We start from the raw sequence: 115,343 nt of genomic DNA, 5'->3' as shown, positions 1-115,343 counted from the left end.
TTCTGCCCGGGGATTCCTTAAAGATTGTCCTGCCATGGCCCCAGGCCTTGCCCAAAGGGCCTGTAAAGGTGGAGATCGAGCCGGATTCGGAATACACGGCGACAAAGTAGGGCTGCGGTCTTGACAAAGTTTGCTGGATTCTTTAATCGGACATGTCATGGACTCCACTATCCACAAAATCGCTGAGGAGGCCGAACCCTGCCCAGTGATAAGGGAAGGTTCCTTTCTTCGCACAGGCCCGGTCCGGCCCCGCTCCGCATCTTCCGGGGTTTTGCGCCCGCTTCAATTTTTAGTCCTGTCCCTCGTTTTTTTCGCCCTTATCCAGGCGCAGCCCCTGCTTGCCCAGGCAACCTCACCGGCGGAGCCGGGGTCCCCAAGCCCTGCCACCCAGGCGCCCAAGCCGGTCCCCCCCCAGATGACCCGTGAGGAAATCTACGAAAAGGTTTTTCACACCCCCATGCCCAAGATCGCGCCCCAAAGGTTCTGGGTATACGCTGTGGTGAACGGCAAGTTCTGCTGCAAGGTGGAGATGGACTGGGCGGGCGAGCCCACGGCGGGCTTATTCGATCCGGTTCCGCTTTTGAAGGTGCTTTCGGGAATGTTGAAGCCCGAAATCATGAAATCCGTAAATGAGGCCGCCCCCAAGGCCGGGTTCATGGACACCAGCTCGCTCCATGCCCTTGGAATCGAAACCGAGGTGGACCCGGCCACATTCAGGTTTTTCCTCAGGGTGCCGCCAAGGCTTCTGGTCAGAAGCGCCCGGAGCCTTTCGGGCGGCAGGATCGATCCCTTCACCGCAGGCGGAAAACCTCCGGAGCCGTTTTCGGCCTTTATAAACTGGAGCGCGCAACAGCAGTACGACGATCCTCCCTCGAATGGCGGCTCCGAACGCGGGCCCCTTGGGGTGGGCCTGGACGGGGCCTTCCAGTTGAAGGGCTGGGTACTTGAGGGCGCGGGGCTTTACAAAGAGGGCAACGAAGACGAATGGAGCCGCAGGGACGTCCGCCTGGTAAAGGACCTTGCCCCACGGGCCCTTCGTTTTTCGGGCGGGGATTTGAGCTACCAGGTTTCCGGGTACCAGTCTGTGATGAGCCTTGGAGGAATTGGCGTTTCCAGGGACTATTCCTTGAAACCCCACGAGATAACCTATCCCACCGGAGATTTTTCCTTTTACCTTGAAAATCCGTCCACCGTTGAAATCTGGATAAACGGGGTGTTGCGCAATACCCTGGAACTCGAAGCCGGAGACCAGGACTTAAGGGATTTCCCCTTCGTTAGCGGCGAAAACGAGGTGGAGCTCAGGATTAGGGACGCAGCGGGAAGGCGGCAGACCCTCAATTTTTCCTTCATCCGGGAAGCGATCCTGCTTTCCAGGGGAAGGGACCGGTTCTCCTTCAACGCCGGGGTCATGCGAAAAACCATCGGCAGCGGCTACGAATATGACGGCGATGAGCCCGGAGCGTCCCTCTACTACCAAAGGGGCCTTACGGACCGGTTCACCGCAGGCGGCTTTCTGCAGGCGAGGTCCCATCACGCGGTGCTTGGCTGTGATGCGGCAATGGCCTTCGGTTTCGGCACCTTCCAGATGGATGCTGCGGCCAGCGCCCTTGAGAATTACGGGGAGGACTGGGCGGGCAGGCTGTCATTCACCAGCCGGAGGATAGATCTGGGCCTTATTTACGATCTCAGGTGGCGGGTCTATGCGGAATATCTGGGCGAAAATTTCGCCACCGTCGCCAATTCGGCGCCCTACAACAGGCAGAAGGTCAAAACTGCGGCTTCGACAACATTCAGGCTGCCGAATGATCTTACGGCCAACATGGGCTTAGGATGCGATTTGTTGCGCGACTCCGAAGCGACCGAATCCTATTATGCAACGGCCGGTGTTTCCTGGAGATTACGACAGTGTCTGGCGGCGGGCCTTTCCGCCAGGTACGCCGTGGACCCGGACGGGCGCAGCAGTTCCGAGGCTTATCTCGGAATCTCCCTTTACTGGCCCCAAAAGGGCCAGAGCCTTACGGCGTCCAAGGCCTGGGACGGGGGCGTGGACGCAAGGTGGGACTGGCAGACCAGCTCCTCCGGCAACCCTGGAGCAGCAAGGGGCTACGTGTCGGCGGGCCGGGACGACGACACGGATGAACTCGAAGCCGGGGCGTCCTACACATCCAACCTTGGCAGGGCTTCCGTCACCCACGAGATAACCGAAAGAAGAAGCGGCGACGGCGAAACCTTCAACCGCACACTTTTAGCCCTTCAAAGCAGCATCGTATTCGCCGACGGAAATTTCGGGATATCGAGGCCGGTTCGGGACAGTTTTCTCCTGGTGAAGGGAGTTGAAAACTGCGAGGGCAGAAAAATCCTCGTAAACCCCACGAAAAACGGCGCGCAGGCTGAATCTCTCCTTTTCCTGCCTGCAGTGGTTCCCGATCTTTACTCCTACCGGCTCGCCAACGTGAGGTGCGAGCCCGAAGAGCCGCCCCTTACCTATATCCCGAAAGAGGCCTATTCCACCCTTTTCCCAAGCTACAAGAGCGGAACTGTGCTTTACGTGGGAACCACCGCCAGGTTCCAGGTTTTGGGCCGCCTGGTGGACGAAAAAGGCGAGCCGGTAAAGGAACTTCCCTGCGAGATTCAATTCCCGAAAGCCGAAGGCGGCAACAACGAGCTGACCTTCACCGACTCGTACGGGCGCTTCCTGGTGATGGCGCCCGGTTCCGGCCCCTGCGTCATCCGGCCCCTTTCGCCCGAAAGCCCCTACGGCCAGGCGTCCTTTGAGGTGCCCGCCCAATTGGAGGGCATGTACAGGGCGGGCGACATCATCCTGCCCGTAAAGACCAACGGCGGGCCTCATTAGAAGTAGAAATCCCGCAAAATCTTCCCCCGTTCCTTTTAAAAGTCTTGCCGCCTTGCTCGTTTCTGCCATATTGTATGGGAGAAAAAAGTCAAGGAGGAGACCATGAAGTTCAAGGTTCCGCGTTTTTCAGTCCTGATTTTACTGGTTTTGGCCGCGTTTCTGATGGGCGGCTTCGGCTGCCGCGCAGGCCGCCAGCCTGAGACGGTCATTCCCCCCCCGGTAACCGCCCCATGCGAGCCCTGCCCGCCCACACCGGTTTGCCAGGAACCCGAACCGCCGCCGGTGACTCCTGCGGTCCTTCCCATGCTTCCCGCCGAATCCGAGGCCCTGCCCGATTTTTCCGCCGATGACCTTGATATGGTATCCCTAAAAATTGCAATGGATTACAGCAGGGAATACCTTAACCGCTTCAAGCCGGACAGATTATTCACCTTCGGCCCGGATACCTATACCGCAGCCGACCTTCTGGCCTCCCTGGACGTCTTCGAGGGCATCGCCACGTCCAACTTGAACCCTGAGGAATTCAACAGGGCAATCCGGGAGAAGTTCACCATCTACCGGTCCACGGGAAGCGACGGCAAGGGCGCAATGCTTTTTACCGGATACTACGAGCCGGTGATGGAAGGCTCGCTCACCCCCGGCGGCCCGTACAAATATCCCATTTACAGAAGGCCGGATGATCTGGTGCGCCTGGATTTGGGGATTTTTTCCACCAAGTGGAAAGGGGATGTCATTTACGGGCGCGTGGACGGCCTAGGATTCGTGCCATATTACGACCGCAAGGCCATTGACGGCGACGGCGTCCTTGCCGGGCGGGGCCTTGAAATAGCCTGGGTGAAGGACGACATTGCGCTTTTCTTCTTTCACATCCAGGGTTCGGGAAGGGTGGTTCTGCCGGACGGGCGCGAGATGCGCGTCCAGTACGACGCCGAAAACGGACGCCCGTTTCGATCGATAGGCGGGCTCCTGATAAGGGAGGGCAAACTCACCAGGGACAAGGCCAGCATGGACGGCATACGCGCCTACGTCGACGCCAACCCCAGGGATCGGGACAGGGTGCTTTTTTACAACCCAAGCTATATTTTCTACCGGGTGGCCGAGCGCGGCCCGTTGGGCCTCACCGAGGTTCCCATGACTCCGGGCCGGAGCATCGCAACTGACCGAAGGCTTTTCCCCATGGGTGCGCTCTGCTTCATACGGGGCCAGAAGCTGCCTTTGGTGGACCCCGCCACCGGCAGGGTGACAGGCTACCGGCCCTTTTCGCGTTTCGTTGCCAACCAGGACACCGGAGGGGCCATCCGTTCTCCGGGCAGGCTGGACCTTTTCTTCGGGTCCGGCCTTGTACCCGAAAAAGGGGCTGGAAGCATGAAAAGCGAGGGCGAGATGTTTTTCCTCGTTTTGAAAAGCGCGGGCGGAAAGTGACGGAGAAATACGACGTCATAGTTGTGGGCGCGGGCCACGCAGGCTGCGAGGCAGCCCTTGCCGCCGCCCGGATGGGGTGCACTGTCTGCGTGTTCGCCATGAACGTGGACGCGGTTGCAGCCATGCCCTGTTCCCCCTCGGTTGGCGGCACGGGCAAGGGCCAGCTGGTGAAGGAGGTTGACGCCCTGGGCGGCTTCATGGCCCGCGTCACCGACAAGACCGCCATCCAGTACCGCACCTTGAATACCCGGAAGGGCCCGGCTGTCCAGTCCTCCCGCACCCAGAACGACAAGGCGCGATACCACGAGGAGATGAGCGCCATACTCCTTGCCCAACCCGGAATCCACGTGAGGCAGGCGGAAGTGGCCCGGCTCGTGACGGAGGGCGGGCAGGTGGCGGGAGTCGTGGATTCCACCGGTTTCGAGTATGCCGCAAAAAGCGTGGTCCTGGCCACCGGCACCTTTTTATCGGGCATAATCCACGTGGGGTTTGCGTCCCGGCAGGCGGGCCGGGCCGGGGAGTTCGCCTCCTACAGCCTGGCGGACGATCTCAAATCCCTTGGGTTCGCGCTTGGCCGCATGAAAACCGGCACCCCTGCAAGGCTTCTGAAATCGAGCATCGATTTTTCCGCGTTCGAGCCCCAGTACGGCGACCCGAATCCCTCATCCATGAGCCTTTTCACCGATCATGTTTCAGTCGAACAGGTTCCGGTGTTCATGGGCCACACCAACGCCAAAACCCATGAAATCGTAGGGAAAAATCTTTCCCGCTCGGCCCTTTACGGCGGAGTGGTGAAGGGCGTTTCCGCCCGCTACTGCCCAAGCCTTGAGGACAAAGTGGTGAAATTCGCCGAGCGCGACCGCCACCACGTGATCCTTGAGCCGGAAGGGCTAAAAAGCGGCGAGATTTACGCGTCGGGCCTTGGAAACAGCCTGCCGCTCGACGTTCAGGTCGAGCTTGTCCGCTCTGTTTTGGGGCTGGAACAGGCCGAAATCGTGCGCCCGGCCTACGCCATAGAATATGACTACGTCATCCCCACCCAGCTTCTGCCCACCCTCGAAACCAAGGCGGTTTCGGGCCTGTTCACGGCGGGCCAGATAAACGGCACATCGGGCTACGAGGAGGCCGCAGGCCAGGGGCTTTGGGCGGGCATCAACGCCGCCTGCAAAGTTCTGGGCCGCCCGCCCTTCCTGCCGGACCGGAGCGAGGCTTACATCGCGGTGATGGTGGATGATCTTGTCACGAAGGGCACCCGTGAGCCCTACCGCATGTTCACCAGCCGGGCCGAGTACAGGCTTTTGCTCCGGGAGGACAACGCCGATTTCCGGCTCATGGAGTACGGCCATGATCTGGGCCTGATATCGGATGATGAGATAAAAGACCTGCGGGAGCGTAAAAGAGCGGTGGATGCCGAGCTTGGCCGGGTGCGCAAAACCATCGTAAAGCCCTTGTCAGAAGTCAACGAACACCTTCAAAATCGCGGCATGGAGCCTCTCACCCAGGCGGTGGGCCTGGATCAGCTTCTAAAAAGGCCGGAGGCGGATTATTCCGACGTGGAGGCCCTTGCTCCCGCGCCGGAGCCGGTGGCCGAACGGGTCGGGCGGCAGGTGGAAATATCCGTAAAATACGAGGGTTACATAGACCGGCAGATAAAGCAGGTGGAGGATTTCCGCAAGATGGAAAAAAGGCGGATTCCAGACGGCTTCGATTATTTTTCCGTCGCGGGCCTAACCACCGAGATAAAGGAGAAGCTTTCCGCCCTTCGCCCTGCCTCCCTGGGTCAGGCTTCCCGCATGGAGGGGATGACGGCGGGGGCGATGACGGCCCTATGGATAGCAATGAAAAAGTGAGGCGGCCGTCCACAAGCGCGATCCGCTGTGTTGCGCTACGCGAGCGGCGTGCTCACGTGCATGAAGCACGCTCCGCCGCCGCCCGCTTGCGCGCCTTGCGGCTCATCGCTTGTGATCGGCCTTTCGCCTCCCGGAAGTCGCAAAAAAGCAGGGCACACGTCAAGAACAAGGCCGATCCGGTCGGCGTCAAATCCGCGTCACTCGCCCATCTTGAAGATTTTGAAGGCCATGCCCGCCGTCACCATTCCAATGCCGTGGTTTACCGCGTCGAAGATGTCCCCGTCGCTCCAGCCAAGTTCCCGAAGGCGCTCAATGTCCTTTTTGTCCGAAAGGGCAGGGTCGGCGACCACTTTCACCACGTATGCAAGCAGTTCCCGGTCTTTTTCCTGGAGCGCCGCGCTTTTGGGGTCTTTTATCGCCGCGTCGATCTGCTCATCGGTAAGGCCCACGAAACCCCGTAAAAGCTCGCGGTTGAAGTTCATGCAAAAGGGATAGTTCTCTCCCGTGGCCACCAGGAGCCGGATGTGGGCCAGAAGCGGCAGGGTGAGGGTGGGATGCTTGAAATAATTCATCATCACCTTCATCTGGATGGCGAGTATTTCAGGACTCACGCTTATCATTTGCAGCGGCAGAGGTACGGGCATCCCCATTTTCTCGAAAATTGAGTATGCGTCCTTTACCTTCCCTTCGGCCTTTTCCGGCGGAACGATGTTCAAAAGCGGCATGGATGGCTCCTTTCGTTGATGTGTGGGTGATGCATCAGGATGTGCAGTATTTCATTATCAAGCTGCATATCAAGAATAGTAAATAAAGGCGCAGTGTGAATCCTGGATAAAAACGATGAAGCGCCGTGATGCCTGACACAGCGATTCGCGTTTTTATTCAGGATTCACCGAAAGATCATGCAGGTGGCCGTCGCGTGCGCATAAATCCTTCCTGCGTCGTCCGAAAGCACCCCTTCGGAAACCCCGATTCTTTTTCCCACGTTGATTACCCGCCCCTTTGCTGAAAGCTCGATGTCCACCGGAACGGGTTTGAGCATCTTGACGTTCAGATCGACGGTGCCGTAGCTTTCGCCGGGGCCAAGGGTGGTGTGTACCGCGCAGCCGGTGACGGAATCGAGAGCGGTTGCCGCGAATCCGCCGTGAACCCCGCCCATTGGGTTCAGGTGCCCGTTGTTTGCGGTTACCCGAAATTCAACGTCGCCGTGGTCAACCCTTGCTATGGTCATGGGGATGGTCTTTGCCATTGTGGCCGGAGGAATTTCGCCCCGCACCATCGCCCTTATCAGCTCCAGCCCGCTCATTTTTGAAAGTTCCATTATTGATCCTCCATTTTTACGGGCTTATTGCCTGTTCATCTTTAATCCCGCCACCAGTCAGGGCGGATTGAGAACGATGAAATGCAAGGCGCGCGAGCGGCGCGGGAAGGAATAGTACTTGTCGTACATGACGACCCGCGCCGTGAAGCGCAACACAGCAGTTCGCGTTCTCAGACCGCCCGATCTCTAGCAATCAGGGCGGCGCCGTAAGCTCCCACCGTGTCGGGCATGGGCGGCACGTTGACCGGGGTCGTGAGGAAGTCAGAAAGCGCCCGGACCACCCCCTTGTTGTGGGCGACGCCTCCGCTCATGGCCACCACCGATCTAGTGGGGTCGGTGCATACGCGCTTGGCAAGGGAGACGGTGCGGCTTGCGATGGAGCGGTTGAGGCCCCGTACTATCTCGTTTTCGGGCATTCCCTGGGCGATGAGTGAAACCACCTCGCTTTCGGCGAAGACCGTGCACATGGAGGAAAGGGTGAGCTCGCGGGTGGCGCCGTGGTCCATTTCCGCAAGCTCGGTTATGTCCACCCCAAGGGCGCGGGCCATTGCTTCAAGAAAGCGCCCGGTTCCTGCTGCGCACTTATCGTTCATGGCAAAATCCACCACCTTGCCGTTGGGGCCCAGGGCCACGGCCTTGGAGTCCTGGCCGCCGATATCTATAAGAAGGCGCACGTCCGGCAGAAGCTCGAAAATGCCGCGCGCGTGGCAGGTGATCTCGGTTACTGCGGCGGTGCGGTCCTCCACCCGGTCGCGCCCGTAGCCGGTGGAGATCATGGCGGCCAGCCGGTCGCGGGCAAGGCCCGCGTCACGCAGGGCCTCGCCGGTGGCCCGCTCTATGGCCTCGCGGTTGCGGGCTCCCGTGGGCACCACCGAGGCGGAGAGGATGCGGCCCGACTTGTCTATTATGACCGCGTCGCAGGAGAGGCTTCCTATGTCTATTCCCAGGAAATATCCGCTCATGTTCACACCCCCTTGTTTTCCGAGAGCATCTCGATGAAGGCTTCCAGCCGGGTTTTTATCTGGCCGGGGGCGAAGTTGCGCCGGTCTATGCAGTCCACGTCCATGTTGAGAACCGGCACGCCCGCCGCTTTGAGGCCGGTGGCGATCATGGCGGACGCCCCGGTGCCCTGGCGGCATCCCCAGTGGCAGGGGTTGATGGCCCCGTCTATGGAGTAGTCCCGGCACATGGAAAGAAGATTTTCCAGGCGGCGGTCAACGGAGCCGTTCAAGGGAATCGAGATTGACCGGCGGGCGATGCCCGGAAAGGGGTCATCCGGGTCAATGGGGCCGAAGGTCACTGCGTTCAGCTCGTCCGCCACCACGACAGCGCCCCACTCGTTTTCCAGGTAGTCGGTTATGTCGTTTTTGAACTGGATGCGGTTTTGAATCCACAACAGGCGCAGTTTTTCCCCCGGAACCCCGGCTTCGCCCCTTTCGACCTTTCGGGCGAACTCGTCACGGAAGCTGCGGCAGACGTCCACCGCCTCCTGGGTGCCCAATAAAAGCGCCACCACCACGCCGAAGTTGTTGAGGGTTTTTCCTGCCACGGGCGAAGGTTTGGCGGCGGCGAGGCGGTATGCGTCCACCATCAGCTTACGCGCCTGGTTGGTGAGGACGGATGCGGCCCTGAGCTTTTCCATGTCGAACGGAACCTTGGTGTGAAAAGCCACGAAATCCGTAAGCTCCCGAAGCTGGTCCGCAAGGTAGCTGACCGAGTCCGGGTCGTCGGTCTGGGGAATGTGCAGCACGAAAAGGTCGCGGGAAAATTCCCTGGCAAGCGTTTCCATCACCGCAAGGCCGCCCGTGCATGGGGCGCTTGTGGCCACTAGGAAATCCGGAACCGGCATCATGCCGTCCTTGGCGGCGGCGATGACTGCCCGGTGATAGGCGCAGGTGTCGGGGCCGTATCCGGCGTCCTCAATCTTCCCAAGAAGCGGGTCGGCAGCGCCCATGCCCGCCAGCATGGCCCCTATGAACTCCACGAAGCAGGATGTGACGCCCATGGAGTTCAAAAGGTCGAAGGGGGCTGTCACGCCGCACCAGGCAACCTTGTCTTTGCCCGAATAAAGGCGGCTTCCGAGGCGCGCCACCGAAAGGGCGTAGCGCTTGCGAGCGCTGGCGTCGCCGGAGGCGAGGCTTTTTTCAATGCCGTCCACCATGTTGTCGAAATATGATTTTATCATGGCCGTTATCCTTTCAGGGCCGGGGAGGGGATTTCCGGGCTTGACCCGATCTTCCTGCCCTTGCGCGTTCTGGCGAAACTGTCAGAAAAAATCCACGAAGCGTGTTACGTTTTCCACCGGCTCGCGTTCGCTTATAAGGGCGTTGGCGGGAAAGTCCGGATCGGGAAAGCCCACGGCAACCGCTATGACTATGCGTTTTTCCGGCGGGATGGAAAGTTCCTCCCGCAGGACGTCCGGGTACATCACGCCCTGGTCCTCGATGCAGGTTCCAAGGCCCTCGGTGAGGGCCGCGATGCAGAAGTTTTCCACTGCCGCCCCTATGTCCATGAGGGGGCCGCTTTCCGAGAGGCTCCTGTCAGCCAGCACGAAGAGCGCCGCCGGGGCCTCGAAGTAGCGGAAACCGCGTTCAAGCCATTCGCCCCGCGCCTCCTTGTCCTCCCGCGCTATCCCCATCAGCCGGAACAGCTCCTTGGCAAGGTCCACCTGCCTTTTTCTGTAGACGCTGTCTTTGGCCCAGCTCACAAGGGAGTGGTCGGGGTTGGGCATGGTCATGGCCCGCAAAAGGGCGGTGTTTTTCTCGCGGATTCGGTCCAGGGCCTTGCCCGCCACGGCCACGAACTCCCAGGGCTGGGTGTTGTTGGCCGAGGGCGCGCGCACGGCGGCTGTAAGAAGGCGCGTCATGACTTCCTTTGTCACCGGCTTATGCAAAAAGTGGCGTATGCTTTTCCGCTTATTTATGGCTTCCAGGATATCCATGATTTTCCTCGTACTTTCAAAGATTTAGGGCTGATTGCTCAAAAATTGAACGGCATCCGTTTGCCTTCCGAACAAATCCGCCATTTCATTAGGGGCTGTTTCAGGCGTCCTTCAACATTTCCAGGAACGCCTCGATCCTGGTGCGACTCTGACCGATGGACCCCTGGGTGCAGTCTCCTTCAAGCACCAAAAGCGGGATTCCCGCATCTTTGAGCGCCTGACGGATAAGGGGCATCCGGGCAAGATAGGGGTCGCAGAACTTGAGAAACTGGGCGATGACTCCCTTTGCTCCCGCATCTGTGGCCGCTTTCAGAACGTCCTGGCCGATTCCGCCGGGGCGGGCGGGATCGAGGGTGCGGGCGCATGGCGGCTTTTCCAGGATGCTCCTGGAAAGCCTGATGAAAGCATCGCCCTCGCTTTCCTGCATGGGGGCCAGAAAGCGCGAACCGGTGCAGAAATCCTCGCCGCACACCCGCGCCCCGCATGATTCGATCATGGAAAAGGCAAGGGGATCGGGAAAGACATTGCCGAAAAGGTAGACCGGAACGGCCTTCGGGTCGGGCGTTTGGGGGGCCTCGCCAAGCACCCTGTTTATTTCCGCCGCCGCATCCTTGGCGGGAAGGGCCGATATCGTGTTCACGAGGGCCTGGAATTTTTCGGCGGAAAGGCTCCCCTGGTCGCGGCGGGTGCGGGCCTTTTCCAGAAGGTCGTGAAGCTCGCCGTATTCCGCCATTTTTTCGGAAAGGCGCGATTCATCCGGGGCAAGGCCGGAGAGTTCGCAAAGGTCGCCGTAAAGGGTGCGCATGTCAGCCGCATAGCGGGCTGTGGAGCGCTCGCCGCCGGTGACGGGAAGGTCCAGGAAAAAGGTTTCGATTCCCTCGCGGCGGAAGGCATCGTTACACCGTCTCATGGCGTCGCAGGAGTTGATGAAAACCATGCCCTTTAGGTCGCCAAGGTCGTTTGAAATGGCCCGATCCAGAATTTTTTTCACGTGGGGGCAAAGGGTGTCGTGAAGATAGCGCCCCGCCTGGTCCGGGAAATCCCCAAGGGGCAGAATTCTTTTGGGCGCGAAGCCCGCCGCCTCGATAAGCGGAAGCGGGGCGTAGGCGCAGGCGTAGCCAAGTTTCGGAAGATTGGAGCCGGTCATTTGTCGTTTTCCTCGTGAGCGTTCTTGAGCGACCGAAAAACACTGGAAAGCCGCCCGACATCACAGCATGAGCATTTTTCCTCGTGGGCGTTTTTAAGCACGGTGCGCAAAACATCCTTTACGACTTCAAGGCGTTCCGGCTCGATTCCAGAGAAGGCCTCGGCAACCACCGAAAGGGCCACCCTCATCACCACCGGCCACGCTCCCTTGGCCTGTTCCGTCAGAAAGATGCGCAGTACCCTGCGGTCTTCGGGGTCGGCCTCGCGCTTCACCAGCCCGTCGCGCTCCATGCGGTCCAGAAGCCCCGTCATGGTGGAGGGCTCAAGGCCCGCGCCGCGCGCAAGGTCCACCACCTTCTGGCCGTCCTCCTCCCAGAGGGTCATCAAGGCCCCCATGTAGGCGGGGCGGACGTTTTCGATTCCGGCCTCGGCAAAGCCCTTTTTGAGGGCCGACGTAACCGCGAGCCCGGCCCTGGTCACCAAAAAATACGGACATTCCTGTGGAGATATGAAATCCATGCTATCCTCACTTTCCTGATCAAAGTATTACGTATGCGAACTATATTGTCAAGGACTTTTTTGTAGCGAAGATTTATGGAAATAAAAAAAGGGTCGCCGAGCAATTTCTTTACTCGACGACCCTTTCGCCTTCTTCTGGAGCATCAATTGGTTTTTTCAGAACCTTAAATTTCCAAATGAGGGGTCCGGGATCGGCTGCAAAAGGCTCACCTCAAAGGCCATGCCAAGCCACTGCCTTATCTCGGAGAATTTCAGCACCCGGTCGTTTAAAAGCCGCGCCCCGCAGTAGAAGGGGTGGGCCTCGCCGTCGTATTTATCGGTCATCATCTGCTTGAATTCGGCCAGTTCAGCTTCCGTCATGGGTTTGCCGGAGATTTCCCTCTTGCGCTTTTCGATGGACAACAAGACCTCGGCGGCGCTTTTGCCGCTCATCACGCTGGTTCTTGCCCGCATGGTGGAAAAGAGGAAATGCGGGCGGTAGCCCCTGCCGCACATGCCGTAGTTGGCCGCGCCGTTGTCCGGGCCGATCACGAGCTGAACGCGCGGGACCTGGGCGCAGGCCACGGAGCGCACCATGTCCGCGCCGTATTTGCCCATGCCGGAATGCTCGGAGTCCGAGCCCACCATGTAGCCGGGCGAGTTCTGGATGAAAAGCAGCGGCAGCTTTTCGTTGCAGCAGCGGATTATCCACTCCGTCGCCTTGCGGGCCGCCTCCACAAATATTATGCCCACGCGGTTTGAGGCCACAACCCCGATGGGGATTCCCCTTATGCGCATCCTGCCGGTTACTATGTTGTCGCCCCGGCCCTTGGCGTAATCCTTCTTGTACTCGATGAAATCGCTGCCGTCGGCGATTGCCGCGATGACCTCGCGCACGTCAATGGCCTGATGGATGTTTGCGGGCAGGATGTCGTACAGGCTGTCTTCGGGAACCAGCGGAGCTTCTTCCTCGTAGCGGTGGGTATACAGGGTCTGGGGACGGGTAAGGCTTAGGATGTCCCGCACCCTCTGTACGGCCTCGTCCTGGTCGCCGCAGAAATGGTCCGCCCCGCCCGAAACCCCCGTGTGGACCCTGGCCCCGCCAAGGGCTTCGGCTGTGATGTCCTCGCCGGTTGCGGCCTTTACAAGCGGCGGCCCGCCAAGGAAGGAGTAGGCGAGCTTATCAATCATCACCGATTCGCAGGCCATGAAAACGATGTAGGCCCCGCCCGCCGTGTTCCCCCCCGTGGAAAGGGTTATCTGCTTTATACCTTTTGCGCTCATGCGGGCCATGTTGTAAAACATGGAGCCGAATTGCTGGTCGTCCGGGAAAACGTCGGCCTGCATGGGCAAAAACGCCCCGCCTGAGTCCGCGATATAGACGCAGTTCAAGCCGCAGCGCTCTGCTATGGCCTGGGCGCGCATGTGCTTTTTAAGCGTTATGGGAAAATACGTTCCGGCCTTGATTCGCGGGTCGTTGCCGAAGATCATGGTCCAATTGCCGTGGATCATGCCAAGGCCCGTGACCAAACCCGCGCAGGGGACATCCTCGGCTTCGGGGTAGTCCATGCCGAAACCGGCTATGCTGGAAAGCTCGAAAAATTCGGTGTCAGGGTCTATGAGCTTATAGATAAGGTCGCGCACGGCCTGCTTGCCCTGCTTGGCAAGCCGGTCTATGGCCTTCTGGCCGCCGGAAAAAAGGGCCTCGTTCACGCGCTCGTCAAGTTTCAATTCCTCAGCAAGCCAGTGGGCGCGGTTTTCTGCATAAGAATCGGACATTTCTATTTTCCCTTGTAAACGGGTTTGCGCTTTTCGCGGAACGCGGCAAGGCCTTCCAGGCGGTCCTCGGTGGGTATGGTGAGCCAGTAGGCGTTACTTTCTATCGCCATGCCCGTTGCGATGTCCGTCTCTATCCCGGCGTTTATGGCGTATTTGGCCTGGGCGATGGCGATGGGACCGCAGCCCAGAATTTCGTCGGCCAAAGCCATGCAGTCATCAATCAATTGGCCCGGCTCGCAAACACGGTTTACCATGCCGAGATTAAGGGCCTCGTCCGCGCTCACCCGGCGGCCCGTGAAAATAAGCTCCTTGGCCCGGCCCCGCCCGATGAGCCTTGGAAGCCTCTGGGTGCCGCCCGCTCCGGGGATAATGGCAAGCCGCGTTTCGGTAAGCCCAAGGGTGGCGGTTTTTGATGCGTAGCGGATGTCGCAGGCAAGCGAGAGTTCCGTGCCGCCGCCAAGGGCCACGCCGTTAACAGCGGCTATCACCGGTTGGGGAAGGGTTTCGATGGAGGAAAAAAGGCTTCGGATGGTGAAGATGAATTCGCGCACCTTGGCTTCCGGGTAGGTGGCCCGCTCCTTTAAGTCCGCGCCCGCGCAGAAGGCTTTTTCCCCCGCGCCGGTTATTATCACGACCCTTGTGTCGGTATCGAACCGCACCCGGTCAATTTCCGCCTTCAGGCCCAATAGAAGGTCGAAGTTGACGGAGTTCATCAATTCGGGCCGGTTGAGCGTGATGAGCGCCACCTGCCCCCTTTTTTCCGCAATAACGCAACTGTCCATTTAAGCCCCCTTGAAGCGTCCGGGATCAGTGGCTTATCCATAACTTATGATGGATAGGCTCCATAATCCGCCAAAATTTGCCGAAAGGATTTTTTTCCGAAAAAACCACCCGCCAAGCTACAGGAAAGGACACACCGGGGTCAAGACCAAAGGAGGGATAACGAGTGAGGAAGTGTTGTTTCCAGCCTTGATGATAAGCTATACTTCATGCAAAGCTAAAATTGCTTGCAAATAAGAGTCGGCTATATTATTTATTATGCTATAAACACTGCTTGTTGATTCCTTGCCATTTCAGGAGTTGAAAATGAAAAAAAGGTATTGGATCATTTTTGCCATATTGTTGGTTCTAAGCTGTTTTACGGTCTCATATTCATCAAACGAGGTAATCACCTTCAGCACTTTTCCAGAGGAAGCAGAGGATGGTTCTCCATCCGACGAAGCCGCACAGCCGGACTTGAAACCGGGCGAAGCGGAGGTTATCGACTCAAACAATCGTTTCGCCCTGGACCTTTACACGCAGTTGAAGAGTGACGAAGGCAATATTTTCTTTTCGCCTTACAGCATTTCTATGGTTCTATCAATTCTATCCGAGGGCGCACGCGGGAAGACGGCGGACGAGTTTAAGGCCGTTTTTCATCAGGCAAACGACGCAACACTCAGAAGGGATGCAACAGCATCAATTTTTAACCAACTGACAAAGCCAAGGCCGGATTACATATTGACCATGGCCAACGCACTGTGGGCGCAACAAGGCCACAGGTTCCGTTCCGATTACTTGGATATTACAAAAAAATATTATGATGGAAAAATTTTTAACATTGATTTTGTGAATGAGCCTGATAACGCAGCTAATATAATTAATGACTGGATTGAAGACAACACCAACAATAAAATCCATGACGCTGTTGACAGAAATGAAATTGACAATACAACACAACTTATTGTTACAAATGCAATTTATTTTAAGGCTACATGGGAAACAGTTCTAAAAAAGATAGGATGGTTTGACCAGGATTTCAGAGTTGACAGAAATAAGGTCGTAAAAAGCTCAATGATGGGCGAAACTGAACATTTTGGATATTATCGTGATAGAAATTTTCTCAATATTATTGAGTTGCCGTATACTGGAGATGCCATGTCCATGTTAATTCTGTTCCCTGTTACAAACGACCTGCCTGCAGTCGAAAAAGAACTTACATTGGAAAATCTGAAGAAATGGAGAAGTAAAATTGAGTGTGCGCGCCTTGAGTTCTCCATGCCGAAATTTACTTTCAGAACAGGATATTCGTTGGAGGAGATATTGTCCAAAATGGGACTTGGCTCGGCATTCGGGAATAGTGCCGATTTTTCGGGAATAGATGGAACCAAGTCACTTTTCATCCAGCAATTCAAACATCAGACCTTTGTTGACGTTAACGAAAAAGGGACCGAGGCCGCCGCAGTAACCCACGGAACATTGGGATGTGCGGCGGCTCCGCCTGAACCTGTGGTGGTAACGGTCGACCATCCTTTTATTTTTCTCATCCAGGATATGAAAAACGGGAACATACTTTTCATCGGCAGGGTCATCGATCCCACCCAAAAAGCATAGCCTCATCCCGCGCCCTATGCCTGTTTGCCGGACTGTTGAAGATAGCTGCCCGCGTATTTGAACCGGGCGTGCCTTCCGCCCTGTTGCGCCAGCATTGAGGTCGGCACGCCGCCGTTCTTGGCCCGGAATGCATTGGAGATTGACATTTTTGCTTGTTATGGGGTATAATTGGAAGTTATGAAAGGTAAAATATAGGAAACGCTCAACATGGTCCGGCCAGGGGGAGCCATGGAAGACGCAAGATTGAAAAAACGCGAATTGAGGTCGGCGGCCCAGAAGCGGTGCGAGGAGCTTTCCGAAGAGGAATACCGCTTCCGCTGCGACGAGATACGAAAACGGCTGGCTGATTTCGCCAATTTCGAGGAGGCCCAGTCCGTTCTGTTATACATGAACCTCCCCAATGAGCCCGACACCAGAGCCATACTCGCGGACTGCGTGGCCCAGGGCAAGATCACCCTCATTCCGGTTTTGAACACAAAGACCTTCGAGCTTCTGCCCTTCAAGATCGATTCCGCCAACCCCGAGCTTTATCCCAACGTCTTCGGGCGCATGGAGCCGGACCCCCGCGCCACCAAGCACGTTCCCCTGCAATACGTGGACCTGGCCCTCATTCCGGGCTCGGTCTTCGACGAGCGCGGGGGCCGCATCGGCTACGGCCAGGGCACCTACGACCGGCTCATCCCCCAGCTTCCCCTCACCACCCGCAAGGTGGCGCTCGCCCTGGAGGCCCAGGTGGTGAACCAGGTGCCCATGGAGGCCCACGACCGCTTCATCGACATCATCATCACCGAAAAACGCGTGATCTATAAAATCTGACTTTTCGGGCCGGCTCCGGTTTTTCCTTGCGGCCAGCCCCGGAGGAACTCCTTGTTTCCCAATATCCTCATCGTTGACGACGAAATCCCGATCCTGAAAACCCTTGCGGGAATCCTCTCGGATGAAGGCTTCGAGGTCGAAACCGCCCAGACCGGCTACGAGGCCCTCAAATCCATAGGCCAGAACTACCCGGACCTGGTTTTGCTGGACATCTGGATGCCCGGAATGGACGGCATCGAAACTTTGAAGGAGATAAGGAAGGATTACCCATATCTTCCGGTTGTGCTCATAACCGGGCACGGCTCGGTGGAGGCGGCTGTCCAGGCGGTGAAACTGGGGGCCTACGACTTCATCGAAAAGCCCCTTTCCATAGACAAGGTGGTGGTGACCATAAATAACGCCCTGAATTTCCGCCGCCTGGAGGAGGAATACCGCTACCTCCGCAAAAAGACCCTGGAAAAGCACTCCATAACCGGGCAAAGCCAGCCCGTGGCCCAACTCATGCAGCAGATTCACATCGCGAGCCCCACCGACGCCTGGGTCCTGATCACCGGGGAAAACGGCACTGGAAAGGAACTGGTGGCCCGAACGGTCCACCAGCTTTCCAACCGAAGCGAGTATCCTCTTATAACGGTCAACTGCGCCACCATGAACTCCGACTGGCTGGCGGGCGAGATTTTCGGCTACGAAAAGGGAAGCCCGGCAGGGCGCAGAAGGCGCGGCAAGCTGGAAATGGCCCACAAGGGCACGCTCTTTTTCGATGACGTGGGCGAGATGGACATGGCCACCCAGGGAAAGATTTTAAAGGCCATAGAGGGCGAGGCCTTTTCGCGGGTGGGCGGGGGCAGGCCCCAGAAGGCCGATGTAAGGGTCATCGCGGCCACCAGCAAGAACCTGGAGGACGAGATCGAAAAGGGCAATTTCCGGGAAGACCTCTATCACCGGCTTAACGTGATACCCATAAAGGTGCCGCCCTTGCGGGAGCGGTCGGAGGACGTGCCCGTGCTGTTTTCGGCCTTTCTGGCGGAGTTCGCCTCGGAAAACGGGGCTGAGGCCAAGGCCGTCTCCCCGGAGGCCCTGTCCGTGCTCACGTCCTACCACTGGCCCGGAAACGTGAGGGAACTGAAGAACCTGGCCGAAAGGCTCGTCATAACAGTAGAGGAAGACACCATAGAGCCAGGACACATCCCTCCGCCGGTGAACGAGGCGAGGGCCTGCCTTACGGCTGACGAGATCATGCGGGTGGAGCCCTTGAAGGAAGCCAGGAAGGCCTTTGAAAAGGCCTACATCCAGGCGGCCCTTCTGCGCCATGAAAACAGCCCTTCTGCGGCGGCCAAGGCTCTTGGCATCGAAACCAAAAGCCTTGAAAAGAAACTGCGCGGGATGGAATGAGGATAATAGCAGGGCAATACAGGGGCAGAAGGCTTGGCGCGGTTAAGGGCGCGCCCGTGCGGCCCACTGCGGACAAGACCCGCGAGGCGGTGTTCTCCATCCTTGGTGGGCTTGTAACGGACGCGGCGGTCCTGGACCTTTTCGCCGGAACCGGGGCGCTCGGCCTGGAAAGCCTCTCGCGCGGAGCGGCCAGGGCCGTTTTCGTGGATTCCAACCGGGAGAGCATAGCCCTTTTGAGGCAAAACATTCGGTTTTTTTGAGGGACGTTCTGCGCCCGGGGGCTCTGGCGGGGCTTCCCGGACCCTTCGATCTGGTGTTCGCCGACCCTCCGTACAAGGCCGACGCCCTTTCCCGAACCCTGAAAAACATAGCGGATTCCGGGTGCCTTGCCAGCGGGGCCACGGTGGTGGCCGAGCACAGCGCGCTAACGGATCCGCCATCCCCTCCTTCAAATCTTGTTCTTTCCGACCGCCGGAAGTACGGGAAAAGCCTTGTCTCGTTTTTTAATCACGTGTTATGAGCCAACAGACCGGCCAAATCCCGTAACAAGGCCCGGCCAACCGGAAAGCCGACCGCATAAGGGCAGCAAGGCCGCATCCCATAACCCGGAGCATGTCACATGGAACGCATAGCCATCTATCCCGGCTCCTTCGATCCGGTCACAAACGGGCATCTGGACATCATAAAGCGCGGAGTCAAGCTCTTCGACACCATAATCGTGGCCATTCTGGTCAACCCGCGAAAAAACAACCTGTTCACCGTGGAAGAGCGGGAAGAGATGCTGAAGGAGGTCTTGAAGGACACCCCCAACACCCAGGTTGAGTCCTTCCAGGGTCTTCTGGTGGATTTCGCGGCCAGGAAAAACGCCACCGCCATTCTGCGCGGGCTTCGGGCCGTGTCGGATTTCGAGTACGAGTTCCAGATGGCCCTCATGAACAGGAAGCTTCAGCGCGAAATTCAGTCCGTGTATCTCATGACCGGCCTCAGGTGGATATTCACCAGTTCCTCCATTATAAAGGAGGCGGCCCAGTTCGGCGGGGACATCAACGGCATGGTTCCGCCCATCGTGAAAAAGCGCCTTGAGGAAAAATTCGGGGCTAAGGCGGGATAAAAATAATGGACCTGTGGCAGTTGAAGATTTTTTGCAAGGTGGTGGAGCTTGGCAGTTTTTCCCGGGCGGCTGAGGCGGTGCACCTTTCCCAGCCCACTGTATCGAGCCACGTGAAGGATTTGGAGGAGCACTTCGACTGCCGCCTCATCGACCGTATGGGAAAGGACGCCAAGCCCACCAAGGGCGGCCAGATTCTCTTCGGCTACGCAAGGCGTCTTCTGGACCTTGCCGACGAGGCGGAAACCGCCATGGCGGCCTTCATGGGAAAACCCACTGGAACGCTCGCCATAGGCGGCTCCACCATTCCGGGCGCGTACATCCTGCCGGCGGCCATAGGCAGGTTCCGAAGTCTTTACCCTGAAGTCTCCTTAAGCCTTTCCATAGGCGACACCCAGGAAATAGCGGACATGGTGATGGAGGGCCGCATCGAGGCCGGGGTGGTGGGGGCGCTTCCGGCGGACAAGCGCCTGGAGGCCCTTGCCGTGGGCCGCGATGAAATACGGCTGGTGGTTCCGGGCGACCATCCCCTTGCCTCGAAAAAAGAGGTAGGCATAGCGGGCGTAAAGTCCCTGCCGCTTCTTATTAGGGAGCCTGGAAGCGGCACACGGCGGTTTCTGGAAAACGCCCTGGATAAAAAGGGGCTCAGCCTTTCCTCCTTCAAGGTGGTGGCCCAATTGGGCTCAACGGAGTCCGTGCGCGAGGCCGTGAAATCGGGGGTCGGGGTGTCCTTCCTGTCCACCCTTGCGGTGGAGGGCCAGTTGAAAAGCGGGGAGCTGGCCGCCATAAACGTCCCGGAACTCGATCTTAAGCGCACGTTTTATCTGATCCGCGACGCCAGGCGCACCCCGTCGCCCCTGTGCAGCGCCTTCATGGAGTTTTTGAGGGACCGGCTGACGGAAAAGACCTGATCCGGCGTCAATCACCTTAGGCCAAGCTCTGGGAGAGCCCATGACCGCCTTTCTCACGGAAAACGCCCTGGTGGTGCTTCGGCGGCGCTATCTCAAAAAGGACCTTCACGGAAACACTGTGGAGACCCCGGAGGAGCTTTTCCGGAGGGTGGCCAAAAGCGTGGCTTCCGCCGATCTTGCCTTTGATCCTGCAACCGAGCCCGGCAAGACCGAAAACAGTTTTTACGGGCTTCTTTCAAGTGGGCTCTTTCTTCCCAACTCCCCCACCCTCATGAACGCCGGGCGAAGGCTGGGCCAGCTTTCGGCATGTTTCGTTCTGCCGGTTGAAGACAGCCTGGAAAGCATCTTCGATTCCTTGAAGCATACCGCCCTCATCCACAAAAGCGGCGGCGGCACCGGCTTTTCCTTTTCGCGCCTGCGGCCCGCCAACGACACGGTGATGTCCACCGCAGGGGTCAGCTCCGGTCCCATATCCTTCATGAAGGTCTTTGACACCGCCACCGAAACCGTGAAACAGGGCGGAACCCGGCGCGGGGCCAACATGGGGATACTCCGGGTGGACCACCCGGACATAATGGATTTCATAAGCGCCAAGGACGATCTTTCCATCCTCAACAACTTCAACATCTCGGTGGCCTTAACCGACCGCTTCATGGAGGCGGTGGAGAAAAACGACCTCTACGACCTCATAAATCCGCGCACGGGTGAGGTCTCCGCAAGAATCCCGGCAGCAGGGGTCTTCGACCGCATCGCCTCATCGGCCTGGGCCACCGGGGAGCCGGGCGTAATTTTCATAGACCGCATCAACCGCGACAACCCCACCCCCGCGCTCGGAAAAATCGAGGCAACAAATCCATGCGTTACGGGCGACACCTGGATAATGACCGCCAGAGGGCCGCGAATGGCCCGCGACCTTTTAGGCATCGAGACGGAATGCGTCGTAAACGGAGCTGTTTTCAAAACCGACGCAAGGGGATTTTTTTCCACCGGAATAAAGCCCGTGTTCCGCCTGGAAACCCTTGAAGGATTGAGTTTGAGGCTCACCGGGGATCACAGGGTGCTGGCCTTTTCGGGCGAGGCATCGGAGCCAGCTTTCGTCGCTACGGAAAATCTTCAAAAGGGCGACAGGATAATCTTGAACGATCACCGGAATTTTCTGTCCTGGCCCGGCTCGTTCGGCATGGCCGAGGGTTACCTCACGGGTCTTCTTCTGGGGGATGGAACCCTTAAAACCGACAAGGCCGTGCTCTCCGTCTGGCCTCTGCCCCTTGCGGCCAACGGGGGGGCGGAACAGGAAAGCGGCGTGATGAAGGCAGCCCTTGCCTTTGCCAAAACGCTTCCGCACAGGAGCGATTTTTGCGGCTGGACCATGGTCAAAGGGCGAGGGGAGTACCGCATGAGTCCCGGTTCCCTGAAGGCCGTGTGCGCGTCCTTGGGCCTTAAGCCGGGTCACAAGCGAATCACGAAGGCCCTGGAGGAATGCTCAAGCGATTTTTACAGGGGCTTTCTGGGCGGACTTTTCGACGCGGACGGCTCGGTCCAGGGGGACCTGAAAAAGGGGGTGAGCGTAAGGCTTGCCCAGAGCGACCTTGAAACCCTTCAAGCTGTCCAGAGAATGCTTTTGCGGCTCGGTATAGCCTCCGTCATCTATGAAAACCGGAGAAAGGCTGGTCTTGCACTTTTACCCGACGGTAAAGGCGGCGAACGGGAATTTCCCACCAGGGCGCAGCACGAGTTGGCCATCGCCAACGAAAACATGCTCCGGTTTCAAACTCTTGTGGGCTTTCGCCACGAGGAGAAACAGGCGCGCCTGAAAATTCTGCTTTCTGGCTACAAGCGCCGCATGAACCGCGAGACCTTCACCGCCAGATTCAAGGAACTGGTTCCCGACGGGTTCGAGGAGGTCTTCGACGCAGGCGTTCCAGGAGTCAACCGCTTCGACGCCAATGGAATAATGGCCCACAACTGCGGAGAGCAGCCGCTTCTCCCCTATGAATCCTGCACCCTGGGGAGCATCAACCTTGGGCGCATGGTGGAAAACGGGGCCTTGAACCGCGATCTTTTGCGGGAAACCATTCGCACTGCGGTTCATTTCCTCGATAACGTGATCGAGATCAACAAGTACCCCCTGCCAGCCATAGCCGAACGCACCCGGGCAACAAGGAAGATCGGCCTGGGCGTCATGGGATTCGCGGACATGCTCATCCGCTTGGGCATTCCCTACGATTCGGATGAGGCGGAAAAGGCGGCGAGCGAGGTGATGAGCCTCATCGACGCCGAAAGCAAGGCCGCCTCGGCGGAACTTGCGAAAAAGCGCGGAAACTTCCCGGCTTACGAGGGAAGCGTTTACGATACCCCCGAAACGCCCTTCATGCGCAACGCCACCACCACCACCATCGCCCCCACAGGCTCCATATCCATAATCGCCGGGTCCAGTTCGGGCATAGAACCCCTTTTTGCGGTGGCCTACAACCGCCGGGTGCTGGACGGAACCAGCCTGCCGGAGCTTCACCCGCTTTTCGCCGAAACCGCCAAAAGCATGGGCTTTTATTCCGAGGCCCTGGTTGCGGAGGTGCTCCGAACAGGTTCGGTGAAAAACATCGAGGCTGTGCCGGAATCCGTCAGGCGGCTTTTCGTCACCTCCCACGACATCCCGGCGTCATGGCATGTGCGCATCCAGGCGGCCTTTCAGCGGCACACGGACAACGCGGTGTCCAAAACAGTCAACCTTCCGGCCAGCGCCACCTCCGAGGACGTGAAGGACCTCTTTTGTTCGGCCTTCGAGGCGGGCCTGAAGGGGCTCACCATATACCGGGACGGCAGTCGGGAAAGGCAGGTCCTCTGCGTTGGATCCGCCACGCCCGACAATCCCCAGAAGGATGATGTCCAGGCCCCCGGCAGGCTTGCCCCCCGCGCCCGGCCCCTTGCAACCTGGGGAATAACCGAGAGGATAAAGACCGGCTGCGGCAACCTTTACGTAACGGTGAACCGCGATGACGAGGGCATGGCCGAGGTCTTCGCCCAGATGGGAAAAACCGGCGGCTGCGCCAGTTCCCAGACCGAGGCCACGGGCCGCCTCATCTCCCTGGCTCTCAGAAGCGGCGTCCCCCCGGCGGAGGTGGTGAAGCAGCTTATCGGAATCCGCTGCCCCTCGCCCGCGTGGCAGGACTCGCGCCAGGTGCTTTCCTGCCCGGACGCCGTGGCCCAGGTGCTGCAAAAAAGAATCGGCTCGCCGGAGCTGACTCCCACGGGCCCGGCTGGCCAGTGCCCGGACTGCGGCCAGATGCTGGCCCATGAATCCGGCTGTCTGGTATGCCACTCATGCGGCTTTTCAAAGTGTTCGTGAAAAGGCTTAATTATATGCGGAATGGGTAATGTTAAAGTCAATGAGGAATCTCAATGAACAAGCAGGAAGCTATAGAAAAGCTTAATCGCCAAGTATCGCAAACAGATAGCCTTAAACAACAGGAAAAATTTTGTCCTGATTTCAAGAAATGGCATCGTGATACTCAAGTCTTAATTGAAAAAATATTTGGTAAAGACACGCGACATATAAAAGATTTCAATAATATAAATTACATCTTAATGTCTTTTTCTAGCTCTACACCCCGCGATGATTATGAACGAGCTTATTATAGAGGGCTTGATAATGCAAAATCTATTTTAGCATCATTAATTCAGGAGATTGATGAATTTTTTGAAGACGAATCTATGACTCAAAATAAATTATACGGCATTAGTGATATTGATATTTTATGTAACAGATTCCATTTGGTAGTTAGACAAATTAGAGAGAGATACAATGACCGTGATACATTAAATGTAGAAGATGAATATGATGTTCAAGATTTATTTCATGCACTTCTGTGTTTATTTTTTGATGATATCCGAAAAGAAGAGTGGACGCCTAGCTATGCTGGCTCATGTTCAAGGGTAGATTTTTTATTAAAACAAGAAGAAACAATTATTGAAATTAAAAAAACTAGAAATGGTCTTTCAACAAAGCAATTAGGTGAGCAGTTATTAGTCGATATTCAAAAGTATCAAACTCATCCTTCGTGCAAAACATTAGTATGCTTTGTTTATGATCCTGATGGGCGTATAGCGAATCCAAGAGGTATAGAAAATGATCTCAATCAAGAAAAAGATGACTTTAAAGTTATAGTATATATCGCACCAAAAGGCATATGATTGTACAACTTTGAAAACAGCTTTGTGAGAACCTCACACTTTAACACGCCTCTAACGGAGTGCATAATGACAAATTCCTCCGAGACCCAAACCTTCTTCCGATCCTGCAACATCTGCGAGGCCATGTGCGGCATAGTGGTGAAGACGGAAGGCGGGGAGATAGTCTCCATAACGGGGGACAGGGACGACCCCTTCTCCAAGGGCCACGTGTGCGCCAAGGCCACGGCCTTGAAGGAGCTTCATTCAGACCCGGACCGCCTTCGGCATCCGGTGAGGCGCAAGGGGCGGAGTTTCGAGCGGGTTTCGTGGAAAGAGGCCCTGGACGAGACCGGGCGCAGGATTTGCGCCACCCAAAAAAAGCACGGCAGGGACGCAATGGGCATTTACGTGGGAAACCCCACGGCCCACCTTCCGGGCGCGCTATTGATGGGGCTTCCCTTCATCGATTCGCTAAAGACCCGCAACCGCTATTCGGCCTCGTCCACCGACCAGTTGCCCCTGATGATGGCCTGCCACTACCTTTTCGGCCACCAGTTCATGTTTCCGGTACCCGATATCGACCGCACGGATTTTTTCATGATCCTGGGAGGCAACCCGGCGGTGTCCAACGGTTCCATAATGACAGCCCCCGGCATGGTGGGGCGGATAGGCGACATAAGGCAGCGCGGGGGCCGGGTGGTGGTGGTTGACCCATTCAGGACCAAAACCGCCGAGTTGGCCGACCAGCACCTTTTCATAAAACCCGGAACCGACGTTTTGTTTCTGTTGTCCTTGATCCACGTGCTTTTTTCGGAGAAGCTCATAAGGCCCGGAAGGCTTGCGGCCTTCACGGACGGCATCGAAAGGCTCGCCGAATGCGCGGCGGATTTTTCCCCCTTAAAAACCGAACCCTTCACCGGAATAGCCGCCAGCGACACCGCGCAGCTTGCCAGGGACTTCGCCGCCGCCCCAACGGCCGTGGCTTATGGCCGCCTGGGAACCTGTACGCAGGAATTCGGGGTCACCACCACCTGGCTCATACTTGCGCTGAACATCCTTACGGGAAACCTGGACAGGCCGGGAGGCTTCATGTTCCCAAAGCCAGCCGTGGACCTGGTGAAACTGACGGCCCTTGTGAACGAGACCGGGCATCACGGCCTGTGGAAAACGAGGGTAAAGGGGCTTGCCGAATTTTCCGGCGAGGCTCCGATCTCCACTCTGGCGGATGAAATTTTGACCGAAGGCCCGGGCCAAATCAGGGCCTTTTTCACAATCGCCGGAAACCCCGCGCTTTCGGCCCCCAACGGAAAGCTCATCGAAAAGGCCCTGGAAAAACTCGATTTCATGGCATCCTTCGATACCCACATAAACGAGACCACAAGGCACGCCGACATCATCCTGCCGCCCGCAAGCCTTTTCGCCCACGATCATTTCGATTTCGTGTTCCAGTCATTTTCCGTGCGCAACAACGTGAAGTATTCCCCGGCCATCTTTCCGCCGGAGCCGGACCTTCTTCCCAACTGGCGGATATTCCGGGAGCTGATTCTGCGGGTGGAAAAGAACCCGGCCAAGAGGCTGGCCTTTTCCCTTGCGGAGCCGGAAAGGATTCTCCGTTTCCTGGTGCGTTTCGGCCATCACGGAAAGGGCTTTTCGCCCCTCAAAAAGGGCCTGTCGCTGGACGAGATCAAAAAGCACCCCCACGGCCTGGACTTAGGGCCGCTCACCCCCGCCCTGCCGGAAAGGCTCTACACAAGCGGCAAGCGCATCAATCTGGCTCCCCCCGTTTTCGTGAAGGACATAGACAGGGCGCGCTCGCTCACGGAGTTCAAACTTGCGGAGCTTTCGTCTTTCGACATGCTTCTGATCGGAAGAAGGAACCTTTCCTCCAACAACTCCTGGTTCCATAATACCGAGCGCCTTCACAAGGGCTCCAACAGATGCACGGCCATCATAAACCCCGAAGACGCGAGAAGGCTCAAGATCAAATCCGGGGACAGGGTGCGGGTGTCATCGAGGTCAGGGGCGGTGGAACTTACGGCCGAGGTATCGGCCAAGGTGATGCCCAAGGTTGTGAGCATCCCCCACGGCTGGGGCCATCACCGGGAGGGCACTCGAATGAAGGTGGCAGAGGCCCACGCCGGGGTCTCGGCCAACGACATCACCGATAACGAGGTCATGGACCCCGTGTCCGGCAACGCCGTTTACAACGGCGTGCCGGTCAGGGTGGAGAAAATCTGACTGCCTTTATTTCTTTTACATATTTCACTAAGCACGCCGAAAAAATGTCGGCTCGGATAGCCTGGATAAAAACGATGAAATGCAAGGAAGGTGAAGCAGGGCGGGGAGGCCGTGTACTTTTCGTACATAACGACCCGCCCTGCTTTGCCTGACACAGCAGTTCGCGTTTTTATTCAGCCTATCCCCTAGTCCCGTCGGGCCAGTACTTGGATTTCAGTTCCCGCTTCATCATCTTGCCGTCTATGCGCCTTGGCAACTTTTCCATGAAGCCCACGTATTTCGGGAGCTTGTAGCCGAAAAGCCCCTCTTTTTTCAGAAAGTCCAGCATCTCCTTTTCGCTGGACGAGTGTCCGGGCAGAAGCTGGACCTCGGCCCGCATCACCTCGCCAAGATCGTCGTCCGGCACTCCGAACACGGCCACGTCGTCCACGGAGGGGTGCTTGATGAGGGCCTTTTCCACGTCGCCCGGAAAAACGTTCACCCCGCCCGAAATCACCATGTCCTTTATGCGGTCGGTGAGATAGACGAAGCCGTCCTCGTCCTTGTAGCCGATGACCCCGTCGATGTAGTATTCCCTGTCGTCCAGCTTGTAGTAGGATTTCTTGAGCAGGTCCTCCTCGCCTCCGTAATTGAGAGTAAGGGTGCTCACGGTGCGAATGCAGACAGAGCCCGCCCGTCCGTCCGGAAGCTCCTTCACGTTCAGGGGATCGATTATTTTCAGGTCCCCGCTTCTCACCTTGCCCACGGAATTTATGCGTTCGGGCTTTTCGGCGTAGTCGTCGGGATTCAGGACCGTCACTATCATGGTTTCGGAGCTTCCGTAATACTCGTGAAAGACCGGGCCTGCCGCCCCTCGCGAAATGAAAAGCTCGTTCATCTCCCTTTTGAGGGCGGGAGGGCAGGGGGCGGCGGCGCTGATGAGGGATTTCATGGACGAAAGGTCGTATTTGGCCTTCACGTCGTCGGGCAGGTTCGCTATGCGCCTAAGCATTGTGGGGACCATGAAGGTCCAGGAGATGCGTTCGTCCTGGATGGTTTTGAGGATTTTTTCCGGGTCGAACTGGGGCACCAGGACCAGGGTCGCGCCGAACAGCACGGGCAGGAAGCCTGCTATGGTGCCCGCGTGGTAAAGGGGGGTCACCACCATGGAGCGCGGCTTGGAAATCTTGTGAACCCCAAGGTGAAAACTTGCGTTAAGAGCTTTAAACAGGAGGTCTGTGTATTCCTTGAGATTCGTGCGCGGGGCCTCGGCCTTGTCGTTGAAAAGAAAGCTCACCCCGTCGTGCAGGTTGACGCTCTTGGGAATGCCCGTGGTGCCAGACGTGTAGGGCGATATGGCCAGTATGAAGCGCTCCCTGGGGATTTCGGTGCCGTGAAACGTCACCGCCTCCTCGTAGGGTGTCATTCCTGGGGGCACTTTTTTTCCCGCCACCAGGAAAACCTTGACGGACGGAATCTCGTCTTTGATTGCAACAACCCTGTCAACGAACTCCTCGCCCACGGCCAGCACGCGTGGCTTGGTGATGTTTATGGTCTTTACAAGCTCAGGCCCGGACAAATGCCAGTTGACGCCGGGGCAGGGACAGCCGGCCAGGCTTCCTGCAAAGAGCATCTCAAGCACCTGGTGGGAGTTAAACATGTAAGTGGCGATTTTTTCCTTGGGCTCTATACCCTTGTCCAGGAGGAAATTGGCGAGCCTTAAACCCCGGTCCTTGAACTGGGCGTAGCTTAGACGGGTGGAGCCTGAGACCAGGGCTTCCCTGTCCCCGTTTTTTTCCATCAAAAATAAAAGAAGCGTGGGCAGGGCGTTCGACAGGCCCATGGAAAAAAGGCGGTAAAGAAGCGTTGGGCTCAGAAACTGCAAAAGCCCCGAAAAACCGGCGGTTTTGGCCATGTGCTTCAAATGGAACCGTGCCGACTCCATCTTGGGAATCTCGGAGATAAGGCCCAACACCTGAGCTGTGGTGAATCTTTTTGATGCCATTTTTCTCCCCGCTCCTTAGCTTTTTCGTTAACCGCCCTTGGATAAGCCTTCCGTGAATAAAGCCGTCGCCATGAAAAATCATCGGGCGCATAGCCCGGAATATCCTCCAAAAAGCATGCTACCTTGCGTGCCTTTCCCAAAGCTCCCTTGAATTTATGGGCTGCATATCCTCGTTGTACTTGGGGTTCCGGCCCGAAAAGTTCACGTAATCGTAGGGCGCGCCCTGGTAATATTCGCCCGTGGCGGTGTTTTGGGTTCCCCAGGAATCGGTGTGATAGACTTGGCCTCCCTCGGCCTCGCTGACCCAGTCCATCTGGCCCCTGATGTAGCCGGTGCGCTGGTAGTCGATGTAATCCTGGCTTCTCTGCCGCTCGTCGTAGGCCGCCTGCATCATCTCGCGTATCTCGGCAGCGTTTCGGGACACCTTCCGGGCGGTCTCCTTTTCCATCTCCCGAAGCCTCGCCATACCCGCCGCTATGTAGCTTCGGGCGAACTGGTCGTTGATCCTGTAGGATTCAAGCATTTTGATGAAGGTGGGAACAAAGGAATCGAATTCGTTTTCGGGAGCGAAAACCGACATGTGGAAGAAGCGCCAGCCCGTGTTCATGCGCGAGCCGAAGGATACGCCGAAGGTGAAGGCCTTGCGCCTGTCGCCCCTTGCGCTGGTGCACGTGTAGCGGAAATCCTCCACCAGGACCGGCCCCACGGTGTACTGGGACGACATCTCCCTCACGATTTCGGGCCGCTGATTCACCTCCAGGAATTTGACTCCGTAGGCGAGCCTTTGGAAGCCCAGCAGAAACTCCATGGCCCTGTGGGGCGGAAGATAGGGCGAAACCGGGGTGTTGGGTACCCTGACCCCAAGGCTGGGGGAGAGGACCTCTGCGCTGGCTACAAGAAAATGCCGGCTGTCGGTGGGGTCCTTGGCCAGGAAGCAGCCTGCGCCGAACTCGGTGACCTGCCAGTTACTGGGAATCATGAAGCTGGCCGAGCCGTCCGACATGCGGTGGCTTCTTAGCTCCGCCATTTGCGCCGTTCCCCTTGCAGGCCCGGATGCGGCCTTCATGACCCTCACGTTGGAAAGGATGGTGAGAAGCTCCTGCCTTTTTCCCTCCAGCTTTCCGAATGGCCCCTCAATGGCCGAAAAGACGAAGCCGCCGTCAGGCCCGGTGGAAACCCAGCCTCTTATTTCCCGGCGTCCTTTTTTGCCGGAGGCGTAAGCGCCCGAAAAATGGAGCCTTCGCCCGGCGTCTGACGTGAAAATTCCGCCCGGAAAATCCAGGTCCGGGTGTCTCTTTCGGAAGGGCGACAGGCAGAGCCTGGCCGCGTCAGCCGCCAAGGCCCCCTGGCCCAGGTTTCCCACCGTCATTTCGGCGGAAAAGCTCTTTTGGGGGTCCGCCACCGAAAGCCTTCGCCCGTCCTTGATGCTTTCCTCCGCAGCGCTCCAGCCTGCGGGCATGTAGAGCACGAAACCGGCGTCTTTGGTGACGAATTTTTTCATGGCCTTTTGGGGAGCCTGCACACCGGCCTTTTTGGCCGCCAAGGCTCCATCGAACCCCCAGAAAAGCGTGGCAAGGCCGATGAACAAAGCCGTCACTAAAATGCTAACACCGTGATTTTTCATTAGGTCACCGTTGGTTACCAATTGATTGCATAAGGGTGATGCTTGGACTGGCCGGGCGAACACTTTTTTGACGAGTGGAAAATTTTGTTGGATTTAACACAATTGGGAGGCGGAGCCAAGAAAATATTGGATGGGGTGGGAAAAAATTTTTCAGGTGCAGGGAAAATGGGGCGACGGGCCGGTGAACGCGGGGGGCTATCAGCCTGTTGAAAAAAGCGCGATGCGAAGCTTGGATATCAATTTGAACTTGGGCGATGAAGTGCAACGCCGCAGTTCGCGTTTTTAGACAGGCTGCTATGGCGCAGGTTCCGGGTCCCCGCCCGTGGGCAGTTGGGCGAACAGCGAGGCGGAATCAGCGTCGCGGATTTTTTCCATGCAGCCGGAAAGGGCCTCCTGGGCCGAGTACCCGGTCCCCCAGAAGCGCTTCTGGGACCATGCCCCTGCGGCGGTCACCGGAATGGCCGCAAAGGGGCGTTCGGTGCGGCCTTCCAGAACCTCGTGGAGGTCGATCAGCACCCGCTCCCGCCTTTTCAGCACCTCGTGGCGGGTGACCCTGGTGAGGACAAGGTTTTCCGGCCTGTTGTCTGTTGAAGGATTCAGATTTCCAGCCTGTCCCGTTCAAGGTCGCTTATGGCGTAGCTAATGAGCTCCTGGGCCGAGGGGGCGATTCCAGAGGCGTAATAGGCCGCGCCCGACGCAAGCACCAGCGGGGGCAGGCCCTCCTCCATCAGCTTGGCGGAGAGCGCCTTGAGCCTTCGGGTCACTGCGGCGGTCTCGGCAGGCCCGGCATGAACTAAAAGCACGGCGAACCTCCAGTCGTCCAGCCGACACATGATGTCAAAGCACCTAAGCTGGCTCGCAAGGTTCTGGGCCAGGATGGAAAGGGCCTTGTCGCTGGCCGAAAAGCCGCTGGAACGAAGCATCTCCCGCCAACTCACCACCTCCAGTATCAGTACCGAGAGCTTGCCGCCGTAGCGCCTGATCCTTTCGGTCTCGATCTCCACCGCGTGAGGGAAGGTGACCGGGCTCGTGAGGCCCGTTATGTCGTCGCGGTAGCCGGATGTGGCAAGCATCCGCGTGGTGCGGTCCAGGCGGTCTGCCAGGATGCTTATGTAATTGGTGATGAACCTGGACGCCGCAGGCGGGTAAAGCCACTGCAGCCGCCTTATGGTGCGCGGGTTTATCATGAGCATCTCGACCGGCGTGGCGCACACGAAAAAGGCGCTTTCCTTGTACCAGCGATCGGTGGGCACGTCCGCTATAACGTCGCCCGTGCGGAAGGTGGTGACCCTGATGCCGTTCCTGGCGTCTTGGGCCGACTGGGCGTAGTAGATGCCCACCTCTCCCGACAAAATGGTGTGCAGAAATTCTCTGTCCGACCCACTGAGCGAAAAGACGTGGTTTTCGGGAAAGTCCACGATGGTTCCCGAACCCAGAATGGTCCGCACCTGGAAGCGCGAAAGGCCCGAAAAAAGCGGAATCAGCCTTGTGGGCTCCGGCCCCAGCCTCACCCTCACCAGGTCCCAGGCGGTGAGGAATTCCACGTTCATGAGGGCCGAGGGGAGCACTATGAGATCGCCCAAGATGGAGGCCATGAGCGTTGCCACCAGAAGACCTCCGAACATGGCCGTTGGCTTGAAGCTCGATAGCATCAGTATGGAAAAGCCCAGGCAGATGGTCACCGTGGTCAGTATCTTGGCCCTGCCTGCGGAACTCATGGCCTCGGAAAGCGCCCGCTCCTGGTCCAGGTGGGTCTTGAAGGATGTGTTGTATCGGGAAAGGAAATGCAGGGTGTCGTCCACAGCAAGGCCGATGGCTATGGTTGCGATCATGGCCGTGTTCATGGAAAGCTCTATGTCGAGCCAGCCCATGAGCCCGAAAACCACCACAAGGGGAAAAATGGACGGAATGATGGCGATGAGGCCCACCTTCAGGGAAAGGAACAAAACCAGCATTATGCAGAAAAGGAGCACGATGACGTAAAAAAGGCCCTGGATCAGGTTCGCCGTGATGACGGCGTTGGAGTGGGCCACCACCACCCCCATGCTGGTGAGGTTGACCGAAAAGTCCTGCCCCCATCGTTTCTGGCAGTACTCCCGGATGAGCTTTTCGGTTTCCAGCCACTGGTGGGAGCTTGAGATGTGCATCATCATGAGTATGGATGTCTTGGAAAAATCATCCCGCATGAACCTTTTTGAAATCTCTTTGCCAAGAACCATCTTGTAAAGATTCAGAAGGTTGGGGATTATGGATTCGTCTCGCGGCAGGGAGTAGGATTCCGGACCGTAGTTGTTGACCGAGTAATTGATGAGCATCATGTAGTCGGAAAAGGAGATGGTCTTGTCGATTCCGGGCACCGACTCCAGGTATCTCTGAACCTCCATGATCTTGGCCAGGTTGGCCGGATTGCGGAAATAGTTCTCCTTGTCCGCGTCAAGAACCACGTTGATGGGAAAGCTGCCGGACATGTCCTTGTAGACATCGTGGAAATGCCGCGTCACCGGCGAGTTGTCGCGGAAATACTTTGTGGTGTCGGCCTCGATCTTGAGCTTTGCGACGCCCACGGTTCCGATCACGGTCAAAATTGCGAAGACTATCAGGTTGGTGCGCCGCTTTTTGGTGGCCAGCGCCAGAATGGCGGAAAGCAGCCGGTCCAGGCGGTCCTTGCCCACGAAACGCCGTTTTTCCTCGCCCGGCAGGGGAAAGATGGCCAGAACCGCCGGAAAAAAGGTGACTATGAGGATCAGAAAGGCCAGGATTCCCAGGCAGGACGGCAGGGAAAACTCCCGTATTATCTGCATGGGCGAAAAGAGCTGGGGCGCGAAACCTATGAGGGAGGCGGCTATGGTGAGGATGGTGGGAAGCTGGACCTGCCTTATGCACTCGGCTGCGGCCTCCGCCCTTGTGCGCGCGGTCTTGGCCACCTGCACGTATTCCGACAGGACGTGCATGCAGTAGGCGGTTCCCACGGCCATCAGGATTATGGGCACCACAAGCGACAGCGAGGAAACCGGCTTGTCGGTCCAGGCCATTATTCCGAAGGTCCACACAAGGCAGACCAGTATGGTGGCCACCGGCGGAATGATCAGGCGCACCGACCGGAAAAAGGCGAAAAGGGTTAAAATCATCACCAGGAGGGTGATGGGCGGCAGTACGGCGAAATCCCTCTTAATGGTGGCCAGAAGGGTCTGGGAGACTATGGGCATCCCTATTGAGTAAAGGCTGAAAAGTCCGCTTTTTTCGTTTTTGATTATTGCGTCCACAGCCGAAACGAGAAGAGTTTTACGGGTTTGATTATTTTCTCGAATTGCGCCACGGACCATTCGTCCAAAAGGTCCATGTCCCTTTTGGCGTCCGGAAGGCTCACCACCTTCACCACGCCGGGAATCTTGGCCAAACTGTCGGCAAGCGCTTCGAGATGCCTGAAAACTTCGGGCTCGAAAACCGAAATGCTTGTTTTCGCTATGACCTGGATGTATTCGCCGCCGCCGAATTCCCTGAGGAAGTTTTCGTAATTTTTTGTGGCCTCGATGTCCTTTATGGCTATTTCATACGAGCTCGCCCTTATCTGGAGCTTGGGGAGCCGCCATCCCAGGGCTACGGTGCACAAAAGGATCATTGCCACCACAACAAGGGGATGGAGAACTATCCAGTTCAAGCACCTGTCGTAATCAAGGGCCTTTGAAATTTTTCGGAGCCTGCCGGGGCTGGCGCTTCCCATTGTTTTTTTCAAGTCCGTTCGTAAATTGCTTAAAAGGCCGGTCGATGGTTCGGTCCGGCGGGTGTCTTCCGGTTGAGCCGTCCTGTCACTCGGCCTTGGAAGCCCTGTATCGGGCAAGGGTGACCAGAAGCTCGTCCAGAAGATCGGCCGGGTAGAGCCTGCCGGACATCTTCCTCCAAAGAGGCGTTACGGCCCTCCTTATTTCATCCTTGTCCTTTTCGGAGATGCGGGATTCGACTATTCCGTACTTGGTTATGGCGGCGAAGAACCTCTTGTTGTTGCGCCTCACGTCCTGGAGCATCCTTTCCCGCACCGCGCCCCGAAGCTCGTAGTATTTTTTCACGTATTCGGCAGGAAGGCTCCGCCAGTCCTCCGAGCGGATCACCACCATGGCCGGGGAATAGCGGATGTTCAAGGTGCTTGCGTACTTCAGCTGTGTGAACATCTGGCTTCCCACTATGAAGATGGCTGGCGAGATAACGGCGTCGGCCTGCCCCTGCTTGATGGCCGGGGCGATGAGGGTGCCGGACACCGGCACGGGCTTGGTTCCCAGGGCCCTCAGGACCTCCTCTTCCAGGGTTCCGTACCAGGTGAGAAATCGCATTTTGGAAAAATCGGAGAGCTTGGTTATTGGCCTGTTGGAATATATCTGATCGAAATCCTGGTCCAGCCACGAGAAAAGGAAAACGTTGCTCTTTTCCATGTAGCTTTCAAAGCGCGAGCCCATCTGTTTTACTATGGCGTCAACCTCTTCGTAGTCGTTGAAAAGGAAGGGAAGTGAAAGCACGGAGGTTTCGGGGCAGAGAAAGGTGACGCCCTGGCCGGAAAGGCCGGCCCCGTTCAGGTATCCGAAGCGCATCTTGCGCATGATGTCCTGGTCGTCCCCCATCGAGCCGCCCCAGTGGACCTTTACCTTCACCTCTCCCCGGCTCACCGAGGTGACCAGGGGCATGACGTAGGTGTTGATCTGGTTGGAGTAGCCCACCCCGTCCGGGGCCATTGTGCCGAATTTCCAGTAAAAACGCGGTGCCTTCTGGGCTGGCTTGGCCGTGTCCGCAACGGCGGCGTCCACAGCGCCGGACACCAGAAGGAACACGGAAAAGACTATGGCCGCGATTGGAAATCGCCCGCCGCTTTTTTTGGCGGGGCTGTCCGCACGATGTCGGGGATGTTTCATGGTGAGCCCACCCTGCTTTCATGGAGGGAAAACGGGCCGGAGGCGCTGTTAAGCATCCGCCGGCCCAAGGATCATAAGGAAAGGTTCTTTTTTTACCAGCCCGTTGAAAAAGGCTAAATATGAAGCCTGGATAAAAACGATGAAGTGCAACACAGCAGTTCGCGTTTTTAGACAGGCTGTTATCCGTTTACAGGCTCTGGTGACGTAGCGCGTGTTTCAAGGCGATCACGGAATAGGCCGTGGCCAGTTCCTTCATGTTTTCCATGTAGCGGTTGTTGGGGTTCTGCCAATAGCCCTCGCCCTTTTGAAGGGAGACCAGCTTGTGGACCAGCTCCTCGCGCCAGCGGTGCTGCTTGCCCATAGTGTCGGTTATAACGTCCTCGTTGATGAGGTCCATGCACTTGGCGAAGGTGGTGTAGTAGTAGAAAATGGATTCCGTGCCGAAGCCGGGGTTGGTGTCCAAGGTGTAGTTGGCCCTTATCCACTCCACGGCCTTCTTCACCCTGGGATCGCTCTTGTCGGTCCGGGCTATCAGAAGGCTCATTACGCCTGCGTAGGTCATGGAGCCGTAGGAGTGGCTGCGCTCCTTTTTATACGTGCCGGTTTCGTATATGAAGCCGCCGTCGTCCATCGTGTAGGGCTGGTCGTTGACCGCCTTGTTGTTCTGGCAGCGGTTGATGAAGGCAAGGGCCTTTTGCCAGTGAAGCCCCATCTCCTTCTCCTCACGCTCCACCTGTCCCTTGTCCTTGGGAACCACGCCGGAGAAGCGGTCCTGATACTGCTCAGCCGCCCTGATGGCCGAAAGGGCGAGCCAGGTGTTGCTCATGTCGGGCCTGCCGTCGCTGTTGGCTCCGCCGTAGCCGTGGCCGCCGTAGTAGACCTTGTCGCTTGTGTAGCCCTCGCCCTCGTCAACCTGGGTTTCGATGAGGTACTTCCTTGCGCCTGCGATCACGTTCCCATACTGCTTCTGGTTGGACCGGGTAAGCGCCATGAGGCAGACTGCGGTTGTGTAGTTGGACAATTCCTTGCGGTAGATGCCGCCGTCGGGCTGGGCGAATTTCGCCACGTAATTGAGGCCCTTCTGGATGGCCGCCGGAACCTTTTTATCCGGCGTGTAGACCGGGTCCAGCATGAGGCTGTAGGCCACCAGGGCCGTAATGGCCGGGTCGTCGTTCCAGGAGCCGTCGGGCTTCTGGGCCGTCATGAAATACTTGGTGGCGCTTCTCAGGCCCGCCATGGCCCGCTGCTCCAGGGAAACCGAAACCTTCCCTTTGGCCGCAGCCTTTCCTATGGTGACGGGTTTTTGCTTGGCGTAAACCACCGGAGCAAGAATGAATGCCGCCGCAACAAGAACGGCAGCCGCTTTTTTCAACTTCATTTGGAGTACCTCCTGATCACGATTTCATAGTCCAGGTCCTTTTTAAGACCCTTGGCCCTGGTGTTCATTTCAAAGCCGAAATTTCCCCGGTATGGGTTCTGGCGGCCCGAAAACAGGTTTATCACGGCGGAAACATCGGGCCACACGCCGATGAAGGAAAGCTCCTGGTCCGCCCTGTACGGGGTTTCCCCAAGAAAGCGCCCGCCGGTGTGGACCCAGATAAGGGGATCCTTTTTACCCTCGCGGTCGCGCACCACAGTGGACAGGGGGACGGGCTTGCCTTTTTGCGCTATTTCCAGGGTCAAAAGAGTCTGGGGGAAATTTTTTTTCAACTCATCCCGCCCTTTGGCGGTTTCCAGAAGCCTCATGAAATTGTCGAAGGGCAGGGCTTCGCAACCGATGAGAATAAGGGCGAAATGAAGCTCCGAGGGCAGCGCGTCAACCGTCTTGAAGGCAGATTCGTAGGCCTTGCCCTTTTCGCCCACCAGGAGGTATTCCAGGATGCCACGGTCGATGGCGGTTTTTACGGCGATCCTGATTTCCCTGGTCTTTTTGTTGATGGTGATGTTCTTGAGCCTCACAAGGTCTCCGTCGGCAACCGCGTTGGGCGGCAGGGCCACGACGGGCGCGGCTTTCACGGCCTGGGCTTTTGCCGGTTGGGCCTTCTTCTGCTCGGTGAAGGCCGGGCTTGCGGCCAGGGCGAGCGCCACGGCTGCGGCCATGAGGCACAAGGAAATTTTCGCTCGGTTTCGTGACATTGCCGGTCTCCATGCTTTTGGGTGGCTTGAGGGTCTTTTTCCGGCGTCCGGGTTAAAGGAGCCCCAAGGAATCTTTTTTTCAGCGGGCCTTGCCGCATTTATGTGAATAGGTTTTTTTCATACACACATACCACGAAACCGAAGACGCCACAACGGCAATCTGACGGAGAAGCCCATGATTCGGCGAATCAGAAATATTGTTTGATTTCAACGTAAAACTGGGAGGGGAAGGAGCCGAACTCGCTTTTGATGTCGGGCGCTCCCAAGGGGGCCTTGGGCCTTTTTCCGGCGTTTATGGAAGCCCCCATTATTGCTTCGGCGTTGTCGGAAAGGCTGATGGTGAGATTCGGCGATATATTGGTGGATATGGGGGCCGAAAGGCTCTGGATGACGGAAATCCGCGCCGTGGCCAGGGGGTTTATCTCGTAGGAGGCGGAAAAGCCCAGGACGTTCCGGGACATCTGGGGTATGGCCCCTTTCTGAAAGCGGCTGAAAGCCTCGTTCCAGTCTTCACCGGCCCCGCCGGAATTGATCAGGTACTCAGCCTCGATGTCCAGGCTGTTGTCGAACCTGTGGCCAATGCCGATTACAGCCGTTGCGCTGTCCTCGTAAAGATCGCCCGCAAGGGGGAAGGGAAGGGCGGGGCCGTTGTCGTCCGCGAAAAAGCCAGCCGCCTCGAAGCGCAGGGCAAGCTGCCCCACTTCTCCGCTGGCCCCGGCCCCGGCGTGGAAGCCGCCGTAAACCTTTCCGCCCGAAAGGGCCAGGTCAAAGCCCCTGACCGTGGCGTAAAGCCGCCCGATCAGGGCCGAGCCGCTCCACGAGGCGTCGATGTTGTCGTTTGTCTTGTAGCCGCCCGACCCGTCCAGTTCCCTACCTGCAACGTAAATGACGGTGGCCCCGGAAAAGTCGGAAAATGGGGCGTCCAGGCGTATGGCGTCAACTCCTGCCTTGTAGTCCCGGTCGAACTGGGTGGCGTCGAAGGGGGAAAAGAGGTCCAGCGGATTCCAGAACCAGGCCTTGCCGAAGGTGACGGCCTGCCTGCCTATGGTGAGGTCGGCGCGCCTTAGGGAGATTTTCACGCTTGCCCGGTCGATGGAAAGGGAGGATGCATGGTGTTCGCCGCTCGAAATGTCCCAGGCCTCGTCCCAGGCCCGGTATTGCGGCTTTCCCGATGATGAAAGGGCGTCCCCGCCGCTTGCGGAAAAATGGTCGTAATGGGTAACGGCATGGAATTCGTACGAGAATTTTTCGGTGGGACGCCCCAGGGCCGTGACCCGGAGAATGCCGGAGAGGGTGGTGTCGGCGTCGCCGTCCGTTCCGAAAAAGGCCGGAAAATCATACGGATCGCTATATAGGGCGATACCCCGCACCGACCCTGCCAGCCCGAAGGCCTTGTCGGAGTCGCCCAGAAGGGCGAAAGCGGGACGGGGAAGCATCAGGGCTGCGGCCACTAAGGCTGTTATCGCGGCTTTTCGCAGGCTTTTCGGGGAGGGGATGGAGAGCATCCGAGATTTCTCCTTATCAGCTTTCCGACTCTATCCTTCCGTCCTTCAGAACTATCATCTGCCGGGCCTGGCGCATGATGGCGTGGTCGTGGGTGGAGAAAAGAAAGGTGACGCCCTTCTCGTTAAGGCTTCGCATCAGCGTTATAAGGGCCTCGCCGGTCTTGGAATCCACGTTGGCGGTGGGCTCGTCGGCCAGGACCAGGGCGGGCTCGGCGGCAATGGCTCTTGCTATGGCCACCCGTTGTTGCTGGCCGCCCGAAAGCTCGCGGGGAAAGCGGTTTTCAAGGCCGGAAAGCCCCACCTGATCAAGGACCTCCCGCACCCTCTCACGGCGTTGGGCAACCGGCACACCCTTTAACATCATCACGTACTCGGCGTTTTCCATGGCCGTCATCACTGGAATCAGGTTGTATCCCTGGAAAATGAAGCCTATGCGGTCGCGCCGCAAAAGGCTCACGTCGGAGTCCTTCATGGCCGAAAGGTCGCGGCCCTCTATTTCCACCCGGCCCGAAGTTGGCCTGTCCAAGCCGCCGATGATGTTTAAAAGGGTGCTTTTCCCGGAGCCCGAAGGCCCGGCCATCACCGTGAAATCGCCCGAACAAAGCGAGAGGCTCACCCCCTGCAGGGCGGCAGTTGTCACGGAGTTCGAGCCGTAGGTTTTGACGACGTTTTCCACCTTTATGATTGGATTGATGGGATCCAATGCGATTCCCCCTTCGTTATCTCAAATAGTCGGCAATGGCGATCTTGATGGCCCGGCGCATGGGAAAGATGCTCACCAAAAGCGTTGCCGCGAAAACCAGGGCCGCAGGCACGAAAAGTATTCCGGGCGTTACCATGGTGAAAATGCGGGTGGAGACCGCAAAGCCCGAAATGGATATGCCGCCCTCCACGAACCAGGCGAGGTCTATGCCCACCACGTTGAAAATCCAGGCGATTATTCCACCCAGCACTATCCCCGAAATGCAGCCCAGGGCCCCCAGAAAGGCCGATTCCAGGAACACCACGGAAGCAAGCTGGCCGGGCCTTGTGCCTATGGCCATCAAAATGGCGAACTCCCGCCGCCGCTCCAGAACCGACATGCTAACGGTGTTGAATATGGTGAAAAGGACCAGAAAGAGCAGAATGGCCTGGAAAATCCAGTTGGAGCTTCGGTCCATTCTAATGTAGGAGGCCACCTCCGGCATGACCTCCTGCCAGGCGCGAACTGCTGCGCGGGTCTCCGGCAATGTTGCGGCGAGCCTTTTTTTCACCGGCTTCTGGAACTTGGCGTTGTTGAGGATCACGCCAAGCTGGGTGGCCGAATCCTCCGGCATCCTGAACAGGCTCCGGGCAAAACTAATGGGAACCTGGATTACGTAGGTGTCCATCTCATCCGATTTTGTCTCGAAAATGGCCTTTACCCGGCAAAGCTCCTCGGTGAGGTTGCCGGAAACGTCGTTTGTGGCGATGACGAATTTTTTCCCGACATCAAGATTGAGCTTTGCCGCGAGCTTGCTTCCAACAACAGCTAACGCCCCGTCGGAGTCTTCAAGGTAGCCGCCCTTTTTGATGCTTTTGACCAGCGGGGACGCCGCCGATTCCGCCGAGGGCAGAACCCCCATGACGGCGGCCCCAAGGCTTCCGGCCCCGGATTTAATCATGCCCTGGCCCATGACTATGGGCTTTACCTCCTCCACTTCGGGCCAGCCGGAAACGGCTTTGACGATTTCCGACGATTTTTCCACGTACAGGTCAATGGCGGGGGCGTCGCGAAAGAGCCGGTGCTCAAGGGTGACGTGCCCGGCCTGTAGCCTCACGGCCTGATCGATGAGCTTGGCGTAGACGCCCGCTCCCCATGACACGAAGAAAATGGCCAGGGCAAGCCCGAAGGCCATGGAAATCATGGTCACAATGGTGCGCCGCTTGTTTCTCCAGATGTTGCGGAAGGCCAGTTTAACGAGCATGGCTACCTTTTATCGATTACCTGTTTTGGGGCGCAGATTCTGCCGTATGCGCAAGCGGGCCGGCTCTGTAATGATCTAAAAGACTCATTATGTAGAGTCCTCCCTCGTTGTCCCGGCCGGACTGCTGCCAGAGGGTAAGCACCTTGGTGACTATTTCCTTCTTCTCCGCGTCCAAGAATTTTTTTACTTCAAAAATGGTCTCCAGCTCTGTTATCTGCGATGTAGCCGAATGAAATCTGTAATGAGGGGAATAGAACATTTTATAAGGGCCGCCACCTCGGCTGTATACGCGCTGCCAGGGATCAATTTCTGGTTTTACATTTACGACCGTTCCCGCCAGGATATTCGTAATTAGGGTATCTTCAATCTTCTGACTGACCGGGCGGTAAAATCGCATCCTGGTTTCCCGGACTTGGCCAGTTTTAATGTTGATGTCAATATGGCGGCACCAGAAATCGGTTTGGGGGTTGTCCAAATAAGCGTAAAAAGAAGTCCCCGCGATAAAAACCAGAACTACGATAAAAAAAGTGGAGAAGGTTTTCATGGCCGATCGCTGATCTTATTGCCTTCCTTTTTTGACCTGCTCCTTCAATTGTTCTTCAATTGCCGCGAAAAGATCCTTTTTCCGCGCGCCTTCGCCCTTGGCAAGGCTTTCTATGCGGCTTAGGGCGGCCTTTTTTTCGGCGGCGAATTTTTCGATGTCCTTTTCCATGCCCGCCGCCTGGCGCTCGCGTGGAAGGTCTTCAATGGGTTTCGGGTCGGCCACGAAAATGCGGTCGCCCGTGGCCGAGGCCACCGTTTCAAGCACTCCTGCGCGGCACAGGGAATTTACCGTGTGGATGACGTCTTCGATATTCTGGCCGAGTTCCTTTGCAATTTCCGAGGCCGTGGGGGGCGCTCCGGTCTTGTGCTGCATGAGTCGTGCGGCTGCCGCAATCAGATGGGCCTGATAATAGGGCGAGAGCTTGTCCATGAAGGGTTCTTCCTTATGCGACCGTCCACAAGCGCGAACTTAAGTGTCAGACTTCTCGGCGCGGGTCGTCATGTACGAAAAGTACTATTCCTCCCCGCGCCGCTCGTCAACCTTAGCATTTCATCGCTTGTGATCGGCCTTGTTGAAATCGAATTTAAAATTTCAGCCGTACAGCCTTCTTCGTTTTTTGGCTTGCAGATGGGGTTCTTCCTCTGTGTTGTTGACACAAGGCCCGCTTACGGGTAATTTCTGCGTAACGGAAGAATATCATAAAGCATAATCAGACGGAAAACAAAAGCCCCCGGACCGAGTCCTGGCCGGTTTCCAAAAAGGTTTCCTTTTTAAATAGGGAGTGAGCCATGAAAAAGATTACGGAAGTCAAGGCCCGCCAGATTCTGGATTCACGCGGCAACCCCACCGTTGAGGTGGACGTGGTGCTGGCCTGCGGCGCAATGGGTCGTGCCGCCGTGCCGAGCGGCGCGTCGACGGGGGTTAACGAGGCCCTGGAGCTTCGGGACAAGGACGCCACCCGCTACGGCGGAAAGGGCGTGGCGACCGCTGTGGCCAACGTTTTGAACATCATCGGCCCCAAGGTGATCGGGCAGTGCGCCGCCGACCAGTGGGCTGTGGACAAGCTGATGCTTGATCTTGACGGCACCGCCAACAAGAGCCGCCTTGGGGCCAACGCCATACTGGGCGTTTCCATGGCCACGGCCCGCGCCGCCGCTGCCGCCTTCGGAACGCCCCTCTACCGCTACCTTGGCGGCGTGGCCGGAAACCTGCTGCCGCTTCCCATGATGAACATCATAAACGGCGGGGCTCACGCGGCCAACAACCTGTCCATCCAGGAGTTCATGATCCTTCCGGTGGGCGCTCCCAACGCCGCCGAGGCGGTGCGCATGGGGGCGGAGGTCTTCCACAAGCTGGCAAGCCTTCTGAAAAAAGCGGGCAAGAGCACGGCGGTGGGCGACGAGGGCGGTTTCGCGCCAATGCTGGATTCCAACGAGGCGGCCTACGAGTTGATAACGGAGGCCATAAAGGGCGCTGGTTACGCTCCCGGCAAGGACGTTGCCTTGGGGATGGATGCGGCGGCAAGCGAGTTTTTCAAGGACGGGCGTTATCATCTTGAGGCCGAGAATCTCAAGCTGACGCCCGCTGAGCTTGTGGCCTACTACAAGGGACTCGTGGAAAAATACCCCATCGTCACCATCGAAGACGGCATGGCCGAGGACGACGAGGAGGGCTGGAAGCTCATCACCGAGGCCCTTGGAAAAAAGATTCAGCTTGTGGGCGACGACCTTTTCGTAACCAACCCGCAGCTTTTCTGGGAAAAGGGCATCTCGAAGGGCATCGCGAACGCCATTCTCATAAAGCTCAACCAGATAGGCACCGTAAGCGAGACCCTGGAGGCCGTGGCCCTTGCCAAGCGTTACGGCTACAACACCATCATCTCCCACCGCTCCGGCGAGACCGAGGACGCCTTCATAGCCGATCTTTCGGTTAGCGTGAACGCGGGCCAGATCAAGACCGGAAGCCTTTCCCGCACCGACCGGGCAGCCAAGTACAACCAGTTGATAAGAATCGAAGAAGAACTGGGGGTGGGGGCGAGGTTTGCGGGGAATGTGTACGCTAAATAGACGCCCGTCTAAAAACGCGAACTGCTGTGTCAGGCGGCAAAGAAAGTAGGTTGGGTGGTTCCGAGCCGAAAGGCGAGGGTTCACCCAACAATTATTTAATGAATCTAAGATGTTGGGTGAACCTGCGCTTCGCGCAGAACCACCCAACCTACATTAATATAACACCCGACAACGCCGGGGGAGGGGATGGCTCAGCCAGCCTTTCCCCCGGTTTGCGTTTTTGGACCGGACAGCATCAAAACCCCTTGACAAAACCTAAGGAGTCTATCTATAAATGAATAAAAGAAGTTTTCATTCATTTATTAAGCGATCATCATGAAAAAAAAGGAAGACATCGAGCGGATTTACCAGGCGGCGCTTTCGGCGTTTTCGCTTCACGGCTACAGAAAGACCACCCTGGAAGAAGTGGCGGGGCGCCTGGACATGGCTCCCAGCAATCTTTACCTCTACGTGAAAAACAAGAGGGAGCTTTACCATAAGACCGTCATCTTCGCGCTTCTGCGCTGGCAGGACAGGGTGGCCAAGGACATGGAGGAGCAGCAAAGCCCGGAGGGGAAATTCCTCACCATGTGCCGCTCCGCAGTCTTCTACCTGGAAAAGGACGAGGCCCTGCGCCGTCTTCTGATACTGGACCCGGACATCTTCCCCATGTTCGCGGAAAAGGACCCTTACGAATACGTCAACCGGGCCAGCGTGGCGCTTCTCACCGACATGATAAAGGAGGGGATGGCTTCGGGGCGCTTCCGCAAGGTGGACCCTGAAACCACGGCGGAGGCGATTTTTTCCGTTTACAAGATGCTCATCATAAGAAGCTACATAAAGATGGAGAAAAAGGCCGGGCTGCTGCTTTTCGAGCAGATTCTCGATTTGATCACAAGCGGCCTTTTCATTTCCAAGAAAGCCGATTGATCGGAAACAAAACCGGAAACATCCAAGGGAAAGGAAGCGTCCATGGCGGGGAAAATCGCGTATCTATCCAAGGAGTGGCGGGACGAGGCCGAGAAGAAGCTGAAGGCCGAAATCACCCCGGACAAGATGAAAAACCTGACATCCTCCATGTCCAACATCTACGAGGGCTGCCCGGACGGAAAAAGCCGCTTCCTTTTCTTCAATTTCGTGGACGGCAAGTTCGCCGAACTTCTGCTTGGGGAGGGCGAGCCGCCCGAAGCCGAGTTCCGCATAACCGGCAAGTACGAGACCTTCGCAGCCATTTCCCGCGCCGAGCTTGGATCCCAAAAGGCCCTCATGACCGGAAAATTGAAATTGAAGGGCAACATGATAAAGGCCCTGAAACTGGCCTCCATAGCTGATCGAATCAATAAAGTCCTGGCAACCATAGATGCAGAGTATTGACGCCCGGCGAAAGGAGATTGAAATGTCCTGTGCTTCTAACGATCCGTATTTCATTGATTTTCCAGGGCGCGTCAAAAAAATCCAGGCGGAGATGGCGGCCCGGAACATCGACGTCTACCTTGGCTCCCGGCTCCGCACCCTGTCGTTTACTCTCGATACCTTCTGCCCCTGGCGCAGCTTCGTGGTGATACCGGCGGAAGGGATGCCGTCGGCCTTTACGTTTGTGATCGACGCGGCGCGGGTGCTGGATGAAACCTGGCTCGATGAAGACCACGTTTTCGGCTTCGCACCCATGGGCGGCCAGGACCAGATAGAGCAGATTTCCGACGTGATCCGGGAGGCGCTTCCGAAAGGCAGGGGGCGGCTTGGAATCGAAAGCGGGATGTCGAACTACCTGCCCGAAGGCTGGCTCACCCACTACGAGTACGAGAGGTTTTCGGCGGCGCTTGACGGCGTGGAACTGGTGAACGCCCACGGCATAGTGGACGCGATCTCCCTTATAAAGGACGCCGGAACAATAGCCCGTTTCAGGGAAGCCTCCCGCATGGTGGACGTGGGTCACAAGGCCGTCCTGGAAGTCATCAGCAACGGCGGCTGGAAGGGCCGCACCGAAACCGAGATAGCAGGAATCGCGGCCCTTGCCATGCGGAAGGAGGGCAGCGTCTTCGAGTGGAGCTTCACCGGCGGAAACGAGATAGCGTCCGGCTTCCGCACGGGCTACGCGGGCGGGGCGTGCACCCCCGCCACCAGCCGGGAGCTTAGGGCGGGGGAACCCTTGATGGTGGACATCCACTCCATGTTCAGGCTCTGCCTTGGGGATCACTCCCACAACTACCTGATAGGTCCCGCCACCGACCGCCAGAAATGGCACGGCCGGAATTTTGTGGACATCGTGAGCGAGACCCTCAAAACCTACCGGGCGGGCATCACGCCCTCCGAGCTTGCGGATAAAATGATGGGTTTTGCCGAAACGCGCGGGTTCGCCGAGTACATGGTGCCCGGCTTCGAGCACGGAATAGGCATGATGGGCGACGAGTGGCGGATAGGTTTGAACGACGGCCCCTTTCCCTACTGGACCAACCCGGACCACGTTTACCTTGAAAACGAGGTCCTGATCTGCGCCATGCAGTACGCCTGCCCGGAGGAGAACATAGGCTTCCGGTACGAAAACCCCATTCTCATCACCTCCGGCGGCTGCGAGGCCATGAGCAAATTTCCTCTTTCGGTGGACGAAATAGCCTGACAGGCCGCCTTGCGTTCCGATAGTTCCGGCTCCCCACGGGCCTTCATCGGGCCTGTGGGGTTTTTTCCGTCCCCCCGCCCGGCCTTGCGGCCTGCCGGATATTTTGATCTGCAGAAAACGCATCCCCGCGAGCCTTCTTCACGAGCTCCATGCCGGAATTCGCCTCAGGGTCCGAAGGCGCGAGCCTGAGGGCTTCGAGAAGCTCCTTTTCCGCCTCGTCGATCCGTTTCAGGCCAAGGAGGGTTGAGGCCAGATTCAGATGGGTGCGCACCCTGTCGGGTTTTATGGAAAGCGCCCTCCTGTACCAGAATATGGCGTTTTCAGGGTTTTCCAGCCTGTTCCATGCATTCCCTGTGTTCACCGCAGGCTCGTCCAGGGAAGGGTTCAGAAGCCAGGCCCGGTTGGAATGAAACAGGGCCTTTTCGTTGTCGTTCTCCTCCAGAAAAAACGCTCCAAGGTTTACGTGGGCCAGGAAGTTGTCGCCGGTGGCGTCAAGGGCGTGAAGGTAGAGGCTCTTGGAGTTTTTCCAGTGCCCTGCCTGGACAAAGGCCGCCGCCGAAAAAGCGCATACCACGGCCACCCCGGCATACCTCGCCGCCTTCCGGGCACCGGGACGGGAACCCGCCAGGTCTGCTCCAAGCCACATCGCAGCCATAAAAAGGCCGATAAGGGGCAGGTAGGCGAAGCGGTCGGCCATGGCGGGCCACATGCCCGACTGGATGAGCCCTGACATGGGGGAGAGCGTCACCAGGAACCAGGCGTATCCCGCCAGCAGATACGGCCTCTTTTTCCTGAGGCCCCAGAATAAGGCGGCCAGGGCCGCAAGAATGGCCGTGCAGGCAAGTGTCCGGGAAATCGGCACGGTTGACGGGAACGGATAGAAAAAGGCGAGGTTTTCGGGCCAGATTGCGTTTTCGATATAGCGGACCGAGGAGACTATAGCGTTTTGAATCCTGATCAAAAGTGCGCTGTCCGTTTCCACCGAAAGGCCGAAAACCGATTTTCTGGTGCTTTGAACGGTCAAAAGGACGCTTCCGGCGGAAAGCGCCATCAGGGGCAGTTTCTCGGCGATGAGCTTTAAAAGCCTGCGCGTCCGGCCCGGCCCGCCCGGATAGCGCCCCAGGGGCCAGCAATCCAGGATCAAAAGAACCACTGGGAGTGTTATCACGGCGGGCTTGGACAAAAGGCCCAGAAGCATGGCCGTGAAAACGCCCGAATACCTTATAATGGAGGGGCGTTTTGCGTAAGCCGCGTAAAAAATGAGGGCGGCGAGCCAGAAAAAGGTGGAAAGGAGGTTCTTCCTCTCGGCTATCCAGGCCACCGATTCCACGTTTAAGGGATGAACCGCGAACAGGGCCGCCACAAGAAGGCTCCTGCCCCAATAACCGCCTGTAAGCATTCCAAGGGCCAGGTAGAGAAAAAAGGCGTTAACAAGGTGGAATAGGGCGCTCATCATGTGATGAAGGCCGGGGTTCGGGCCGAAAAGGGAGCAGTCGGCCATGTGGGACAAAAGGGGCAGGGGCTGCCAGTAGCTCACCTCGGTGAAGCTTATGGCGTATTTGACGCCCTCCCACGAAAGCCCAGCAAGCACGCGGGGGTTCTCCTTTACGTAGCCGGAGTCGTCGTAGCTCACGAAATCGTGCGTAAGAGTCCTTCCGTAAACCAGGGCCACCAGGATGGCCAGAATGACAGCGGCTTTGAGGTGCCGGGCGCGGGACAAGTTCTTTATTCCAATCATGGTTTTGAGGTCGGCGGAATCGGGTTTCGGGCTGCGTATATCAAAAGGTGATCCATGATAGGCCAAATCGCGCTTTCTTTCAACTCCGCAGGCTCATGCCAAGCCGCATGGTGTTGATTTGCCCGTTCAATAGGCGTATATTTGATTTGAGGGGGCGCAGCCATTCGGGGTCCACGGGTCGACAGATCCGCCACCTTTTTGGCGCGTCAGCCGGGATATGGACCGTCCCGGTCATCGCCTCGCCCAAGGAAGCAAGTCCCACCTTTGTTGATCTGCGTATCCCAGGTCCGGCAGGGCGTCTCCGACTCTCGGCAAAAATTCGGCAACCCCCATGACCGAGCCGCCAGCCCAAAAATCATGGCGGTATTTTCAAATGCGGTGGCCCTGTTTCCGCCCGTCTCTTTCTTGTATCCGCCGGGTTTTTGAGATATGAATGGTTTCCGTAAGCCAAGGCCCGCTTGTGATGGAGGAAACGACATGGCTTCAGGCGAAATTCCCGTTGATCTTGAAAAGGCCTTTGCCGCCGCAGGCGAGAGGGCAGCCGCCAAGGCCGGCGTTTTGAGGCACGCTTGGGTTTTTGTCTGGGTCAACGTTTTTTTCCTGGCGGTTGACGCCGGGGCCTCGCCCGAATCATTCTGGTTCATGTGGCCCCTTTCGGCCTGGGGCCTGGTGCTTGCCGTACAGGCCGCCCATGCGTGGCGTCCCAAAAAATGGAACATCGTCTTTAAGGAGGAAAAGCCTTGAAAGTCACCATATATTATTGCGGTCGCTGAGGCTACCGGGAGCGGGCGGTCAGGCTCGCGGAGGAAATCGAAAAGCGCTTTGGGGTCGCAACCGAAACCCTTACCGGGCAGACGGGCGACTTCGAGGTAATGGCCGAAAGCGCGCCGGTGTTTTCAAAAAGGAGCCTGGGGAGGTTTCCTTTGGATGGCGAGGTGGAAAGCGCGCTCGTAAAGCTCCTTTCCCAAAAGGCCGGGGATTATTAAGCGGAGCATGGTTCTTTTCCATTTTCTAGGAAATCCGGCAAAGGGAAGAAATGCCCCGGTCTTCCTCCCCCGCCATTTTCGGGAAAACGAAAAATGGAAATAAATTGCGCTCCCTGTAATAGCCTGATGAAATCTCAAAGGCGATAAAAATGGATCAGCCGCCGACAGGGCTTGTACCCGAACAGGTATTCCGGGAAAAATTGAAAAAGGCCCTGCCCCAGGTGGGCGAGGTCATTTTCACGGAAAACCGCCGCCAGCTGGTCTGGGTGAAGAAGAACCGGGAAGGCGCCCTCACGGTGCGCCTCCAGCACGCGTTCAGGGCCGCCTCGGGGAGCGATTTCGCGGCCTTGGCGGACTTCATCCGAAAGCCCGATCAAGTCTCGCGAAAGGCCGTTTCGGATTTTGTGAAGAGGCACGGGGAGCTTTTCGGGACTCTTTCGTCAAGGCCGGTTCCCCGCCGACGCACCGTGGTCCATGTCACCAAGGGCCGCCACCGTGACCTGTTTGCGATTCTCCGCAAGGTGATGGACGAATACTCCCTTATGGTGGACGGGCTTTCCATAACCTTCGGAAACGACCCCTTGGGCAGGATGCAAAAGGACGAAGGCGCACCCGCGTTCAGGGGGCGCACCCGAAGCAGGTCCATCCGATTCGGCAGCTATTCGGCGCTTCACAACCTGATCCGTATTCATCCCCTTCTGGACTGCCTTGACATACCGGATTATTTCGTGGAATATATAGTTTATCATGAAGTGCTACACGCCCTGTGTCCACCGATATCAAGGGGATGCCGTAAGTCGGTGCACACCGCCGAATTCCGGGTTCGGGAGAGGCGCTTTGCGCTTTATGAGGATGCAAGAAGGTTTGAGAGGGAATGGGTAAAAAGGTTTCTCTGATCAAATCAATCTTTATGGCCGCCATACCCTGGGCGGTCCCGAAAAAGGACTCCGCCCAAAAAACGGGTATCGTGAAATTTGACATTCCACTCAAGCCCGGCACCGGCTTAAACTGAATAAACGGCGTCGTTTTCGGGCAGGCTTTCCATAACGATTAACGGATAATCGGGTGATTTTATCGCAGAATCCGGACAAATTGAAAAAATTTTATAGACATCGTTAAAAAGTGCCTGTAAGCTTCCGTCCGGTCCCGATTGGAAGGGATCGGTCTTGTGCATTTTTTCGCCATGTCTCTCCTCCCGCGCTCCCGGACGCACAAGACACTGTCGGCCCCCTTTCAGGTTTTTCGGGGGAAATGATCCCCGCGTTTCATGTCTGGTTTCAAATCCGAATGTCCGACAAGCGTTCAAAACCGGGAGCTCTGTTCGAGCGGCCCCTGGCCGGGAAAGTTATCGGTTGGCCGAAGGCAATGTAACTGGCTGGATGGTATTGTAAAACGAAAAGTTCGGCAGGTGGTCCGGCCACTGTTCCCTGTGCGCCGGGAGAGGCAGCAAAAGAGATGGCGACAACGCATTGATGAACGGCGTTCATGTTTTGCAAACGGATTCACATAATATGTTTATAAAGCCATAATCATTATTGCAGGAATATAATTGAATATATTGAAACTCAATAGCTCCATAATGAATGATGTACAGGTTACATGTTGATGTACGAAATGTCCTTGGATACATGTAGTGGTGCCATGGAGGTTTTTAGGGGTTGTTTACGTTTTTTTCATAATTATTATGTTGCAGTTGATTGATAAACCATACAGCCCTCATTAACAATAATTATTTGCATTTGATTGGGTGATATGTCATGATTACTATAAAGCATGGGATGCTGAAAAGAGCATCCTTTACTGGTCAGGCCACTGGAAGGTGAACCTTACCGGCGAATGAGTTTTTTGGTGTGGATGCCGCGAAAACGAATTGTAATCCCGGCGCTCCACGTATGGTGCATAACAAGAACAGGAGAAGGTGGAAATCCCATGGAAATCGTCATAGGACAATACGTACGGGACAAGAGAATGGCGCTTTACGCTAAGGACCGGAGCTATTCCCTGCGCCAGGTGGCCATGCGCATAGGAATCGAGCCTTCCTACCTCTCAAAGGTGGAACGCGGCGAGCGCGCGCCCCTTTCCGAGGAAAAGATCATAGCCCTGGCCGAGGAACTCGGCGAGGACAAGGATGTGCTTCTGGCCATGTCCAACAAGGTGGGCCAGGAGATTCAGGAAGTGATCCGCAAGCGGCCCAGGCTTTTCGCCCAGCTTCTTCGTGAATTGAAGGATGCGCCCGATCACGCCGTTGTCAGCATCATAAGGGAAGTAAGGGACGGCAAGTGGTGAAACCCGGCCACGCGCCGGGTTTCTGACCCGCGCGGCCCCGCCCGATCCTTGAAAACGGAAGGCGCGCCACGCCGGGCGTGGCTTTCCGATTAAAGGACGCCTTACGGGCCTCCTTCCAATGCCTTCTTTCGCATCCAACGACGGGCGCGAAAGATTCGGCTGCACGTCGCGTTCATCCTCCCGGTCGCCCGGAGAAAACTCTGTCCGGGAGGAGGAACGGGTGTGCTCATCCTCATCCGCATCTCTTTGTTTGTCTTCCGCCGGGGTTCCAGGCGGCTCGCCCCTTGTTTCCGCGAAGATTTTTCTCGACCATAAAGCCCAATTGAGGTAATTTTCAGGATATCGAAAAAGTCAGGGCCGCAAAGCCTTTCCGGTTTGCCCACGGGCCTTGGTCTTGTATGGTAACATACAGATATTACAGCTTTTTCAGCCTGGAGAACCCATGGTCGAGCTTGGCAGCGACGTCCTGTTTTTCCGCTTCCCCCTGGTGCATCCCGAAGCGAGGCTCCTTGTGGGCTTCACGCGGGCCCTGCGAACCCCGGAAGACGACGGATACCACCCCCAGCCTCCAACCTTCGGCAGGCTTCCCCTTTGCCATGTGGAGGATTTCGCGGCAAGGCTGCCCGAAGCCTGGAAGGCCCACGGGGGGGCCATGCTGCCCATAAGGCCAGAAGAGGCCGTGAACATACAGTTTTACTCCCAGCCCCTGCCTTGTTCGGACTTGGCCTGGCCCTTTGCCGTCAAGGTGGCCACGGGAAAGGTGAACGCCCTTTCCGGCGGGGAATGGAACGAGGAGATTTCAGCCGGAGTCCAGGATTACCTGGTTGCGCCGCCCCAGACGGACATCGGCGGCTATTGCACCAAAAAGGGCGAGACAAGGCAGTTCGTGGCCCGCCCTTTGGGAGAGGGCCGGACCCTGGAGGAGCGCCTTGGTGGCCTTGCTCTCCACGGTGGAATTCAGCTGGCCGTGTATCCCCTGAAGGCCGAGGCCTTTGCCCGGCGCTTCGGCGAAGCCAAGCCAAGAAGGCCCGGAGCGGGGCGGGTGAGGGAGCCCGCCGCCTACTATTCCGCCCAGATGGGCCTTGACGCGGGCGGGGCCCTGCGCCGTTACATCTACAAGGACCCCTACGGGGCATCGGACTGGGACGCGGAAGGCCGGAGCCGGATTTTCGTTCACCTTCTGGACGCCGGGGTTTTGGAGGAGATCACCGGGAGAAAGCCCCACGACCGGGCGTTCAAGGCCGGTGAATACGACAAGGCGGACCTTCCCTGGTACGACGCGGGAAAAAAGGGCGTGAGGGTCATCACCGGCTCGGAGGCGCTGGCGTCGATATCGGGCCGGAACCCGAAATAGAAGCCTGGATAAAAACGCGAACTGCTGTGTTGCGCTTCATCGTTTTTATCCAGGCTTCATCAAATCCAGGCTTTTTCAACGGACTGCAAGAAGGGTAGCGGGCCATGTCGAAGGCGGGTCTTTCAACCGGTCATGGCCGTATGATTTTCCCCGCAGCGGTTTTTTTCGGGGTGGGCCTCCATCTTGTTCTGCTCTTGACCTATCTTTCCTCTTCGCCTTTCGCGTCGGCCCCCCTGGTGGACTCGCGTTATTACTGGCTTGTGGCCACGGATACGGTTCTTGCGGGAAAGCCTCTCCCCGGCGTGTTTTTCGGTGCCCCCTTTTACCCGCTTTTCCTGTGCGTTTCGGTTTGGCTTTTCGGCCCGGTTTTCTGGCCCGTCTACGTATTCCAGACCGGCCTTTGCCTTGCGACGGTCTTTCTTGTTTACCGCACGGTTTTGACAGCCTTCGGAAAAAATCCAGCCCGCTGGGCCGCTGTTCTTTTGCTTTACTATGCGCCCTTCGCCTTTCAGTCCTTAAAACTTCTCCCGGACACCTGGGGCTTTTTTTTCCTGGCTCTTTTTCTGGCCGTCAGTTCCGCGACCGGGCGATCCTTGAAAATGGCCGTGCTTTGGGGCCTTCTGGCCGGAATCATGGTGCTTTGCCGGGCCCAGCTCTTTCTCCCGGCCCTGGCAATAATCGCTTTCAAGGCCCTTTGGCCCTGGTCGGCCTCAAGGCTCCGCCCTGGCCTTTTGACCATTTGCGCAATGATTGCGGCCCTTCTACCCTTCGCCCTTTACACAAAGGTTCACACGGGAAGGTTCACGCCCTTTCCTCCTTACTCCGGCCTGAGCCTCCTGGAGGGCAACAACCCGGCAGCAGCCGGGACCTACTCCAGGGTTGTGAGCGATGAGGACAGAATGGAAAACCGCCTTTCGGACATGGTGAAGGATGCCTCTAAAATTACCGGTCAAAAGGTGAAGGACCCCTTTGAGGCGGACAGGATATTCAGGAAGCGGGCATTTTCCTTCATGAGAAATGAACCGGAGGAATTTCTGGCCCTTTTGTGCAAAAAGGCGGTTCTGATGGTTTCCCCCAGGGAAACCTTCGATATTTACGACCTTTACGCCGAGCGCCGCCTTTTTTTGCCGGTTCTTTATCTGTTCTTCTCCGGCTGGTTCCTGGTTTTCCCATTAGGTCTCGCCGGGGCCTGGAAAATCTTCAACGAGCCGGAAGCCCGCACCCGTGCGGTCCCCTTCGCCTTGGCGGTTCTATGCCTTTCGGGGATACTCTTGGTTTTTTTCGTCAACTCCCGCTACCGCCTGCTCCTTTTGCCCGCCCTGGTCCCTTTTTCCGGCCTTGGGGCGGATGCCCTTCCGCTGTGGGCAAGGGGCCGAAAAACTGCGCTCATGTCTTTATTCGGCGGGATTCTGGCCTTGATGACCCTGTGGGTCCTTCTCACGAACACGAGTCCTACGCCTTCCGGGGTGCTGTCTGCTGGCAAAGCCCTGGCCATGGCGGGCAGGGCCGGAGAATCCGTGGCGCTTTTTGAAAACCTGGCGCAGGAGAATCCCTTTTCCCTTGACCTTAAAAACAGTTTGGCGCTTTTGTATATATGGGAGGGCAGGTTCACGAAGGCGTCCCCCCTTGTGGAGGAACTGGCGAAAAGCCCGCAGTTTGAGCCAAGAGCCAGGCTTTACCGAAGGCTCATGTCCGAGGGGCGCAGTCGGTACGGATCCCCTGGAGGTGCCGACGTTGTCCCCTCGGACTCATTTCGATCATTTCTCCACGAGGAATCATACGAGTGGCGAACGAAAAACCCCTGAGAGTCTCCTCTAAAGCGCCCGTCCACCCAGGCTGAATAGGCCCAGGCCCGGAGCCTCACCCTCCCCGCCGGGCTTTTCCAACCCAACTGATCGGCCGGTTACAAGAATCATGGTAATAGTGAAGAACATAGCCTTTTCCCCCAATTCGGCGCAAAACGACGGCTCGTCACGGATGGGCGTCCGCTGCCGGGTGTTTTCCTCCCATGACTTCGCTTCCATCAGAAGCGTGTGGGTGGACCTCCGCCACACCTCCATTTTCGACAGGCTGCCCATTAAGCCCGATCCCGGCTTCGTCCTGGACCGCTCCGGCGAGGGGGATTACGCGGGGGAGATGGAAATTCCCCTTCACCTGGAACCCGGACGCTACCGCATACCCATAGTGGCCGAGGACTCCACCGGGGCCAGGGGGCGTGGCATGGGCACCTTTTCGGTGGACTACAAAAGGCGCGAGGACACCCCCCCCGTGGGGAGCCCGGAGTTTTTAAGGCAGATGGAAGCCCTCACAGGCGAGGACTTCACCTCCGGGAACACGGTGCGGGTTCTGGACGGGGGCGCGGACGCCCTGAATCTAAGGTTTTCCCTCATCGAGGGGGCCGCCCGCCAGATCAATCTCCAGACCTACGCCCTTGGGGGAAGCGGGTCAGGGGCAAGAATGCTGGACACCCTTATCCGCAAGGCGGAGGAGGGGGTTTCCGTGAACATGGTGCTGAATTCCGACACCCAACTCCCCTTGAGCCCGGTAAGCATTCTCCGGCTCAAGTACAACCAGTTCCTCTCCGACCTTGGCCGGGACGGATCAGAGGAGCGCCGACCTTCGGGAAACGCCAAGGGCAGGCGGGAGAAGAAGCGGCGGGTGCGCCTGGGAGGCATAACCGCCCTTTTCTTCAACAGGAACCCCCTTCACGAGGATGACGACAAGGACCCGGTGACCGGGCCCATAAAGGACCACTGGCTCCAGAAGCTCCAGGACGCCAGCCGAAGGATAAAGGGCGAACTTGAGCTTGATGAGTTGAAATCCACCTCCGGCGCGGGGCCGGGCGGGCTTCCGGCCCTGCCCCTCTTGGATTACGCAGTACACGAAAAAATCCTGGTGGTGGACGGAAGGTACGCCATAGTGGGCGGGCGCAACCTTGAGGACAAGTATTTCACCCATTGGACCGATCTCGATCTCGCCCTTTCAGGTCCCATCGTGGGCCGGATCCAGGCGGGCTTTCTTTCGGGTTTCGCTCAGATAGCGGCAAGCGCGCCCAACACGCGGCTTCCAGAGGCCATCGCCGAGTGGACCGAAGGCCAGGGCGGGGTGTCGGCCCTTTTCGTCAACAGCCGCCCCTGGGAGCGCAAGTACGGGACGACCACGGCCATGGTCCATTCCATAGAGGCCGCCACCATGAGCATCTTCGCCTTTTCCCAGTTCGTGATCCTCCCGGACTGCATAATAAAGGACGCCCTGATGGACGCTGCCCGGCGGGGGGTGGACGTGCGCATCATCACCAATTCCCAGAACACCGGCCAGGAGGTGAGCTTCTCCGCCGGGTACTATCTCACCATCAAGTACCTTGCGCCCCTGCTTGAAGCCGGAGTAAGGGTCTTCGAGGTGGTCGGCAGCCCCAATCCGGAGGAGCCCCAGCCCTACATGCACAACAAGGAGTTCCTGTTCGACGATTCCCTCTGCGCCATAGGCTCCTTCAACCTTTCGGTGCGCTCCTGCTACGTGGAATCGGAAAACCTCGTTTTCATAAACGACACGGATTTCTGCCGGAGCCGGATTTCGGCCTTTATGAGCTTTCAGGAAAGGTTGACCCGCGAGATAAGCGCCGATCAGCTTTCGGCCCAGCAGGGACTCCACAAGGGAAAGATGGAGATGTCACGGTTTTTCGAGCTTCTGTTCTGAAGCGGGGGGGAAGATCCATGAGCGAAACCGAAAGCATGAATTTGAAGGCCGTGCTGGACGCCCTGGAAGACGGCATCTACATAATAAATGGCGATTACGTCATAGAGTTCATGAACAAGGCCATGATCGAGACCTTCGGTTTCGGCGTGGGCAAAAAGTGCCACGCGGTGATCCACGGATACTCGGAGCCCTGCCCCTGGTGCGCGGGCGAGAAGGTCTGGCAGGGCGAAACCAGCCGCCAGGAAATCCTTGTGCCCAAGGTGGGCAAGGTCTACGAGGTGACCGAGTTTCCCCTCAAAAACGCAGACCACAGCTTTTCCAAGCTCACGGTTTATCGGGACGTCACCACCAGCCGGGCCCATGAACGGAAGCTCAAGACCACCGAGGAGTCATTCAAGAGCCTTTTCGAGCACGTGGGCTGCGGGGTCTTTCTGTCCACCCGTGAGGGCCGGTTCGCCGACGCCAACCGCGCCCTTCTCACCATGCTGGGCTACGAGGACAAGGAAGAGTTCCTGGCAATGGACATCCTGAAGGACCTCTACCAGAGGCCGGAGGACCGAAAGGCCTTCCAGGAGCGCATCGAGCGTGAGGGCTCGGTCCTGGACCACGAGGTGGTGTTCCGCAAAAAGGACGGCAGCCCCATCAGCGTTCTTCTCACCAGCCACGTTGTGCGCGACGCAGAGGGAAAGGTGGTTGGCTACGAGGGCATCATCACCGACCGCACCCAGCAGAAGCGCATGGAGCGCGAACTCAGGAAGGCCACCATCTTCATGGGAAAGCTCATCCAGAGCTCTCCCAACGCCATAATGGCGGCTGACATGAAGGGCGACATCCTGATATGGAACGGCGGGGCGGAGGAGCTTTTAGGCTACAAGGCGGAGGACGTGATCGGGAAGATGAACATAGTGAAGGTCTATCCCGAAGGCATGGCGAAAGAGGTCATGAAGATGCTGCGATCCCCGGACCACGGCGGCAAGGGCGTTCTGCGCTCCTACCACCTGCTGGCCCGCACGAAAGACGGCAGGGACCTCGACGCCAACCTCTCCGCCGCCATCATCTACAGCGAGGAAGGCCGGGAGGTGGCCACCGTGGGCATAATGGTGGACCTTGGCGAACGCATGAAAATGGAGCACAAGCTCCGCCGCATCCAGGAGCAGCTTCTCCAGTCCGAAAAGCTCGCCGCAATGGGCAGGCTCACCTCCCAGATAGCCCACGAGCTCAACAACCCCCTCTACGGCATAATGAACACCTTAGAGCTTCTCAAGACCGAGATACCCCCCACCAGCAGGCGGCGGAAAATCCTTGAAATGGCCCTCTCGGAAACCGTGCGCCTAACCGACATGCTAAGGAAGATGCTGATTTTCTCCAAGCCCGACCAGGAGGAGAGGTGCGAAACCGACTTGAACGTCATCCTGGATGAAATCCTGCTCCTTTACGGCAAGCAGCTTTCTGAATACAGCGTAAAGGTGGCGATATCCTTCGAGGAGGGCCTTCCCAAGGTTTTCGCCAGCCGCAACCAGCTCCGGCAGGTCTTTCTCAACATGATAACCAACGCCCGCGACGCCATGCCCGAAGGCGGGGTTCTCTCCTTCCGCACCTTTTCGGCGGACGGCTTTGTGTGCGTGGAGGTCTCCGACACCGGAACCGGCATCAAGGATGAGCACCGGGACAAGATTTTCGAGGCATTCTTCACCACCAAGGAGTCCATAAAGGGCGTGGGTCTTGGGCTTTCGGTGTGCTACGGCTTCATCCGGGACCACGGCGGCGACATCAAGGTTTCGGGCAAGCCCGGCGAGGGCACCACCTTCACCGTCATGCTTCCCATAATGCCCGAAGGCGGGGAGAAGGCGTCCTGACCGACTGATACAGCCCGTCTAAAAACGCGAATCGCTGTGTCGCGGCGCGGGTCGTCATATACGAAAAAGTATTATTCCTCCCCGCGCCGCTCGCGTTCCTTGCGCTTCATCGTTTTTATCCAGGCTTCATGTCGAGCCTTTTTCAATGGACTGATACAGGTATTGAAAGGTGGGAACCATGATAAAATCCAAGGTGATAATCCGCTCCTGCCCGGAATATGATGCAGACGCAATCCGCGAAATCGTGCGGCAGTCCCTTGATGAGCTTGGCGGCGGCTTCAATTTCGCCGGGAAGGTCTTCATCAAGCCCAACGTGGTTTCCGCCAACAAGGGCTACATCCACGACTCCTACACCAACCCGAAGGTTGTGGAGGCCGTGGCTTCGCTCGTCAATGAGAGCAAGCCCGCGCGCCTCACCATAGGGGAGTCCGGCGGCTACGGCATTCCCTCAAGGCTTTTTCTGAAGGAGGCGGGCTACTTCGACCTCGGGAAAAAGGTCGGGGCCGAGGTCATCGATCTCAACGAGCACGAGCTTATCAAGGTGAATCTCAAACGCGCCTCCTGCCACAAGGAGGTCCTGCTCTCGCGCCGAATGGTGGAGGCTGACTGCAAAATCTGGCTCCCGAAGTTGAAATTCCACATTTTCGCGTCCATAACCTGCTCCTTAAAGCTCAACATCGGAATTTTAAGCCACAGGGAGAGGATGCTCTATCACGACTGGCGCATCCACGAAAAAATCGTGGACCTTCTGGAACCCGGCTATCCCGACCTCATCGTTGCGGACGCCATAGACATCACCTACGGCTTCGAGTCCGCCCCCTACCCGGTGCGGCTTGGGGCGCTCCTTATCAGCCGGGACCCCCTGGCCCTGGACGCCGTGGCGGCACATATCATGGGCTACGACCCCAGGGACGTGAAGCATCTTCAAATCGCCGCCGACCGTGGTTTCGGCACCATAGACTTATCCGAAATCGAGATAACGGGCGACGCGGACATTTCGGTACTCCGGGCCAAACCCAAGGGCAAGCCGCGCCTCTTCCAGGTTTTGAGCGAGCTTGAGACGCCCATCAGGTTTTTCGCGGGCTTTGCCAAGGATAGCGACATAATCTGCGACGGCGGCTGCGAGGGGGCCTTGAAAGGCTGCCTGGGGACCATTGAAAAGCGCAGGCCGGGGTCCCTTTTGGCGGCGAAAAAGGGCGCGATAGTAACAGGGGTCTTCCGGGGCGACGTAATAATGCCGGACGGGCCGGTGCTTCTCATCGGCGACTGCACGCGGGTGACGGGAAAACTCGAGGCCAAATCCATCCACCGGGTGAAGGGCTGCCCCGTGGGCGCGCGCGACCTCTTCGTGAAGGTCCCGCGTCTTTTCGGCCTTCCCAGCCCCATGCTGGACTTCCGGGACGCCTCCCTATTCCTGGCCCAGAACGTCGTAAAAGGCAGCGCCATAGTGAAGAACAAGCTCATTGGGGATTAGGCGGCAGTGGGCGGCAACCTACGGGACTAATTTATTCTTTATCATCATTATTTTGATTCCATATATCAAACAAGCTAGCTAATCGTAAAATAGCAAACACTGCAGCTAACGCTAACAATATTGAATATATTAATAGTATAAAACCTATCCATGATATCAGTCCATCTTGAATACTTATCGTCATTGATAATAATGCAAATAGCAATGAGATGATTTGAATAACTATAAAATGAATAAATGTTCCATGCAATTGTAAGTATGGTGAAGGTCCGTTATTGTCATCTTTGTCGGCTTTAAATAATTTAAAAAATTCTTTATCACCAAATGCAAAAAGTATTGCATAGCCACCTAATGTGAAACCTATCATATTGGGGAGAATTGCTAAACTTACATTATACCATATTGCGTCCTTGTTCCAAGGAGGATGGAATATCACTCCTAAAATGATAGAAAGATGCAAATAAGTTGAAGAAATAAATGATTGCACACCACCATAGAAACGCCAATACCGCGCAACAATCTCAAAGAAATTTTTATATGTTTCCCTAATGATGCTCAATAACTGCATTAAACTATCCTTTTCTTCTCAAGTACGCCCCTATCACTCGTTTCATTGCTAAAAATACAGTATCTCTTTCGGGATGATAAAACTCTGTTTCGATTAAAGGATGTTCTTTTGTTGAAATTACCATTGTTTGGCTATCTTCGCGGCTAGTGGCAATTACTTTACCATTAGACCTAGCCATATACATTAAAGCTTGTGTCTCATCATCAGGTTTTATACCCGCCTCGTCATCTGTAATTAACTTTTCATCAATTTTTTTTACATTCTGTTTGTTAAGTCTTTTCATTATTTTCTTTTCAACTTCGGCGAGGTCGTCTGGATTGGGTTTTGCGAAATAAATTTCTAACTTCCTAATAGATTTCAATTTCAAAATGTTATCAATAGCCTCTTTTGTTGATTCTATATTAACTACAACTTCACCATATTTCTTACGAATTTGTTTATTAGCACATAATCTAGTTATTAGCACCATAGCATCCCTAATTGAAATATTATCGGTATCAATAAACAAACGGTGCTTATCAACGAAAAAAATATACACAATATCTCTCCGATTAGGCTTCAAATTTTCTGGAATTGGGACAACAAAAGTTCCATCTTTTGGATCAAGCTTTTTTACTTTTTTTGTATCAAACCATGGTTCATTTGGGTCAATATTTAAAAACCTACAAATAGTGCCATGTAAAATCGAAGATTCTCCGAATTTTTCACGCGTTAAAGAATAAAGCATACCATAGTCTGAGCCCCTGATTTTTTCAATTTTAGATAGCTCGAATATATCATCAAATAATTCTATATATTTTTTAGGTGAATGAGGGTGGGTCGTGATGTTTAAAATACCGACTTTTAGTAATTTTGATCTAGGCATGATTGTTTCTCCCTTTTTAGGTTAATGCATATGGTTATGGTGTCATATTTATATTACAAGAATTTTGTTGTCAATTGATTTCCCCCAAATTTTATCTGCGGGCGGCCTGAATCCGTCGTCCACGATGAAGGGGCCGGGGCCTCCCCTGCCGTCATTCCGGCGAAAGCCGGAATCCAGTCTTTTGCCTCCTGCACCTTCTCTGGACCCCGGCCTACGCCGGGGTGACGGAAACTCCTTGGCTCCGGGGTAACGGAAACCCCTTGGCACCGGGGTGACTGAGAAATCTCACCCCCGTGGTGAGGGGCGGCCCTTATCCGTCACTCCATTGTATCCATCATACCACGGGTATCGGAGCTTGAAAACAGGTTTTCTGCAATCCTTTGGTTTTGGGCCTTTCCGTTTTGCGGCTTTCTGTTTAAAGGTTGGAAATAAGGCCGGTTGTATGGTATTTCATTGAAAATTTGTCCGACCGGTCTTTTCGCGTCAACTTTTGCGGAGCGGGAAATGGAGCGCATTGAAACCGACGTGGTGATTGTGGGGGGCGGGGCCACTGGGGCTGGGGTTCTGCGGGACTGCGCGCTCCGGGGCTTTTCCGCCGTGCTGGTGGAAAAGGACGACCTTGCCGCAGGCACTTCGGGCCGCAACCACGGGCTTTTGCATTCAGGCGGGCGGTACGCCGTCAAGGACACCGAGGCCGCCGCCGAGTGCATCGCCGAAAACCGCATTCTGAAACGCATCGCAAGCCACTGCGTGGAGGAGACCGGCGGGCTTTTCGTCTCCCTTCCCGAAGACGATCCGGGCTACCCGGACAAACTCCTGGCGGGCTGCAAAAAGGCGGGAATCCCCGCAAAGCGGATAGGAACCTCCGAGGCCCTTCGCATCGAGCCCAATCTTAACGGCGACATCCGCTTCGCCGTAAAAGTGCCGGACGCCACCATAGACCCCTTCCGGCTCTGCGCCGCAAACGTGATGGACGCCATGGGGCGCGGAGGGCGCTGCCTCACCCACTGCGAGGTTTCGGGATTTCTCGTGGAGGGCGCGCGCGTTGCCGGGGTAAGGGCATGGGACAGGCGGGGCGGGCGCGACATCGAAATTCGGGCCAGGGTCACGGTGAACGCCTCCGGCATCCACGGCCTGAAGCTCTGCCGGACGGCGGGGATAGAGCTTCCCATGTACCCGTCCAAGGGAAGCATGGTGATAATAGATTACCGGGTGGGCAACGTGGTCATCAACCGCTGCCGCCCGGCCTCGGACGGCGACATCATAGTGCCCGGCGACACGGTGAGCCTGATCGGCACCACCTCGAAAAAAATCCCCTACGAGGACATAGAAAACCTCACCGTTGACGACGACGAGATAGAGGTACTCCTTGCGGACGGAGAAAAGCTCATCCCCAACGTGTCCAAAACACGGGTTCTGCGGGCCTACTGCGGGGTCCGGCCCCTGGTGGGGGCCTTCGGCCCGGCGGACGGGCGGGAAATCTCGCGGGGAATAGTTCTTATCGATCACGCGGAGCGCGACGGCATGGCGGGCCTTGTCACCATAACCGGCGGAAAACTCACCACTTACCGCCTCATGGCCCAGTACGCCACCGATCTCGTGGCGAAGAAGCTCCAGGTCGAGGCCCCCTGCACCACCTCCACCCAGCCTCTTCCGGGCTCGGAGCTGAAGATTCCCGAAAAAAAGGCGGTGAAGGGCTTTTCAGGCGTTCCCCGGTCGGTGGTGGGGGCAACCCATTTCCGCCACGGGGACGAGGTAAAAAGGATTTTAAGCGACGACCCGGACTCCTACGGACTTGTGTGCGAATGCGAGATGGTCACAACCGGCGAGGTGGATTACACCATCAAAAATCAGCTCGTTACCGACATCATTGATTTAAGGCGGCGCACAAGGCTTGGCATGGGGCCGTGCCAGGGGGCCCTTTGCGCATACCGGGCGGCGGGGATTCTGAACGAGACAGCGGGGGTTTCCGGCGAGAACGCCATAGGGATGCTGAAAGGCTTCATGGAGGAGCGCTGGAAGGGCATCAAGCCCGTGCTCTGGGGGGACGCCTTGCGGGAAATGGAATTTTCCCACTGGATTTACGCGGGCCTTTTCGGGCTGGCAGACGAGCCCGCACCGCCGAAAAGCGCGGAGGAGCCCACCTTTGACCTGATCCGCCTGGAAAAGGTGGAGGACGAATGAAATACGACGTGGTAATCATCGGCGGGGGCATGGCCGGGCTGATCGCGGGAATCCGCTGCGCCGACTCCGGGCTTTCAACCGCCATCATAAGCGCCGGGGTGAGCGCCCTTCATTTTTCGTCGGGCTGCATCGATCTTCTTGGCCGCACGGCGGATGGCGGCGTGGCCCGCGAGCCCTTTTCCTCCATGCCGGAATTTCTTGCGGCCCGCCCCGGCCACCCCTACGCAAGGGTAGGGGAGAATACCCTTCGGGCGAGCCTCGCCTTTTTCCAGGAGGAAACCGCCTGCGCTGGTCTTCCGTACTGCGATAACGGAGACGAAAACCATTTTCACGTCACCGCCCTTGGCACGGTGAAGCCCGCCTATCTTTCGCCTGAGGGCGTTTTTTCCGAGCTTGTGAAAACCGCCTTCGAGACAAGGCGATGCCTCGCCATATTGAATTTCAAGGGCTTCCGCGACTTTCACCCAAGGCTCGCCGCCGCGAACCTTGCGAAAAACCCGCTTTTTTCGGACTGGAAAATTTCCACCGGCTCGCTCACCCTTCCGCCCATAGCGCCCCAGGGCAAAAACCCCCGCGAGCTTCGCTCCATAGACATAGCAAGGCTTTTCGACACCGAATCCAGGCTTGGTGAGGTTGCGGAGCAGATTAAGGAAATCGCCCCGGGCGCCGATTTCGTGGCGGTCCCGGCCTTTCTGGGCACATCCCCCAGGCGCGGCGCGGAAAAGCGGCTCTCGCTCCTTGCGGGCCGACTCATCTACGAGGTGCCCACCCTTCCGCCCTCCCTTCTGGGGATGAGGCTGGACGCGGCCCTGAAAGCCCGGTTCGCGGCCAGGGGCGGGGTCTTCATAGCGGGGGACAGGGTGACCGGGGGAAGGATCGAGGGCGGAAAGCTTCGCTTTCTAAGCACCCATCAGGCGGGTGAGGACGCCATGAGCGCCCGCTTTTTCATCCTGGCCACGGGCAGTTTTTTTTCGGGGGGCCTAAAAAGCCGCTTCGACGCGGTGGAGGAGCCTATTTTAAACTTGGCTCTCGACAGGACCCTGCCCCGCAACACCTGGTATTCGTCAAAATTTCTTGGGGATGAGAGCCACCCCTTCCTCTCCTTTGGCGTGAATGTGGACGAAAACGCGAACCCCAGGGACGCCGACGGGCGCACCGTAACGAACCTTTTCTGCGCGGGCGCTGTGCTTTCGGGCTACGACCCTGTCAGGGAGGGGAGCGGCTCAGGTGTGGCCATAGCCACAGGCTACTTCGCGGCGGGCCGGGTCATGGCGCTTTCAAAAACGCCGACTGGGATATGATGGAATTTTTCGATTTTTTCGGGAATTGAAATGATCGATCTTGAAAACATAAGTTTCGACCACTGCATAAAATGCACCGTCTGCACCGCCTATTGCCCGGTGGCGCGGGTGACACCCCTCTATCCGGGCCCCAAGTCGAGCGGCCCGGACACCGAGCGGCTGCGCATAAAAAACCCGGAACTGGTGGACGACACGCTTTCCTACTGCACCAACTGCAAGCGCTGCGAGATCGTGTGCCCGTCGGACGTGCGGATCGCCGACATCATCCAGAAGGCCCGGCACCGCCACGCCAAAAGCGCCTTGCGGCCCCGCGACTTTTTCATGAGCCGCACCGATCTTGCCGGAAGCGCCGCAACCCTGTTTCCTTCCGTGGTCAACGCCATGACCCGGAACAGGGCCGTGAAATGGGGCATGGACCGCCTTGTGGGGATTTCGGATTCCGCCCAGATGCCCAAATACGCCAGCGGCACCTTTCGCCGGAAATTCGCCAAAAGGGCCGACGAGCAGGCGAAGTTTTCCCGAAAACTGGTCTATTTCACCGGCTGCTACGTCAATTATTTCGACCACGAGCTTGGAAACAACGTGGTGAGGGTGCTGAACGCCCTTGGCTACGGGGTGGCCATTACCAACGAAAAGTGCTGCGGAGTGCCTTTGATCGCCAACGGCTTCATAAAAAAGGCGCAGAAAAACGCCCGGCACAACGTGGACGCCCTGAAAGCGGCGGCGGGCAGGGACGTCGCCATCGTGGCCTCGTCGTCGTCCTGCGCCTACGCGCTGACAAACGAGTATCCTAACATTTTATCCATAGATAACAGCAGGATCGCCCCGCGAATCCGGTTCATAACCCGTTTTCTGGCCGAGGAGGCCGCAGCCGGAAACCTGCCCGAACTGAAACCCGTGCCCGTAAAGGCCGTTTATCACGCGCCCTGCCACCTCTCGCGCATGGGCGGGGCGGTGCACACGGTGGACATTTTAAGGCGCATACCGGAGCTTAAACTTGTCATGCCCGCCACCGAGTGCTGCGGGCTTTCGGGAACCTACGGGTTTAAAAAGGAATACGCGAAGGTTGCAACGGACGTTGGGGAGAAGCTCTTTGGCCAGATCGCGGCGGAAAACCCGGACGTGGTGGTGACGGACTGCGAAACCTGCAAGTGGCAGATCGAGGCCCACACCCCCTACAAGGTCGTCCACCCGGTGACCCTGCTGGCAAAGGCGATGTTTGGCGGCTGAGGGATATTGAGGGCTCCAATAAGAGTCTGGCTGGTAAAAACCCCTCTCAAAATTGCAGGCAATAGACTTAATGGCGGACAGAGTTGCTGCAGAAGCATTATCGCATCCTATAACTTTACAAGAAGTTATTCAAAAAGCACATGAAAAAGGTCTGAAAGAGGATGATGTCTGGAGATATGTGGTTAAAGGATCTCAAAGATCGAATGCTAATGTTGATGCAACACTTGGACTTTCGAGGTGATAAATTGCATAAACCAGTTTTATTCAATATAAAACCGAACCAGCCCTTAGAAGTTGACATTTGTGCAATTCCTGGATGGGAAGGCTTTGATAAGTTAATACAGTTTTTAAAGAATGAATATTCAATAGATATTATCAAGATGATTGATGGACCTGATGCAAGAAGATGGATTCTTAAAGCCAGAGGAATAAATTTTGAACTCAGACACGATGATGTTTATGGGAATTATCTTTACGCGCCTTCGTCTGAAAGTGAAAAAATTGTCACTGAAATAGGTCAAGATATAGAACAAAGATTAAAGAATATGTGGAGGTTATCTACTTATTTATAAAGCTCAAGAAATTGTCTGACATGTAAAAGTCAAACATCTGCCGGACGGTTTTGCTTCTCCGTGGGCGCGGGCTACTCGGTCTCCTACGGCTACGACGAAAAGGGCCGCATGAACAAGGTCGCGTGAAACATCGATGTTGGTACTATGTGATCGGATACCGGTACATGACGAGTTATAAAAAATTTTGTACTAATGTGCTTATTAATTTTTTTATTTGGCTTATTATTACTACTGTATTATCAAGTATTAATAGATATCACGATGTTATACCTTCATATATGTGGCTTAAAAGTGGCATATTGGTATCGAAAGTATTATTATTTATATCGGTTATTTTAAAAATTTATTACAAATTTAAAAATATCAATTCAAATTTTAATGATTTTATGACTTTGGCAATTATATTTAACAGCTTATTATGTATGGTATATCTATTTATGTTTATGAAGTATTTTGATGATGTTGTTAGCGTGCATAATTTTTTTATTTTATTAATATATGGCAATTAATATTATGAAAAATTTTTCTTGTCTTAAAAGTCAAGCATACCATGAATTGGCATCTGTTTTTCATGCACGTTACATTTAGTCTAATCTATTTCCCGCAGCTACGACACGAAGGGCCGCATGAATCAGGTCTTCTGGAACGTGGGCGGCGCGGGCAGGTCTGGGGCGAGGGCGTCTTCGCGGGATTTTTCCCAGAGGCGGTGGAGGGTTTTTTTCGAGACGTCGTGCTCTATGAAATCCCAGGGGAAAAGCTCGGCTGCGGGGCGCTCGCGGTTGACGTAAAAGGCCGGGTCGATTTCCGATTCCTTCAAGGTTTTCGGCCAGTTGCCCTGGTTTTTGAGGGCCGCCTGAAGAATTTCCCCCGTCCTTCGGTCCCCCCGCGACAAAAGGGCCTGGATGAAGGCGTGGCGCGGAACGTCGGTGCGCGCGGTCACGTTGGCAAGGCCCTTCAATCCCTCCCTTATCCTTTTCATCTTCAAAGCGAGAGTCTCCACGGTGTCCATGGCCGCCCACTGGAAGGGCGTGACGGGCTTGGGCACGAAGGAGCTGACGTTCACCACGATCTGGCCCATCCTCCCCTTTTTTTTGCTCTGGCCCAGAAAGGCCGTTTTGACCTTTCTGGTGAGCGCCGCTATGGCGTCCACGTCGGCCAGGGTCTCGTGGGGAAGGCCCGCCATGAAGTAGAGCTTGAGATTTGGGACCCCTGCGGCCACCAGCATTTCCGCAGCGTTCAAAACGTCATCTTCTGTAATCCCCTTGCCGATCACCCGGCGCATTCTCTCGCTTCCGGCGTCCGGGGCGATGGTGGCGGTCTTGGCTCCTGCGGACGCCATGGCGCGGGCGATTTCGGGGGTCATGGCGTCGGCCCTGAGAGACGAGAAGGCGAGCCTCGCACCGCGCTCCACCGCATATTGGCAAAGCTCGGAAAGGCAAGGCAGGTCGGTGACGGCGGCTCCAAGAAGCCCGATTTTACTGGTGAGCGAAAGGCCCCGGTCAACCGAGTCCTTGAGCATTTCAAGCGTTCGGAACCGGACGGGCCGGTAGACGTAGCCCGCCGCGCAGAACCTGCACCCGTGGGGGCAGCCCCTGGCCACCTCCACGAGGAATGAGTCGAATGCGGCGTCCGGGCTTACGAAAGAGGACTCGGTGGGAAAATCCGGGGAGTCTTTGGCGTGCACCCGGCGGACTTTTTCGGGCGCGCCCGATATGGGCGAAAATGACACAAGATGGCCGTTTTTGTCCCACTCCGGGACGTAAAGGGCGGGGACGTATGCGCCGGGAAGGCTCCGGGCCATGTCGGCGAGCATCTCAGACCTGTCCCGTTTCGGGTCAAACATGCCCAGAAAGCCCGGAAGGACCGCCTCGGCCTCTCCCAGAAGAAAGAGGTCCACGAAGGGGGCCAGGGGTTCGGGATTGATGAAGGAGGCCACGCCTCCCGCGATCACCAGCGGGTGCGCGCCGGTTCTCTCGGACGAAAGAAGGGGGACGCCACCGGCACCCAGCATGGAAACGACGTTTAAGTAATCGCTTTCAAAGGAGAGGGAAAAGGCCAGGATGTCGAAGGATTTCAGCGGTTTTCCGGATTCCAGGGAAACCGGGCCGGAGCGCTCCGTGCTGTCCGTGAAAACCCGCTCGCAGGCGGTTGATTCGTTTTCGTTAAAAAGCCTGTAAACCGTCTGAAACCCCAGGCTCGCCATGCCCACGGCGTAGGTGTTGGGGTAGCACAGCGCCACGGTGGTGCGGCCTCGAAGGCTTTTTGAGGCGGGGCCGGTTTCTTTGAATGAGAGGCCCACTTTATAATGCCTTTCCCGGGGATTTCGGCGGCGGGTGCATCAATCGGTCAAGGACAGAATCGGAACCGAAACGGCTTTCCCGAGGATAGCCGAGACGGTCTTTAAGTCAAGCATGAAAGGATAGGCCAGGGGGGCGGGAAAATTCGCCCCCCTGGCCGGGGTCTTCCGAAAAAGGGAATGGAAGCGGCTGACGGCGCTTCCGGCTGCTACTTGAGCCCTCCGCCTGCGACCGCCTGCTTGCGCAGGAAGGCGGGGCTTTCGTACTGGTTGTCGCCCGTGGCGTTTTTCATGTCGTAGGGGTCGGGAAAGGAATCTTCCGCCTGGGTGGATTTTTGCATCTTGCCTGCCTGGCCGGGCAGAATGGAAGGCGCGACGCTTATCCCGCCGCTTGCCCTGAAAATGTCCTTCAGGTTCTGGAACACGTTTTCGGGTTCGGGCTGGGGCAGGCTGACCACCTTGCCCGCCGCCTTCTTGTCGTCTTTCACGGGCGCGGCTTGAAGGCACACCGGTTTCGACTGGCTGATTCCGGCTGCGATCACCGTGACCTGGAGGAACTGCCCAAGGGAATCATCGATGACGAACCCGAAGAAAACCTCGGCCTGGCTGCCTGTTTCGTTGGTGATGTACTTCGCGGCCTTGTACATTTCAGCCATGGTAAGGTCGCTTCCGGCGGTTATGTTGATCAGGACCGCGTGGGCGCCGATTGCCTTGACGTCTTCCAGGAGGGGATGGGAAAGGGCCGCCTTGGCCGCGACCTCGGCCCTGTTGTCGCCTTCCGCCGCCCCTATGCCCATGAGGGCAAGGCCCGACTTGGTCATGACCTTTTTAAGGTCCTTGAAGTCGCGGTTGATGTAACCCGGCTTTATGATGAGCTCGCTCACGCCCTTGACCGAGTTTATGAGCACCTCGTCGGCCTGCTTGAAAATGTCCAGGGCCCGGACGTTGGCGTCTGCCAGCTTCAGCATTTTTTCGTTTGGAATGGTTATGACGGTGTCCGCCTGCTCCTTGAGCGCGTTCAGGCCGCTGTCGGCAAGGGAAGCCCTTCTGCCCAGCTCCCATTCAAAGGGGGTGGTCACCACGGCCACGGTGAGGATTTCCATGTCCTTGCATATTTCGGCTATCACGGGCGCGGAGCCGGTGCCGGTGCCGCCGCCGAGGCCGGTGGCGATGAATACCATGTTCGCGCCTTCAAGTGCCTGGCGGATGGAGTCGCGGCTTTCCTTGGCCGCGTCGCGCCCGGTGTCGGGATCGCCGCCCGCGCCCATGCCCTGGCACAGGCGTTCGCCCAGCTGGATGCGGTTCAGGGCCTTGGAGCGCTCCAGGGCTTGAACGTCCGTGTTGGCCACGATGAAATCTACGCCCGTGATTCCGGCGTCTATCATGTTGTTCACCGCGTTGCACCCGGCCCCCCCGGTGCCTATTACCTTGATTTTGGCCGGTGAGGTTCCCTCGACGTAGGTGTATATGTCAGCCATGTTCTTCCTCCCTTTTTGTTCAAAGCTAATGATGTTTCCCGCTTGGACTGTGTTTGGCGAATGGTGTTGTTTCACAAAATGACCGGGTTAACTTTCGAGGGCCTTCAACGGGCTGATGAAAAGCGGCGGGCGGCTTAGGGCCTTTCACCGCCTTTTCATGGGCCTGTTGACGCTTCCTCACATCGCATCCTTGAACCAGCGCTTCATGCGCGAAATGACGCGCTCGAAAAGGTTCTTGTCCCTGATCCGAAACTGGGTGGGGGTCTGCCGGCGCGCCCCGTAAAGCACCAGGCCCACTCCCGTGGCGTACATGGGGTTGTTCACCGCATCCACGTAACCGGTGATCCCGTGAGGCTTTCCTATGCGCGCGGGCACGTTGAAGACCCTTTCGGCGGCCTCGGTCATGCCGTCCAGAAGGGCCGCGCCGCCGGTTAAGACCAGCCCGCCCGCCATGTAATGCTGCATCCTGGCCCTGATGATTTCCTGCTGAACCAGGGCGAACATCTCCTCAACGCGCGGCTCCAGGATTTCCCCCAGTATCTGGCGCTGGAGCCTCCGGGCGGTGCGCCCGCCCACTCCGGGTATCTCTATTATTTCCTCTTTGCTTATCTTGGAGCTTGCGCATGAACCGTATTTTTTCTTCAGCATTTCGGCGTCCGCTATGGGGGTGCGAAGGCCGATCGCTATGTCGTTGGTAAGGTTGTTTCCGCCCAGGGCCAGCACGAAGGTGTGCTTTATGTGGGAGTTGGCGAAAATGGCCAGATCTGTGGTGCCGCCGCCGATATCGATAAGGGCTGTGCCCACTTCCATTTCATCGGGCATGAGAACCGCCTCGGAGGAGGCGATGGGCTCAAGCACTATGTCGATGACGTCCAGCCCGGCCTTGGTGGCGCACTTTATGATGTTGTGGGCCGAGGCCACCGCGCCGGTTACGATGTGGATGCGGGCCTCCAGGCGAACGCCAGTCATGCCCACCGGGTTCTTGATCCCCCCAAGGCCGTCCAGGATGTATTCCTGGGGCAGGACGTGGAGCATCTCCCGGTCCATGGGAATGGATACCGCCCGCGCGGCCTCGATCACCCGGTCCACGTCGGTCTGGGTGATGGTCTTGCCCTTTATTGGCACCACGCCGTGGCTGTTGAATCCCTTGATGTGGCCGCCCGCTATCCCAGCGTAAACGTTGGAGATTTCGCAGCCGCTCATCTTCTCGGCCTCGTCCACGGCCCTTTGAATGGATTCCACCGTGGCCTCGATGTTGACCACCACGCCCTTGTGAAGGCCCACCGAGGGATGGCAGCCTATGCCCACTATGTTCACCCCGGAGCTTGAGACTTCGCCCACCACCGCACATATTTTGGTGGTGCCGATGTCGAGCCCTGCCACCAGTTCAGGTTCCCTGCCCATTTTCATGCCTCCTTGCGGGCTTTTTTTCGGATTTGCGCGGCTTCGGGCACGGGCCGGACCACTATGCGGTCGTCCTTGGAAAGGTCGATGGACTTGGCCGCCAGACCCTTTTCCCTGCCAAGCTCGTAAACCACCCTTTTCAGGCGGGCGGCTTTTTCATCGTAATGGTCCCATCCCATGAAAACCGTGATCGGCGGATCAAAGGCAGTGACTGAAAGGCCGACGTCGGGGTCGGCATAAAGGCCGGTCACGGAGGCTGGCGGAATGGGGAAACCCACCGCCTGCATAAGGTTCAGAAAGTCCACCACCGCCTTTGCCGACCTTCTCATGGGCTCGCCCTTTATGGACACATCGGTGAGCTTAAGGCCCCTGACCTCGCAGAGACCTTCGGGGTCCCCCTCCTCGAAGAGCTTGAACGCCTGCCCCTCGGTGTTCATGAGGTATTTTTTGTGCCCCATGAAAAGAACCGCCATGGGGGTATGCTCGCGGACGCTTATTTCCAGGCGGTCGGGAAGCCTTCTCGAAACCGAGGCCCAGGCTATCCAGGGATGGGCGCTAAGACGCGCCCTGGCTTCGTCCAGGTTTATTGCAAGCACGTTGGCGTCAGGGGCTATCCGGGCCTGTTCGAGGATTTCGCTGGCGTCCAGGCGCTTGTTTCCGGTTACGTCAACCCTGGAAGCGGCGAAGAGCGGGCTTTGAATGGCCAGATCATAGGCCGCCACCACCGAAAGGCCGAAAAGGGTCATTATCCCCACCACCGCGCAAATACCCGCCGCCCAGACCAGCTTCTGTTTCGGGGTCATGACGGGGACTGGCTTTTTCTTGTAAAGATTCCTCTTTACGGGCTTTTCTCTGTTCCAGAGCTTCATTGCCGCTTCCCGCTTTTGAAAAAAATATTTTTGTTTGAAATTGTCGTTTGAAAACGGATTCCGCCCCGCCAGTCGGGCCTTTGGCTTCTCAGTCGCCGGGCGTGATCACTTCAAGTTCCAGTTCAACTCCGAAGGTTTTTTTCACCTCGCCTTTGACCATCTCCACCAGGGCCAGAAAATCCGATGACGAGGCGTGGCCCGCGTTGACCAGAAAGTTCGCGTGAACGGGCGACACCAGGGCATCATTCACCCGAAGGCCCTTCAGGCCCGCCTTGTCTATAAGCTGGCCCGCGCTCGCGCCTTTCGGATTTTTGAAAAAGCAGCCCGCGCTTTTCACTCCCCAGGGCTGGCTGGCCTTTCTCCGGGCCGCCAGGGCCTCGGCCTCGGCTGCGATTTCATCGCCGTTTCCGGGCTTAAGGGCGAAAATGGCCCCGGTTATGATGGAGGGCCTTTCGGGGGAGCCGAAGAATTCGGCTGCGCGGGCAAGGCTTCTGTACGAAAAATCGAGGTCATTCCTGTCAATGCGCCTTGGGGCGGCGTCAGGCGTAATGATTTCGAGGCCCGTGATCCTGTCCGCCACGCAGCCCGCCGCTGTTCCGGCGTTTCCGGAAACCGCCCCGCCCACCGATCCGGGTATGCCCACCGCGAAGTTCATACCGGAAAAGCCGTGCTTTATGGCGAAGCGGCAAAGGGCCGAAAGTGAGGCCCCGGCCCCGGCCCTAACCAGGATTAGGCCGCTGTCTTCGCCGATAAGGCCGATGCCGGTGAAGCCCTTTCCCAGGGTCATCACCACCCCGGAAAGCCCCTCGTCCCTCACCCAGAGGTTGGTGCCCCTGCCGGTTATGCGCCAGGAAAGGCCCGCCTGCCGCATTTTTGAAACAAGCTCGATAAGTCCCGGAAGGTCCGGCACCGAAATCCAGGCTTCCGCAGGGCCTCCCACGCCAAGGCTCGTGTGGCGGCTCATGGGCTCGCCGAATCGGGCGCAAGGCCCGAATCGCTCCGAGAGCCAGTCGCGGAAGTCGCCGGGTATCGCCACGGGCCTAGTCCCCTGCTTCCAGAAAGGCCGCGCCCACCTGCCAAACGTCGCCCGCTCCCAGGGTGAGCACCATGTCGCCCGCCCTGGTTTCCGCGCAAAGGATGTCTATGGCCTCGTTCTTGCCGGACACCGCAACAGCGCTCTTGTGGCCGTGGCGGGTTATGCTGGCGCAGAGGTTTCTCGAGTCCACGCCTTCCATCGGCTTTTCGGAAGCCGCGTAAATGGGCAGCATTATAAGCTTGTCCGCCATGTAGAAGGCCCGCGAGAAGTCCTCGAAAAGGGCCTTGGTGCGCGAGTACCGGTGGGGCTGGAAAACCACCACCAGCCGCCGCCTGGGCCACGCGTCGCGTATGGCCGCGAAGGTGGCGGCAATTTCGGTGGGATGATGGCCGTAATCGTCTATCACCATCACACCGTTGCGCTCGCCTTTAAGCTCCAGCCTGCGGCCCACGCCCTGGAACCCGGAAAGGGCCTCGGCTATGGTTTTGAAATCCACCGAAAGCTCAAGGCCCACGGCCACCGCCGCAAGGGCGTTGGAAACGTTGTGGCGGCCCGGCACGCCAAGGGTGATTTCGCCCAAAAGCTCCTGCTTGTGGGACACCGCAAAGACGCTGCCCCCTCCCGATGAACGCACGTCCAGGGCCGAGAAATCGGCCTGGGGCGAAAATCCGTAGGTCACCATGCGCCTTTTGACCGTGGGGATGATGTCCTGGACCGACGGGCAGTCCAGGCAGAGCACGGCAAGGCCGTAGAAGGGCAGGCGCTCCAGGAAACGGGCGAAGCAGTCCTTGATCTCGTCCAGGTCGGCGTAGAAATCCATGTGTTCGCGGTCGATGTTGGTGACAACCGCTATGGTTGGGCTCATTTTCAGAAAGGAGCCGTCGCTCTCGTCGGCCCCGGCCACGATGTAGTCGCCCTGGCCAAGCACCGCGTTGGTGCCCAGGGCCTTGACCTTTCCCCCCACCACCACCGTGGGGTCGAGGCCGCCCGCAGCCAGCACCGTGGCCACCATGCTGGTAGTCGTGGTCTTCCCGTGTGAACCGGCCACCGCTACGGAGAACTGGAGCCGCATGAGTTCGGCCAGCATCTCGGCCCTGGCGATAACGGGGATGCCCGCGTTCCTGGCCGCCACCACTTCCGGGTTGTTCGGGGCAACCGCCGAGGACACCACCACAACGTCGGCCCCCGTGGCGTGCTCCGCAAAGTGGCCCTCATGGATGATTCCGCCCAGGGCGGCCAGCCTGCGGGTGATGTCGCTCGACTTGAGATCGCTTCCCGACACCAGGTAGCCCTTGCTTAAAAGCACCTCGCTTATGCCGCTCATGCCGATGCCGCCGATGCCCACGAAGTGGATGTGATACTTTTTCCGGTACATGCTTTTCCCTCCCGTGGCTTTCCGTTGCAACGGCTGCTTAGCGCGCTTGAGGCGCCCCGGACCCCGCCTTCCGGCGGAGCCTTGAATTCTATAGAGGCTTCTCCGGCCCGGAAATCCAGGCCGCCATGTCGGCGGCTATGTCCATTGCGGCCCTTGGCCTTCCGAGCCTTTTGGAGGCCTCGGCCATTTCCCTGAGGGCTGAAGGATTCTCGGAAAGTTCGATCACCGTGTCGGCGAAGACCTTTCCCGAAAGGTCCTTCTGAATTATCACCCTTGCCGCGCCGGACGCCTCAAGGGCCCTTGCGTTCTTTTCCTGGTGGTTGTCGGCGGCAAAGGGAAAGGGCACGAAAACAGCGGGCTTCCCCAGGGCCGTCAGTTCCGCCACCGTGGTGGCCCCGGCCCGGCAGACCACCAGATCGGTCGCCGCGTAGCGCCTGTCCATGTCGTGAAAAAAGGCCTGCACCACGTACCTGCCGCCCCAATCCCGATAGGCCTCTTCCATCATGGCAAGGTCGGCTTCCCCGGTCTGGTGGATGAAAGAGATTCCCGCAAGCCTCAACGCCTCGGTTTTCAGGGCCTCGGAAACGGCAACGTTCATGCCGTGCGCGCCCTGGCTTCCTCCCGTGATGAGAACGGTGAAGGCCGGGGCAGCGGTGCGCTCAGGGGCCTTTTCACCGCTCAATCCGTCCATGAAGGACAGGCGCACCGGGTTTCCGGTCACCAGGATTTTCGAGCCGGGAAAAAACTGCCCGCTCTCATTAAAGGAGGCGTAAATCCTGCCGACAAGACGCCCAAGAATCTTGTTGGTGATTCCGGGGGCCACGTTCTGTTCCTGGATGGCAAGTTTCTTCCCCATAAGGAATCCGGCCAGAAGGCAGGGGGCGGAAGCGTAGCCACCGACTCCGAGAATGATGTCAGGCGAAAATTTCCAGATAATTCCGAAAGACGTGAAAATCGCCCCGACGAGTTTCACCAGGGCGATCAGCTTGTTCCAAAGGCTCCTGCGTTTGAGTCCTTCCACAGCTATGCTTTTGTGCTCAAACCCGGCCCTTTGGGTTGCGTCCCTTTCAAAGGGCTTGTCCGTGCCAACGAAAAGCACCCGCACGCCGGGATCGAGCCTTTTCGCGGCCTGGGCAACGGCGATGCCGGGGAACAGGTGTCCCCCGGTTCCGCCGCCCGCGATGATGATTCCTACATGGCTGGGCTTGGCCACGGCATTCTCCCGATGCGGCTGTTCGCCTCGGCCCTTGATGGCGATTTTGCCGCCGCCAGCCTGGGGCGGCGTTTTGCGCCTATGTTGCAGAGAATGCCCACTGCCGCCATGTTCAGAAGAAGCGAGCTTCCGCCGTAGCTCAAAAAGGGCAGGGTGAGCCCCTTGGCCGGAAGAAGGCTCATGGCGACGCCCATGTTTACAAAAGCCTGCATCCCGATTCCGGCGGTTATGCCCATGGCCAGGTAAGAGCCGAACATGGTGTTCGACCTGCGGGAGATATCGATGCCCCTCCACAGGACCAGCCCGTAGAGGCCCACCACGAATACGACGCCCCTCAAACCAGCCTCTTCGCCGATTATTGAGAAAATGAAATCCGTGTGGGGTTCCGGAAGGTAAAGCAGCTTCTGGATGCTGTCGCCGAACCCGGACCCGTTGACCCCGCCCGTGCCGAAGGCCATGAGGGAGTGGCATATCTGGTAGCCCTGGTCGTTTTCGTAGAGCCAGGGATTCAGAAAGGCCAGAAACCTTTCAGACCTGTACTCGGAGCCCATGATGAGGGACAGGCCCAGGACAAAGGCGTAGCTTCCCATGAACAAAAGGGTGGAGGTCCTTGCCCCGCCGATGAAGAGCATCAGGCCGCTTACGCCCACAAGAAGAACCGAGGAGCCGAAGTCGGGCTGTGTGAGCAAAAGCCCGCACAAAAGGCCCGTGACCAGGATGTGGGGCAGGATTCCCAGGTAGAAATTCTGCATCACCTTCTGCTTCTTGGTCATGGAATAGGCGTAGTAGACCACTATCGCTATACGGGCCAGTTCAGAAGGCTGGAACATCATTCCCGGAAGCTTTATCCATCTGGTCGCGCCGCCTGCGGAGTGCCCTATGCCCGGAACATGCACCAAAATCAGAAGCAGGCCCGTAAGGGCCAGAAGAGGGTAGGCCAGGCTCCGGTATATCTGGTAGGGAATCCTGTAGGCCACGTAGAAAGCCGTAATTCCTGCAAGAAAGTAGACTATCTGCCTTTTTATGAAATATGTTTCCGCGCCGTGCATTTTAAGAGCCCAAGCAGTGCTTGCGCTGTAGACCATCGCCAGGCCGATTCCCGCCAGGCCCATTACCCCCACCACGAGAGCCACGTCCAGACCCCTGGTGGATACCCTTTTTCCTGTCGCCCCGCCCTTGCCTCTCATTGCCCCATGTCCTTTTCAGTGAAACGCTGTTCCTTATTCTGTTGACTATGTTCCTGAGGACGTTTCAGCCGGTCCTTATCAGCCTGTCTAAAAACGCGAATTGCTGTGTCGTGCTTCATCGTTTTTGGACAGGCTTCATATCCAGCCTTTTTCAACGTGTTGTTAAAAGGCCGACTGATTTGAAACCTATAATATCCACAGTTTCTATCTATTGAACCAGGCTGCGCACGGCCCGGCAGAAGTCCCTCCCTCTTTCCGCGTAGGAGTTGTAGGCGTCGAAGCTGGCGCATCCAGGAGACAGGAGCACCACCCAGCCCGGTTTTGCTGCCCGCGCCGCCATCCTCACTGCCTCCGGCACGTTCGGCGCGGTCTCTATGGCGGTGGTTCCCGAAAGGGCCTTGCCGATGACCGGCCCGGCCTCCCCGGCGAGAATCAGGAGCTTCACCTTTTTTTGGACCATGTCCCTTAGCACGGTGAAATCGCTGGCCTTGTCGCGCCCCCCCATTATGAGCACCAGGGGCTCGTCGAAGCCCTCCAGGGCGCGGAGAACCGCGTCCACGTTGGTTCCCTTGCTGTCATCGTAGTAGCGGACGCCGTTGATTTCGGCCACGAATTCCAGGCGGTGGGCCAGGCCCGTGAACTCGTCCAGGGCGGCCTGGATGCCCTGGGCTTTCGCGCCCGCAAGATAGGCCCCAAGGGCCGCCGCCGCCACGTTTTCCCGGTTGTGTTCGCCCGCGAGGCTCATCTTTTCCAGCGAGAGCGTCCAGTTCGCGCCTCCCGGAAGGAAAAATTCGATGCGGTCCCTGTGGATGTCCGCCCCGGCCTCGTTTTCCCGACGGCCCGCGAAGAAAAACTTCTTCGCCTTGATCCTTGGGGCCATTTCCCTTATGTAGCCGTCCTTGCCGTTCAACACGGCGAAATCGTTTTCGGTCTGGTTGAGAAAGAGCCTTTCCTTGGAGGCCGCGTAATCTTTCATGCCGGAATAGCGGTCCTGGTGATCGTCCGTCACGTTCAGGAGAATCGACACAAGGGGGTGAAAGTCGATTATGGTGTCGAGCTGAAAACTCGACACCTCCACAGCCGCGCAGTCGGCCTTCTCGCTCCGGTCCGCGTAGCCGATAAGGGGGTCGCCGATGTTGCCGCCCAAAAGCACGTTGGCGAAGGTCTTTTCCAGCATTTTGGACAAAAGCGTCGTGCATGTGGTCTTGCCGTTCGTACCGGAAACCGCTATCAGGTCGGCCTCTACGAAACGGCAGGCGAGCTCCATTTCGCCCATCACCAGAGCGCCCCTTTTTTTCGCCTCCACGATGGGGGCCAGGGTGTGGGGAACTCCGGGGCTCAACACGATTATATCGGCAGCGTGAAAAAGCTCGTCCTCCTGGGAGCCCAGAACAACCGTGATACCCAGGGCGCGGAGTTTTTCCGCCCTTTCGGCAAGGGTGGGGGAGGACGCTGCGTCCGCCACGGTGACCACCGCACCGCGCCCCAGGCAGAAACGGGCCGCCGCGTCGCCGCTTCTGGCAAGCCCCACCACGAGTATCTTTTTTCCGAAGATGTCCAAGGTCTTACCTCAATTTCAGGGTGCTGAGGGACAGAAGCGCCAAAAGAACGGCTATGATCCAGAAGCGGACCGTAACCTTGGTTTCGGGCCAGCCCATTTTTTCGAAATGATGATGCATGGGGGCCATTCTAAAAATTCTTCTACCCGTTCCGAAACGGATTCTGGTATATTTGAACCACCCGGTCTGAATCATTACGCTAACGGCTTCGGCAACAAAGAGGCCCCCTACGATCACCAGGGTGAGTTCCTGCTTTGTGGTGACTGCGACGCTCCCCAGGGCCCCGCCCAGGGCCAGTGAGCCGACGTCGCCCATGAACATCTGCGCAGGATGGCAGTTGTACCAGAGAAAGCCCAGGGAGGCCCCCACGAGGGCCCCGCAGAAAACAGCCACTTCGCCCGCCCCGGTAACGTGGGGAACCTGGAGATAGGTGGCGAACTTGATGTTGCCCGCAACGTAGGCGAATAATAGATAGGTGCCCGCAGTTACGGCGACTGGCACGATGGCCAGGCCGTCGAGGCCGTCGGTCAGGTTTACCGCATTGGACGCACCCACTATCACCAGCATTCCGAACAGCACGTAGAGCCATCCGAGGTCCGGGCGGAAGGCCTTGAAAAACGGGACGTTGAGATGCGTGTCGAAACCGGGGTGCGTTACAAGGGCCGTGCAGGCGGCGGCTGCCACCAAAGACTGGAACAGGAGCTTCTGTTTTCCGGGAAGGCCCTTGGGGTCTTTTTTGCTCACCTTTTTGTAGTCGTCCACGAAGCCCACAAGGCCGCTTCCTATGGTGACCGAAAGCACCACCCAGACGTGGATGCTGGCCAGGTCAGCCCATAAAAGGGTGGCCGGAATCAGGGCTATGAGAATGAGAACCCCGCCCATGGTGGGGGTGTTTTTCTTGTCGTAATGGGATTCGGGGCCGTCGAGCCTTATGGGCTGCCCTGCCTTCAGGCGGCGCAGAAGCCTTATGGTGTAAGGGCCGAGCAGGAAGGAGATGACGAGAGCAGTGACTGTTGCATATATGGTACGAAACGTAATATATTGAAATACCCTGAAAAACGATACATCCGACGCCAGCAGATGAAGGTAGTAAAACATGGTGGGTGCCCCCGCCCCGGAAGAGGCCGTCGAAAAACGCGATCCGCAGTGTTGTTCTTCAAAGCCGATTCCGCCACGTACATTTGGTACGTTTACTAATCGGCTTTTCGAACGCCTTGCGGCTCATCGTTTTTCACCAGCCTCTTCACTTTAAGATTTTCAACTGACTGCCAAACAAGCCCGGCTTTTTCAGCGGGCAGAATCAGCCTGCGCCAGATACTCGAGAACCTTTTCCATGGCCATGCCCCGCGAGCCCTTCACGAGAACCCGGTCTCCGGGCCTTAAAGCCCTGCCCGCAGCGGCGCTTATGCCCTCCCGGTCCGAGGCCATGATTCTCTTCTCATCCATCCCGGCACCCACCGCGCCAGCAACCACGTGGCGGGCGTTTTCACCGGCCACGAAAACCAGGTCGATCCCAAGCCTTGCGACCAGCCGACCCAGCTTCTCGTGCTCTTTTCGTGAATCGGCCCCAAGCTCGAACATGTCGCCCAAAATCGCCACGGCCCGGCCATCCTTTTTGATGGAGACCAGGGTTTCAAGGGCTGCCGCCATGCTGCTTGGGTTCGCGTTATAGGTGTCATCAAGCAGGTACACGCCGCTTTCGAGGGGTTTGGGAGCGAGCCTTCCAGCCACCGGTTCAAATCTCCCCAGGGCTTCGGCGATAATCTTGGGGTCGATTCCAGCCGCATACCCGGCTGCTGCTGCGGCGGCGGCGTTTTCCACCATGTGGCGTCCGAAGGCCTTCAGTCTCACGGAAACGGAGCTTTCGGGAAACCTGAGGGTGAAGGTCTGGCCTTCTTCGGTGAGCGCAAGGTCCGTGGCCCGCACGTCCGCTTTTTCACCCAGGCCGAAGAAGATAACCCTTCCGCGAAAACCCTTGGCCATGGCGGAAACCCAGGGATCGTCGGCGTTTAAGACGGCGATGCCGGACTCCATCCCGTCGATGAGCTCCTTTTTGGCCAGGGCCACACCCTCCACGCTGCCCACGCCTTCCAGGTGGCCGGGTCCCACGTTGTTCACAAGGCCGATGTCGGGCTTTGCGATTCCCGTAAGATAGGCGATCTCGCCCGGATGGTTCATCCCCGCCTCCACCAGGGCCCATGCGTGCTCCGGGCGAAGCTCCAGGAGAGTCAGGGGAAGGCCAATGTGGTTGTTGAAATTGCCCTTGGTTTTAAGGGTGGCGAAAACCGCCGAGAAAATGAGGAAAAGCATTTCCTTTGTAGTGGTCTTGCCATTTGTACCTGTAAGACACAGTATTCTGGCCGCCATCTTCCGCCTGTGATGGGCCGCAAGCCTGCCAAGCGCAAGGGTCGTGTCCGGGACCGCAATGATGGTGACCCCTTCGGGAAGGGCGCCAGTGCGTTTTTCCTCGACGATTATCAGGGACGCGCCCTTTGCGGCCACTTCGGCGATGAAGGCGTGGGCGTCGTGGCGCTCACCCACTATGGGGATGAAGATGTCGCCGGGCCTGACCAGGCGCGAATCCAGGCAGATTCCGGTGAATTCCGAAACCGGCCCTTCCTTGATCACCCTGCCCTCGATGGCGGCAAGAATTTCGGCTTTTGTCCACATGGCCATCAATTTCCTCCGCCCAGGTCCGCAAGCGCCCTTGCCGCTTCCTGGCGGTCGTCGAAATGGCGCTTTTGGGTTCCGATGATCATATAGTCCTCATGACCCTTTCCTGCCACCAGGACCGTGTCTCCGGGCCTCGTTGCCCTTATGGCGAGGGCTATGGCGCGGCGCCTGTCCGGCTCCACAAGAAAGCCGGTTTCGGAAAAGGCGCCGCCCGGAAGCTCCTTCTTATGGAGGCTGGCACCGGGAATTATCTGGGCGATGATGGCTTCCGGGTCCTCGGTTCTGGGGTTGTCACTGGTAATCACAAGAAGATCGGACAAAAGAGCCGCCACCGCCCCCATGAGGGGCCGCTTGGCCCGGTCCCTGTCTCCGCCGCAGCCCATGACGGTTATGATCCGCCCGGTTTTTATGCCGTTCAGGGAGGTGAGCACCTTTTCCAGGGCATCGGGAGTGTGGGCGTAATCGATAAACACATGGCGTCCCAGCTCGTTTTCCACCCTCTCCAGGCGGCCCGGCACCAGGGTGAGGGCCGCGATTCCCTCCGAGATCACCGACGGGGCGAGGCCCAGGGCGCATCCCACCCCAGTCGCAGACATGGCGTTGTAATAGTTGTGCATCCCGACCAGTGTGGAGTTCACCTTAACCGTCCCGGCGGGGGTTTCGATGTCCCCCCGGATGCCCGAATCGTCGGCCACCACGTTTGCGCCCCTTATGTCGGCTTCCCTGGCCAGTCCCGCCCTCAGAAGCGGGGTCCTGATTGCGCCGCACAGGCGCAGGCCGTATGGGTCGTCGCCGTTGACCACCGAAATCAGGGTCTTATTGCCGTTTTTGGAGGGATACTCTGTGAAGAGAATGCCCTTGGCCCCGAAATAAGTTTCCATGTCCTTGTGGTAGTCCAGGTGGTCCTGGCTCAGGTTAGTGAACACTGCCACGTCGATGGAGCAGAAAAGCGTCCGGCCCTGGACCAGGGCGTGGGAGGAGACCTCCATCACCACGTGGGTCACGCCGCCGTCGCGCATCTCGGCCAGAAGCGCCTGCAGATCGGCTGCGTCCGGGGTGGTCATGGGGCTTGGGACCGCCTTGCCAGCGTAACGGTAATTGACGGTGCCGATAACCCCCACCGAAAAGCCCGCAGCAATAAGCACGCTTTCTATGAAATAGGAAACGGTCGACTTGCCATTGGTGCCCGTCGCCACGATTATCGTGAGCGATTCCGATGGGTTACCGTGAAATGTCGTTGCAAGGCGGGCCAGGGCCCTTCTGGAATCCCGCACTATGATCAGGGGGACGCCGCCCGTGTCCACGCTGCGCTCGGCCACCACGGCCACGGCCCCGCGCGAGATGGCGTCCTTTATGTAATCGTGGCCGTCGGATTTCGTTCCCTTGATGGCGACGAATATCCCGCCGGGCCTGACGCTTGCCGATGAGTAGTGAATCCCGCTGATTTCGGCGTCTTTGGGCAGCTGGCCGGAAATGATTACCGGGTTGGCTGCCTCGTCCCCGTGAAGGTCGTTTATCAGGTTTTCAGATTTCATGGGGTTGGCCGATCATTCTCAAAAAGTATCAGCGCTTCCTTCGGAGCCGTCATCCTGCCAGGAAATGCTCGGCAGGGGGTCTGAGCAGGCCGCTTCGTCAACGGCTGCGGTTTCGTCAACAACGGTCTCCGGAAGGATTTCCGGCGGCACGTTGAAGTGGGGCAGGGCGCGCTCGGCCACGGCCTTGAAAACCGGTGCGGAAACCAGGCCGCCGTAGTACTGCCTTCCCCTGGGTTCGTCCAGGATCACTATCATTGCGATGGCCGGCTTGTCCTTGGGCACGAAGCCCACGAAGGAGGCTATGTACTTGCCCTTGGCGTATACCTTGTTCTCCACTTTCTGGGCAGTACCGGTTTTTCCGCATACCGAGTACCCCACCATCTTGGCCATTGTTCCCGTGCCGCCTTCTCTGGTCACCAGGGCCATCATCTCCCGCACCTTTCGGGCGGTGTCCTCGGACATGGCCCGTCTTACCGCGCGCGGCCCGAAGCTCTTGATGACCCGGCCCTCGGAATCGGTAACCGCCGACACGAGATAGGGCTTCATGAGGGTTCCGCCGTTGGCTATGGCGCAGGTTCCGGCAACCACCTGCATGGCCGTGACGCTTATGCCCTGCCCGAACGCGATGGTGCCAGCGTGGATGTCGCGCCAGTACTGGAACGGAGCCATGTAGCCGCCGACCTCGCCGCCGAAATCGATGCCGGTGCGGCTGCCGAATCCGAAACTTCTGAGCGAGTCGTGAAGCCTCTTTTTCCCGATCAGGGCTCCCACCTTCAAGGCCCCGATGTTGGATGAAACCTTCACGATTTCCGCCAGGGTCAGGTTGCCGTAATGATGGGTGTCGTGGATGGTGTGCCGTCCCACCCGGTAGTTTCCGTTCTCGCAGAAAAAGACGGTATCCGGGGTGACAAGGCCGGATTCCAGCGCAGCCGAAGCCGTGAATATCTTCAGCGTGGAGCCCGGTTCATAAGTGTCGGTTACTGCCCGCAGTCTGCGGAGCCCGGCGTCGTGATCGCCATAACTATTTGAATTAATTAGAGGAGCCTGGGCCAGAGCCAGGATTTCTCCTGTCTGGGGCCTGACCACTATCACCGTTCCGCTGATGGCCTCGTTTATCTCCACGGCCTTTGCTATCTCGACCTCCGCCACGGCCTGTATGGTGCGGTCAATGGTCAGGATTACGTTGTGGCCGCTGTGGTCCAGGTTCGGCAGGCTGGACGTGAGAAAGCTGCGGCGGGAGGCGTCCACCTTCACTGAAAGCGAGGTGCCGCGCCCGGACAGGTCATCGTTGAAAAATCGCTCCACGCCTTCCAGGCCCTGCCCGTTGGCCCCGCAGTAGCCCAAAACCTGAGCGGCAAGGGTCTTGCCCGGATAAAAGCGCCTGGGGTCGGGCTCGAAAAGTATCCCCTTGATTTTCGCTTCCTTGGCCTGGGCCTTTATCTCGTCCACCAGGGCAGGCTCCACGAAGCGGGCCATGCGGACGAACTGGCTCTTGGCGGCCAGCCTTTTTTGAATGTAGGATTCGGGCAGGTTGAGGGCCGAGGCGAGGAGTTTCGCCGCCGCCGCCTTGTCGGTTATGACCTTGGGGTCAACCGCCACGGACAGAAGTTCGAGGGTCACGGCCATGTCCTGCTGCATCCGGTCCTTCACAGCCCCGCGCATGGCCTGGGTCACCAGTTTCCGGGAATACTGGCTCAATGCCTTGTTGGCCAGAAAGGGCCGGTCGATTACCGCAAGATGGGCGGCCCTGCCGATTACCAGCAGGAAAAGACACGTGAACAGAGCCACCACCACGTGGGTTCTGGCCCTGAAGCGTTTCGCGTTGCTATTTTTCATTTCCATCAGGCACCACCACGACATTGTTCAGGGTAGGCACGCCAAGCCCCATTTTTTCCTGGCCTATGGCCAGAATCCGGTGGGGGGACTTGAGATATCCCAGTTCGGCCTCGAAACTCTTTTTCCGTCTCTTGATTTCCTCGCCGGTCCTCTTGGCCTTGAGAATGTCGCGGCCAATTGCCACGCACCGGCTCTCGGTCCACACCGATACGAAAAGCTCGCACACCAGGACTGTTATCAGCACCAGGTAGGAAGCCAGTTTGAAGGTTCGGTTTTCAGATATCGAGGCCATGGCCGCCTGCCTGGGAAACGTTAAAAAGCCAGGTAAATTGGATGTTTTTTTCCCGAAATGCGCAGCCGCCGCCTTTTGTCCTGTTCCGAACAAAAGACGTAACGGCCATCCTTTTTCTGCAAAATCGGATCTGGCCCGCGAAAAATGCGGGCGAAGGTGTCAAAATGACTCGTAAACCCTGAGCTTGGCGCTTCTTGCCCTGGGATTTCGGGCCGTTTCCTCGTCCGACGGCTTCACGGCCTTTCGGGTGACCAGTCGGCCCCTCGGAACCAGGCCGCAGGTGCAGGGAAGGTCGGTCGGGCAGGTGCAGCCCTTTGCGAGGTCCCGGAAACGGTTCTTGACCATGCGTCCTTCAAGGGAATGAAATGCGATGGCCGCCATGCGTCCCCCCGGAAGCAGGTGATCGGGAAAAACCTCCAAAAATTTCGCCAGATGCCCCAATTCGTCGTTCACGGCCATGCGCAGGGCCTGAAAGCACTGTGTGGCCAAATGTATACGTTCGTATTTATGTATAAAGGGCCTTTTGACCCGGTGTATCAGGTTGGCCAGTTGAAGGCTGGAAACGATCCGGCCCGTTTTCCGCTCCTTCACTATGGCGCGGGCAACGGCCCTGCTGTGCGGCTCCTCGCCCAGTTCCCTGAAAATGAAGGCCAGCTCATCTTCGGGGGCCGTGTTCACAATCTCTTCTGCGGTAAGGCCCGGCGAGGACGAGTCCATGGACATGCTCAAGGGTTCGTCCCGCATGAAGGAAAAGCCCCTGCCGCTGTGCTCCAGCTGGTATGACGAGATACCCAGATCGCAAAGAATTCCGTTTACTTTGAAAATTCCAAGCTCAAATAAAATTCTTGGCAATTCGCTGTAATTGGCGCAGAATAGATGAACTTGGGCATCGCATGGCGGCAGGCCCGGAGCCCCTATGGCCAGGACCTCCTGGTCCCTGTCTATTCCGATCAGGGTGCCTCCGGGGCAGATTCTCGAAAGAATCGCACCGGAATGCCCTCCGGCCCCGAAGGTGGCGTCCACATAGACCCCTCCCGGTTTCGGGGCCAGAAACTCCAGGCACTCTGCAAGGAGCACCGGCACATGTATGGCCGCATCGGTCATTTGTTGAGGTTTTCATGGAATTTTCTGAAATTGACCTTGCCGGCGCTGACTTTCTGATCGAAAGCCTGTTTCTTTTCCAGGTACGTGGCCATGGGCCATATTTCTATGTGGTCGCCCTGGCCTAAAATGGTGATCTTGGTGCCTGCAAAAATTTTAACCTCCTCCCTTATGTAGGAGGGAATGTTGATTCTTCCCTGCTTGTCGGGCTGGCACATGGCGAACTGGGCGTACCCGAAACGGGCTATTTCCTCGGCCTCATGGGCTTCTTCTTCGGAAACGGAATCAGAGCGGCTGTACCGGGACTCGTTGACCTTGTCCATGATGCGGTTGAAGGCCGGTTCGTTGTAGCCTCTCAGGAACAGGTCGTGGTCCTTGCCCACCACGATTGAGTTTGTTTCGAGGGCTGCCATGGCGTTGCGAATATGCGAGGGGAGGGTTATCCGGCCCTGGTCGTCACAGGCCAGATGAACGGTTTGCAGGAATTTTGTGGCGATTCCCGCTGCCATAATCTCCTAATCCCCCCAAAGTGGTCCTTTTCGTGGATTATTACCCCTAAGATGGGGTGGTGTCAATCTTTATTTTCAATGATTACAGGACTAACAATAATGCGGGGTTTGCCCTTGAAGGCCCCTGGAACCAAGGAAAATCGGGCATCTTGCGCCTTTTGCTTGCAGGAAAATACATGGAAAGACCCGTAGAAGGGCCTGGGGTCCAGAAAGCCTTGAAGGGCCTGGATTTTGGAGGGGAAGCCGGATTTGGGTCAGGGGATGGTAACAGGAGAACTGAAATTTTAACTATTTGATAATATTATAAATTATAAAAAGGTGGAAAAAGGGGGGGATTGGCCGGGCTTTTTCGGTCGCAGGCGGATTGTGGGGGCAGGGGCAAAAAGGGGGGGATCAGTCGGAGGAGTCCTCCCCGTCGCCGACTGCGGGGGCTTCTTCGGGCTGGCTTCCCGGTACGGTTTCGGACGCTTTGCCCAGGCTTTCCACCTCCACTTCGATTATCCGTTGCGGATCCGCCTTGGTGATCCTGATTATGGCGTCCTCGAGCCTGACCTCTTCTCCGGGCTCGGGGATGTGGCGAAGGTGGGTCAGCACGAAGCCCGATATTGTTTCGTAGTCCTCGTCCTCCTTGAGGCCCAGGTCAAGAACCCGGTTGACCTCCTCGATTTCGGTGTCCCCGGCCACCAGCGCCTTGTTTTGGCCGATCATCCTGATCCGGTCGGGTTCAAGGTCCGTCTCGTCCCGTATTTCACCCACTATTTCTTCAAGAAGATCCTCGATGGTGACGAGGCCGGATACCCCGCCGTGTTCGTCCACAACCAGCGCCATGTGGATGCGGTCCTGCTGGAACTCGCGCAGAAGGTCGTCCACCTGCATGGTTTCGGGAACGAACATCACCGGCTTCACCCATTCCTTGACCAGGGCCTCGTCCTTCTCGGCCAGAAGGGCGGCCAGTATCTCCTTCACGTGGAGAATGCCGATCATGTGGTCGCGGTTTATCTCGTACACCGGAATCCGGGAGTAGCCGCACTGGGCCGCTTCGCCTGCGGCCTCCCTCATGGTCCTGTCGGCCTTGAGGGAAAAAATCTGCGTCCTGTCGGTCATTATCTCGCTTACGGAAAGCTCGGAAAACCGGAAGATGTTGTGGATCATCTTGGCCTCCCCGGCCTCCACCTCTCCCACCTCCTCGCCCATGTTGACGACCGTTTTTATTTCATCTTCAGTTATTATGAGCAGGTTTTTCTTTGCGGAGCTTCTTGTGATGAATTTGTTTATGACTTCCAGAATCCAGATCACCGGCAAAAAAACGAACTCCAGAAAGCGTATCAAAGGGGCGTAGGCCGAGGCTATGGCCTCGCTGTGGGCCAGGGCGAGGTTTTTGGGGGTGATCTCACCGAAAACCAGGATGATGAAGGTTGTGAGGCCCACGGCCACGCTCATTCCCTTGGCGTCGGAACCAAGGAGCTTGAAGGCCATTGACGTCGCCACCGAGGCCGCTGCGGTATTGACCAGGTTGTTGCCGATCAGAAGGGTTATCATGAGGCGTTCGCGGTTTTCCCGCAGGGTGCGCACCAGGAGCATCCGCTTGTTTCCGGTTTCGCACAGGTGCTGGACCCTGATGGCGGAAAGCGATATGAAGGCCGCCTCCGCCGACGAGAAAAAGGCGGAGCAGACGATGAGGCCGAAAAGCAGAATCAGGAGTCCGGCTGTACTCATGTGGTCGTTACCCGCCCGTCCGCTCGCCTAAGGTTATGGTGACGTTTCTATACCTGCCGTCCCGGAAGACCTTTAAGATCACCCTGTCTCCGGGGCGGAACTTGCGAAGCTCGCGCACGAAGGAATCCGTTCCGGGTATGGGCCTGCCGTTTATGGCGGTGATGACGTCCCCTCCCACCGGTAGCATGGCGTTGCCGATTCTGACCTTCCTGTCCGGCCCCTTTATCCCCCCCTTTGCAGCAGGGCCTTTAGGCGCGATTTCGATCACCAGAACACCGCTGTCCACCGGGATATCGAGAAATTCGGGAAGGCCCGGAACAAGGGGAAAGACCTTCAAGCCGATATAGGGGTACCTCACCCGGCCCTTGGCGATGATTTCGGGGATTATTCGCTTGGCCGCGTCCACCGGGACCGCGAAGCCTATGCCCACCGAGCCGCCCGAAGGCGAGATTATGGCGGTGTTGATTCCGATGAGCTTTCCCGACGAGTCGAGAAGCGGGCCGCCGGAATTTCCGGGGTTTATGGCCGCGTCGGTCTGGATCAGATCATCCGTCTCAATCCCCCCGCCCTCGTGCATGGACCGGCCCAAAGAGCTTATGATGCCGGTGGTTAAGGTCATGCCAAGGCCGAAGGGGTTTCCTATGGCCAGGACCTTCTGGCCCACCGAAAGGTCTTCGGAAGAACCAAGGGGAATGGGAAAGAGCTTGGCCTTCGGGGCCTTTATGCGGATCACCGCAAGGTCGTATTCGGGGTATGCGCCCACCAGCTGGCCCTTCCAGGAGCTTTTGTCCCAGAGGGTGACTTCCAGCGACCGGGCGTTTTTTATCACGTGGTTGTTGGTTAAAATGTAGCCCTCGTGGTCCAGCACTATGCCGCTGCCAGCGCCCTCGCGGGGATAGGCCCCCCGGAAGAAATCGTAGCCCACCACGGTGCTGGTTATGTTCACCACCCCCCTTGTGGAGGATTGGTAGACCGCGATGGTGTTTTTTTCATCCTCGGTGAGGGCGTGGCCCCTGTCGGGCGAAAAAAGCCCGGCAAGGCAGAGAAGGGCCAGCAGGATGACGGCCTTTGCGCTTGTGGGCAACAAGACGCGGGGGGCCTTTCCGGCCCCAAGGCCAGCGGGCTTATTGAAAAACAAGGGGATGGCACAGGGATTCTGACGGGGAAAGGCTTCTGGCGTACCGCCTGGGAGAGGCTTCATTTTTTCCGGGGGAAATTGGGTTGTAAGGTCTGAACCGGGCCGGTTGAAGGGGAATAAATCCCGCCTGGCGCATCCGGTTTTCGGCCCGCAAGGCCTGGGGTCTTCCCTATAAAGACCCCGCATGACCGGGAACGATCCGCGACACGTACCGCATCCCTTATCGCTGCTTCCTTCCGGACCTGACGAGGTTCGAGACCGTCCGTTGCGCGGCGGCCGGCCTGCGGGGCCTCCATAGGGAAGTCCGCATCGGCAAAGGGGGCTTTAAGTCCTCTTTTCGCCACAAACTTCTTATTCTTACCCCGTCGCCCGCCATTTTTCAAGAGCAAATTCACGGACAAATTACCGGTCAGGCACAAAGCCGCCGAAAACGGCGGTTTTTGATGGGGAATCTTTGCGCCGCCTGCCATTGAAAGGATACGTAAAACCTTGGGCCTTTCTCACTTGCGGCGGGGGCGCAAAAGTTGCAGATAGTAATGATTAAAAAGATTAGCGGAGAACAATATATTGTGGTTGTGGATGGTTTCAAGTAGACAACGGACAAGTCAGATCAGAAGCCTTGTCGGCGGTACATTTCAGGGGGACTTAGTGCCTATCTCTCTGAGCTGTTGTCAGATTTCCTAGAAAGAAATTTGTCGCGGATCTCTTTTGGCAAATCCGCAGCAATGCTTTCTATCTTTTTTTTAAAAAGCGTTTCAAATGCACGCTTAGACCAAAAGAATGTAGCTGCGTAGCAATGCATATCATAATCTGTGACTTGGAGGTCATAGTAATTACGCGGGTGGGTAAGACGGTTTCGGGCCTTTTTTGCTTGCAAAAAATTTTGATAATCGTCACCGTCTGTATGGAGTATGTAATCATTTAAATTCCATAACTTAGCTGCAAGCTGGAATGTTTTCTTAAAATTTTTATCGACTGGTATTTGAATAAATATTGATTTTCCATTTACTATCTTTTGTTCACTTAAAACTTCCTTTTCATTATGTGACAGATCGATGCTGTATCCCTCCATTCTTATGTCGGTATTAATCTCGAATTTAACAATCTGAATTAACCCTTCTACGAATGCAAAGACAGTTCGCGCAACGCACCTACGCAGATACTGAGAAGATTTGTCGCTCTCAAGTATTTCAAACGCTCTATTTACATCTGCTATCAGGTGATCAAGCAAATCGTATGTGCGAATAAAATCCTCGCCTTTGGAGATATCAGGGCTTCCTGGCATACCCTCTCCTACCTTATTCGATTGTTCTGCCGTGTGCAGTAGTAAATCCGTAGCTGGGTAATCTCGCAGATAGGGCTGAGGAACGAAGCCCAACAAATAGATTTCATTCCTTATTTCTGTTGCACTGAAATCGGATGACAACAATTTGTTGGGCCGCGCTTGGCTTGGCCCAACCTACGATTTGGCTACCTCAAAATTTTAAGGCTCTGCCTCATCCCCAAACATCACTGATGGTTATGCCACGCCGCATCTGAGTGCGCGTCCGGCGGGAATCTCTTTTCCCAGCTTGCGGTAAGCCAGAATCATCTGCTCCAGGGCATCCCGGAGCATCAAACGGCATTCCTCCAGGTCATCGCCGTCCGTAACCACTTCGGGCCACTCCATTAGCTGGCCCATGTAGCCGGATTCCGTCTTGAAATATCGTGCGGTAAAGCTGGTCATTGAATCCCCCGAAAACTCGGTTTTGAATCAATGATAGCAATCGGCGGCCCACCGGTCAAGCGGCTTGGCCACGTCGCGCCCCGGCGTCTGGCCCGAAAAAATATTCCATTCTACTGCACGCGAAACTGGAAGTCAAGCGGGTGGTGGACGGAGCAAGGGCGGCAAGCCCGAAAACGGGCCTTTCAGGGAATTTTCAGGCTTCCGGCGGACGGGGGCCCCTTTCCGAAATCGGAGTGCAAATTCAAAAGGTTGAATCAAATGGCAAAGAGCCGTAAAAATCGCCGGAATTCTTGACACAGGGGGCTCGCGTCTTATCTTCTCCTCGTAACCCCGTTCGGCGCGGACTTAATCGGCGGCGCAACGCATGGTTTGGGGATAAAACGCACCGCCGGGCCGATCAAGTTTCGGAGGTTGCGCCCTTCCTTCAACCGTGGCGGCGCTGCTTTGGGTTCGCATCCGATAAAAGTATAGGTGGCTATGAACCATTTTCAGCAAGGCGGTTTTTCCTGGGAGCGCGGGCGTCCCGCCCGCTTTTGCCGTCCAATGCGGGCGGGACGCCCGCGCTCCCAGGGTGAAAGCCCTCTATCCATTTTACTGATAAGCTGAAAATAGTTCATAGCCACGAAAGAATATGAATACCGGCTTCCGGCCCTGGGATGGGTCATGAGGATTGGAGAATGGACAAGGCGTCATCTAAGGGTGGTCAAGTGAAAACAGTGCTGAACGCCGTGCAGCAGCCGGAAGACGAGATCGCGGAAGGCGCGGAAATCGCCGACCCGGCGGAAACCATAACCCGGCTGGAAGAGGAGGCCAAGGCCAACTACGACAGGTTCCTTCGGGTTTCCGCAGAGTTCGAGAACTATAAAAAGCGCTCGGCCCGCGAAGCTGAGGACTTCCGCAAGTACGCCAACGAAAGCCTTTTAAAGGACCTCCTGCCGGTAATCGACAACCTGGAAAGGGCCCTTGAAAGCTCGGACGCCACAGCGGCCACCCTGGCCGAGGGCGTGGGCCTTACGCGGAAGGAGATATTGAAGGTGCTGGAGCGCTACGGCGCGACCCCGGTGGAGGCTTTCGGAAGCGAGTTCGACCCCTGCCGCCATCAGGCGCTCATGATGGACGAGAGCGGCCAGCACCCGCCCAACACCGTGGTGAAGGAGCTTCAGAAGGGATACATGCTGAAAGACAGGCTGCTACGGCCCGCACTGGTAGCGGTGTCAGCCGCGACGGCGGAGGCCAGGCAATGCGAAGAAGCCGTAAACGACCCGGCGGATTAAGACCGACCGGGTTTCAGATAAATACGCAAGATCAATAACCCAACGCAATGTTCCCCAAGGGGAAAGGAGTAAGACAATGAAAAAGGTAGTGGGCATAGACCTTGGAACCACCAATTCCTGCGTGGCAATAATGGAGGGCGGAGACCCCAAGGTCCTCACCAACCCGGAAGGCGGGCGCACCACCCCTTCCATCGTGGCCATTTCCGCCTCCGGCGAGCGCCTCGTGGGCCAGATCGCCAAGCGCCAGGCAATCACCAACCCCAGCAACACCGTGTTCGCGGTAAAAAGGCTCATTGGCCGCAAGTTCGATTCCAAGATTGTCCAGGATGACTTGAACATCCTTCCATACAAGGTGGTCCGGGCCGACAACGCCGACGCCTGGGTGGAACTCCAGGGCAACAAGTACAGCCCCCAGGAGATTTCCTCCTTTATTTTGAGCTACATGAAAAAGGCCGCCGAGGATTACCTGGGCGAGCCCGTCACCGACGCCGTCATCACGGTTCCCGCCTATTTCGACGACTCCCAGCGCCAGGCCACCAAGGACGCGGGGAAAATCGCGGGCTTGAACGTCCTTCGCATAGTCAACGAGCCCACGGCGGCTGCCCTGGCCTATGGCCTGGACAAGAAGAAGGAAGAGAAGGTCGCGGTCTTCGACCTTGGCGGCGGCACCTTCGACATCTCGATTCTGGAAATCGCCGAGGGCGTGTTCGAGGTGAAATCCACCAACGGCGACACCCACCTGGGCGGCGAGGATTTCGATCTTCGGATCATCGATTACCTTGCCGACGAGTTCAAGAAGGACCAGGGCATCGACCTTCGCGGCGACAAGATGGCCCTGCAGCGGCTCAAGGAAGCGGCGGAAAAGGCCAAGATGGAGCTTTCCACCAGCATGGAGACGGAGGTCAACCTCCCCTTCATCACGGCGGACGCATCCGGCCCCAAGCATTTGAACATCAGGCTCGGACGCTCCAAGCTGGAGGCCCTGGTGGGCCAGCTTCTGGACAAGCTGGAAGGCCCCTGCCGCATGGCTTTGAACGACGCCAAGCTCTCGCCCGCCCAGATCGACGAGGTGATACTGGTTGGCGGCATGACCCGTATGCCAGCGGTCCAGGCCAGGGTGGCCAAGATTTTCGGCAAGGAGCCCCACAGGGGCGTGAATCCTGATGAAGTGGTGGCGGTTGGCGCGGCAATCCAGGCCGGGGTCTTGAAGGGCGACGTGAAGGACGTGCTTTTGCTGGACGTCACCCCGCTTTCCCTTGGCATCGAGACCTTAGGCGGCGTCATGACAAGGCTCATCGACAAGAACACCACCATCCCGGTGAAAAAGAGCCAGGTCTTCTCCACCGCCGCAGACAACCAGCCAGCGGTCTCCATCCACGTGCTCCAGGGCGAGCGCGAGATGTCTTCCGACAACAAGACCCTTGGCCGCTTCGAGCTGATGGGAATTCCCCCGGCCCCGCGCGGCGTGCCCCAGGTTGAGGTCACCTTTGACATCGACGCCAACGGCATAGTGTCGGTGGGTGCGAAGGACCTTGGCACGGGCAAGGAGCAGAGCATCAAGATCACGGCGTCTTCCGGCCTTTCCAAGGAAGAGATCAACCAGATGGTGAAGGACGCCGAGATGCACGCCGAGGACGACAGGAAAAAGCGCGACCTCGTGGATGCCCGCAACCACGCCGACGCCCTTGCCTACCAGACCGAAAAGACCCTGAAGGAGATGGGCGACAAGGTTGACGAGGCCACCAAGCAGAGCGTCACTGAGGCCGTGGAGAGACTCAAGAAGGCCCTGGAATCGAGCGATGACGCGGCGGAAATCCGCCGGCTCACCGACGAGCTTACCCAGGCTTCCCACAAGCTGGCCGAGGCCATGTACGCGAAGGCCTCCCAGCAGGCCGGGCCCGGACCGGACCAGGGCGGCCCCGAAGACCCCTCCCAGGGGGGAAGCCAGCAGTCCGGCGGCTCGGACGACGACGTGGTGGATGCCGAGTACCAGGAAATGAAGTAAGGGCGAATGCCCTTATCTTTGATGAAGAAATGGGCCGCGTTCCGGTGAGGGGCGCGGCCCATGTTTGTTTTTCGCGGCGCAAACTAGAATTTCGAGGCGCAACAAAAACCTTGACACGACAGTTCGAGCGCTGATAGGAATTTATACTGGTTTAAAACAAGCGGAGCGATTTTCATGCACAAGTCCGAGCCCGGCATTTTTCTCCTCCTCCTTATCGACATGGGCGCACTTCCCTGCCCCGAGGACGCCGGATAACGGAGCACTTGAAGAAATTCAAAAAATCCGTTACCGGCGCTTCGGTAACGGATTTTTTTTTGGAGCGGGGAAGACGGCGCAGGGGCCGGAAAGCGGATTTTTCACTTTCAAGGGAGTTTTGACATGAAGCTCAAGGTCATTGTTCACGAGGCCGAAGAAGGCGGATATTGGGCCGAAGTGCCTTCAATTCCCGGCTGCGCCACCCAGGGGGACACCTTTTTCGAGCTTCTTTTAAATCTCCGTGAGGCCATTGAAGGATGCCTTTCGGTAAATTGCCCGTCATAATATTACTGGGCGCAATGTTTAGTTCCATTTTATGAAAAGGTAGCCCCCGTCACCCCGGCGGAAGCCGGGGTCCAGTAAAAGGCGGCAAACGGTTAAAAACTGGATTCCGGCCTCCGCCGGAATGACGGAATTGGGCAACTACCCCCAATGAAAAATGAAATTAAATAAAGCTCCTGTTGATAAAAACCTTCGCCCCCTGAAAATCAGGATTCATCATTTTCAAGGGTTTGATTTTTTAAGGAGCCTAAAACCAATGCCGATGACCATAACCGAAAAAATTCTGGCGGCCCACGCGGGCCGCGAAAGCGTATCACCCGGCGAGCTTGTGATGGCCAAGGTGGATATTGCCCTTGGAAACGACATAACCGCGCCCATAGCCATAAACGAGTTCGAGAAGGCGGGCGCGAAAAAGGTATTCGACAAGGACAGGGTGATCCTGGTCCCCGATCATTTCTGCCCCACCAAGGACATCGCAAGCGCCATGCAGGTCCAGAAGGTGCGCGATTTCGCCACCCGGCAGAACCTCACCCACTGGTACGAGGGCGGCGAAAGCGGGGTGGAACACGCACTTCTGCCCGAAAAGGGCCTCGTGGTTCCCGGCGATGTGGTGATAGGCGCTGACAGCCACACCTGCACCTACGGGGCCATGGGGGCATTTGCGACGGGCGTCGGCTCAACCGACCTGGCCTTTGCCATGGCAACCGGCGAGGTGTGGCTGAGGGTTCCCGAAAGCATCAAATTTGTTTACGAGGGAAAACTGAACCCCTGGGTTGAGGGAAAGGACCTCATCCTTTATACGATAGGCGACATCGGCGTTGACGGCGCGCTCTATCAGGCCATGGAGTTCACCGGGCCGGTCATCGAGGGGCTTTCCATGTCCCAGCGCCTCACCATGAGCAACATGGCCATTGAAGCGGGCGCAAAGTGCGGCATGATCGCGCCCGATAAGGTCACCGAGGAGTATGTAACGGGCCGTGCGCTTCGCCCCTGGACCTTCTACGCCAGCGACCCGGACGCGGTTTACGCGAAAACCGTGGTTTACGACGTGAGTAAAATCGAGCCCCAGGTGGCCTTTCCGCACCTTCCCGAAAACACCCGGCCCGTAAGCGAGGCCGGAAACGTGCCCATCCATCAGGTCGTGATAGGCTCGTGCACCAACGGGCGCATCGAGGACATGCGCATGGCCGCCTCTGTTCTGAAAGGCAGGAAGGCCGACAAAAACGTCCGCCTCATCGTGATTCCCGCCACGCCCTGGATTTACCGCAAGGCAATGGAAGAGGGGCTTTTCACCATATTCCTGGACGCCGGGGCCGTCATATCGCCCCCCACCTGCGGCCCCTGCCTTGGCGGGCACATGGGAATCCTCGCCAAGGGCGAGAGGGCCGTGGCCACCACCAACCGCAACTTCGTGGGCCGCATGGGCCACCAGGAAAGCGAAGTCTATCTTACGAATCCGGCGGTTGCGGCGGCTTCGGCGGTTTTGGGGAGAGTCGCTCATCCTGGCGAGTTGTAGCGCCCGTCTTAATTGATATGATGTTATCGGGGCGGCAAAGTCCCTAAAGATACAGGAGACAATCTGATGGAATTAACCGGCAGGGTTTTCCGCTTCGGCGACGACGTTGACACGGACCTCATAATACCCGCGCGGTATCTCAATCAAAGCGACCCGGCGCATCTTGCGGCCCACTGCATGGAGGACGCCGACCCGGCCTTCGCCAAAAACGTGAAGCCGGGGGATTTCATCGTGGCGGGAAAGAACTTCGGGTGCGGGTCCAGCCGTGAGCACGCCCCCATAAGTATAAAGGCAGCAGGGGTTGCCTGCGTGATAGCCAAAAGCTACGCCAGGATATTCTACCGCAACGCCTTCAACATGGGGCTCACCATCCTGGAATGCCCGGACACGGACGATATTCCCGAAGGCGCAACGCTTTCCGTTGACCTTTCGGCTGGAAAAATCACCGACACCGCAACCGGCAGGACCTACACGGCCACGGCCATACCGCCTTTCATGCAGGAGCTTGTGGCGGCGGGGGGGCTGATGAGCTGGATGGGCAGGCGTTTGGGGGCTTCACCAGGCTAGCGCCCGTCTAAAAACGCGAATCGCGGTGTCAGGCGTCAAAGCCAATTCCGCCACGTACGAACATCCTGATTTAGCCCAAGAACTCTGCGATTTCTTGGGTGGGTACGCTTGCTCATTTGCTTCTCGCCAACCTTAGCGCTTTATCGTTTTTATCCAGGCTTTAAAAAGGCTTTCAGCGCTTTTTTCTGGATACTTTTCAGACCTACTTTTCAGATCATTTTTTCAAATCGCCCGTGCCGAAGGAAATGAACGGTCTGGCGGGCGGCTTCGGGGGAGTTCATTATAAAGGAGTGGGTGCGGCGGATGACGATAAAATCCTTCATGCCGTCGAGGCGGGCTTTGGCCACGCCTACCTTGCCGTCGTCCGGGCCTTTGATGAAGAGCGAAAACAAGGGATTCGGGCTCCGGTTTCCGGCGATGACCCCCACTTCATAATCGGGCTTGGGAAGGTTATTAGGCAGGCTTTCCGGGCCTGTGCCCAGTTCCCGCACGGGCTGGCCGTAAATGCGCCAAAGAAGGGGCGTTCTGATGAGAAGGTCCGCAAGTTCGCTTCCGCCGTTGGGCGGGGCAAGCATCACCACCCTGCCAAGGTTTGGCCAGCCGCCTTTTTGAAGCATAACCCGTGCAAGAATGCCGCCCAAAGAGTGGGTGACGAAATGGATACGCCCCCCATCGTGAGGGTCAAGGCTGCGGATTTTTTGAGCCGTGATGTCGGCAAGAGCCTCTATGGAGCGGGACCTGGAAGGGTAGCCCACCAATTCCGTCTCAAACCCCTCCGCTTCAAGCCGGCGGGCCAGGATTTTCATTGATCCGGCCCGCCGCATAAGCCCGTGAAGCAGAACCACCCGCTCTGAAACCGCTATATCCACTTGTAGACGCCCGCGAAAAGCACCAGGGCCGCTATGTCCACCGCGAAGATGGTGGAGACTGTGATGACCTTGCTTTTCATTTTCTTCATGTCGTGAACCCAGAAGCTCACGATAAAGAAGGTGAGGTAGCCGAAAAGGAAGATGGGCAGGGGCGAGCCCGCGCTCCAGAAGGGATGTTCCCAGATCAGGGCGTCCGCCATGTTCAGAAGTATTTCCACGAAGGTGCAGAAGGCCGCGCCGAAAATGGCCATGAACACCCGGTTGGGAAGGCCCAGGATTTTAAGGGACTTATCCGTTGGAAGCATCTTGCAGAAGGTGATGCCCGCTATGGCGAACATGAAGCAGATTTCTATGTTGAGCCCGATCAGGATTATGTAGGCCGAGGGCTTGGCAACCCCCCAGAAGGGCGCGAAACCGTTATAGTGGAAATAGAGCCCGTTCACGATCTCGTTGAACCAATCCATGCCCCAGTAGGCAAGGCCCGCCAGCACCAGGCTCCAGTTCTTCCTTTCCACCTCCACCGCGTAAACGTAGACCACGAAGGCGAAAAGCGGGATCACGTACCACTGGAAAAGGCTTGGGTCCCGGAGGGCCGCAAGGGTTTCCATCGAGGTTTTTGAAGGTATCATGGCGTTCTCCTTTTTTCCGTAAATGAAAAGCCCGGCGAAGGGGCGGGAATTGTCTTTAAGCCTCTTGGACAATCGCGCTTCGGATCAAGCTTGTCAACTTCAAATTCCAGGAAACCCGGAAGCCCAAAGCGTCATTCTGCGGGCTTTTTCCCAATCATGAGCCCGGTTCCGACGCCGGTGTCCGATAAGGCGCCGGGGTCAAGGCCCGCCTCCCTCATCCATTCCGCCACCTCGTTTTCGGTGAAGGTGTCGCCGCCGCAAGTCCCCACCAGCATGTTGAGGGCGAAGAAGGCCCCGAAAATGGGAGCGGTTCGGCTTGGCTCCATGATGAAATCCTGCACTACCAGAACTCCGCCCGGAGCCAGGGCTGCGGCGCAGCGCTCGAAGAGCCTGACGTTGGCTTCGGGCGGGTTTGAGTGGATTATGGCGGAGAGGAAAACCACGTCGAAACCAGCGGGGAAATTGTCCGTGAGATAATCGCCGGGGACCGTGTCCACCAGGTGCGAGACCCCTTCCCGCTCCAGGTAGGAGCGTGTGAGCGGAAGCACGTTGGGAAGATCGAAGACCACGGCCCTGACGTTTTTGCCCCTTCTGGCGAATTCGGCGGAGTATGCCCCGCTTCCGCCGCCCACGTCCAGCACCCTGCCGTTTTCCGGGACATCCACCAGGGGAACCACCCTTGGGGCTTGGCGCACGGCCCGCCAGTGCATGGCGGCGATGAAGGACGACAGCCAGGCGGAACCCGCGTCGTTGACCGCCGGGCGCTCCATGCATTTCCCGGTTTTGACTGCCTGTGTGAGGGTGCTCCAGGATTCCCACAAGTGGGCGGTATGGGAGAGCCCGGCCAGGAAACCGGGCTTTTCCGGCACCAGGTGCATTGACGCTATGGGGCCGTTGGTCAAAAGACCGTCTTTTTTTTCGATGAGTCCAAGGGCCACAAGGGCGTTTAGAAGGCGATCCGTGGCGCGCGGGTCCGATCCTATGGCCATGGCCACCTTGGCCGGGCTCTGTGGGCCGCGATCCAGAACCTCGAACACCCCAAGCTCGTGGGCCGTAAGCAGCACCCTTGCGGAAAAAAGGCCGGAAACCGTGTTCATTATGTCTTCGGCTGTGGAAAAGGAGGAGGGCCGTTCCCTTAGCATGAAAATTCCTTTCAGCGGGTTTTTTCGGGGCGGCCTAAGGCCCCGCGATGATTTCTCTTACAGCCTCCATGTATCCGGCGGGGTCGGCAAAGAAGATGTCGTTGTGGCCCGCGCCCCTTACCAGGAAAAAGCGCTTGCGGGCGGCCTTCGATGCCTCGTAAAGCTCCTCGCCCTGGGCAAGGGAGATAATTTCGTCGTATTCCGAGTGAATGATAAGGGTTCGCTTTCCGAACCGGGCGATCTTTCCGGTGTGGTCAAGGGGATCGGCCTCATCTGCCATTCCGAGGCGGGCGGCGTTTAAACCGAGCACGCGCAAGAGCGGCGCGGTGCGTGAAAATCCGCTTTCGATTATGAGTCCGGCCACGCCGTTTTCGCAGTTGGATGCGATTTCAAGGGCCGATGCGCTTCCAAGAGACCGGCCCATTATCCATAATTCGGGGTTGCGGTTCTCTTTCGCCAGAAGCCTTTGAAGCTCGCCGAAAATCGCGTGGGCGTCCCGCAACATGTCGGAAACCGTGGGGATTCCCCGGCTTGCGCCGTAGCCCCGGTAATCGGCCACTATAAGATTGATGCCGCTGTCGTTGAACAGGGAGGCGATGTCGTCGTAGTCCTCCGCGATTTCGCCGTTCCCGTGGAAAAAGAGGATGGTGGGGGCATGGGTCCCGGCGGCCTCGAATAAACGTCCGCCCAGAGGCGTCCCGTCGTATGCCGTAAAGATCAGATCGCGGGCGCCTTCGGGCGGCAGGGCCGGGCTTTGCTTTCTGGGGTGGAAAAGCACCCGTGAGACATCGGGATGATCCAGAACCGAAACAGGGTCCATAGCCCCTCCCCATCGAGCCTGTGGTGGATTCGTGTTGAACCGCCTTTTCGGGGCAGTCTAACACATCGGGCGTTTGCATGTAAATCGATGGGATTGCCGGTTTTCAGGCAAGGGGCAGGAAGGCGTGAAAAGGCTAAAACACGCGGAAAAATTTTAATTGGGAGGATGTTCGGGAAACCGGGAGTGCTGAAGCAAAAAAACAGTCGGGACAAAAGAATGAAACCCTTGTTTCAGCGCAGCTTTATCAGGCCCTTGAAGGCGTCTGCCGCCTCGTATCCGAAAATAAGGCCCACCACCGCCATTCCGCCGGCTACCGACCAGATGATGTTGTAATTGATGGGGTCCTGGCCCAGCACGTAATGAAGGACGATGTAAGTCAGGGCCGCACCAAGAGCTCCGAATATCGCGGCGTGAAACAGGCGGGTGAGCATGGCCGAATCCCTTTTGATTGTCATTATTTGTAGGTACGATAACACAGTGTTGAATATTTTTCCATAACTTTTTTAACAGGCAACATGTGAAATGCCAAGGAAAATTATTATCCTTGTCCTTCCCCGGCCATCCATTGAAAATATCGGCATGGCTGACCGCATGGCTTTCCCGCACCCCAATAAAGCGGGGGGAGACCTTAAGGCCTCCCCCCGGTTCATCAACACGCTGTTTTTACAGGCTTCCTAGAACAGGTATTTCCAGGTAAGGCCTGCCTGGAAAGCGTTCAATTCGAAGTCCGGAGAATCGGGCTCATCCTCGACTTCCGCGCTGTTGAAGGTGTAGCGAAGGTCCAGGCCCAGGCAGTTATTGGCGTTTACCATGTAGTCGGCGCCAAGATTCAGAAGGAACCCGAAGCTGTCTTCAAAATCGGAGTCGTCCGCCGGGTCGGAGGAATCAAAGCTGTTTAAGTAGTAGCCCACGCCCGCGCCAACGTAGGGCATCCACGCGCCCACGGTGGGCTGATAGCGGAGGGTGAGAAGAAGGGGGATCTGAGTCAGGTCGCCGATGTCATCGGTCCAGCCCGCCGCCTTGGCGTCAATCTGGGTGGTGCAGTATTCCAGCGCGCCTTCAAGTGCCCAGTCGTTGCTCAAGAAATAGGTCAGGTTCGCGCCGTAAAACGCAGCGCCGTCCGGATCGAAGTCTATGTCAACGCCACTGTCGTTAAAGGTGTCGCCCGCGTAGCCCGAATAGCCGAGCCGAAGGCCCACGCCCCACTTGCCCGCTTCGCCCGCGAAGGCCGAACCCGCCGCGAACATCACCATGATGCCCACACATAAAATGGTAATCATCTGTTTGCGCATTGTGACTCCTCCTTGTGTTTGGTGATACTGCCGGTTGCGCTATTCCGGCCCCCCTCCTCAAAGGGACCGGGCGCGGGAGGGTCTGCTTGGATACCAAAGACTCTCCCAATGACTTTATATGCAAGTTTGAATGACAGTTGCAAGTTTTTTTTGCTATTTCAGTAAAAGTTACTGAAACGGCGGCGGTTGGGTGGTTTTTATGCCACGGGGTAGGAGCGGTAGATCAGGTGGATTCCGACCAGGGTGAGGGCGAAGATGAAGATTTCCTTCAGAAGCCTTTCCGGCACGCGGCTGGTTATTCGCGGTCCTGTCTGGCCTCCGATGAGAACCCCCGGTATGGCCCAGGCGGCAAGGCCCAGGTCGGGCCGGGCACCTAAGGCCGTGTGGACGGAAAAAGCCACCACGCTTACGCCAAAGGCCACCACTATGCAGGTTGCGATGGCGGCCCTCATGACCACGTTCAAGCGCCCGCGCAAAAGGGGCACCAGCCATTCGCCGAGGCCGGTGCTCAAAAGGCCGCTTCCCACGGAAAGGGGGAGGGCTATCCAGAGCCAGCGGGCGGCCTCGCGCACCGGCACGCGCAGGCGGGTGGGCGAGCCGTAGTCCTCGTGGCTGAAAACGAACCACAGGGCCGTTGCCGTGGCAAGGATTCCCAGGGTCATTTCAAGGTTTCCGGCGGACAAAAGGCGGGAGAGCACCGCCCCCGCCCAGATTCCGGGGATGGTGAGAATCATCAGGAACCCGGCCAGCTTCAGATCGACGCCGCCGGTGCGACCGTAGGCAATGGCGGCTGAGGCCATGCCAACCGACTGGATGAGAAGGGAGGTGGCCACGGCGCTTCCCACCGGGACCTTTAAGGCCACCAGCAGAAAGGGCATCCACATTATGCCGCCCGAAATTCCCACTGAGCTGACTATGACGGAAATCACGACGCCCGCCGGAAAGGCCCACCAGTCGCCCATTAAACCCCCGGACTTCTATTGAACCAAAGAGAGGCCCAGATCGTAGGCTTTCAGATTTATGTCCACCTTGGACGCGTCCATGGCCGCCGTAACCGTTTGCGTAAAGGTTTCCCGGTCAATGGGCAGAACTCCGGTCCCGGCAAGGGCTCCCATCATGATGACGTTTCCCAAAATTGCCGCGCCCAGTTTCACCGCCTCGTCGGTGGCGTCAATGAACCAGGAAGCCGCCGAAAGCTCGCCCACGCCCTTTTTCACTTCTTCGAGGGACGGGTAGGCCATGTCGCCTGATATGCATCCAACCGGATAGATGCTCCGGGTGTTGGCAAGCACCTTTACGCCCGGATGTCCGTATTCGCCGAGCACCCTAAGGGCCTCGATGGGCTCCAAAGCCACCACCACGTCAGCGGCTCCCTTGGGAATCTGGGGCGACCAGGAGCCTTTGGCGGAAATCCTGAGGTGGCTCATGACCGAGCCGCCCCGCTGGCTTGCGCCGAAGGTCTCGCCGATGGTGACGTTAAGGCCCTTCCGTGAGAGCATGTTTCCAAGAAGGCGCGAGGCCAGAACGTTTCCCTGGCCGCCCACCCCGGTGATGATGACGTTCGTCGGATCCTTGGCCAAAATTGCCATTTTCGTCTCCAATATAAGAAGTGCCCCGGCCCTGCCGGGTTCAATCCATATAATATTTATCCCGGATTGAATTCCGGGCGCAACAGGCTGGATAAAAACGATGAAATGCTAAGGTTGGCGAGAAGCGCGGGGAGGAATAATACTGTTCGTATATGACCGACCCGCGCTTTTTCGCCTGACACAGCAGTTCGCGTTTTTAGACGGCCTGTCAGTTTTCCAGGCGCATAATGGCTCCGGCGGGGCAGATATCGGCGCACACCCCGCAGCCCGCGCAGATAACGTCGTCTATGCGGCTGGTTTTCTTTTCAGCGTCCCAGAAAAGGCCGGGGCAGCGGAAGATGCGTGTGCAAAGACGGTTGCATCCGCAGTTTTCACCCAGGCATTTTTCCTCGTTGACGGCAACGTCGTACTTTTTCTTGCCCTTTTTTTCCGGGGACAGGGCGCAGATTTGCCGGAGGATCAGAACCCGCACGCCTGATTTTTCCATCAGAAGGCTTTTAAGAACCTTCTGGGTGGCGACTATGTCGAAGGGGTCGCAGATTTCCACTTTCGCGCCTATTGCCCTGCACACGGCGGGGATGTCAACGGACGGGGCCTCCTGGCCCATGGCGTCCTTGCAGAGGCCCGGATGGGGCTGGAAGCCCGTCATGCCGGTGCCGGAGTTGTCCAGAATAATCATTGTGATGTCGGCCCTGTGGTGCACAGCGTTCACCAGGGCGGGCATTGCAGAATGGAAAAAGGTTGAATCGCCGCAGACCGAGACAACGGGCTGGTCCAGCCCGAAGGGGCCCAATTTTCCGAAGCCGGATGCGACGCCTGTTCCCGAACCCATCGAGTGAAGGGTTTTCAAGGTGGAGAAGCCCGAAGGAAGCACGGCCATGCTGTAGCAGCCGATGTCGCCGCACACGAAGCCCTGCCGCCCGTCTGCGCAAAGGGAGTTATGGATACCCCAGAAGCTGGCCCGGTGGGGGCAGCCGGGGCAGAATGTAAGCTCGCGGGTGGGCGCTCCGAAAAAGCTCTTCTGCATGGCGGCTGTTGCGTATTCCTGAGGCACCGGCTGATAGGTGGTGTTAAGCAGTTTGGCGAGCGCTGCGGTGACCAGATCGCAGTTAAGCTCGCCATACATGGGGAGTAACCCGTCGCGCTTGCCCAAAATGGTCTTGGGGCCGGTTTTGGCCGTAAGCTCCTGGGCAAGGGCCTTGACGTTTTCCTCCAAAAAGGGCTGGACCTCCTCCACCACGAAAAAGCGGTCGCACATGGAAAGGTTCTTTTCCATGAACTTTGGCGGCAGGGGCCAGGTGGTCACGAGCCTTAAAATTCCCACCTTGCCGCCAGCGTTCAGAAGGCCCACGGCCTCCTTGGCGTAAAGCCCGGCGGCGCTTGACGTGATTATCACAAGCTCAGGCTTATCAGGCCCGACGTAGGTGTTGAAGGGGGATTCCTCGAACATCTCCACGGCTTTTTTGAGCTTGTCCAGAAGGAGTCCGTGCTTGTAGGCCACGGGCGGGCTCATGACGGGGCCTTCCATGGGGTCCAACACAAAGCCGTCGTGAATGAACCGGGCTTTTTTTTCGTCTTCGGGAAGCTCGCCCAGAACCACATCGCCGGAAGCGTGGGAAAGCCTGGTCACGCTTCGCACCATGACCAGGTTTCTTATGGCCTCGGAAAGCTCGAAGGCCCATTTGGTGACGTCCTTGGCTTCCTGAAAATCGCCGGGTTCAAGCAGCGGAATTTCCACAAGTCGCGCGAAGTTGCGGGCCTCACCCTCGTTCACCGAGGAAAGGGCTCCTGGGTCGTCGCACGGCAGAAGCACCATGCCGCCCCGCGTGCCTGAATAGGCAAGGTGCAAAAGGAAGTCGGAGGCCACGTTGACGCCGTTTTGCTTCATTACGCAAAGGCTTCTAAGGCCCGCGAAGGAGGCGGCAGCCGCAACTTCCAGGGAAACCTTCTCGTTTACGGACCATTCAACGTAGATTTTGCGTTCTTTGGAGGCTTTGGCAAGGTTTTCGATGATTTCCGACGAGGGCGTGCCGGGATACCCTGCCGCCACGGAAACACCGGCCTCCAGGACTCCACGGGCTATGGCCTCGTTGCCCATGTAAAGTTTCAAATCCCCCTTTTTACCCGATGCGACCGACATGGCAAAAATCCCTTCCGTTTAAGCGGATGAAAAAATTTCTCGCCGACTGTTTAAGGCCGAAAAAACGGACCATGAAAACGGATGACTGAAGGCGGGGCGCTCGTCCCCGAATCTGATCACCATACCATAATTATGTCCGTTGCGCCATACGCCTTGAAAGGGCGGATTGCAAAAATTTTGGCGCGATGCCGTCCTATAAAAAATACATATATGTAATTTTATAAAATAATATAACAAATATGTATTTTTATATTTGGCAGTAAAATTTCAGAATCATTATAACAGTTTGATTTTGATTTTAATTTGTATTTAGGCACGCTGGTTGCATTTCATGGCATTAACATGCGACACGGAACCTGCGAGCCCGTGCCCCAAAATTCGAGCCGCGCCAGGGCGCTTGCGGCCCGAATATTCAAATAACCCCTTTCAAGGGAGCGTGTCATGAAAACAAGAATCTGCGCAATAATTTTAATCTTTCTGCTTTTTGCGGGCCACGCCCCGATGCTGGCCGCCGCCGAGCCCGACCCGTCCGGCGGAAGCACCGGCAAGGCCTCGGACGTTTTCGGTGCCACCGCAGGAGCACCCACGGCGGAGGAGTTCGAGGCCCTGTCCAAAACCGAGCCTTTGGCCGCCAAGTTGGCGGATGTGATAGGCCACAACAGGATCGCCATCAACATGGCATGGATGCTCGTCTGCGGCTTTCTGGTCATGTTCATGCAGGCTGGCTTTGCAATGGCTGAAACCGGCTTCACACGCGCCAAGAACGCAGGGCATACAATGGCCATGAACTTCATGGTCTATGCCATAGGAATGCTTGGCTACTGGATATGCGGGTTCGCCATCCACATGGGCGGAAGCGGCGGGGCTGCGGCCCTTGGAGGCGGCGGGGTTCTGGACCATGAATTCGTCATCTCGCTTTTCGGCAAGGATTTCGGTCTGTTCGGAATGAAGGGCTTCTTCCTGTCAGGTGTAAGCTATGATGCTGTGGTCTTCTCCATCTTCCTTTTCCAGATGGTGTTCATGGACACCACGGCCACCATCCCCACGGGTTCCATGGCCGAGCGCTGGACCTTCAAGAGCTTCGTGATCTACGCATTCTTCATCTCCATGTTCGTGTATCCGCTTTTCGCCAACTGGATGTGGGGAGGAGGCTGGCTTTCGGCCCTGGGGCGCAACTTCGGGCTCGGACACGGCGCGGTTGACTTTGCGGGAAGCTCAGTCGTTCACATGACGGGCGGCGTGGCTGCCCTGGTGGGGGCCATCATCCTTGGGCCCCGGCTTGGCAAGTTCAGAAGCAACGGTGAGCCAAACGCCATACCCGGCCACGATATTCCAATGGCTCTTGTCGGATGCTTCATCCTGGCCTTCGGATGGTTCGGTTTCAACGCCGGATCCACCCTGGCCGCCGGAGACTTAAGAATTGGCGTGGTTGCGGTTAACACCATGCTGGCCTCGGCTGCAGGCGCATTTTCCGCAGCCCTTTACATGTGGATACGCTACGATAAGCCTGACATCTCCATGTCGGCCAACGGACTTCTGGCAGGGCTTGTGGCGATAACCGCCCCCTGCGCCTTCGTGAACTCGGTTTCCGCCGTAATCATCGGCGCAATTGGCGGCTTGATCCTGTGCGTAATGGTCTTTTTCGTTGAGCGGAAAATGAAGATAGACGACCCCGTGGGAGCAATCTGCGTGCATGGAATTAACGGAGCATGGGGAATGCTGGCCCTGGGGCTTTTTGCAGACGGAACATATGGCGGTGGATGGAACGGCGTGACCGGCGCGGTGACCGGCCTTTTCTACGGCGACGCCTCGCAGTTCGCGGCCCAGTTGATAGCCGTGATCACCAACATAGTGTTCGTGGGCGGTGTAATGTTCGCCTTTTTCAAAATTCTGAACGCCATCACCCCGCTTAGGGTGCCCAAGGATCAGGAAATGGAAGGGCTCGACATGCACGAGGTGGCTGTTACGGCTTACCCCGACTTCAACATCCGCCAGGCCTGAAAAACCGGCAACCGTTCCACAGGAAAAGGAAACCGAGCATGAAAAGGATAGAGGCCATCATCAAGCCGTTCAAGATGGAAGAAGTGAAAAAGGCCCTGATGGACGCGGGCGTGACGGGCATGACAACCACGGACGTCAAGGGCTTCGGACGCCAGAAGGGCCACAAGATGGTTTACCGGGGCGCGGAATACGACGTGGATTTTGTGCCCAAGGTTCACATAGTGGTTGTGGCGGATGACGACAAGGCCCCCATTTACGTGGAGGCCATAAGAAACGCGGCCTTGACCGGCCAGATAGGCGACGGTAAGATTTTCGTTTCGAGCATTGAAGAGGCTCTGCGCATAAGAACCGGCGAAACCGGGCCGTCAGCCCTTTAAGGACAGCCCGGCCAAGCCGGATTGCAAGGCCGCAATCAACAAAAATGCAACAATCACAAAGGGGGGGAGCCGGAATTTTCCGGCTCCCCCTCATGCTTTCCGCATATTTGCAGATACGTCAAAGCCTTGAGTCTCCTCTGGTCCCAGGGTCTGGCCCCGTACTTACAAGATTTTATCAGGCTTAAAAAAATGATTTGAGGCAGCGAACCTGAAAAGATACTGTGTATCTCTCGTAATTTATATCAGCCAAAATTTTTCTGACCAGGATTGCCGGCGCGTTCCTTAGCGCTTCAGGCCCTCCTTTTTCGATATACCTTTAAGGCCCCACTGGGCAATGCGGCCTGACAGGCATATCCATACCCAACATTCATGAAAGGCTCAGGGCATGAAAGGGTTTTTAAGAAGCAGAAGGGCCACAGGGTGGCTGGCGTTTTTGCTGGTTGCAGGCGCGGCGGCGGTTTTCGCGGGCGTTCAACCGCTAACGCTTCCGGCTGTAATCGATTTATTCAACGGCGAAGAGGACGTTTTGATCTACGGCGCAGACAGCTCTGACTACGCCGGGCGTTCCACAAGCTCAATCGGCGCCTCTTCACACATTACGGCGGACGTTAACGGCGACGGCTCTCCGGACCTGGTTTTCGGAGCCCCGCTTGCGGACGGCCCGCTCAACGCGAGGGCGATGTGCGGCGAGATATACGTCTATTACGGCCCGCTGGCAGCCGGAATCCTGGACGTTGCGGGAACGGCTGGTAACGCCCCCGATGTTGTCATTTACGGCGGCCGGGGCGGTGATAATCTCGGGTACGAAGGCGGGCTGACCTGCGCGGATATCAATAACGACGGCATCGAGGATATCCTGGCCGGAGCTTACGGAGCCGACGGCCCCGGCTTTGCCAGGGCCGGCTGCGGAGAGCTTTACGTAATTTACGGCTCCGCCGCCCTTCCCGCCGTAATAGACATCGCCAACGGCGATCAGGACGTGACCGTTTACGGCGCATCGGCGTCCGACGCATTGACAGCAGGCTATAATCTTTTGACCAAGGATTTCAACGGAGACGGAATCACCGACATCATGACGGGCGCTCAGCTTGCGGACGGCCCGTCCGACGCCCGAAGCGGATGCGGAGAAGTCTACATAATCTATGGCTCGGCAGGCCTTCCGGCAGCAATTGACCTGGCTTCGGGAGCTGAGGATGTCACCATTTACGGAGCCTCGGCAAGTGACGGCCTGGGTTTCGAATATGCAAGCTGCGCCGGAGATTTAAACGGTGACGGCATCTCCGACATGATTCTCGGATCAGTTCTGGCCAGGGGCCCGCTTGACGCCCGCAACGCATGCGGCGAAGCCTACGTGATTTACGGTTCTGCGGCCCTTCCAGCAGTTATAGACCTGGCCTCAGGTGACGAGAACGTGACCGTTTACGGCGCCACCGCGCTTGATCGCCTGACCCACAGGCGGGGCCTGACAGCAGGGGACGTTAACGGAGACGGCATAGACGACCTTGTCCTGGGAGCCTGGACGGCGGACGGGCCGCTCGAAGGCCGCTCCGCCGCCGGAGAGGCCTACGTCATTTACGGAGGCGCGGCGCTTCCCGCCACCATAGACATTGCATTAAATGAGGAAGACGTAACCATATACGGAGCCACGGCCAATGATCAATTAACCGGGTGGTGTCCCATATCCCTCGGGGACGTCAACGGGGACGGCAGGGATGACATCCTGCTTTCAGCTTTCGCCGCCGACGGACCTGGCGATGGACGGCTCAGCGCCGGGGAGGGCTACCTCATCTACGGTTCGGGGACACTGCCAGCAACCATCGACCTTGCTTCAAGCGGCGAGGACGTAACCATTTACGGCGCCTCCGCCGGAGACCAGCTGGCCGAGTATGCGGGAATCAGCGCAAAAGACGTTAACGGTGACGGCTTGGCTGACATCCTTACCACCGCCGCCTTCGGCTCTGGACCTGCCGAAGGTCGAAGCAGCTCTGGAGAAAGCTATATCATCTACGGTTCGACGGCCGTGCTTCCCGCAACTATCGATTTGAATGCCAGCGAAGAGGACGTGACCATATACGGCGCGAGCAACTTTGACATGCTCAATTCCGGCTTCGGCCTTCAGACGGGGGATATCAACAACGACGGGTTCCTGGACCTTTTGCTGGCAGCATATGGCGGGGACGGCCCGGGCGAAGTCAGAAACGGTTGCGGCGAGGTTTACGCCATCTTCGGCGAGGGCGATTCCACCACCGCCGCGGCGAAGGATACGGATCACGCCGGAAACCCGCTCGCGAAGGACTACGGCACGGCGCGGGCGAAGATAGATTTCGGCGCGGGAGCGGCGGGAAGCACCACCACGGTGACCCTAACCCGCAATGACACGGGCGTCAACATGCCGGACCTGACGAAAGTGGCGGACGTAAACTGGACCGTAACAACCGACCGCACAGCCTTTTCCGCCAAGGTTATCTTTCACTATCTTGAGTCGGAAATCGCGCAACTAACCGAAGGCGACCTCAAGCTCTACAAGGCCGCCACAGTCGGCGGGACCTACTCCGAAGTGGCGGGCGCGGTCTTCGACACCGTGCGCAACACCGTTACAGCCACGGGGCTTACCGGCTTTTCGGTCTTCATACTCTCCACTGCGCCCCCTGCCGCCGCTCCGTCCCCCCACTGCTTCGTGGACACCCTTTCAGCCGGAAACGGCAACCGCACCATGCCCATCGCCCTGGCTGTTCTTGCCCTGGCGGGTGCGCTCGGCTTTGCGGTCATCAACCGCAGAAGATAAAAGCATGGGTTTATGAACCCGGCGGGGTAGGCATACCCGCCGGGAGGATTAAGGGTAAATGTACAAAAGGCAGGCCGGAATTCTCCGGCCTGCCTTTTGTTTGCCGGGAGCCCCCGCCCCCCGTGATGTCCTTACGCCAGCACGCCTTGGGCGCTTCGGCTCATTCCACTCCCAGGGCCTTCAAAAGCGCCGCGTCCACCCGGCCCGTGGCTTTTAAACCCTTGGATGCCTGGAAGGTCTTTATGGCCTTGTAGGTTACCGGCCCTGCGATGCCGTCCGCCACAGAGTTGTAATAACCAAGGGTTTTCAGGCGGGCCTGGACCGAATGGACCTGCTTCGCCTTGTCTCCTCCCCCGGTCGCCCTGCCTTCCGACGGTTTTGAAGACGCAAGCCCGCCCGAAGACGAAGGATGGGCCGTGCGGTAATCGGCAAGGTGACCCAGCACCTCGTCCAGAAGGCTTTCCGGGTACAGTTCGCCCGCGAAATCATACCAAAGGGGCGTGGTGCGGCGTCGGATGTCGTCCAGGTCATCCCCGCCCGATTTGGCCTTGGTCACGCCATACCCGATAATCGCGGACAGAAATTTTTCCAGGTCCTTCCTTGCCAGGATGTTGAATTCCCTGGCCCTTGAAAGGCGCATGGACTCGATGTTTTTCTGGTAGGCGGGCGGAAGGGCGCGGAAAGCCTCAAGGGAGGCCACGAAAAAGGCCGGGGTATATCGTATTCTGGCGGTGAAAACATTTTTGACAACGCTGTGAAGCTGGGTCCCCACGATATAAATTGACGGGGCCACCACCGCGTCCGCCCTGCCGGAGCGGAGGGCGGAGGGAATGTCGGTGGCGCTCATCACCACGGCCTGTGCCCCCAGGCTTCCGCAGAGCTTGATGTCCAAAGGCCCGAACCATGAAGCGAAACGCGCACCCTTGAAATCGTCCAGGGTTTCGATCTTTTTGGTGGAGTATATCTCGTCAAAGCCCTGGTCCAGCCAGGAAAGGATTTTGAGCCCCCTTGGCTCCAGCATCCTGTCGAAGGTCCAGATCATTTTCTCCTTCAGATAATCCACCTCGTCGTAGCCGTTCAAAAGAAAGGGCAGGCCCAAAACCGCGACCTCCGGGCAGGCCGTGTACGTGCCCTGTCCCGAAAGGCCCGATGCCTGTACTCGCCCGATCTTCAGGTTTTTCAGGGCGGTTATATCGTCGCCCATCGCCCCGCCCCATGATGACGCCACCACCATGTTGCCTTCACACGCCTTGACCAGAAACGGGAACAGAACCTGGCGCACATAGATGGCGTAGCCCACGTCCTTGGGGGCCAGGGATGTGGTTTTCCAGCGGACGCGCCCATCCTGGACCTCTGCGGCTACCGTAGAAGCCGGAAGCAAGCCCAGGCAGAGACAGAGAAGAACAACGGCGAAACACATTTTGCGAAGGCGCATGGCGGCTTTCTCCAATAGTGGTTAATAACAAGATAGCTTGTAGGATGATATACAAAAATTAATAACATAACCAAATTGATAAATCAAGCATAATTTGACTATAAGGTCAATTGACCATGTGCTCGAATATTTTTGGACAGTGCTGGGCCGTGTTTTCAGGTCGGGCTGGAAAACGCGGGCGGTGCGGACAGGTAAAAGAATGGTAGGGGCCGGGACAGCGCTTTGAAGGGGGCTGCAAAAGGGTTATTATTGAAATGCGGGGCGGAAACCCCTGCCCATAAGGCCCAAGGGCCTCATTCAAACGGAAGAAGGCGGGATGACCATTTTCAAAAGAGCGTTACAGGGGCCTTCTCCGGGCCTTGTCCAGGGCGATGACGGCAGCTTCGTGCGCCTTGTGGACAGGTACGCCGTTTACGGCGACGGGCTGAATTTCCCCGATCTCTGCCGCAAAATGATAAGGCCGGACACCAAGTATCTTGTGCTGGACCTGGACGGCACCTTTCACAAGAGGCTCAACCTGGGCGTTTTTCTGGGTTACGAGCTTTCGGCGTACCAGGCTTACGGCCTGGACTACCTCTTGAAGGTCGAAGAAAAGCGGGGCCTGTCCCCCTTTGTCCTAAAAAGAAGGGACGCGGTCGGTAAGGCCCGGTACGTGAAAATAGGGGCCACCCGCTGGCTGGTTCCGGGGGCCATCTACTATTCCCTGGCCCGGCTGGGCTGGGCCAACCATGCGGTGCGAAGGAATCTGCGGCGAAATCTTGGGCCTTTTGCAATGGACCGGCTTCTCGCCCTCATGCGACTGGGGCTTATGCATCAAATGGCCAGCGCGCCCTTGTCGGACGTGCGTCTTCTGGTTGAAAGCCTCTGGCGAAGGTATGCTGACCTCACGGTCATAGAGCCTGAGGACATCAAAGCCATAAGGGGCGAGTTTTCGAACCTCAAAATCATCGTCTCAAGCGCGTCTCCCTCGGTTTGCCTTGACGTGGTGAGGGAAAAATACCCGGTCCACAAGGTCATCAACCTGGAGATAGAGGTCAAAAACGGGCGCACCAGCACCCCGCATTTTTTGCATCCGGTGTTCGGCCACGGAAAACCCGCACGCATAGCCCCTCCGGCGAGCCTTAGGGAAAACGCTGCCCAGATGAAGATCGACCGGCTGGTGGAGCTTTACCCTGATTTTCTGGACCCCGGCGTTCACACGGTGGGGATCACCGACACCAAGCACGGGGAGGACCAGTCCTTTGCAGAGGCTTTCAAGTGCGTGGCCGACGTAAACAGCCCCGACCCCTTTTCTCCGCTGGTTTCGGCGCGATCCCCCCTTCGTGAAATCCATTCGGCCCGGGTTTTTACCCGAAAGGAGAGGCTGGAGGGGCAGGACGGCGGCGGCCAGGGCCGGATTCTTTTTGCGGACGAGATGGCCCGGATTCTTAAAAGCGACTTCGCGGCGGCCCGGAAGAGCGCCGGAACCTGCTACTCGCTTTACAGGGGGGCAAGGGCTGACCTCGCGGATTTCGCGGAGCGGCTCGACGCCCTCGAAACCGAGATCGCCTCGTCGGTTGAGGCATACAACCAGGCTTCCCAGCGCGGGCGGAACGCCGCGCTGAAGAATCTGCGGGCCTCCGTGGGCGGGGTTTTTACCGCCAACAGGCGTCTTTCCTCCGCCCTGACTCCCCTGTCCGACGCTTATTCGGGGCTTGAGGAGGCCATTATTTCGGCGCGAAACAGGGTGCACTGAAGCCTGGATAAAAACGCGAATCGCTGTTTAATATTACGGGAAGCAAAGTTTAGTTCCATATTTCATGGAGAGACAGCCTCCGTCACCAAGGCGTTTCGCCGGGGTCCAGAAAAAGGCTGCAAACGGCAAAAAACTGGATTCCGGCCTACGCCGGAATGACGGAATCGGGCAATTGCCATACTGAAAAAATGGAACAAAACAACGCTCCAAATAATATGAAAGCGGGCGGGACTCCGGCGCTTTCAGGCGGAGCTTCTCAAAAATTAAACGGGCCGGGCGCGGGAAACAAATCCACGCGCCCGGCCCGTTTTTTTTCGGAAAAGCCGCCTGCCTTGGGCTTAAAGCCCCCAAACTTGTAACAGGCTGTCGAAAAACGCGATCCGCTATGTTGTGCGTCAAAGCCAATTCCGTCACGTACATGAAGTACGCTTGACTCATTGGCTTTTCGCACGCCTTACGGCTCATCGTTTTTCATCAGCCTGTATGATTGGAGTTTTTCAACAGGCTGATAACAGCCAGGGTTTCAAGGAAAAAACGCCACGGGATTTATGAAGAAAAAAAATCAATCGGCATTGTGTCGTCAGCCATCAAGCCCGTGAAAATGAGGATGAAAAACGGTTTTCGGCGGGCTTCGAAAAAGTGTTGTCAATCATTCGCCCCGTGCCTGTATCAGGCGACCGGCAGGGCGGCATCTGTCAAGACAATTGTCCCGTCACTCACTTAAGTATTTGAAGGACAGTTTCACCTTGCACCGGTATGCCACGACCTTGTTGTTCTCAAGCTTCAAGTCCATGTCGGAAACCTCGGCGACGCGCAGCTCCTTCAAGGACTTTCCGGCCAGTTCAACGGCGTTTTTGGCGGCGTCCTCCCAGGATTTGGCGCTCGTCCCCACGAGCTCGATGAATTTGTATACGCTTTCGGCCATGACAGTCACCTTTCGTTGGAGGAAAAAGACTTGTCGGCATCCGTTCCATCCCGTGGCGTAATCGGAACCGGGAAAGCCCTTTACCGGTCATGCGACTGATTGGCAAACCGCCCGAACCGGGTGGCAAAGCCTGTGACCGGATGGCACCTACTTGTTTTTTTCCTTCTTTTCCTTTTTTACCTTGCGCTTTTCCGCCGGAGTCAGGAGAGGTTTCTTCTGCTGCTCCTTCTTGCCCTTGTCCTTCTGACCCTTGTCAGCCATGTAGGCTCTCCTTTCGGTAAATAGGGGTTGTTCTGATCTGTCAGCCGCCTGACCCTGGCGGCTGTCAGTCCGGTTCTTCGTCTTTGTAACGGTCACGGATCGAGTGTATCACATCCAGGCGTGAAAAGAATATCTCTACAAGCCGGGGGTCGAACTGGGTGCCCGATCCCTGCTCCAGGGCCTTTAAGGTTTCGCTTTCGTCCCAGGCCTCCTTGTAGACGCGCTTGGAGCAAAGGGCGTCGTAAACGTCGCAAAGGCTCACTATGCGCCCGA

General features: G+C 57.4%; 100 protein-coding genes and 1 other RNA gene (2 of these 101 running past the window's edge). 43 read left to right on the top strand and 58 right to left on the bottom strand.

The window, feature by feature from the left end:
• The 4 genes from HZB23_01675 to mnmG all read left to right on the top strand — a co-directional run.
• A protein-coding gene (locus HZB23_01675; GenBank protein MBI5843360.1) for a molecular chaperone crosses the window boundary here: on the top strand, positions 1 to 110 show its 3' end. It extends 679 nt beyond the left edge of the window; the window shows 110 of its 789 coding nt (coding positions 680–789); the start codon falls outside the window, past its left edge; its stop codon occupies positions 108 to 110.
• A 47-nt stretch (positions 111 to 157) separates the two neighbouring features.
• Positions 158 to 2,854, top strand: coding sequence for a fimbrial biogenesis outer membrane usher protein (locus tag HZB23_01670; protein MBI5843359.1), 2,697 nt, complete (start codon positions 158 to 160; stop codon positions 2,852 to 2,854).
• Between the two features lie 102 nt (positions 2,855 to 2,956).
• On the top strand, positions 2,957 to 4,276 hold the full coding sequence (locus HZB23_01665; GenBank protein ID MBI5843358.1) for an MltA domain-containing protein: 1,320 nt from the start codon (positions 2,957 to 2,959) through the stop codon (positions 4,274 to 4,276).
• Positions 4,273 to 6,126 carry a tRNA uridine-5-carboxymethylaminomethyl(34) synthesis enzyme MnmG gene (gene mnmG, locus HZB23_01660; protein MBI5843357.1) on the top strand — a complete coding sequence of 618 codons (1,854 nt, stop codon included), beginning with the start codon at positions 4,273 to 4,275 and terminating at the stop codon, positions 6,124 to 6,126. Before HZB23_01665 ends, mnmG begins: the two co-directional genes overlap by 4 nt.
• 197 nt (positions 6,127 to 6,323) lie before the next feature.
• Here mnmG and HZB23_01655 read toward each other — a convergent pair whose 3' ends face one another.
• From HZB23_01655 to HZB23_01615, 9 genes are all read right to left on the bottom strand, one after another.
• Positions 6,324 to 6,851, bottom strand: coding sequence for a hypothetical protein (locus HZB23_01655; protein ID MBI5843356.1), 528 nt, complete (start codon positions 6,849 to 6,851; stop codon positions 6,324 to 6,326).
• Positions 6,852 to 7,015: 164 nt separating this feature from the next.
• Positions 7,016 to 7,447, bottom strand: coding sequence for a PaaI family thioesterase (locus HZB23_01650; GenBank protein MBI5843355.1), 432 nt, complete (start codon positions 7,445 to 7,447; stop codon positions 7,016 to 7,018).
• A 170-nt stretch (positions 7,448 to 7,617) separates the two neighbouring features.
• Complete coding sequence (locus tag HZB23_01645; GenBank protein ID MBI5843354.1) at positions 7,618 to 8,409, bottom strand: 2-hydroxyglutaryl-CoA dehydratase; 792 nt, start codon at positions 8,407 to 8,409, stop codon at positions 7,618 to 7,620.
• Between the two features lie 2 nt (positions 8,410 to 8,411).
• Positions 8,412 to 9,632, bottom strand: a complete 1,221-nt coding sequence (locus HZB23_01640) for a 2-hydroxyacyl-CoA dehydratase (GenBank protein ID MBI5843353.1) — start codon at positions 9,630 to 9,632, stop codon at positions 8,412 to 8,414.
• A gap of 81 nt (positions 9,633 to 9,713) precedes the next feature.
• Positions 9,714 to 10,388, bottom strand: a complete 675-nt coding sequence (locus HZB23_01635) for a nitroreductase (GenBank protein ID MBI5843352.1) — start codon at positions 10,386 to 10,388, stop codon at positions 9,714 to 9,716.
• Positions 10,389 to 10,488: 100 nt separating this feature from the next.
• Complete coding sequence (locus HZB23_01630) at positions 10,489 to 11,535, bottom strand: 2-hydroxyacyl-CoA dehydratase (GenBank protein ID MBI5843351.1); 1,047 nt, start codon at positions 11,533 to 11,535, stop codon at positions 10,489 to 10,491.
• Positions 11,532 to 12,053 (bottom strand): MarR family transcriptional regulator, encoded by a 522-nt coding sequence (locus HZB23_01625; GenBank protein ID MBI5843350.1) that lies wholly within the window; start codon positions 12,051 to 12,053, stop codon positions 11,532 to 11,534. Before HZB23_01625 ends, HZB23_01630 begins: the two co-directional genes overlap by 4 nt.
• Before the next feature lie 156 nt (positions 12,054 to 12,209).
• Positions 12,210 to 13,811, bottom strand: a complete 1,602-nt coding sequence (locus HZB23_01620; GenBank protein MBI5843349.1) for a propionyl-CoA carboxylase — start codon at positions 13,809 to 13,811, stop codon at positions 12,210 to 12,212.
• 2 nt (positions 13,812 to 13,813) lie between these two features.
• Positions 13,814 to 14,593 carry an enoyl-CoA hydratase/isomerase family protein gene (locus HZB23_01615; protein MBI5843348.1) on the bottom strand — a complete coding sequence of 260 codons (780 nt, stop codon included), beginning with the start codon at positions 14,591 to 14,593 and terminating at the stop codon, positions 13,814 to 13,816.
• Positions 14,594 to 14,897: 304 nt separating this feature from the next.
• On the opposite strand from HZB23_01615, the gene HZB23_01610 reads away from it, so the two are divergent.
• The 10 genes from HZB23_01610 to HZB23_01565 all read left to right on the top strand — a co-directional run bounded on the left by HZB23_01610 (position 14,898) and on the right by HZB23_01565 (position 26,819).
• Positions 14,898 to 16,184: a serpin family protein gene (locus tag HZB23_01610; GenBank protein MBI5843347.1), complete on the top strand. Its 1,287-nt coding sequence runs from the start codon at positions 14,898 to 14,900 to the stop codon at positions 16,182 to 16,184.
• A gap of 228 nt (positions 16,185 to 16,412) precedes the next feature.
• Complete coding sequence (locus HZB23_01605) at positions 16,413 to 17,000, top strand: 5-formyltetrahydrofolate cyclo-ligase (GenBank protein ID MBI5843346.1); 588 nt, start codon at positions 16,413 to 16,415, stop codon at positions 16,998 to 17,000.
• A 51-nt stretch (positions 17,001 to 17,051) separates the two neighbouring features.
• Complete coding sequence (locus HZB23_01600) at positions 17,052 to 18,392, top strand: sigma-54-dependent Fis family transcriptional regulator (protein ID MBI5843345.1); 1,341 nt, start codon at positions 17,052 to 17,054, stop codon at positions 18,390 to 18,392.
• Entirely contained in the window at positions 18,389 to 18,652 is a 264-nt protein-coding gene (locus HZB23_01595) for an RsmD family RNA methyltransferase (protein MBI5843344.1), read from the top strand. Before HZB23_01600 ends, HZB23_01595 begins: the two co-directional genes overlap by 4 nt.
• Positions 18,649 to 18,912 (top strand): RsmD family RNA methyltransferase, encoded by a 264-nt coding sequence (locus tag HZB23_01590; GenBank protein MBI5843343.1) that lies wholly within the window; start codon positions 18,649 to 18,651, stop codon positions 18,910 to 18,912. The genes HZB23_01595 and HZB23_01590 overlap by 4 nt, the downstream gene beginning before the upstream one ends.
• 99 nt (positions 18,913 to 19,011) lie before the next feature.
• On the top strand, positions 19,012 to 19,503 hold the full coding sequence (gene coaD / locus HZB23_01585; protein ID MBI5843342.1) for a pantetheine-phosphate adenylyltransferase: 492 nt from the start codon (positions 19,012 to 19,014) through the stop codon (positions 19,501 to 19,503).
• 5 nt (positions 19,504 to 19,508) lie between these two features.
• On the top strand, positions 19,509 to 20,411 hold the full coding sequence (locus HZB23_01580; GenBank protein MBI5843341.1) for a LysR family transcriptional regulator: 903 nt from the start codon (positions 19,509 to 19,511) through the stop codon (positions 20,409 to 20,411).
• A 40-nt stretch (positions 20,412 to 20,451) separates the two neighbouring features.
• Positions 20,452 to 23,757, top strand: coding sequence for a TSCPD domain-containing protein (locus HZB23_01575; protein ID MBI5843340.1), 3,306 nt, complete (start codon positions 20,452 to 20,454; stop codon positions 23,755 to 23,757).
• A gap of 53 nt (positions 23,758 to 23,810) precedes the next feature.
• The gene (locus tag HZB23_01570) at positions 23,811 to 24,602 is read left to right on the top strand and encodes a hypothetical protein (GenBank protein MBI5843339.1); all 792 of its coding nucleotides are present in this window, start codon (positions 23,811 to 23,813) and stop codon (positions 24,600 to 24,602) included.
• 66 nt (positions 24,603 to 24,668) lie between these two features.
• Complete coding sequence (locus HZB23_01565) at positions 24,669 to 26,819, top strand: molybdopterin-dependent oxidoreductase (GenBank protein MBI5843338.1); 2,151 nt, start codon at positions 24,669 to 24,671, stop codon at positions 26,817 to 26,819.
• A 178-nt stretch (positions 26,820 to 26,997) separates the two neighbouring features.
• Here the strand turns inward: HZB23_01565 and HZB23_01560 are convergent, their stop codons facing one another.
• Entirely contained in the window at positions 26,998 to 28,803 is a 1,806-nt protein-coding gene (locus HZB23_01560) for an AMP-binding protein (GenBank protein ID MBI5843337.1), read from the bottom strand.
• A 118-nt stretch (positions 28,804 to 28,921) separates the two neighbouring features.
• Positions 28,922 to 30,427: a hypothetical protein gene (locus tag HZB23_01555; protein ID MBI5843336.1), complete on the bottom strand. Its 1,506-nt coding sequence runs from the start codon at positions 30,425 to 30,427 to the stop codon at positions 28,922 to 28,924.
• A 130-nt stretch (positions 30,428 to 30,557) separates the two neighbouring features.
• On the opposite strand from HZB23_01555, the gene HZB23_01550 reads away from it, so the two are divergent.
• The gene (locus HZB23_01550; GenBank protein MBI5843335.1) at positions 30,558 to 30,713 is read left to right on the top strand and encodes a hypothetical protein; all 156 of its coding nucleotides are present in this window, start codon (positions 30,558 to 30,560) and stop codon (positions 30,711 to 30,713) included.
• An 8-nt stretch (positions 30,714 to 30,721) separates the two neighbouring features.
• On the opposite strand, the gene HZB23_01545 is transcribed toward HZB23_01550, so the two are convergent.
• The 11 genes from HZB23_01545 to HZB23_01495 all read right to left on the bottom strand — a co-directional run bounded on the left by HZB23_01545 (position 30,722) and on the right by HZB23_01495 (position 41,885).
• The gene (locus tag HZB23_01545) at positions 30,722 to 30,943 is read right to left on the bottom strand and encodes a hypothetical protein (protein MBI5843334.1); all 222 of its coding nucleotides are present in this window, start codon (positions 30,941 to 30,943) and stop codon (positions 30,722 to 30,724) included.
• An 80-nt stretch (positions 30,944 to 31,023) separates the two neighbouring features.
• Entirely contained in the window at positions 31,024 to 33,690 is a 2,667-nt protein-coding gene (locus tag HZB23_01540) for an MMPL family transporter (GenBank protein ID MBI5843333.1), read from the bottom strand.
• Entirely contained in the window at positions 33,678 to 34,160 is a 483-nt protein-coding gene (locus HZB23_01535; GenBank protein ID MBI5843332.1) for a hypothetical protein, read from the bottom strand. The genes HZB23_01540 and HZB23_01535 overlap by 13 nt, the downstream gene beginning before the upstream one ends.
• A 73-nt stretch (positions 34,161 to 34,233) precedes the next feature.
• The gene (gene dctP / locus HZB23_01530) at positions 34,234 to 35,325 is read right to left on the bottom strand and encodes a TRAP transporter substrate-binding protein DctP (protein MBI5843331.1); all 1,092 of its coding nucleotides are present in this window, start codon (positions 35,323 to 35,325) and stop codon (positions 34,234 to 34,236) included.
• 187 nt (positions 35,326 to 35,512) lie between these two features.
• A complete protein-coding gene (locus tag HZB23_01525) occupies positions 35,513 to 36,703 on the bottom strand; it encodes a hypothetical protein (GenBank protein ID MBI5843330.1) in 1,191 nt (396 codons plus the stop codon).
• Positions 36,700 to 37,461 carry a hypothetical protein gene (locus HZB23_01520; protein ID MBI5843329.1) on the bottom strand — a complete coding sequence of 254 codons (762 nt, stop codon included), beginning with the start codon at positions 37,459 to 37,461 and terminating at the stop codon, positions 36,700 to 36,702. The genes HZB23_01525 and HZB23_01520 overlap by 4 nt, the downstream gene beginning before the upstream one ends.
• Before the next feature lie 188 nt (positions 37,462 to 37,649).
• Positions 37,650 to 38,966: a hypothetical protein gene (locus HZB23_01515; protein MBI5843328.1), complete on the bottom strand. Its 1,317-nt coding sequence runs from the start codon at positions 38,964 to 38,966 to the stop codon at positions 37,650 to 37,652.
• Positions 38,967 to 38,982: 16 nt separating this feature from the next.
• Positions 38,983 to 39,675, bottom strand: a complete 693-nt coding sequence (locus HZB23_01510; protein ID MBI5843327.1) for an ABC transporter ATP-binding protein — start codon at positions 39,673 to 39,675, stop codon at positions 38,983 to 38,985.
• Between the two features lie 10 nt (positions 39,676 to 39,685).
• Positions 39,686 to 40,912 carry an ABC transporter permease gene (locus HZB23_01505; GenBank protein MBI5843326.1) on the bottom strand — a complete coding sequence of 409 codons (1,227 nt, stop codon included), beginning with the start codon at positions 40,910 to 40,912 and terminating at the stop codon, positions 39,686 to 39,688.
• Positions 40,913 to 40,928: 16 nt separating this feature from the next.
• Complete coding sequence (locus HZB23_01500; protein MBI5843325.1) at positions 40,929 to 41,456, bottom strand: hypothetical protein; 528 nt, start codon at positions 41,454 to 41,456, stop codon at positions 40,929 to 40,931.
• Between the two features lie 15 nt (positions 41,457 to 41,471).
• Positions 41,472 to 41,885 carry a hypothetical protein gene (locus HZB23_01495; protein ID MBI5843324.1) on the bottom strand — a complete coding sequence of 138 codons (414 nt, stop codon included), beginning with the start codon at positions 41,883 to 41,885 and terminating at the stop codon, positions 41,472 to 41,474.
• A 359-nt stretch (positions 41,886 to 42,244) separates the two neighbouring features.
• Here HZB23_01495 and eno point away from each other — a divergent pair, with 359 nt between their 5' ends.
• From eno to HZB23_01475, 4 genes are all read left to right on the top strand, one after another.
• On the top strand, positions 42,245 to 43,522 hold the full coding sequence (gene eno / locus HZB23_01490) for a phosphopyruvate hydratase (protein ID MBI5843323.1): 1,278 nt from the start codon (positions 42,245 to 42,247) through the stop codon (positions 43,520 to 43,522).
• A 315-nt stretch (positions 43,523 to 43,837) separates the two neighbouring features.
• A complete protein-coding gene (locus HZB23_01485) occupies positions 43,838 to 44,431 on the top strand; it encodes a TetR/AcrR family transcriptional regulator (GenBank protein ID MBI5843322.1) in 594 nt (197 codons plus the stop codon).
• Positions 44,432 to 44,473: 42 nt separating this feature from the next.
• Positions 44,474 to 44,875: an SCP2 sterol-binding domain-containing protein gene (locus HZB23_01480; GenBank protein ID MBI5843321.1), complete on the top strand. Its 402-nt coding sequence runs from the start codon at positions 44,474 to 44,476 to the stop codon at positions 44,873 to 44,875.
• Between the two features lie 22 nt (positions 44,876 to 44,897).
• Positions 44,898 to 46,118, top strand: a complete 1,221-nt coding sequence (locus tag HZB23_01475) for an aminopeptidase P family protein (GenBank protein MBI5843320.1) — start codon at positions 44,898 to 44,900, stop codon at positions 46,116 to 46,118.
• Between the two features lie 43 nt (positions 46,119 to 46,161).
• Here HZB23_01475 and HZB23_01470 read toward each other — a convergent pair whose 3' ends face one another.
• Complete coding sequence (locus tag HZB23_01470; GenBank protein MBI5843319.1) at positions 46,162 to 47,856, bottom strand: tetratricopeptide repeat protein; 1,695 nt, start codon at positions 47,854 to 47,856, stop codon at positions 46,162 to 46,164.
• A gap of 477 nt (positions 47,857 to 48,333) precedes the next feature.
• Here HZB23_01470 and HZB23_01465 point away from each other — a divergent pair, with 477 nt between their 5' ends.
• The 9 genes from HZB23_01465 to HZB23_01425 all read left to right on the top strand — a co-directional run bounded on the left by HZB23_01465 (position 48,334) and on the right by HZB23_01425 (position 59,508).
• On the top strand, positions 48,334 to 48,600 hold the full coding sequence (locus tag HZB23_01465; protein MBI5843318.1) for a 2TM domain-containing protein: 267 nt from the start codon (positions 48,334 to 48,336) through the stop codon (positions 48,598 to 48,600).
• Positions 48,601 to 48,665: 65 nt separating this feature from the next.
• Positions 48,666 to 48,842 carry a hypothetical protein gene (locus HZB23_01460; GenBank protein MBI5843317.1) on the top strand — a complete coding sequence of 59 codons (177 nt, stop codon included), beginning with the start codon at positions 48,666 to 48,668 and terminating at the stop codon, positions 48,840 to 48,842.
• A 149-nt stretch (positions 48,843 to 48,991) separates the two neighbouring features.
• Entirely contained in the window at positions 48,992 to 49,738 is a 747-nt protein-coding gene (locus HZB23_01455; protein ID MBI5843316.1) for a hypothetical protein, read from the top strand.
• A gap of 1,033 nt (positions 49,739 to 50,771) precedes the next feature.
• A complete protein-coding gene (locus HZB23_01450) occupies positions 50,772 to 51,128 on the top strand; it encodes a helix-turn-helix domain-containing protein (GenBank protein ID MBI5843315.1) in 357 nt (118 codons plus the stop codon).
• A gap of 442 nt (positions 51,129 to 51,570) precedes the next feature.
• On the top strand, positions 51,571 to 52,482 hold the full coding sequence (locus HZB23_01445; protein ID MBI5843314.1) for a hypothetical protein: 912 nt from the start codon (positions 51,571 to 51,573) through the stop codon (positions 52,480 to 52,482).
• Positions 52,483 to 52,586: 104 nt separating this feature from the next.
• Positions 52,587 to 54,287, top strand: a complete 1,701-nt coding sequence (locus tag HZB23_01440; protein ID MBI5843313.1) for a glycosyltransferase family 39 protein — start codon at positions 52,587 to 52,589, stop codon at positions 54,285 to 54,287.
• A 109-nt stretch (positions 54,288 to 54,396) separates the two neighbouring features.
• On the top strand, positions 54,397 to 56,178 hold the full coding sequence (locus HZB23_01435) for a phosphatidylserine/phosphatidylglycerophosphate/cardiolipin synthase family protein (protein MBI5843312.1): 1,782 nt from the start codon (positions 54,397 to 54,399) through the stop codon (positions 56,176 to 56,178).
• A 17-nt stretch (positions 56,179 to 56,195) separates the two neighbouring features.
• Positions 56,196 to 58,034: a PAS domain S-box protein gene (locus HZB23_01430; protein ID MBI5843311.1), complete on the top strand. Its 1,839-nt coding sequence runs from the start codon at positions 56,196 to 56,198 to the stop codon at positions 58,032 to 58,034.
• A 178-nt stretch (positions 58,035 to 58,212) separates the two neighbouring features.
• Positions 58,213 to 59,508: a DUF362 domain-containing protein gene (locus HZB23_01425; GenBank protein ID MBI5843310.1), complete on the top strand. Its 1,296-nt coding sequence runs from the start codon at positions 58,213 to 58,215 to the stop codon at positions 59,506 to 59,508.
• A gap of 31 nt (positions 59,509 to 59,539) precedes the next feature.
• On the opposite strand, the gene HZB23_01420 is transcribed toward HZB23_01425, so the two are convergent.
• Both HZB23_01420 and HZB23_01415 read right to left on the bottom strand, forming a co-directional pair.
• Complete coding sequence (locus tag HZB23_01420) at positions 59,540 to 60,076, bottom strand: hypothetical protein (protein MBI5843309.1); 537 nt, start codon at positions 60,074 to 60,076, stop codon at positions 59,540 to 59,542.
• A gap of 4 nt (positions 60,077 to 60,080) precedes the next feature.
• On the bottom strand, positions 60,081 to 60,941 hold the full coding sequence (locus HZB23_01415; protein ID MBI5843308.1) for a DUF4747 family protein: 861 nt from the start codon (positions 60,939 to 60,941) through the stop codon (positions 60,081 to 60,083).
• Between the two features lie 504 nt (positions 60,942 to 61,445).
• On the opposite strand from HZB23_01415, the gene glpA reads away from it, so the two are divergent.
• The 5 genes from glpA (at position 61,446) to HZB23_01390 (ending at position 66,228) form a co-directional block, all read left to right on the top strand.
• Complete coding sequence (glpA, locus tag HZB23_01410; protein ID MBI5843307.1) at positions 61,446 to 63,125, top strand: anaerobic glycerol-3-phosphate dehydrogenase subunit A; 1,680 nt, start codon at positions 61,446 to 61,448, stop codon at positions 63,123 to 63,125.
• Entirely contained in the window at positions 63,122 to 64,426 is a 1,305-nt protein-coding gene (gene glpB, locus HZB23_01405; protein MBI5843306.1) for a glycerol-3-phosphate dehydrogenase subunit GlpB, read from the top strand. Before glpA ends, glpB begins: the two co-directional genes overlap by 4 nt.
• Positions 64,427 to 64,456: 30 nt before the next feature.
• Positions 64,457 to 65,656, top strand: a complete 1,200-nt coding sequence (gene glpC / locus HZB23_01400; GenBank protein MBI5843305.1) for an anaerobic glycerol-3-phosphate dehydrogenase subunit C — start codon at positions 64,457 to 64,459, stop codon at positions 65,654 to 65,656.
• Positions 65,657 to 65,726: 70 nt separating this feature from the next.
• The gene (locus tag HZB23_01395) at positions 65,727 to 65,897 is read left to right on the top strand and encodes a hypothetical protein (protein MBI5843304.1); all 171 of its coding nucleotides are present in this window, start codon (positions 65,727 to 65,729) and stop codon (positions 65,895 to 65,897) included.
• Between the two features lie 4 nt (positions 65,898 to 65,901).
• A complete protein-coding gene (locus tag HZB23_01390; protein MBI5843303.1) occupies positions 65,902 to 66,228 on the top strand; it encodes a hypothetical protein in 327 nt (108 codons plus the stop codon).
• A 631-nt stretch (positions 66,229 to 66,859) separates the two neighbouring features.
• Here HZB23_01390 and HZB23_01385 read toward each other — a convergent pair.
• The 16 genes from HZB23_01385 to HZB23_01310 form a co-directional block, all read right to left on the bottom strand.
• Entirely contained in the window at positions 66,860 to 68,431 is a 1,572-nt protein-coding gene (locus HZB23_01385) for a radical SAM protein (protein ID MBI5843302.1), read from the bottom strand.
• A 302-nt stretch (positions 68,432 to 68,733) separates the two neighbouring features.
• A complete protein-coding gene (gene ftsZ / locus HZB23_01380; GenBank protein MBI5843301.1) occupies positions 68,734 to 70,002 on the bottom strand; it encodes a cell division protein FtsZ in 1,269 nt (422 codons plus the stop codon).
• Positions 70,003 to 70,179: 177 nt separating this feature from the next.
• Positions 70,180 to 71,406: a cell division protein FtsA gene (ftsA, locus tag HZB23_01375; protein MBI5843300.1), complete on the bottom strand. Its 1,227-nt coding sequence runs from the start codon at positions 71,404 to 71,406 to the stop codon at positions 70,180 to 70,182.
• A 2-nt stretch (positions 71,407 to 71,408) separates the two neighbouring features.
• Entirely contained in the window at positions 71,409 to 72,275 is an 867-nt protein-coding gene (locus HZB23_01370; GenBank protein ID MBI5843299.1) for an FtsQ-type POTRA domain-containing protein, read from the bottom strand.
• Between the two features lie 88 nt (positions 72,276 to 72,363).
• Positions 72,364 to 73,311 carry a UDP-N-acetylmuramate dehydrogenase gene (gene murB, locus HZB23_01365; GenBank protein ID MBI5843298.1) on the bottom strand — a complete coding sequence of 316 codons (948 nt, stop codon included), beginning with the start codon at positions 73,309 to 73,311 and terminating at the stop codon, positions 72,364 to 72,366.
• Positions 73,312 to 73,315: 4 nt separating this feature from the next.
• A complete protein-coding gene (locus HZB23_01360) occupies positions 73,316 to 74,686 on the bottom strand; it encodes a UDP-N-acetylmuramate--L-alanine ligase (protein ID MBI5843297.1) in 1,371 nt (456 codons plus the stop codon).
• A gap of 88 nt (positions 74,687 to 74,774) precedes the next feature.
• A complete protein-coding gene (murG, locus tag HZB23_01355) occupies positions 74,775 to 75,899 on the bottom strand; it encodes an undecaprenyldiphospho-muramoylpentapeptide beta-N-acetylglucosaminyltransferase (GenBank protein ID MBI5843296.1) in 1,125 nt (374 codons plus the stop codon).
• A complete protein-coding gene (gene ftsW, locus HZB23_01350; GenBank protein MBI5843295.1) occupies positions 75,878 to 77,086 on the bottom strand; it encodes a putative lipid II flippase FtsW in 1,209 nt (402 codons plus the stop codon). The genes murG and ftsW overlap by 22 nt, the downstream gene beginning before the upstream one ends.
• A gap of 208 nt (positions 77,087 to 77,294) precedes the next feature.
• Positions 77,295 to 78,647, bottom strand: a complete 1,353-nt coding sequence (gene murD, locus HZB23_01345; GenBank protein ID MBI5843294.1) for a UDP-N-acetylmuramoyl-L-alanine--D-glutamate ligase — start codon at positions 78,645 to 78,647, stop codon at positions 77,295 to 77,297.
• Between the two features lie 4 nt (positions 78,648 to 78,651).
• The gene (locus HZB23_01340; GenBank protein ID MBI5843293.1) at positions 78,652 to 79,743 is read right to left on the bottom strand and encodes a phospho-N-acetylmuramoyl-pentapeptide-transferase; all 1,092 of its coding nucleotides are present in this window, start codon (positions 79,741 to 79,743) and stop codon (positions 78,652 to 78,654) included.
• A gap of 189 nt (positions 79,744 to 79,932) precedes the next feature.
• A complete protein-coding gene (locus HZB23_01335; protein MBI5843292.1) occupies positions 79,933 to 81,321 on the bottom strand; it encodes a UDP-N-acetylmuramoyl-tripeptide--D-alanyl-D-alanine ligase in 1,389 nt (462 codons plus the stop codon).
• On the bottom strand, positions 81,321 to 82,853 hold the full coding sequence (locus HZB23_01330) for a UDP-N-acetylmuramoyl-L-alanyl-D-glutamate--2,6-diaminopimelate ligase (protein MBI5843291.1): 1,533 nt from the start codon (positions 82,851 to 82,853) through the stop codon (positions 81,321 to 81,323). The genes HZB23_01335 and HZB23_01330 overlap by 1 nt, the downstream gene beginning before the upstream one ends.
• Before the next feature lie 18 nt (positions 82,854 to 82,871).
• Entirely contained in the window at positions 82,872 to 84,695 is a 1,824-nt protein-coding gene (locus HZB23_01325) for a penicillin-binding protein 2 (protein ID MBI5843290.1), read from the bottom strand.
• On the bottom strand, positions 84,679 to 84,981 hold the full coding sequence (locus tag HZB23_01320; protein ID MBI5843289.1) for a hypothetical protein: 303 nt from the start codon (positions 84,979 to 84,981) through the stop codon (positions 84,679 to 84,681). The genes HZB23_01325 and HZB23_01320 overlap by 17 nt, the downstream gene beginning before the upstream one ends.
• 159 nt (positions 84,982 to 85,140) lie before the next feature.
• Complete coding sequence (gene rsmH, locus HZB23_01315; GenBank protein MBI5843288.1) at positions 85,141 to 86,085, bottom strand: 16S rRNA (cytosine(1402)-N(4))-methyltransferase RsmH; 945 nt, start codon at positions 86,083 to 86,085, stop codon at positions 85,141 to 85,143.
• Positions 86,082 to 86,591 carry a hypothetical protein gene (locus HZB23_01310; GenBank protein ID MBI5843287.1) on the bottom strand — a complete coding sequence of 170 codons (510 nt, stop codon included), beginning with the start codon at positions 86,589 to 86,591 and terminating at the stop codon, positions 86,082 to 86,084. The genes rsmH and HZB23_01310 overlap by 4 nt, the downstream gene beginning before the upstream one ends.
• A gap of 59 nt (positions 86,592 to 86,650) precedes the next feature.
• Here HZB23_01310 and HZB23_01305 point away from each other — a divergent pair, with 59 nt between their 5' ends.
• On the top strand, positions 86,651 to 86,887 hold the full coding sequence (locus tag HZB23_01305; protein ID MBI5843286.1) for a hypothetical protein: 237 nt from the start codon (positions 86,651 to 86,653) through the stop codon (positions 86,885 to 86,887).
• A 97-nt stretch (positions 86,888 to 86,984) separates the two neighbouring features.
• Here HZB23_01305 and HZB23_01300 read toward each other — a convergent pair whose 3' ends face one another.
• From HZB23_01300 to HZB23_01280, 5 genes are all read right to left on the bottom strand, one after another.
• Entirely contained in the window at positions 86,985 to 88,307 is a 1,323-nt protein-coding gene (locus HZB23_01300; protein MBI5843285.1) for an HlyC/CorC family transporter, read from the bottom strand.
• Between the two features lie 7 nt (positions 88,308 to 88,314).
• Positions 88,315 to 89,445 (bottom strand): trypsin-like peptidase domain-containing protein, encoded by a 1,131-nt coding sequence (locus HZB23_01295; protein ID MBI5843284.1) that lies wholly within the window; start codon positions 89,443 to 89,445, stop codon positions 88,315 to 88,317.
• A 183-nt stretch (positions 89,446 to 89,628) separates the two neighbouring features.
• An RNA gene (gene ffs / locus HZB23_01290) (signal recognition particle sRNA small type) lies at positions 89,629 to 89,727 on the bottom strand.
• Positions 89,728 to 90,097: 370 nt separating this feature from the next.
• Positions 90,098 to 90,730 (bottom strand): hypothetical protein, encoded by a 633-nt coding sequence (locus tag HZB23_01285; protein ID MBI5843283.1) that lies wholly within the window; start codon positions 90,728 to 90,730, stop codon positions 90,098 to 90,100.
• 234 nt (positions 90,731 to 90,964) lie between these two features.
• On the bottom strand, positions 90,965 to 91,171 hold the full coding sequence (locus HZB23_01280; protein ID MBI5843282.1) for a type II toxin-antitoxin system HicB family antitoxin: 207 nt from the start codon (positions 91,169 to 91,171) through the stop codon (positions 90,965 to 90,967).
• 707 nt (positions 91,172 to 91,878) lie between these two features.
• On the opposite strand from HZB23_01280, the gene grpE reads away from it, so the two are divergent.
• From grpE to HZB23_01255, 5 genes are all read left to right on the top strand, one after another.
• Positions 91,879 to 92,445: a nucleotide exchange factor GrpE gene (grpE, locus tag HZB23_01275; protein MBI5843281.1), complete on the top strand. Its 567-nt coding sequence runs from the start codon at positions 91,879 to 91,881 to the stop codon at positions 92,443 to 92,445.
• A gap of 76 nt (positions 92,446 to 92,521) precedes the next feature.
• Positions 92,522 to 94,450: a molecular chaperone DnaK gene (dnaK, locus tag HZB23_01270; GenBank protein ID MBI5843280.1), complete on the top strand. Its 1,929-nt coding sequence runs from the start codon at positions 92,522 to 92,524 to the stop codon at positions 94,448 to 94,450.
• 378 nt (positions 94,451 to 94,828) lie between these two features.
• Complete coding sequence (locus HZB23_01265) at positions 94,829 to 94,990, top strand: type II toxin-antitoxin system HicB family antitoxin (GenBank protein ID MBI5843279.1); 162 nt, start codon at positions 94,829 to 94,831, stop codon at positions 94,988 to 94,990.
• Between the two features lie 253 nt (positions 94,991 to 95,243).
• Positions 95,244 to 96,503, top strand: a complete 1,260-nt coding sequence (gene leuC / locus HZB23_01260) for a 3-isopropylmalate dehydratase large subunit (protein ID MBI5843278.1) — start codon at positions 95,244 to 95,246, stop codon at positions 96,501 to 96,503.
• A gap of 66 nt (positions 96,504 to 96,569) precedes the next feature.
• Positions 96,570 to 97,070: a 3-isopropylmalate dehydratase small subunit gene (locus HZB23_01255; protein ID MBI5843277.1), complete on the top strand. Its 501-nt coding sequence runs from the start codon at positions 96,570 to 96,572 to the stop codon at positions 97,068 to 97,070.
• A 209-nt stretch (positions 97,071 to 97,279) separates the two neighbouring features.
• Here HZB23_01255 and HZB23_01250 read toward each other — a convergent pair whose 3' ends face one another.
• The 9 genes from HZB23_01250 to HZB23_01210 form a co-directional block, all read right to left on the bottom strand.
• Positions 97,280 to 97,939, bottom strand: a complete 660-nt coding sequence (locus HZB23_01250; protein MBI5843276.1) for an alpha/beta fold hydrolase — start codon at positions 97,937 to 97,939, stop codon at positions 97,280 to 97,282.
• Positions 97,930 to 98,568 (bottom strand): hypothetical protein, encoded by a 639-nt coding sequence (locus HZB23_01245; GenBank protein MBI5843275.1) that lies wholly within the window; start codon positions 98,566 to 98,568, stop codon positions 97,930 to 97,932. The genes HZB23_01250 and HZB23_01245 overlap by 10 nt, the downstream gene beginning before the upstream one ends.
• A gap of 131 nt (positions 98,569 to 98,699) precedes the next feature.
• Positions 98,700 to 99,710 carry a methyltransferase domain-containing protein gene (locus tag HZB23_01240; protein ID MBI5843274.1) on the bottom strand — a complete coding sequence of 337 codons (1,011 nt, stop codon included), beginning with the start codon at positions 99,708 to 99,710 and terminating at the stop codon, positions 98,700 to 98,702.
• A gap of 34 nt (positions 99,711 to 99,744) precedes the next feature.
• Positions 99,745 to 100,530 (bottom strand): alpha/beta fold hydrolase, encoded by a 786-nt coding sequence (locus HZB23_01235; protein MBI5843273.1) that lies wholly within the window; start codon positions 100,528 to 100,530, stop codon positions 99,745 to 99,747.
• Between the two features lie 230 nt (positions 100,531 to 100,760).
• Positions 100,761 to 100,985, bottom strand: coding sequence for a hypothetical protein (locus tag HZB23_01230; protein MBI5843272.1), 225 nt, complete (start codon positions 100,983 to 100,985; stop codon positions 100,761 to 100,763).
• A gap of 219 nt (positions 100,986 to 101,204) precedes the next feature.
• The gene (locus tag HZB23_01225) at positions 101,205 to 101,822 is read right to left on the bottom strand and encodes an OmpW family protein (protein ID MBI5843271.1); all 618 of its coding nucleotides are present in this window, start codon (positions 101,820 to 101,822) and stop codon (positions 101,205 to 101,207) included.
• Between the two features lie 197 nt (positions 101,823 to 102,019).
• A complete protein-coding gene (locus HZB23_01220) occupies positions 102,020 to 102,784 on the bottom strand; it encodes a sulfite exporter TauE/SafE family protein (protein ID MBI5843270.1) in 765 nt (254 codons plus the stop codon).
• Between the two features lie 15 nt (positions 102,785 to 102,799).
• Complete coding sequence (locus tag HZB23_01215) at positions 102,800 to 103,411, bottom strand: indolepyruvate oxidoreductase subunit beta (protein ID MBI5843269.1); 612 nt, start codon at positions 103,409 to 103,411, stop codon at positions 102,800 to 102,802.
• A gap of 208 nt (positions 103,412 to 103,619) precedes the next feature.
• Positions 103,620 to 105,551: an indolepyruvate ferredoxin oxidoreductase gene (locus tag HZB23_01210; GenBank protein MBI5843268.1), complete on the bottom strand. Its 1,932-nt coding sequence runs from the start codon at positions 105,549 to 105,551 to the stop codon at positions 103,620 to 103,622.
• A gap of 441 nt (positions 105,552 to 105,992) precedes the next feature.
• On the opposite strand from HZB23_01210, the gene HZB23_01205 reads away from it, so the two are divergent.
• From HZB23_01205 to HZB23_01195, 3 genes are all read left to right on the top strand, one after another.
• The gene (locus tag HZB23_01205) at positions 105,993 to 107,552 is read left to right on the top strand and encodes an ammonium transporter (protein ID MBI5843267.1); all 1,560 of its coding nucleotides are present in this window, start codon (positions 105,993 to 105,995) and stop codon (positions 107,550 to 107,552) included.
• A 38-nt stretch (positions 107,553 to 107,590) separates the two neighbouring features.
• Positions 107,591 to 107,929 (top strand): P-II family nitrogen regulator, encoded by a 339-nt coding sequence (locus tag HZB23_01200; protein ID MBI5843266.1) that lies wholly within the window; start codon positions 107,591 to 107,593, stop codon positions 107,927 to 107,929.
• A 385-nt stretch (positions 107,930 to 108,314) separates the two neighbouring features.
• Positions 108,315 to 110,714 (top strand): FG-GAP repeat protein, encoded by a 2,400-nt coding sequence (locus HZB23_01195; GenBank protein MBI5843265.1) that lies wholly within the window; start codon positions 108,315 to 108,317, stop codon positions 110,712 to 110,714.
• Positions 110,715 to 110,874: 160 nt separating this feature from the next.
• On the opposite strand, the gene dctP (HZB23_01190) is transcribed toward HZB23_01195, so the two are convergent.
• Complete coding sequence (gene dctP / locus HZB23_01190; GenBank protein MBI5843264.1) at positions 110,875 to 112,149, bottom strand: TRAP transporter substrate-binding protein DctP; 1,275 nt, start codon at positions 112,147 to 112,149, stop codon at positions 110,875 to 110,877.
• Between the two features lie 316 nt (positions 112,150 to 112,465).
• Between dctP (HZB23_01190) and HZB23_01185 the strand changes: the two genes are divergently transcribed.
• Positions 112,466 to 113,884 (top strand): hypothetical protein, encoded by a 1,419-nt coding sequence (locus tag HZB23_01185; GenBank protein MBI5843263.1) that lies wholly within the window; start codon positions 112,466 to 112,468, stop codon positions 113,882 to 113,884.
• 712 nt (positions 113,885 to 114,596) lie between these two features.
• Here HZB23_01185 and HZB23_01180 read toward each other — a convergent pair.
• Positions 114,597 to 114,809, bottom strand: a complete 213-nt coding sequence (locus HZB23_01180) for a dodecin domain-containing protein (GenBank protein ID MBI5843262.1) — start codon at positions 114,807 to 114,809, stop codon at positions 114,597 to 114,599.
• A gap of 325 nt (positions 114,810 to 115,134) precedes the next feature.
• Positions 115,135 to 115,343: the 3' end of an HD domain-containing protein gene (locus HZB23_01175; GenBank protein ID MBI5843261.1), read on the bottom strand. Its footprint extends 1,024 nt past the window's final position; 209 of the gene's 1,233 nt are visible here — the last part of the coding sequence; its start codon lies beyond the right edge, outside the window; it ends in the stop codon at positions 115,135 to 115,137.

This window comes from Deltaproteobacteria bacterium, assembly GCA_016235345.1.
In the GTDB taxonomy this organism is placed as follows: Bacteria; Desulfobacterota; Desulfobacteria; order Desulfobacterales; family Desulfatibacillaceae; genus JACRLG01.
The sequence above is the reverse complement of the archived record's forward strand: the minus strand, read 5'-3'. Positions and strand labels throughout refer to the sequence as shown.

Excerpts from the sequence above, each read along its gene's own strand:
- HZB23_01670 (MBI5843359.1), top strand. The coding sequence starts at position 158 with ATGGACTCCACTATCCACAAAATCGCTGAGGAGGCCGAACCCTGCCCA.
- HZB23_01665 (MBI5843358.1), top strand. The coding sequence starts at position 2,957 with ATGAAGTTCAAGGTTCCGCGTTTTTCAGTCCTGATTTTACTGGTTTTG.
- HZB23_01655 (MBI5843356.1), bottom strand. The coding sequence starts at position 6,851 with ATGCCGCTTTTGAACATCGTTCCGCCGGAAAAGGCCGAAGGGAAGGTA.
- HZB23_01650 (MBI5843355.1), bottom strand. The coding sequence starts at position 7,447 with ATGGAACTTTCAAAAATGAGCGGGCTGGAGCTGATAAGGGCGATGGTG.
- HZB23_01645 (MBI5843354.1), bottom strand. The coding sequence starts at position 8,409 with ATGAGCGGATATTTCCTGGGAATAGACATAGGAAGCCTCTCCTGCGAC.
- HZB23_01640 (MBI5843353.1), bottom strand. The coding sequence starts at position 9,632 with ATGATAAAATCATATTTCGACAACATGGTGGACGGCATTGAAAAAAGC.
- HZB23_01635 (MBI5843352.1), bottom strand. The coding sequence starts at position 10,388 with ATGGATATCCTGGAAGCCATAAATAAGCGGAAAAGCATACGCCACTTT.
- HZB23_01630 (MBI5843351.1), bottom strand. The coding sequence starts at position 11,535 with ATGACCGGCTCCAATCTTCCGAAACTTGGCTACGCCTGCGCCTACGCC.
- HZB23_01625 (MBI5843350.1), bottom strand. The coding sequence starts at position 12,053 with ATGGATTTCATATCTCCACAGGAATGTCCGTATTTTTTGGTGACCAGG.
- HZB23_01620 (MBI5843349.1), bottom strand. The coding sequence starts at position 13,811 with ATGTCCGATTCTTATGCAGAAAACCGCGCCCACTGGCTTGCTGAGGAA.
- HZB23_01615 (MBI5843348.1), bottom strand. The coding sequence starts at position 14,593 with ATGGACAGTTGCGTTATTGCGGAAAAAAGGGGGCAGGTGGCGCTCATC.
- HZB23_01610 (MBI5843347.1), top strand. The coding sequence starts at position 14,898 with ATGAAAAAAAGGTATTGGATCATTTTTGCCATATTGTTGGTTCTAAGC.
- HZB23_01605 (MBI5843346.1), top strand. The coding sequence starts at position 16,413 with ATGGAAGACGCAAGATTGAAAAAACGCGAATTGAGGTCGGCGGCCCAG.
- HZB23_01595 (MBI5843344.1), top strand. The coding sequence starts at position 18,389 with ATGAGGATAATAGCAGGGCAATACAGGGGCAGAAGGCTTGGCGCGGTT.
- coaD (MBI5843342.1), top strand. The coding sequence starts at position 19,012 with ATGGAACGCATAGCCATCTATCCCGGCTCCTTCGATCCGGTCACAAAC.
- HZB23_01580 (MBI5843341.1), top strand. The coding sequence starts at position 19,509 with ATGGACCTGTGGCAGTTGAAGATTTTTTGCAAGGTGGTGGAGCTTGGC.
- HZB23_01575 (MBI5843340.1), top strand. The coding sequence starts at position 20,452 with ATGACCGCCTTTCTCACGGAAAACGCCCTGGTGGTGCTTCGGCGGCGC.
- HZB23_01570 (MBI5843339.1), top strand. The coding sequence starts at position 23,811 with ATGAACAAGCAGGAAGCTATAGAAAAGCTTAATCGCCAAGTATCGCAA.
- HZB23_01565 (MBI5843338.1), top strand. The coding sequence starts at position 24,669 with ATGACAAATTCCTCCGAGACCCAAACCTTCTTCCGATCCTGCAACATC.
- HZB23_01560 (MBI5843337.1), bottom strand. The coding sequence starts at position 28,803 with ATGGCATCAAAAAGATTCACCACAGCTCAGGTGTTGGGCCTTATCTCC.
- HZB23_01555 (MBI5843336.1), bottom strand. The coding sequence starts at position 30,427 with ATGAAAAATCACGGTGTTAGCATTTTAGTGACGGCTTTGTTCATCGGC.
- HZB23_01550 (MBI5843335.1), top strand. The coding sequence starts at position 30,558 with ATGGGGTGGGAAAAAATTTTTCAGGTGCAGGGAAAATGGGGCGACGGG.
- dctP (MBI5843331.1), bottom strand. The coding sequence starts at position 35,325 with ATGAAACATCCCCGACATCGTGCGGACAGCCCCGCCAAAAAAAGCGGC.
- HZB23_01525 (MBI5843330.1), bottom strand. The coding sequence starts at position 36,703 with ATGAAGTTGAAAAAAGCGGCTGCCGTTCTTGTTGCGGCGGCATTCATT.
- HZB23_01520 (MBI5843329.1), bottom strand. The coding sequence starts at position 37,461 with ATGTCACGAAACCGAGCGAAAATTTCCTTGTGCCTCATGGCCGCAGCC.
- HZB23_01515 (MBI5843328.1), bottom strand. The coding sequence starts at position 38,966 with ATGCTCTCCATCCCCTCCCCGAAAAGCCTGCGAAAAGCCGCGATAACA.
- HZB23_01505 (MBI5843326.1), bottom strand. The coding sequence starts at position 40,912 with ATGCTCGTTAAACTGGCCTTCCGCAACATCTGGAGAAACAAGCGGCGC.
- HZB23_01500 (MBI5843325.1), bottom strand. The coding sequence starts at position 41,456 with ATGAAAACCTTCTCCACTTTTTTTATCGTAGTTCTGGTTTTTATCGCG.
- HZB23_01495 (MBI5843324.1), bottom strand. The coding sequence starts at position 41,885 with ATGGACAAGCTCTCGCCCTATTATCAGGCCCATCTGATTGCGGCAGCC.
- eno (MBI5843323.1), top strand. The coding sequence starts at position 42,245 with ATGAAAAAGATTACGGAAGTCAAGGCCCGCCAGATTCTGGATTCACGC.
- HZB23_01485 (MBI5843322.1), top strand. The coding sequence starts at position 43,838 with ATGAAAAAAAAGGAAGACATCGAGCGGATTTACCAGGCGGCGCTTTCG.
- HZB23_01480 (MBI5843321.1), top strand. The coding sequence starts at position 44,474 with ATGGCGGGGAAAATCGCGTATCTATCCAAGGAGTGGCGGGACGAGGCC.
- HZB23_01475 (MBI5843320.1), top strand. The coding sequence starts at position 44,898 with ATGTCCTGTGCTTCTAACGATCCGTATTTCATTGATTTTCCAGGGCGC.
- HZB23_01470 (MBI5843319.1), bottom strand. The coding sequence starts at position 47,856 with ATGATTGGAATAAAGAACTTGTCCCGCGCCCGGCACCTCAAAGCCGCT.
- HZB23_01465 (MBI5843318.1), top strand. The coding sequence starts at position 48,334 with ATGGCTTCAGGCGAAATTCCCGTTGATCTTGAAAAGGCCTTTGCCGCC.
- HZB23_01455 (MBI5843316.1), top strand. The coding sequence starts at position 48,992 with ATGGATCAGCCGCCGACAGGGCTTGTACCCGAACAGGTATTCCGGGAA.
- HZB23_01450 (MBI5843315.1), top strand. The coding sequence starts at position 50,772 with ATGGAAATCGTCATAGGACAATACGTACGGGACAAGAGAATGGCGCTT.
- HZB23_01445 (MBI5843314.1), top strand. The coding sequence starts at position 51,571 with ATGGTCGAGCTTGGCAGCGACGTCCTGTTTTTCCGCTTCCCCCTGGTG.
- HZB23_01440 (MBI5843313.1), top strand. The coding sequence starts at position 52,587 with ATGTCGAAGGCGGGTCTTTCAACCGGTCATGGCCGTATGATTTTCCCC.
- HZB23_01435 (MBI5843312.1), top strand. The coding sequence starts at position 54,397 with ATGGTAATAGTGAAGAACATAGCCTTTTCCCCCAATTCGGCGCAAAAC.
- HZB23_01430 (MBI5843311.1), top strand. The coding sequence starts at position 56,196 with ATGAGCGAAACCGAAAGCATGAATTTGAAGGCCGTGCTGGACGCCCTG.
- HZB23_01425 (MBI5843310.1), top strand. The coding sequence starts at position 58,213 with ATGATAAAATCCAAGGTGATAATCCGCTCCTGCCCGGAATATGATGCA.
- HZB23_01420 (MBI5843309.1), bottom strand. The coding sequence starts at position 60,076 with ATGCAGTTATTGAGCATCATTAGGGAAACATATAAAAATTTCTTTGAG.
- HZB23_01415 (MBI5843308.1), bottom strand. The coding sequence starts at position 60,941 with ATGCCTAGATCAAAATTACTAAAAGTCGGTATTTTAAACATCACGACC.
- glpA (MBI5843307.1), top strand. The coding sequence starts at position 61,446 with ATGGAGCGCATTGAAACCGACGTGGTGATTGTGGGGGGCGGGGCCACT.
- glpB (MBI5843306.1), top strand. The coding sequence starts at position 63,122 with ATGAAATACGACGTGGTAATCATCGGCGGGGGCATGGCCGGGCTGATC.
- glpC (MBI5843305.1), top strand. The coding sequence starts at position 64,457 with ATGATCGATCTTGAAAACATAAGTTTCGACCACTGCATAAAATGCACC.
- HZB23_01395 (MBI5843304.1), top strand. The coding sequence starts at position 65,727 with ATGGCGGACAGAGTTGCTGCAGAAGCATTATCGCATCCTATAACTTTA.
- HZB23_01385 (MBI5843302.1), bottom strand. The coding sequence starts at position 68,431 with ATGGCGAGCCTGGGGTTTCAGACGGTTTACAGGCTTTTTAACGAAAAC.
- ftsZ (MBI5843301.1), bottom strand. The coding sequence starts at position 70,002 with ATGGCTGACATATACACCTACGTCGAGGGAACCTCACCGGCCAAAATC.
- ftsA (MBI5843300.1), bottom strand. The coding sequence starts at position 71,406 with ATGGGCAGGGAACCTGAACTGGTGGCAGGGCTCGACATCGGCACCACC.
- HZB23_01370 (MBI5843299.1), bottom strand. The coding sequence starts at position 72,275 with ATGAAGCTCTGGAACAGAGAAAAGCCCGTAAAGAGGAATCTTTACAAG.
- HZB23_01360 (MBI5843297.1), bottom strand. The coding sequence starts at position 74,686 with ATGTACCGGAAAAAGTATCACATCCACTTCGTGGGCATCGGCGGCATC.
- ftsW (MBI5843295.1), bottom strand. The coding sequence starts at position 77,086 with ATGAGAGGCAAGGGCGGGGCGACAGGAAAAAGGGTATCCACCAGGGGT.
- HZB23_01340 (MBI5843293.1), bottom strand. The coding sequence starts at position 79,743 with ATGTTTTACTACCTTCATCTGCTGGCGTCGGATGTATCGTTTTTCAGG.
- HZB23_01335 (MBI5843292.1), bottom strand. The coding sequence starts at position 81,321 with ATGGCCATGTGGACAAAAGCCGAAATTCTTGCCGCCATCGAGGGCAGG.
- HZB23_01330 (MBI5843291.1), bottom strand. The coding sequence starts at position 82,853 with ATGAAATCTGAAAACCTGATAAACGACCTTCACGGGGACGAGGCAGCC.
- HZB23_01325 (MBI5843290.1), bottom strand. The coding sequence starts at position 84,695 with ATGGAAATGAAAAATAGCAACGCGAAACGCTTCAGGGCCAGAACCCAC.
- HZB23_01320 (MBI5843289.1), bottom strand. The coding sequence starts at position 84,981 with ATGGCCTCGATATCTGAAAACCGAACCTTCAAACTGGCTTCCTACCTG.
- rsmH (MBI5843288.1), bottom strand. The coding sequence starts at position 86,085 with ATGACCGATGCGGCCATACATGTGCCGGTGCTCCTTGCAGAGTGCCTG.
- HZB23_01310 (MBI5843287.1), bottom strand. The coding sequence starts at position 86,591 with ATGGCAGCGGGAATCGCCACAAAATTCCTGCAAACCGTTCATCTGGCC.
- HZB23_01300 (MBI5843285.1), bottom strand. The coding sequence starts at position 88,307 with ATGAGTACAGCCGGACTCCTGATTCTGCTTTTCGGCCTCATCGTCTGC.
- HZB23_01285 (MBI5843283.1), bottom strand. The coding sequence starts at position 90,730 with ATGCCAGGAAGCCCTGATATCTCCAAAGGCGAGGATTTTATTCGCACA.
- HZB23_01280 (MBI5843282.1), bottom strand. The coding sequence starts at position 91,171 with ATGACCAGCTTTACCGCACGATATTTCAAGACGGAATCCGGCTACATG.
- dnaK (MBI5843280.1), top strand. The coding sequence starts at position 92,522 with ATGAAAAAGGTAGTGGGCATAGACCTTGGAACCACCAATTCCTGCGTG.
- HZB23_01265 (MBI5843279.1), top strand. The coding sequence starts at position 94,829 with ATGAAGCTCAAGGTCATTGTTCACGAGGCCGAAGAAGGCGGATATTGG.
- leuC (MBI5843278.1), top strand. The coding sequence starts at position 95,244 with ATGCCGATGACCATAACCGAAAAAATTCTGGCGGCCCACGCGGGCCGC.
- HZB23_01255 (MBI5843277.1), top strand. The coding sequence starts at position 96,570 with ATGGAATTAACCGGCAGGGTTTTCCGCTTCGGCGACGACGTTGACACG.
- HZB23_01245 (MBI5843275.1), bottom strand. The coding sequence starts at position 98,568 with ATGATACCTTCAAAAACCTCGATGGAAACCCTTGCGGCCCTCCGGGAC.
- HZB23_01240 (MBI5843274.1), bottom strand. The coding sequence starts at position 99,710 with ATGCTAAGGGAACGGCCCTCCTCCTTTTCCACAGCCGAAGACATAATG.
- HZB23_01235 (MBI5843273.1), bottom strand. The coding sequence starts at position 100,530 with ATGGACCCTGTTTCGGTTCTGGATCATCCCGATGTCTCACGGGTGCTT.
- HZB23_01230 (MBI5843272.1), bottom strand. The coding sequence starts at position 100,985 with ATGACAATCAAAAGGGATTCGGCCATGCTCACCCGCCTGTTTCACGCC.
- HZB23_01225 (MBI5843271.1), bottom strand. The coding sequence starts at position 101,822 with ATGCGCAAACAGATGATTACCATTTTATGTGTGGGCATCATGGTGATG.
- HZB23_01220 (MBI5843270.1), bottom strand. The coding sequence starts at position 102,784 with ATGGGCGACTGGTGGGCCTTTCCGGCGGGCGTCGTGATTTCCGTCATA.
- HZB23_01215 (MBI5843269.1), bottom strand. The coding sequence starts at position 103,411 with ATGGCAATTTTGGCCAAGGATCCGACGAACGTCATCATCACCGGGGTG.
- HZB23_01210 (MBI5843268.1), bottom strand. The coding sequence starts at position 105,551 with ATGTCGGTCGCATCGGGTAAAAAGGGGGATTTGAAACTTTACATGGGC.
- HZB23_01205 (MBI5843267.1), top strand. The coding sequence starts at position 105,993 with ATGAAAACAAGAATCTGCGCAATAATTTTAATCTTTCTGCTTTTTGCG.
- HZB23_01200 (MBI5843266.1), top strand. The coding sequence starts at position 107,591 with ATGAAAAGGATAGAGGCCATCATCAAGCCGTTCAAGATGGAAGAAGTG.
- HZB23_01195 (MBI5843265.1), top strand. The coding sequence starts at position 108,315 with ATGAAAGGGTTTTTAAGAAGCAGAAGGGCCACAGGGTGGCTGGCGTTT.
- dctP (MBI5843264.1), bottom strand. The coding sequence starts at position 112,149 with ATGCGCCTTCGCAAAATGTGTTTCGCCGTTGTTCTTCTCTGTCTCTGC.
- HZB23_01185 (MBI5843263.1), top strand. The coding sequence starts at position 112,466 with ATGACCATTTTCAAAAGAGCGTTACAGGGGCCTTCTCCGGGCCTTGTC.
- HZB23_01180 (MBI5843262.1), bottom strand. The coding sequence starts at position 114,809 with ATGGCCGAAAGCGTATACAAATTCATCGAGCTCGTGGGGACGAGCGCC.